The 111837-nt window shown below is 59.8% G+C and carries 116 protein-coding genes, 1 tRNA gene and 1 pseudogene (1 of these 118 only partly in view); 66 read left to right on the top strand and 52 right to left on the bottom strand.

Annotated features, from left to right (window positions below; genetic code table 11):
• From uvrC to BMZ91_RS15235, 8 genes are all read left to right on the top strand, one after another.
• Window positions 1-805, top strand: partial view of an excinuclease ABC subunit UvrC gene (gene uvrC / locus BMZ91_RS15270; RefSeq protein ID WP_092840773.1) — the final stretch only. It extends 1064 nt beyond the left edge of the window; only the last 805 of its 1869 coding nucleotides appear in the window; its start codon lies beyond the left edge, outside the window; the stop codon is at window positions 803-805.
• A 79-nt stretch (window positions 806-884) separates the two neighbouring features.
• Window positions 885-1565: a TetR/AcrR family transcriptional regulator gene (locus tag BMZ91_RS15265; protein ID WP_092840771.1), complete on the top strand. Its 681-nt coding sequence runs from the start codon at window positions 885-887 to the stop codon at window positions 1563-1565.
• Window positions 1562-2863, top strand: coding sequence for a phenylacetate--CoA ligase family protein (locus tag BMZ91_RS15260; RefSeq protein WP_092840769.1), 1302 nt, complete (start codon window positions 1562-1564; stop codon window positions 2861-2863). Before BMZ91_RS15265 ends, BMZ91_RS15260 begins: the two co-directional genes overlap by 4 nt.
• Entirely contained in the window at window positions 2864-3625 is a 762-nt protein-coding gene (locus BMZ91_RS15255; protein ID WP_092840767.1) for an enoyl-CoA hydratase/isomerase family protein, read from the top strand.
• A gap of 60 nt (window positions 3626-3685) precedes the next feature.
• Entirely contained in the window at window positions 3686-4351 is a 666-nt protein-coding gene (pgsA, locus tag BMZ91_RS15250; RefSeq protein ID WP_092840765.1) for a CDP-diacylglycerol--glycerol-3-phosphate 3-phosphatidyltransferase, read from the top strand.
• Entirely contained in the window at window positions 4351-4596 is a 246-nt protein-coding gene (moaD, locus tag BMZ91_RS15245) for a molybdopterin converting factor subunit 1 (protein ID WP_092840763.1), read from the top strand. Before pgsA ends, moaD begins: the two co-directional genes overlap by 1 nt.
• A 3-nt stretch (window positions 4597-4599) precedes the next feature.
• A complete protein-coding gene (locus BMZ91_RS15240) occupies window positions 4600-5043 on the top strand; it encodes a molybdenum cofactor biosynthesis protein MoaE (protein WP_092840761.1) in 444 nt (147 codons plus the stop codon).
• A 12-nt stretch (window positions 5044-5055) separates the two neighbouring features.
• Window positions 5056-5346, top strand: coding sequence for an SCP2 sterol-binding domain-containing protein (locus BMZ91_RS15235; RefSeq protein WP_092840759.1), 291 nt, complete (start codon window positions 5056-5058; stop codon window positions 5344-5346).
• Window positions 5347-5352: 6 nt separating this feature from the next.
• On the opposite strand, the gene BMZ91_RS15230 is transcribed toward BMZ91_RS15235, so the two are convergent.
• Together BMZ91_RS15230 and BMZ91_RS15225 are read right to left on the bottom strand one after the other, a co-directional pair.
• A complete protein-coding gene (locus BMZ91_RS15230) occupies window positions 5353-6003 on the bottom strand; it encodes a ChrR family anti-sigma-E factor (RefSeq protein ID WP_092840817.1) in 651 nt (216 codons plus the stop codon).
• A 5-nt stretch (window positions 6004-6008) separates the two neighbouring features.
• The gene (locus BMZ91_RS15225; protein WP_092840757.1) at window positions 6009-6674 is read right to left on the bottom strand and encodes a sigma-70 family RNA polymerase sigma factor; all 666 of its coding nucleotides are present in this window, start codon (window positions 6672-6674) and stop codon (window positions 6009-6011) included.
• Window positions 6675-6793: 119 nt separating this feature from the next.
• Between BMZ91_RS15225 and BMZ91_RS15220 the strand changes: the two genes are divergently transcribed.
• The 6 genes from BMZ91_RS15220 to BMZ91_RS15195 all read left to right on the top strand — a co-directional run bounded on the left by BMZ91_RS15220 (window position 6794) and on the right by BMZ91_RS15195 (window position 11764).
• On the top strand, window positions 6794-8092 hold the full coding sequence (locus tag BMZ91_RS15220; RefSeq protein WP_092840755.1) for an NAD(P)/FAD-dependent oxidoreductase: 1299 nt from the start codon (window positions 6794-6796) through the stop codon (window positions 8090-8092).
• The gene (locus BMZ91_RS15215; protein WP_092840753.1) at window positions 8089-8844 is read left to right on the top strand and encodes a DUF1365 domain-containing protein; all 756 of its coding nucleotides are present in this window, start codon (window positions 8089-8091) and stop codon (window positions 8842-8844) included. Before BMZ91_RS15220 ends, BMZ91_RS15215 begins: the two co-directional genes overlap by 4 nt.
• A complete protein-coding gene (locus BMZ91_RS15210; RefSeq protein ID WP_245736409.1) occupies window positions 8841-10076 on the top strand; it encodes an MFS transporter in 1236 nt (411 codons plus the stop codon). The genes BMZ91_RS15215 and BMZ91_RS15210 overlap by 4 nt, the downstream gene beginning before the upstream one ends.
• Window positions 10077-10080: 4 nt before the next feature.
• Entirely contained in the window at window positions 10081-10641 is a 561-nt protein-coding gene (locus BMZ91_RS15205) for a DUF3833 family protein (RefSeq protein WP_092840751.1), read from the top strand.
• Window positions 10638-11372: an SDR family NAD(P)-dependent oxidoreductase gene (locus BMZ91_RS15200; RefSeq protein ID WP_092840750.1), complete on the top strand. Its 735-nt coding sequence runs from the start codon at window positions 10638-10640 to the stop codon at window positions 11370-11372. Before BMZ91_RS15205 ends, BMZ91_RS15200 begins: the two co-directional genes overlap by 4 nt.
• Window positions 11373-11437: 65 nt before the next feature.
• Window positions 11438-11764 carry a DUF3775 domain-containing protein gene (locus tag BMZ91_RS15195; RefSeq protein WP_092840748.1) on the top strand — a complete coding sequence of 109 codons (327 nt, stop codon included), beginning with the start codon at window positions 11438-11440 and terminating at the stop codon, window positions 11762-11764.
• A gap of 66 nt (window positions 11765-11830) precedes the next feature.
• Here the strand turns inward: BMZ91_RS15195 and BMZ91_RS15190 are convergent, their stop codons facing one another.
• The 4 genes from BMZ91_RS15190 to BMZ91_RS15175 are packed head-to-tail and all read right to left on the bottom strand — an operon-like array spanning window position 11831 to window position 15324.
• Window positions 11831-12973 carry a saccharopine dehydrogenase family protein gene (locus BMZ91_RS15190; RefSeq protein ID WP_092840746.1) on the bottom strand — a complete coding sequence of 381 codons (1143 nt, stop codon included), beginning with the start codon at window positions 12971-12973 and terminating at the stop codon, window positions 11831-11833.
• A gap of 2 nt (window positions 12974-12975) precedes the next feature.
• Window positions 12976-14031, bottom strand: coding sequence for a saccharopine dehydrogenase (locus BMZ91_RS15185; RefSeq protein ID WP_092840744.1), 1056 nt, complete (start codon window positions 14029-14031; stop codon window positions 12976-12978).
• Between the two features lie 10 nt (window positions 14032-14041).
• Entirely contained in the window at window positions 14042-14656 is a 615-nt protein-coding gene (locus BMZ91_RS15180; RefSeq protein ID WP_092840742.1) for a glutathione S-transferase family protein, read from the bottom strand.
• Window positions 14657-14673: 17 nt separating this feature from the next.
• Entirely contained in the window at window positions 14674-15324 is a 651-nt protein-coding gene (locus BMZ91_RS15175; RefSeq protein ID WP_092840813.1) for a histidine phosphatase family protein, read from the bottom strand.
• 215 nt (window positions 15325-15539) lie between these two features.
• On the opposite strand from BMZ91_RS15175, the gene fdhF reads away from it, so the two are divergent.
• Window positions 15540-18320 carry a formate dehydrogenase subunit alpha gene (fdhF, locus tag BMZ91_RS15170; protein WP_092840740.1) on the top strand — a complete coding sequence of 927 codons (2781 nt, stop codon included), beginning with the start codon at window positions 15540-15542 and terminating at the stop codon, window positions 18318-18320.
• Window positions 18321-18383: 63 nt separating this feature from the next.
• On the opposite strand, the gene BMZ91_RS15165 is transcribed toward fdhF, so the two are convergent.
• The gene (locus tag BMZ91_RS15165; protein WP_092840811.1) at window positions 18384-19127 is read right to left on the bottom strand and encodes a glutamine amidotransferase; all 744 of its coding nucleotides are present in this window, start codon (window positions 19125-19127) and stop codon (window positions 18384-18386) included.
• Window positions 19128-19352: 225 nt separating this feature from the next.
• On the opposite strand from BMZ91_RS15165, the gene BMZ91_RS15160 reads away from it, so the two are divergent.
• Window positions 19353-20573 carry a 3-deoxy-D-manno-octulosonic acid transferase gene (locus BMZ91_RS15160; RefSeq protein ID WP_092840739.1) on the top strand — a complete coding sequence of 407 codons (1221 nt, stop codon included), beginning with the start codon at window positions 19353-19355 and terminating at the stop codon, window positions 20571-20573.
• On the top strand, window positions 20570-21586 hold the full coding sequence (lpxK, locus tag BMZ91_RS15155; protein ID WP_092840737.1) for a tetraacyldisaccharide 4'-kinase: 1017 nt from the start codon (window positions 20570-20572) through the stop codon (window positions 21584-21586). The genes BMZ91_RS15160 and lpxK overlap by 4 nt, the downstream gene beginning before the upstream one ends.
• 20 nt (window positions 21587-21606) lie before the next feature.
• On the opposite strand, the gene BMZ91_RS15150 is transcribed toward lpxK, so the two are convergent.
• Window positions 21607-22272 (bottom strand): DsbA family protein, encoded by a 666-nt coding sequence (locus BMZ91_RS15150; protein ID WP_092840809.1) that lies wholly within the window; start codon window positions 22270-22272, stop codon window positions 21607-21609.
• A 17-nt stretch (window positions 22273-22289) separates the two neighbouring features.
• Complete coding sequence (locus tag BMZ91_RS15145; protein ID WP_092840735.1) at window positions 22290-22799, bottom strand: DUF721 domain-containing protein; 510 nt, start codon at window positions 22797-22799, stop codon at window positions 22290-22292.
• An 80-nt stretch (window positions 22800-22879) separates the two neighbouring features.
• Between BMZ91_RS15145 and mutY the strand changes: the two genes are divergently transcribed.
• Together mutY and BMZ91_RS15135 are read left to right on the top strand one after the other, a co-directional pair.
• Window positions 22880-23941 carry an A/G-specific adenine glycosylase gene (gene mutY / locus BMZ91_RS15140; protein WP_092840734.1) on the top strand — a complete coding sequence of 354 codons (1062 nt, stop codon included), beginning with the start codon at window positions 22880-22882 and terminating at the stop codon, window positions 23939-23941.
• Window positions 23942-23973: 32 nt separating this feature from the next.
• Window positions 23974-25113, top strand: a complete 1140-nt coding sequence (locus BMZ91_RS15135; protein ID WP_092840732.1) for an alkane 1-monooxygenase — start codon at window positions 23974-23976, stop codon at window positions 25111-25113.
• Here the strand turns inward: BMZ91_RS15135 and BMZ91_RS15130 are convergent.
• The 7 genes from BMZ91_RS15130 to dapF form a co-directional block, all read right to left on the bottom strand.
• On the bottom strand, window positions 25110-25778 hold the full coding sequence (locus BMZ91_RS15130; RefSeq protein WP_092840730.1) for a cupin domain-containing protein: 669 nt from the start codon (window positions 25776-25778) through the stop codon (window positions 25110-25112). The two genes, BMZ91_RS15135 and BMZ91_RS15130, sit on opposite strands and share 4 nt — an antisense overlap.
• A 124-nt stretch (window positions 25779-25902) precedes the next feature.
• Window positions 25903-26748 carry a cytochrome c1 gene (locus tag BMZ91_RS15125; RefSeq protein ID WP_177193883.1) on the bottom strand — a complete coding sequence of 282 codons (846 nt, stop codon included), beginning with the start codon at window positions 26746-26748 and terminating at the stop codon, window positions 25903-25905.
• Between the two features lie 16 nt (window positions 26749-26764).
• Complete coding sequence (gene petB / locus BMZ91_RS15120) at window positions 26765-28087, bottom strand: cytochrome b (RefSeq protein ID WP_092840728.1); 1323 nt, start codon at window positions 28085-28087, stop codon at window positions 26765-26767.
• Between the two features lie 12 nt (window positions 28088-28099).
• Window positions 28100-28660 carry a ubiquinol-cytochrome c reductase iron-sulfur subunit gene (gene petA, locus BMZ91_RS15115; protein WP_092840805.1) on the bottom strand — a complete coding sequence of 187 codons (561 nt, stop codon included), beginning with the start codon at window positions 28658-28660 and terminating at the stop codon, window positions 28100-28102.
• Window positions 28661-28974: 314 nt separating this feature from the next.
• Complete coding sequence (locus BMZ91_RS15110; protein ID WP_092840726.1) at window positions 28975-29577, bottom strand: glutathione S-transferase; 603 nt, start codon at window positions 29575-29577, stop codon at window positions 28975-28977.
• Between the two features lie 109 nt (window positions 29578-29686).
• On the bottom strand, window positions 29687-30946 hold the full coding sequence (gene mtaB / locus BMZ91_RS15105; RefSeq protein ID WP_092840724.1) for a tRNA (N(6)-L-threonylcarbamoyladenosine(37)-C(2))-methylthiotransferase MtaB: 1260 nt from the start codon (window positions 30944-30946) through the stop codon (window positions 29687-29689).
• Window positions 30943-31776: a diaminopimelate epimerase gene (dapF, locus tag BMZ91_RS15100; protein ID WP_092840722.1), complete on the bottom strand. Its 834-nt coding sequence runs from the start codon at window positions 31774-31776 to the stop codon at window positions 30943-30945. The genes mtaB and dapF overlap by 4 nt, the downstream gene beginning before the upstream one ends.
• A 244-nt stretch (window positions 31777-32020) precedes the next feature.
• On the opposite strand from dapF, the gene BMZ91_RS15095 reads away from it, so the two are divergent.
• Window positions 32021-32096 (top strand) — tRNA-Lys (locus BMZ91_RS15095).
• Between the two features lie 114 nt (window positions 32097-32210).
• Window positions 32211-35573 (top strand): class I SAM-dependent DNA methyltransferase, encoded by a 3363-nt coding sequence (locus BMZ91_RS21820; RefSeq protein WP_245736407.1) that lies wholly within the window; start codon window positions 32211-32213, stop codon window positions 35571-35573.
• 29 nt (window positions 35574-35602) lie between these two features.
• Here BMZ91_RS21820 and BMZ91_RS15085 read toward each other — a convergent pair whose 3' ends face one another.
• A complete protein-coding gene (locus tag BMZ91_RS15085; protein WP_092840720.1) occupies window positions 35603-36655 on the bottom strand; it encodes a LacI family DNA-binding transcriptional regulator in 1053 nt (350 codons plus the stop codon).
• A 157-nt stretch (window positions 36656-36812) separates the two neighbouring features.
• On the opposite strand from BMZ91_RS15085, the gene BMZ91_RS15080 reads away from it, so the two are divergent.
• The 21 genes from BMZ91_RS15080 to BMZ91_RS14980 all read left to right on the top strand — a co-directional run bounded on the left by BMZ91_RS15080 (window position 36813) and on the right by BMZ91_RS14980 (window position 58198).
• Window positions 36813-37007: a hypothetical protein gene (locus tag BMZ91_RS15080; RefSeq protein WP_092840718.1), complete on the top strand. Its 195-nt coding sequence runs from the start codon at window positions 36813-36815 to the stop codon at window positions 37005-37007.
• 13 nt (window positions 37008-37020) lie between these two features.
• Complete coding sequence (locus BMZ91_RS15075; protein ID WP_092840716.1) at window positions 37021-38169, top strand: TRAP transporter substrate-binding protein; 1149 nt, start codon at window positions 37021-37023, stop codon at window positions 38167-38169.
• A gap of 106 nt (window positions 38170-38275) precedes the next feature.
• Complete coding sequence (locus tag BMZ91_RS15070; RefSeq protein WP_092840714.1) at window positions 38276-38782, top strand: TRAP transporter small permease; 507 nt, start codon at window positions 38276-38278, stop codon at window positions 38780-38782.
• Between the two features lie 11 nt (window positions 38783-38793).
• Entirely contained in the window at window positions 38794-40122 is a 1329-nt protein-coding gene (locus BMZ91_RS15065) for a TRAP transporter large permease (RefSeq protein ID WP_092840712.1), read from the top strand.
• A gap of 10 nt (window positions 40123-40132) precedes the next feature.
• Window positions 40133-41440, top strand: coding sequence for a histidinol dehydrogenase (hisD, locus tag BMZ91_RS15060; protein ID WP_092840710.1), 1308 nt, complete (start codon window positions 40133-40135; stop codon window positions 41438-41440).
• Window positions 41433-42191: an SDR family NAD(P)-dependent oxidoreductase gene (locus BMZ91_RS15055; protein WP_092840708.1), complete on the top strand. Its 759-nt coding sequence runs from the start codon at window positions 41433-41435 to the stop codon at window positions 42189-42191. Before hisD ends, BMZ91_RS15055 begins: the two co-directional genes overlap by 8 nt.
• On the top strand, window positions 42188-43183 hold the full coding sequence (locus BMZ91_RS15050) for a zinc-dependent alcohol dehydrogenase (RefSeq protein WP_092840706.1): 996 nt from the start codon (window positions 42188-42190) through the stop codon (window positions 43181-43183). The genes BMZ91_RS15055 and BMZ91_RS15050 overlap by 4 nt, the downstream gene beginning before the upstream one ends.
• A gap of 39 nt (window positions 43184-43222) precedes the next feature.
• On the top strand, window positions 43223-43627 hold the full coding sequence (locus tag BMZ91_RS15045; RefSeq protein ID WP_092840704.1) for a universal stress protein: 405 nt from the start codon (window positions 43223-43225) through the stop codon (window positions 43625-43627).
• Window positions 43628-43678: 51 nt separating this feature from the next.
• Window positions 43679-44185: a sulfopyruvate decarboxylase subunit alpha gene (gene comD / locus BMZ91_RS15040; RefSeq protein ID WP_092840702.1), complete on the top strand. Its 507-nt coding sequence runs from the start codon at window positions 43679-43681 to the stop codon at window positions 44183-44185.
• Window positions 44182-44736 (top strand): sulfopyruvate decarboxylase subunit beta, encoded by a 555-nt coding sequence (comE, locus tag BMZ91_RS15035; RefSeq protein ID WP_092840700.1) that lies wholly within the window; start codon window positions 44182-44184, stop codon window positions 44734-44736. Before comD ends, comE begins: the two co-directional genes overlap by 4 nt.
• A gap of 25 nt (window positions 44737-44761) precedes the next feature.
• Window positions 44762-45871, top strand: a complete 1110-nt coding sequence (locus tag BMZ91_RS15030) for an alpha-hydroxy acid oxidase (protein WP_425441586.1) — start codon at window positions 44762-44764, stop codon at window positions 45869-45871.
• Between the two features lie 53 nt (window positions 45872-45924).
• Window positions 45925-47658: a sensor histidine kinase gene (locus BMZ91_RS15025; RefSeq protein ID WP_092840698.1), complete on the top strand. Its 1734-nt coding sequence runs from the start codon at window positions 45925-45927 to the stop codon at window positions 47656-47658.
• Window positions 47655-48995 (top strand): sigma-54-dependent transcriptional regulator, encoded by a 1341-nt coding sequence (locus BMZ91_RS15020; RefSeq protein ID WP_092840696.1) that lies wholly within the window; start codon window positions 47655-47657, stop codon window positions 48993-48995. The genes BMZ91_RS15025 and BMZ91_RS15020 overlap by 4 nt, the downstream gene beginning before the upstream one ends.
• A gap of 121 nt (window positions 48996-49116) precedes the next feature.
• Window positions 49117-50133, top strand: coding sequence for a TRAP transporter substrate-binding protein DctP (gene dctP / locus BMZ91_RS15015; protein ID WP_092840694.1), 1017 nt, complete (start codon window positions 49117-49119; stop codon window positions 50131-50133).
• Between the two features lie 81 nt (window positions 50134-50214).
• The gene (locus tag BMZ91_RS15010; protein WP_092840692.1) at window positions 50215-50844 is read left to right on the top strand and encodes a TRAP transporter small permease subunit; all 630 of its coding nucleotides are present in this window, start codon (window positions 50215-50217) and stop codon (window positions 50842-50844) included.
• Window positions 50844-52244 (top strand): TRAP transporter large permease, encoded by a 1401-nt coding sequence (locus BMZ91_RS15005; RefSeq protein WP_092840690.1) that lies wholly within the window; start codon window positions 50844-50846, stop codon window positions 52242-52244. The genes BMZ91_RS15010 and BMZ91_RS15005 overlap by 1 nt, the downstream gene beginning before the upstream one ends.
• A gap of 92 nt (window positions 52245-52336) precedes the next feature.
• Window positions 52337-53194, top strand: a complete 858-nt coding sequence (locus BMZ91_RS15000) for a flagellar motor protein MotB (RefSeq protein ID WP_092840688.1) — start codon at window positions 52337-52339, stop codon at window positions 53192-53194.
• A 93-nt stretch (window positions 53195-53287) separates the two neighbouring features.
• Window positions 53288-54589, top strand: coding sequence for a flagellar hook protein FlgE (locus tag BMZ91_RS14995; RefSeq protein ID WP_245736405.1), 1302 nt, complete (start codon window positions 53288-53290; stop codon window positions 54587-54589).
• Window positions 54590-54627: 38 nt separating this feature from the next.
• A complete protein-coding gene (gene flgK / locus BMZ91_RS14990) occupies window positions 54628-56076 on the top strand; it encodes a flagellar hook-associated protein FlgK (RefSeq protein ID WP_092840684.1) in 1449 nt (482 codons plus the stop codon).
• A 26-nt stretch (window positions 56077-56102) separates the two neighbouring features.
• Window positions 56103-57089 carry a flagellin gene (locus BMZ91_RS14985; protein WP_245736403.1) on the top strand — a complete coding sequence of 329 codons (987 nt, stop codon included), beginning with the start codon at window positions 56103-56105 and terminating at the stop codon, window positions 57087-57089.
• A complete protein-coding gene (locus BMZ91_RS14980; protein ID WP_092840680.1) occupies window positions 57086-58198 on the top strand; it encodes a flagellar basal body P-ring protein FlgI in 1113 nt (370 codons plus the stop codon). The genes BMZ91_RS14985 and BMZ91_RS14980 overlap by 4 nt, the downstream gene beginning before the upstream one ends.
• Window positions 58199-58425: 227 nt before the next feature.
• Here the strand turns inward: BMZ91_RS14980 and fliP are convergent, their stop codons facing one another.
• From fliP to fliF, 4 genes are read right to left on the bottom strand one after another with little or no spacing between them, the layout of a single operon-like run.
• On the bottom strand, window positions 58426-59163 hold the full coding sequence (gene fliP / locus BMZ91_RS14975; protein WP_092840678.1) for a flagellar type III secretion system pore protein FliP: 738 nt from the start codon (window positions 59161-59163) through the stop codon (window positions 58426-58428).
• Window positions 59160-59462, bottom strand: a complete 303-nt coding sequence (locus tag BMZ91_RS14970; RefSeq protein ID WP_092840676.1) for a FliM/FliN family flagellar motor switch protein — start codon at window positions 59460-59462, stop codon at window positions 59160-59162. The genes fliP and BMZ91_RS14970 overlap by 4 nt, the downstream gene beginning before the upstream one ends.
• A complete protein-coding gene (locus BMZ91_RS14965) occupies window positions 59459-60046 on the bottom strand; it encodes a FliH/SctL family protein (RefSeq protein ID WP_092840674.1) in 588 nt (195 codons plus the stop codon). The genes BMZ91_RS14970 and BMZ91_RS14965 overlap by 4 nt, the downstream gene beginning before the upstream one ends.
• Window positions 60046-61674: a flagellar basal-body MS-ring/collar protein FliF gene (gene fliF / locus BMZ91_RS14960; RefSeq protein WP_092840672.1), complete on the bottom strand. Its 1629-nt coding sequence runs from the start codon at window positions 61672-61674 to the stop codon at window positions 60046-60048. Before fliF ends, BMZ91_RS14965 begins: the two co-directional genes overlap by 1 nt.
• 125 nt (window positions 61675-61799) lie before the next feature.
• On the opposite strand from fliF, the gene BMZ91_RS14955 reads away from it, so the two are divergent.
• The 10 genes from BMZ91_RS14955 (at window position 61800) to BMZ91_RS14910 (ending at window position 71838) form a co-directional block, all read left to right on the top strand.
• A complete protein-coding gene (locus tag BMZ91_RS14955; protein WP_092840670.1) occupies window positions 61800-62306 on the top strand; it encodes a flagellar basal body-associated FliL family protein in 507 nt (168 codons plus the stop codon).
• Window positions 62307-62317: 11 nt separating this feature from the next.
• Window positions 62318-62707, top strand: a complete 390-nt coding sequence (locus BMZ91_RS14950) for a hypothetical protein (RefSeq protein ID WP_092840668.1) — start codon at window positions 62318-62320, stop codon at window positions 62705-62707.
• Complete coding sequence (locus BMZ91_RS14945) at window positions 62704-63309, top strand: MotE family protein (RefSeq protein ID WP_092840666.1); 606 nt, start codon at window positions 62704-62706, stop codon at window positions 63307-63309. Before BMZ91_RS14950 ends, BMZ91_RS14945 begins: the two co-directional genes overlap by 4 nt.
• Window positions 63310-63380: 71 nt before the next feature.
• On the top strand, window positions 63381-64250 hold the full coding sequence (gene motA / locus BMZ91_RS14940; RefSeq protein WP_092840664.1) for a flagellar motor stator protein MotA: 870 nt from the start codon (window positions 63381-63383) through the stop codon (window positions 64248-64250).
• The gene (locus BMZ91_RS14935; protein WP_092840662.1) at window positions 64247-66565 is read left to right on the top strand and encodes a hypothetical protein; all 2319 of its coding nucleotides are present in this window, start codon (window positions 64247-64249) and stop codon (window positions 66563-66565) included. The genes motA and BMZ91_RS14935 overlap by 4 nt, the downstream gene beginning before the upstream one ends.
• Window positions 66566-66657: 92 nt before the next feature.
• Complete coding sequence (locus tag BMZ91_RS14930; RefSeq protein WP_342741955.1) at window positions 66658-67470, top strand: transglycosylase SLT domain-containing protein; 813 nt, start codon at window positions 66658-66660, stop codon at window positions 67468-67470.
• 3 nt (window positions 67471-67473) lie between these two features.
• Window positions 67474-69558 carry a flagellar biosynthesis protein FlhA gene (flhA, locus tag BMZ91_RS14925; RefSeq protein ID WP_092840659.1) on the top strand — a complete coding sequence of 695 codons (2085 nt, stop codon included), beginning with the start codon at window positions 67474-67476 and terminating at the stop codon, window positions 69556-69558.
• Window positions 69555-70328 (top strand): flagellar biosynthetic protein FliR, encoded by a 774-nt coding sequence (locus tag BMZ91_RS14920; RefSeq protein WP_092840658.1) that lies wholly within the window; start codon window positions 69555-69557, stop codon window positions 70326-70328. The genes flhA and BMZ91_RS14920 overlap by 4 nt, the downstream gene beginning before the upstream one ends.
• Complete coding sequence (locus BMZ91_RS14915) at window positions 70328-71416, top strand: EscU/YscU/HrcU family type III secretion system export apparatus switch protein (RefSeq protein ID WP_092840800.1); 1089 nt, start codon at window positions 70328-70330, stop codon at window positions 71414-71416. Before BMZ91_RS14920 ends, BMZ91_RS14915 begins: the two co-directional genes overlap by 1 nt.
• Window positions 71413-71838: a hypothetical protein gene (locus BMZ91_RS14910; protein WP_092840656.1), complete on the top strand. Its 426-nt coding sequence runs from the start codon at window positions 71413-71415 to the stop codon at window positions 71836-71838. The genes BMZ91_RS14915 and BMZ91_RS14910 overlap by 4 nt, the downstream gene beginning before the upstream one ends.
• Window positions 71839-71847: 9 nt before the next feature.
• Here BMZ91_RS14910 and BMZ91_RS14905 read toward each other — a convergent pair whose 3' ends face one another.
• Genes BMZ91_RS14905 through BMZ91_RS14865 form a run of 9 tightly spaced genes read right to left on the bottom strand, consistent with a single transcriptional unit; the run spans window position 71848 to window position 76424 of the window.
• Complete coding sequence (locus BMZ91_RS14905) at window positions 71848-72354, bottom strand: flagellar basal body-associated FliL family protein (RefSeq protein ID WP_092840653.1); 507 nt, start codon at window positions 72352-72354, stop codon at window positions 71848-71850.
• A gap of 23 nt (window positions 72355-72377) precedes the next feature.
• On the bottom strand, window positions 72378-73112 hold the full coding sequence (flgH, locus tag BMZ91_RS14900; protein WP_092840650.1) for a flagellar basal body L-ring protein FlgH: 735 nt from the start codon (window positions 73110-73112) through the stop codon (window positions 72378-72380).
• An 8-nt stretch (window positions 73113-73120) separates the two neighbouring features.
• Window positions 73121-73537 carry a flagellar basal body P-ring formation chaperone FlgA gene (gene flgA / locus BMZ91_RS14895; RefSeq protein ID WP_092840647.1) on the bottom strand — a complete coding sequence of 139 codons (417 nt, stop codon included), beginning with the start codon at window positions 73535-73537 and terminating at the stop codon, window positions 73121-73123.
• Window positions 73537-74322, bottom strand: a complete 786-nt coding sequence (flgG, locus tag BMZ91_RS14890; RefSeq protein WP_092840644.1) for a flagellar basal-body rod protein FlgG — start codon at window positions 74320-74322, stop codon at window positions 73537-73539. Before flgG ends, flgA begins: the two co-directional genes overlap by 1 nt.
• A 15-nt stretch (window positions 74323-74337) precedes the next feature.
• Complete coding sequence (locus tag BMZ91_RS14885; protein WP_092840641.1) at window positions 74338-75051, bottom strand: flagellar hook-basal body complex protein; 714 nt, start codon at window positions 75049-75051, stop codon at window positions 74338-74340.
• Between the two features lies 1 nt (window position 75052).
• Window positions 75053-75322 (bottom strand): flagellar biosynthetic protein FliQ, encoded by a 270-nt coding sequence (locus BMZ91_RS14880; protein WP_092840639.1) that lies wholly within the window; start codon window positions 75320-75322, stop codon window positions 75053-75055.
• 4 nt (window positions 75323-75326) lie between these two features.
• Window positions 75327-75617 (bottom strand): flagellar hook-basal body complex protein FliE, encoded by a 291-nt coding sequence (gene fliE / locus BMZ91_RS14875; protein ID WP_092840636.1) that lies wholly within the window; start codon window positions 75615-75617, stop codon window positions 75327-75329.
• 12 nt (window positions 75618-75629) lie between these two features.
• The gene (gene flgC / locus BMZ91_RS14870; protein ID WP_092840633.1) at window positions 75630-76022 is read right to left on the bottom strand and encodes a flagellar basal body rod protein FlgC; all 393 of its coding nucleotides are present in this window, start codon (window positions 76020-76022) and stop codon (window positions 75630-75632) included.
• 12 nt (window positions 76023-76034) lie between these two features.
• A complete protein-coding gene (locus BMZ91_RS14865) occupies window positions 76035-76424 on the bottom strand; it encodes a FlgB family protein (protein ID WP_092840630.1) in 390 nt (129 codons plus the stop codon).
• Window positions 76425-76509: 85 nt separating this feature from the next.
• Here BMZ91_RS14865 and BMZ91_RS14860 point away from each other — a divergent pair, with 85 nt between their 5' ends.
• Complete coding sequence (locus tag BMZ91_RS14860) at window positions 76510-77913, top strand: FliI/YscN family ATPase (RefSeq protein ID WP_177193882.1); 1404 nt, start codon at window positions 76510-76512, stop codon at window positions 77911-77913.
• A 141-nt stretch (window positions 77914-78054) separates the two neighbouring features.
• Here BMZ91_RS14860 and BMZ91_RS14855 read toward each other — a convergent pair whose 3' ends face one another.
• From BMZ91_RS14855 to BMZ91_RS14830, 6 genes are all read right to left on the bottom strand, one after another.
• Window positions 78055-78807 carry a DUF1217 domain-containing protein gene (locus tag BMZ91_RS14855; protein WP_342741954.1) on the bottom strand — a complete coding sequence of 251 codons (753 nt, stop codon included), beginning with the start codon at window positions 78805-78807 and terminating at the stop codon, window positions 78055-78057.
• Between the two features lie 47 nt (window positions 78808-78854).
• The gene (flbT, locus tag BMZ91_RS14850; RefSeq protein WP_092840624.1) at window positions 78855-79259 is read right to left on the bottom strand and encodes a flagellar biosynthesis repressor FlbT; all 405 of its coding nucleotides are present in this window, start codon (window positions 79257-79259) and stop codon (window positions 78855-78857) included.
• Window positions 79256-79624 carry a flagellar biosynthesis regulator FlaF gene (gene flaF, locus BMZ91_RS14845; RefSeq protein ID WP_177193884.1) on the bottom strand — a complete coding sequence of 123 codons (369 nt, stop codon included), beginning with the start codon at window positions 79622-79624 and terminating at the stop codon, window positions 79256-79258. The genes flbT and flaF overlap by 4 nt, the downstream gene beginning before the upstream one ends.
• An 81-nt stretch (window positions 79625-79705) precedes the next feature.
• Window positions 79706-80551, bottom strand: coding sequence for a flagellin N-terminal helical domain-containing protein (locus BMZ91_RS14840; protein WP_092840619.1), 846 nt, complete (start codon window positions 80549-80551; stop codon window positions 79706-79708).
• A gap of 213 nt (window positions 80552-80764) precedes the next feature.
• On the bottom strand, window positions 80765-81124 hold the full coding sequence (locus tag BMZ91_RS14835) for a flagellar protein FlgN (protein ID WP_092840616.1): 360 nt from the start codon (window positions 81122-81124) through the stop codon (window positions 80765-80767).
• Window positions 81114-81335 (bottom strand): rod-binding protein, encoded by a 222-nt coding sequence (locus BMZ91_RS14830; RefSeq protein WP_092840613.1) that lies wholly within the window; start codon window positions 81333-81335, stop codon window positions 81114-81116. Before BMZ91_RS14830 ends, BMZ91_RS14835 begins: the two co-directional genes overlap by 11 nt.
• A 279-nt stretch (window positions 81336-81614) precedes the next feature.
• Between BMZ91_RS14830 and BMZ91_RS14825 the strand changes: the two genes are divergently transcribed.
• From BMZ91_RS14825 to BMZ91_RS14810, 4 genes are all read left to right on the top strand, one after another.
• Window positions 81615-82790 (top strand): flagellar hook-length control protein FliK, encoded by a 1176-nt coding sequence (locus BMZ91_RS14825; protein WP_177193881.1) that lies wholly within the window; start codon window positions 81615-81617, stop codon window positions 82788-82790.
• Between the two features lie 12 nt (window positions 82791-82802).
• Window positions 82803-83486, top strand: coding sequence for a flagellar hook capping FlgD N-terminal domain-containing protein (locus tag BMZ91_RS14820; RefSeq protein ID WP_092840607.1), 684 nt, complete (start codon window positions 82803-82805; stop codon window positions 83484-83486).
• A gap of 75 nt (window positions 83487-83561) precedes the next feature.
• Window positions 83562-84449 carry a phosphotransferase family protein gene (locus BMZ91_RS14815; protein ID WP_092840604.1) on the top strand — a complete coding sequence of 296 codons (888 nt, stop codon included), beginning with the start codon at window positions 83562-83564 and terminating at the stop codon, window positions 84447-84449.
• Between the two features lie 182 nt (window positions 84450-84631).
• Entirely contained in the window at window positions 84632-84841 is a 210-nt protein-coding gene (locus BMZ91_RS14810; protein WP_143076354.1) for a hypothetical protein, read from the top strand.
• An 82-nt stretch (window positions 84842-84923) separates the two neighbouring features.
• On the opposite strand, the gene BMZ91_RS14805 is transcribed toward BMZ91_RS14810, so the two are convergent.
• From BMZ91_RS14805 to ubiE, 4 genes are all read right to left on the bottom strand, one after another.
• Window positions 84924-85508: a YjbF family lipoprotein gene (locus BMZ91_RS14805; protein WP_177193880.1), complete on the bottom strand. Its 585-nt coding sequence runs from the start codon at window positions 85506-85508 to the stop codon at window positions 84924-84926.
• A gap of 89 nt (window positions 85509-85597) precedes the next feature.
• Window positions 85598-87724 (bottom strand): YjbH domain-containing protein, encoded by a 2127-nt coding sequence (locus BMZ91_RS14800; RefSeq protein WP_092840594.1) that lies wholly within the window; start codon window positions 87722-87724, stop codon window positions 85598-85600.
• A gap of 131 nt (window positions 87725-87855) precedes the next feature.
• The gene (ubiB, locus tag BMZ91_RS14795) at window positions 87856-89388 is read right to left on the bottom strand and encodes a 2-polyprenylphenol 6-hydroxylase (RefSeq protein ID WP_092840591.1); all 1533 of its coding nucleotides are present in this window, start codon (window positions 89386-89388) and stop codon (window positions 87856-87858) included.
• Between the two features lie 2 nt (window positions 89389-89390).
• Window positions 89391-90134: a bifunctional demethylmenaquinone methyltransferase/2-methoxy-6-polyprenyl-1,4-benzoquinol methylase UbiE gene (ubiE, locus tag BMZ91_RS14790; protein ID WP_092840588.1), complete on the bottom strand. Its 744-nt coding sequence runs from the start codon at window positions 90132-90134 to the stop codon at window positions 89391-89393.
• Between the two features lie 86 nt (window positions 90135-90220).
• On the opposite strand from ubiE, the gene mutM reads away from it, so the two are divergent.
• Together mutM and BMZ91_RS14780 are read left to right on the top strand one after the other, a co-directional pair.
• Window positions 90221-91072, top strand: a complete 852-nt coding sequence (mutM, locus tag BMZ91_RS14785; protein ID WP_092840585.1) for a bifunctional DNA-formamidopyrimidine glycosylase/DNA-(apurinic or apyrimidinic site) lyase — start codon at window positions 90221-90223, stop codon at window positions 91070-91072.
• Between the two features lie 64 nt (window positions 91073-91136).
• On the top strand, window positions 91137-91913 hold the full coding sequence (locus BMZ91_RS14780; protein ID WP_092840582.1) for an enoyl-CoA hydratase: 777 nt from the start codon (window positions 91137-91139) through the stop codon (window positions 91911-91913).
• Between the two features lie 100 nt (window positions 91914-92013).
• Here the strand turns inward: BMZ91_RS14780 and BMZ91_RS14775 are convergent, their stop codons facing one another.
• Window positions 92014-93000, bottom strand: a complete 987-nt coding sequence (locus BMZ91_RS14775) for an adenosine kinase (RefSeq protein WP_092840580.1) — start codon at window positions 92998-93000, stop codon at window positions 92014-92016.
• On the bottom strand, window positions 92997-93641 hold the full coding sequence (gene nth / locus BMZ91_RS14770; protein ID WP_092840796.1) for an endonuclease III: 645 nt from the start codon (window positions 93639-93641) through the stop codon (window positions 92997-92999). Before nth ends, BMZ91_RS14775 begins: the two co-directional genes overlap by 4 nt.
• A 141-nt stretch (window positions 93642-93782) precedes the next feature.
• On the opposite strand from nth, the gene BMZ91_RS14765 reads away from it, so the two are divergent.
• The 3 genes from BMZ91_RS14765 (at window position 93783) to BMZ91_RS14755 (ending at window position 95881) form a co-directional block, all read left to right on the top strand.
• A complete protein-coding gene (locus BMZ91_RS14765) occupies window positions 93783-94622 on the top strand; it encodes a methylated-DNA--[protein]-cysteine S-methyltransferase (protein ID WP_092840577.1) in 840 nt (279 codons plus the stop codon).
• A gap of 129 nt (window positions 94623-94751) precedes the next feature.
• The gene (locus BMZ91_RS14760; protein ID WP_092840574.1) at window positions 94752-95417 is read left to right on the top strand and encodes a YiaD family glycine zipper/OmpA-like lipoprotein; all 666 of its coding nucleotides are present in this window, start codon (window positions 94752-94754) and stop codon (window positions 95415-95417) included.
• Between the two features lie 215 nt (window positions 95418-95632).
• Entirely contained in the window at window positions 95633-95881 is a 249-nt protein-coding gene (locus tag BMZ91_RS14755) for a hypothetical protein (protein ID WP_092840571.1), read from the top strand.
• Between the two features lie 108 nt (window positions 95882-95989).
• Here BMZ91_RS14755 and BMZ91_RS14750 read toward each other — a convergent pair whose 3' ends face one another.
• Window positions 95990-97042 carry a ketopantoate reductase family protein gene (locus tag BMZ91_RS14750; RefSeq protein WP_092840568.1) on the bottom strand — a complete coding sequence of 351 codons (1053 nt, stop codon included), beginning with the start codon at window positions 97040-97042 and terminating at the stop codon, window positions 95990-95992.
• Window positions 97043-97183: 141 nt separating this feature from the next.
• Here BMZ91_RS14750 and BMZ91_RS14745 point away from each other — a divergent pair, with 141 nt between their 5' ends.
• Entirely contained in the window at window positions 97184-98590 is a 1407-nt protein-coding gene (locus BMZ91_RS14745; RefSeq protein WP_092840794.1) for a helix-turn-helix domain-containing protein, read from the top strand.
• A gap of 47 nt (window positions 98591-98637) precedes the next feature.
• Here the strand turns inward: BMZ91_RS14745 and BMZ91_RS14740 are convergent, their stop codons facing one another.
• The 9 genes from BMZ91_RS14740 to BMZ91_RS14700 all read right to left on the bottom strand — a co-directional run bounded on the left by BMZ91_RS14740 (window position 98638) and on the right by BMZ91_RS14700 (window position 109383).
• A complete protein-coding gene (locus tag BMZ91_RS14740; RefSeq protein WP_092840565.1) occupies window positions 98638-100089 on the bottom strand; it encodes a tripartite tricarboxylate transporter permease in 1452 nt (483 codons plus the stop codon).
• Between the two features lie 105 nt (window positions 100090-100194).
• Window positions 100195-100722: a tripartite tricarboxylate transporter TctB family protein gene (locus BMZ91_RS14735; protein ID WP_092840562.1), complete on the bottom strand. Its 528-nt coding sequence runs from the start codon at window positions 100720-100722 to the stop codon at window positions 100195-100197.
• A gap of 152 nt (window positions 100723-100874) precedes the next feature.
• On the bottom strand, window positions 100875-101858 hold the full coding sequence (locus BMZ91_RS14730) for a Bug family tripartite tricarboxylate transporter substrate binding protein (protein ID WP_092840559.1): 984 nt from the start codon (window positions 101856-101858) through the stop codon (window positions 100875-100877).
• 145 nt (window positions 101859-102003) lie between these two features.
• The gene (locus tag BMZ91_RS14725; RefSeq protein ID WP_092840556.1) at window positions 102004-102867 is read right to left on the bottom strand and encodes a universal stress protein; all 864 of its coding nucleotides are present in this window, start codon (window positions 102865-102867) and stop codon (window positions 102004-102006) included.
• A 2-nt stretch (window positions 102868-102869) separates the two neighbouring features.
• The gene (locus BMZ91_RS14720) at window positions 102870-104537 is read right to left on the bottom strand and encodes a formate--tetrahydrofolate ligase (protein ID WP_092840553.1); all 1668 of its coding nucleotides are present in this window, start codon (window positions 104535-104537) and stop codon (window positions 102870-102872) included.
• A 40-nt stretch (window positions 104538-104577) separates the two neighbouring features.
• On the bottom strand, window positions 104578-105495 hold the full coding sequence (locus BMZ91_RS14715) for a methionyl-tRNA formyltransferase (protein ID WP_245736402.1): 918 nt from the start codon (window positions 105493-105495) through the stop codon (window positions 104578-104580).
• Window positions 105496-105564: 69 nt separating this feature from the next.
• The gene (frc, locus tag BMZ91_RS14710; protein ID WP_092840547.1) at window positions 105565-106827 is read right to left on the bottom strand and encodes a formyl-CoA transferase; all 1263 of its coding nucleotides are present in this window, start codon (window positions 106825-106827) and stop codon (window positions 105565-105567) included.
• 45 nt (window positions 106828-106872) lie between these two features.
• Window positions 106873-108642 (bottom strand): oxalyl-CoA decarboxylase, encoded by a 1770-nt coding sequence (gene oxc, locus BMZ91_RS14705; protein ID WP_092840544.1) that lies wholly within the window; start codon window positions 108640-108642, stop codon window positions 106873-106875.
• Window positions 108643-108669: 27 nt separating this feature from the next.
• Window positions 108670-109383, bottom strand: a complete 714-nt coding sequence (locus BMZ91_RS14700) for a GntR family transcriptional regulator (RefSeq protein ID WP_092840792.1) — start codon at window positions 109381-109383, stop codon at window positions 108670-108672.
• A gap of 489 nt (window positions 109384-109872) precedes the next feature.
• Between BMZ91_RS14700 and BMZ91_RS14695 the strand changes: the two genes are divergently transcribed.
• The 3 genes and pseudogenes from BMZ91_RS14695 to BMZ91_RS14685 form a co-directional block, all read left to right on the top strand.
• Window positions 109873-110388 (top strand): hydrolase, encoded by a 516-nt coding sequence (locus BMZ91_RS14695; protein ID WP_245736401.1) that lies wholly within the window; start codon window positions 109873-109875, stop codon window positions 110386-110388.
• A gap of 71 nt (window positions 110389-110459) precedes the next feature.
• Window positions 110460-111653, top strand: a complete 1194-nt coding sequence (gene sucC, locus BMZ91_RS14690) for an ADP-forming succinate--CoA ligase subunit beta (RefSeq protein WP_092840538.1) — start codon at window positions 110460-110462, stop codon at window positions 111651-111653.
• A gap of 56 nt (window positions 111654-111709) precedes the next feature.
• Window positions 111710-111837, top strand: a pseudogene (locus BMZ91_RS14685) (succinate--CoA ligase subunit alpha); the annotation flags it as partial.

The following is a 111837-nucleotide window of genomic DNA, read 5'->3' as shown; positions in this document are numbered from 1 at the left end:
TGAAAAGGCCGAATTGATCGACGGCGCCCTGCGCAATGCCCGCGAAAGCCTGGCGCGCAAGATGGCCGAGACAGCCACGCAGAGCAAACTGCTCAAGGGGCTGGCCGAGGCGTTCGATCTGCCGATGCCCCCGAAACGGATCGAGGTTTACGACAACAGCCATATTCAGGGCACCAATGCCGTCGGCGCGATGATCGTGGCGGGGGCCGAGGGCTTCATGAAAAACCACTATCGCAAGTTCAACATTCAGGGCGAGGGCCTGACCCCCGGCGATGATTTCGGGATGATGAAAGAGGTGCTGATGCGCCGCTTCAAACGCCTGCTCAAGGAAGACCCGGATCGCGATCAGGGCACCTGGCCCGATCTGTTGCTGATCGACGGCGGCGCCGGGCAGGTCAGCGCGGTGGCCCAGATCATGCGCGAAATGGGGGTCGCGGATATCCCCATGGTCGGCGTCGCCAAGGGCGTCGACCGCGATCAGGGCAAGGAAGAATTCCACCGTACCGGCAAGCGGGTGATGGCGCTCCGGCATAATGATCCGGTGTTGTATTTCGTTCAACGCCTGCGTGACGAGGCGCATCGCTTTGCGATCGGCACCCACCGCGCCAAACGCGCCAAATCCATCGGCGCCACCCCGCTCGACGAGGTGCCCGGCGTCGGCGCGGCGCGCAAGCGCGCCCTTCTGGCCCATTTCGGAAGCGCCAAGGCCGTAAGCCGCGCCAATCTGGCCGATCTGCGGGCGGTTGACGGGGTGTCGGACGCGCTGGCGCAAAAGCTCTACGATTTTTTCCACGAACGCGGCTGACCGTTTTTCACTAAATGGGAGTTGACAGAGCTGCATCCATTCCTGAACATGACGTCAGTTTCATGTTTAGGTCACTCAAATGCCCCCTGCCCCAAGAGGCCGCATTGCCGCGCCGGAATCTTATGACTACGCACGGGTTCTGGCCGCGCGTAGCTCGGCCGAGACCAAGGGCCAACGCACCGCGCAACAGATCAGGATAGCCACCTGTACCTTGCTGCAAACCGAGGCGCTTCAAAATTTGACCGTGGCCGCGATCTGCAAGGCGGCCGGTGTCGCCAACGGCACGTTCTACCTTTATTTCCCGGATCAAACCCATCTTTTGAATGATCTTCTGCTGGGCTTTGCCCGGTTTCTTCAGGCCAGCATGATCCGCGCCAGCCATGCCGCGCCAGATCAGAGCATTCGCGCCGCGACAAGGGCCTATGGATTGCTTTTCGAGCAAAATCCCGGATTGATGAAATGCCTTGTGCATCACCTTGATCATTTCGCGCCCGCGCGCGAGGTGTTTCACAGCCTCAACCGCGATTGGATCGAAACCGTCGTCGCCTCGACCCGGCGTCGGCTCGTGCGCGAGGGACGTGCTGAGGCGATTTCCGAGGCCGAATTGCGCCGCCGCGCCTATGCGCTTGGCGGCATGACGGATCAATATTTCTCAAGCCTGTATCTGTCGCGCGAACCGGGGCTGATCGCTGTGTCACAGGACCATGAGGCGGTGATCGACACGCTGACCACGATCTGGGAACGGGGATTAGAGCCATGACCCTGCTGGAGCGCGCCGAATTCGCCGACGCCGAAACCCTGCGTGCCCATCAACAGGGCGCATGGGCTGCGCAAGCCGATCACGTCGCCCGCCACTCGGCCCTCTACCGCGATTTGTGGCAGGGCAGAATGCCGCCCAAAGACCTCTGTGATCTGGCGCAGTTACCGCTGTCAGACAAGGCGCAGTTGCGCCTGTCGCAGGCGGCGCATCCGCCGTTTGGCGATTACCTTGCGGCCCCCACCCGCGCCGCCGTGCGCCTGCACCGCACCTCTGGCACCACCGGTCAGGCGATGAACCTCGCGCTTTCGGCGCGCGATTGCGCGATCACCGAAACCGTGGGCGGGCGATGCCAATCGGCGGCGGGGCTGACGCCCGATCATACGGTGGTGCATTGCCTGAACTACCAGATGTGGATGGGCGGGCTGACCGATCACATGACCCTTCAGGCGACCGGCGCTTTGGTGGTGCCCTTTGGGGTGGGATCGACCGAGTTGCTGGTGCGCACCATTCAAGAGGTGGGCATCACCGCGATTTCCTGTACGCCGTCCTATCCATCGGTTCTGGAGCGGGTGATTGCCGCGAAATTTCCGGGTCTCACGCCGCGCGATCTCGGGCTCACGCTCGGCCTGTTCGGCGGCGAGGCCGGGCTTGACGATCCGGTCTTTCGCGAGCGCCTGCGCCGGGTCTGGGGGATGGAGCCGCGCAATGCCAATTACGGCGTCTCGGATGTGTTCTGCAACTTCGCGGCGCAATGCGAGCATGATACCCGGCTTCATTTCATGGCCGCCGATGTGCTTTATCCCGAGTTGATTGATCCCGACACAACCGAGGCCCTGCCGCTTGCCACCGGTCAGACCGGCGAACTGGTCCTGACCCATCTTGCGCGCGACTGTCAGCCGCTGGTGCGGTTCCGGAGCGGCGATATCATCGCGGTCGATGAGACCGATTCCTGTACCTGTGGGCGCACGGGCTTTCGGTTTCGCGTGGTCGGGCGCTCGGATGATATGGTGGTGGTGCGCGGGCTCAACCTGTTTCCGACCATGGTGGCCGCGGTGATCAACGGCTTTGCCGCGCTTTCGGGCGATTACCGCATCACGCTGGATTCCCCCCCGCCCTATGATGCGCTGCCGGTCTCGGTTGAACTGGCCAAGGGGCAAACCGCGTCAGACGCGCTTGCGCAAGAGGTGGCGCAGGCGATGAAAACCGCGCTTGGCGCCACCGCCCGTGTCACCCTCTTGGAAAACGGAAGCCTGCCCCTGACGATGGGGAAAACGAAACGCGTGATACGGGAATATTAGATGACCGATTTTACCTATCAGACCGTGCTCAGCAGCCTTGGCGAGGGCGGCGTGCGCACGATCACCCTTAACCGCCCGCAAAGCCTTAATGCGATGAACCGCCAATTGATCGACGATGTTGCGCGTGCGTTTCAGGAGGCCAATGGCGATCCGGCCACCCGCGCGATCATCCTGACCGGTGCGGGCAAGGCGTTTTGCGCAGGTGATGACCGGCGCGAACATGTGCACCCGGAAACCGAGGAAGAGGCCCGCGATCTTGTGCAGGCGATTCAGCGCGCGACCCATGCGATCACCCTTGGCGCCAAGCCGGTGGTCGGCGCGATCAACGGCTGGGCCGTGGGCGGCGGCTTTGAATGGGCGATAAATTGCGACTTCCCGATCTGGGCAAAATCGGCGCAAGGCTTCTTTCCCGAGGTCTCGCTGAACCTCTTTGTCACCGGCGCGGTCACAAGTCTGTTGCCCGCTTTGGTGGGCCTCAACAAGGCGCGCGAGATGCTGTTTTTCGGCGACCGTTACGGCGCGGATGAATTGCAGAAGATCGGCCTGGCGTGGAAAACCGTTGAGGACGAGGCCCTTATGGAAACGGCCAGACAAACCGCCCGCCGTCTCGCCGATCTGCCAACGCGTTCGGTGCGCGCCATGAAGCGGGTGCTTAACACCGCCGCAATGCCCGACATGCACCGCGCCTTGCATCTTGAAACCGACGCTACGGTCGCCGGCTTCATGGATCCGGAAACCACCCGCCTGCTCAGCGATTTTTGATTGCATGTGAACATGCAAGGGCGCTTTCCCTCGGCGATATGACAGGATAGAACCGATATCATGACGTGGAACCTGCCAAATATCCTGACCACGCTCCGCCTGCTGGCCGCTCCGGCAGTTGCGGTGATGTTCCTGTATTTCACGCGGCCCTACGCCGATTGGTTCGCCCTTTTGCTGTTTGTCAGCGCCGCCATCACCGATTGGTTCGACGGCTATCTTGCGCGCAGCCTCAAGCAGGTCACGAAACTTGGCACCATGCTTGACCCGATCGCGGACAAGGCGATGGTGGTGGTCGCGCTGATGGTGATCGTGGGATATTCAAGCATGTCGCCCTGGCTTGTCCTGCCTGCGACGGTGATTCTGTTTCGCGAGGTCTTCGTATCTGGCCTTCGGGAGTTTCTTGGCGATACGGCGGGCACGCTCAAGGTCACGAAACTGGCCAAGTGGAAAACCACGGCACAAATGGTCGCGATTGCGGTGCTTTTTGCCCAGGGCGTGTTCGAGCATTATTTCGGCATGTCGATCTTTGGCATGGACAACGCGCTTGTGATCGACATTCTGGATGGCCGCGAAGAAGATGTTCACGGGCTTCTGTGGAAATACACCGGCATGATCTGGGCCGGGCATGCGGGGGTCTGGCTGTTGTGGCTGGCGGCGGCGCTGACATTGATAACCGGGCTTGATTACTTCAGAAAATCAATCCCACACCTGAAGGATACCCAGTGATGGATGTGCTTTATTTTGCCTGGGTGCGTGAACGCGTCGGGCACCCCAAAGACCGGATTGACACCAACCCGGCCACGGTCATGGACCTTGTGAACGATCTGCGCGCCCGCGAGCCGCGCTATGAGGCGGCGTTTAGTGATCTCGACGCGCTGCGCGTGGCGATTGATCAGGAGTTGGCCGATTTTGATGCGTCTCTGACCGGCGTGCGCGAAGTGGCGTTTTTCCCGCCAATGACAGGCGGCTAAGCCATGGATATCCGCGTGCAGGAGGCCGCCTTTGATCTGGGGCAGGAAACCAATGGATTTGCCGCCCGCCAGTCGGGGATGGGCGCGGTGGTCACATTCACCGGCATCGTGCGCGATCTCGACAACGGCGCGCTGAGCGCGATGGAGATCGAGCATTATCCCGGCATGACCCAAAAGGCGCTGGAAGGCATCGCGGATGAGGCCAAGACCCGCTGGACCCTGGGCGATGTGATGATCATTCACCGCTATGGCCGTCTGCACCCTGATGAGATGATCATGATGGTGGCCACCTCTGCGCGCCACCGGGGTGATGCCTTTCAGGCGGCTGAATTCCTGATGGATTTCCTGAAATCCCGCGCTCCGTTCTGGAAAAAGGAACTCACGCAGGACGGCGCCGAGTGGGTGGCCGCCAAAGACGTGGACGAAGACGCGCTCAAGCGCTGGTAAGGAGAGCGGATCGTGACCAGCATCATTGACGAATATGTCGGCAATCTGACCCCCAAGGCCAAAGGCCAGATCAGGGGCACCGCGAAGCTTGTGATCACCGATCATGGCAGTGTCATGCTTGATGAAACCGGTGCCACGGCGGGCGATGGCCCCGCCGATGTGGTGCTAAGCGCCAGCGACGAGGTGTTTCGCAACATTCTCTCGGGTGCGCAAAATCCGATCACTGCCTATATGTCGGGCAAGCTCAGGGTTGAGGGCAATGTGCAGCGTGCCCTCAAGGTCAGCGCGATCCTGACCGCTTAAATCCGCTCAAATCCTCAAGAACGGCTGGGCCAGGCGCGGGATCAACCCGCGAAAGCGCAGCGGCGCATCGGTGGCCGCAAGACAGATGCAATCGGCCCCGATATCGGCCACCGGCGTGTGGTTGAGATCCTCATTGGCGACCTCGATATCGCCGGGGCCAAAGCGGTCAACCTCATCGACAAACGCGCCTTGCAGGACCAGCGTGAGTTCGGTGCCGCGATGGCCGTGATCGGGCACCGCCGCCCCGGCCGGAATAAACAAAAGCCGCGCTGTGGCCGCCCGCGAGGTGGGCAGGATCGCCTGTTTCACACCCATGCCGACCGAGCGCCATTTGACCGCATCAAGATCGCCACCGATATAATCCTGCAAGGGTTGCGGCAGACCGTTTTTGCGGCGCGGCGCGGTCGCAGGCGGGGCACCGGCGGCGCGAATGCGCTGCATCGTCGCCTCAAGGCTGCCGACACTCATGTCGACGGTCTCGCAGCGCTCGACCATCGCGCCTCCCATGGCGTCAAACGCCCCCAGCCGGGCGCGACACTCGTCACACATCGAAATATGCGTGGCCACCGTCAAGCTAAAGGCCTCCGGCAGGTTTCCTGCGGAATAGGCCATCAAGAGGGCGTCGGTCAGATGATGTTTGATTTCAATATCGGTCATGGTGGTCACTTCATTGCGTGGCGCAAACGATCAAGCGCCAGTCTGATACGGGATTTGATCGTGCCGAGCGGCAGGCCGGTCTGGTCGGCAATCTCGGAATGGCTGAGATCGCTGAAATAGGCCTTTTCGATCAGCACCCTTTGTTTCTCGGGCAGGGCAGCAATCGCATCGCCCAGTTGGTCACTTTCTTCTTGCAGGGCCAGTACATCGGCCTGGTCCGGTTCGGGCTCGTTGCCCCAGGGCAGATCCTCGGGCTCGGGCCGTTTTTGTTTGCGCAACGCGTCAATCTTGCGGTTGCGCGCGATGGTAAAGATCCAGGTCGCCGCACTGGCGCGGGAAGGATCGAACATATGCGCCTTTTGCCAGAGCGTCGCCATCACCTCCTGCGCGCATTCCTCGGCCAGGGTGGCATCCGCCCCCGAGCGCATCAGGAACGCCTTGACCCGAGGCGCGAAATGGCCAAACAGCCGGGCAAATGCCGCCTCATCCTGAGCGTCGCGGATACGCGCGATACAGGCCACCCAATCCTCGTTTTCCTTGCGTTTCCTGTCTGTCGTCGGTTTCACGTGCGTCGGTCCTGACCGTTTGCCTGATCTTTCGACCTTTCTACCACGCGCGGCAATCACCGGCGAGGGGGCAGGACAATCGATCAGGGCGCTATCGGTCAACATAAATCTGGTACGCGGCGAAATCCGGATCGGATCACAGTTTACAAGAATAATTCATTCTAATCCGTTCCCACCGGCCCTGCGTATGCCCAAGACAACAACAAAAGCGGGTTCGCATCATTATGCCATTTGAGACAAGCGCCGCGGCGCGCAAGACGGTTGCCGTGATCGGCGCAGGTATCTCGGGGATGGGGGCGGCGCATCGTCTTGCCGACATCCACAACGTGACCCTGTTCGAGGCCGAGCCGCGCCTTGGCGGCCATGCCCGCACAATCATCGCCGGAAAACGCGGCGATCAGCCGGTCGATACCGGGTTCATCGTGTTCAACTATGCCAATTACCCTAGTCTCGTCGACCTCTTTGACCGCCTTGATGTGCCGGTTGTCAAAAGCAACATGAGCTTTGGCGCCTCGCTGCGCGGCGGGGCATTTGAATACGGGCTTGCCAGTGCCGGTGCGTTTTTCGCACAGCGCCGCAATGCGCTTAACCCACGTTTTTTGCGAATGCTGCGCGACATCTTTCACTTTAATGCGCGCGCGCTTGATCATGCCGGTGATCGCGACCTCAGCGTCGGTCAGTTTCTCGACAAGCTCGGCACCGGGAATTATTTTCGCGACTATTACCTCTTGCCGCTTTCGGGCGCGATCTGGTCGACCCCGACCCGGCAGATCCTTGATTTTCCCGCCCATGCGATGATCCAGTTTTTCGAGAACCACGCCCTGCTCAATTATTCCGGGCAGCATCAGTGGTATACCGTTCAGGGCGGCTCGCTCACCTATGTAAGCCGCCTTGAACAGGCGATGCGCGCGCAGGGCGTGACACTGCGCCCCGCCACCCCGGTGGCCGGTGTGCGCCGCCTTGACCACGGCGTTGAAATCCGCGCGCAGGGGGGCGAATGGGAACGTTTCGACGAGGTAATCTTTGCCACCCATTCCGACGATGCCCTGCGCCTTTTGAGTGACCCAAGCGAGGCAGAGCGCAGCAATCTTGGCGCCGTCGCCTATCAACCCAATGATATCATCCTGCATGCCGACACAAGCATCATGCCCAAGCGGCGCGCGGTCTGGTCGTCTTGGAATTACACCGAAACCGCAGCCAAGCGGGATGGTCAGATCGACCTCACCTATTGGATGAACTGCCTGCAACCGATCCCCGAGGATGATCCGCATTTCGTCACCCTCAATTCCACCCGCCCCATCCGCGAAGAGTTGATCTATGATCAGGTCACCCTGCGCCATCCGGTCTATGATCTGGCGGCGCTGAACGCCCAGGATCGTGTGCGCATGACCAATGGCGCCCATAACACATGGTTCTGTGGCGCCTGGATGGGGCACGGTTTCCACGAGGATGGCCTTGCCAGCGGGCTTGACGTGGCCGAGGCCCTTATCGACCGCGAAACGTTCTCGATGGCGGCGCAATGAAGGCAGTCGATCATATCCCCGGCCACACATGGCATGGTCGCAAGGGCGCGGTGGAAAACGCCTTTCGCTATAGCATCGACTATGTCCTGCTTGATGCCGAAGCACCGCTTGAAACGCCGCGCCTGTTCGGCCGCAACCGGCGCGGGCTTGCGTCACTCTGGGATAGCGATCATGGCGGCCCGCCCCGCCACGGGCAAGGCGCGGGCTGGGTGCGCGAGGTGCTGGCGGCGCACAACCTTCCGACGCCCGAGCGGATCGAGTTGCTGGCACAACCACGCATACTGGGCCATGTGTTCAACCCGGTCGCCTTCTGGATCTGCCGCGATCAACAGGGCGGCATTCCGGTGATCATCGCCGAGGTGAGCAATACCTATGGCGAGCGTCATTCGTACCTCTGCCACCGCGATGATCTTGCCCCGATCACCGCCAATGACCGCCTGAGGGCGAACAAGCTGTTCTACGTCTCGCCGTTCCAGCGCATCGAGGGCGGCTACGAGTTTCGCTTTGATCTGCGTCCCGACCGGATCGGCATCTGGATTGATTTCACCGGCGGCAATGGCGGGGTGATCGCCACATTGGTGGGGCCGCGCAAGCCACTAAGCAACACGGGCTTGCTCCGCGCCATGCTGCGGCGCCCGTTCGGGTCGCGCCGGGTGCTGGCGCTCATTCACTGGCAGGCGCTCAAACTCTGTTGGAAGGGCGCGCGCTTTCGCACGCGGCCCAGCCCCCCGGCCGAAGACATCAGCCGATGAGCCAGGTCATCACAGCCCCGATGACCGCGCCGCGCCTGCCTGGCTTTGCGGTCTTTGCCGCACTTCTGGCCTCGGCCGGCCTGCCGCTTTATATTCACGCGCCCAAGTTCTACGTCGATGAATACGGCGTGTCTCTGGCCGCGCTTGGTACGGTGTTGTTCGGGCTGCGCCTGTTGGATGTGGTGCAGGACCCGCTGTTGGGCCGCCTCTCGGAGCGTCTGCGCGCCTATCGCGCTATGAGCGTCTTGATTGCCGTGCTGGCGATGGCCGGGGCGATGCTTGGCCTCTTTGCCGTGACCCCGCCGATTGCGCCGCTATGGTGGTTTGCCCTCATGCTGACGGTGGTGTTTTCCGCCTTCAGCTATCTCACGATCTGTTTTTACGCCCAAGGCGTGGCAAGCGCCGATCACCTGCCCGGTCAGGGCCATCTGCGGCTGGCCCGCTGGCGCGAGACCGGCGCTCTTCTGGGCATCTGCGCGGCGGCGGTCGCACCCTTGGTGCTGGGCGGCTATGCGGGATTTTCGCTCGCTTTTCTGGGGCTTGCGATGGTCGCGCTCTGGGCCATGTCGGGCCAGTGGCAGGGCACGGACTTACCCGGCAGCACCGGCTTTGGCAAGGTTCTGCGCGATGCGGTGGCGCGGCGGTTGTTGCTAGTGGCGCTGGTCAATGCCGCCCCCGTCGCGGTCAGCTCGACGCTGTTCCTGTTCTTCGTCGAAAGCCGCCTTGCCGCGCCGGGATGGGAGGGGCCGTTCCTGTTGCTGTTCTTCCTGTCGGCCGCGCTCGCCGCGCCATTCTGGGGGCGACTGGCCGAAGAATACGGCGCCAAGCGCGTTTTGCTTGCGGCCATGGCCTTGTCGATTGCGGCCTTTGGCGGGGCGATCCTGCTTGGCGCGGGCGACCTCTGGGCCTTTGGCGTGATCTGTCTGGTTTCGGGCGTGGCACTTGGCGCCGATATGACGCTTTTGCCGGCCCTCTTTGCCACCCGGATGGCCGCGATTTCACCCAATGCCGCCGAAGGTTTTGGCCTTTGGTCGTTCGTGTCGAAATTCACGCTGGCGCTGGCCGCCGTATCGCTTTTGCCGCTGTTGCAGGCGGGCGGGTTCACCGCAGGCCAGAGCAACGACAACGACGCACTCTGGCTGTTGAGCCTGCTTTACGGCGCCCTGCCCTGTGCCCTGAAATTGTTGGCCATCGCGCTTTTGGCCCGCACATCAATTGACGAAAGGAACTGATCCGATGGAGGCCCTGACCTATATTCTAATCGGCGCGCTGGTGATGCTGGCCCTGAGCATCCTGCGTGAACGTTTTGCCGGGTTTCGCGCGCAACGCCCGGAGGATTACACCGGCGGCAACGATCAGATCGACCTGCGCAAACACCTTGATGGCGCGATCAAATGCGACGGCGTGATTTATGGCCCCACGGGGCGCGTCGTGTCGCGCTTTACCGGCGATTTCATGGCCAATTGGCAGGGCAATCGCGGCGTGATGCAAGAGCATTTCGCCTATGACAGCGGCAATACCCAGGATCGCGAATGGCGGCTTGAGCTTGGCAATGACGGATCAATCCGCGCCGAAGCCGACGATCTTGTCGGCATCGGGTATGGCCGCCAGCTTGGCTCGGCGGCGCAGCTTTGCTATCGCATTCGCCTGCCCAGAGAAGCGGGTGGTCATGTGCTGAGCGTCACCGACTGGATGTATCTTGCCCCCAACGGCGCGGTGGTGAACCGAAGCCAGTTTCGCAAATTCGGCATCAAGGTGGCCGAGCTTGTGGCAACCATGCGTCGGGTGGATGCGTGATGGACTGGCAGGGCAAGACATACTGGCTCGTCGGCGCAAGTGAAGGTCTTGGCGCGGCTCTGGCCCATAAGCTTAGCGCCGCCGGGGCCGAGATCATCGTGTCGGCGCGCAATGCGGATCGCCTGGCCGAGCTTGTGGGCGCCCTTCCCGGCCGCGCCCGCGCCGTCAGCGTCGATGTGACCGATGCCGAGAGCGTGGCGCGCGCCGTCAAAGAAATCGGCGAGATCGACGGCATGGTCTATCTCGCCGGGGTCTATTGGCCAATGCCCGCGAGCGAGTGGAACCCCGAACACGCCATTGCAATGGCGGATGTGAATTTCACCGGCGCGGTGCGACTGGCGGGCGCGGTTCTTCCCGATATGGTGGCGCGGGACGCCGGGCATGTTGTAATGACCGGCTCGCTATCGGGCTTTCGCGGCCTGCCCGGTGCGATCGGCTATGGCGCCTCCAAGGCGGGGGTCATGGCGCTTGCGGAATCGATGCGTGCCGATCTGTGGCGCAGCGGCGTTCGGGTGCAACTTGCCAATCCCGGCTTTATCAAGACCCGGCTGACCGACAAGAACGACTTCAGGATGCCGTTCATCATGACCCCCGAGGCCGCCGCGCAGGAGATGTTCGAACTGATGTGCGACGACACCGCCTTTGTGCGCCACTTCCCGCGCGGGTTCAGCTATCTCTTTCGCCTGTCGCGGCTATTGCCGGATTGGGCCTATTACCGGCTATTTGCGTAAGATCAAGGACGCCTATCGCTGCGCAGGTCAATTCTGTGATAGGATAGCGCAACAGGAGAACCGCCATGCTGGATATTTCAGTACATAAGATCGCGCAGATCATTCTTATGGCCCGCGAATTGGATCGGGCCGAGGCCGAAGTCAGGGCTTTTATCGACCAACTGACAGACGAGGAAAAGGCAAGCCTCGTGGCCGTCATGTGGATCGGGCGCGACAGCTTTGACGCCTCGGAGCTGGAAGAGGCCAAGCGCACCGCCGCCGAAGAGGCGACGACACCGACCGCCGATTACCTGCTCGGCTCGCCACATCTGTCGGATCATCTGGAAAACGGGCTTGATGCGCTTGGCCTTTCGGCGCTTGACGACGAAGACGAGCTTATTCGCGGTGGCTAGGCCTTGGGCCTCCACAGGCCGCCCCTGAACGAGGCGGCCTGTCAGGGCTGATGAGTGGCGCCCGCCTCAGGCGAGGTGATCGACCACCTGCAAATGCTGCGCAAGGCGGTCCACCTCGGCCAGAAAGCGGCTGACCAGCTTGGGGTCATGCGGTGCAGGCGTCACCCCGGCAGGGATTTCACGATTGAGAACCGCCTCGACCGCCAGAGAGACCGGCACCGACACAAGCCGCGCCATCGCGGTGCCGCGCGCATCGCCCCAGGCATCCATCACATAGGTTTTATGCCAGACCGGCACGCCCGCCTTTTCGGCCTTGAGGCCCACGCAAAGAACAACGCGATCCGGCTCGCCCTCGTCATAGGCATTCTCGTCCCAGAAGGTATCCGACATCTCTTTCAGACGGGCCTCGCCCTCGGGCCCGCTCAGCGTTTCGATCTCGGCAAAGACATCGCCCCAGGCCTCGGTCCAGCCATTCAGGCGCAGCGTGCCGCGCACGAATTGCTTGACGGGCCAGGCCGGATCAAACCGGTAATCCTCGATAAACGGCAGGGAATCGCGGTTCGGATAAACCTCGAACGTCTCGGGGCTCGGCAGGGGCGCGCTATAGCTGCTGATCGCGTCCCAGGGGCGCGCCACGTTCAGCTCGCTGTAATCGCGGATCGAGCGCGACGGCGAGCGCAGCGCCTTGAGCACGCCAAGCGGCGACCAGCTGAATTTATAGCGAAACGGGTTGGGATGCTTGGGAATGCCGCCGCAATAGGAAATGAACGAAATGTCATTGCCCGCATCATAGGCATCCGAGGCGCGATATTCGGCCACAAGATGATGCGCCATCAGATGATCAATGCCCGGATCAAGCCCGATCTCGTTGACCACGCAAAGCCCCTTTTCGCGCGCCGCCGCGTCAAGTGCCCGCATTTCCGGCGCGATATAGGACGAGCTGACGAAATCCGCACCCTTTTCAAGACAAAGCTCGGCCAGCGGCACATGCCACTCGCCGGGCAGCATCGACACCACAAGGTCGCCCGCCTTGAGATCGCCCGCCAGAGCATCGCGGTCAAACGCCTTGATTGCCTCTGTAAGATCGCCGACGGCGGCCTTGGCCTTGTCAACCGAGCGGTTCCAGACGGTTACATCATGGCCCGCCTCGATCAGCCGACGCAGACCCGGAATGGCCGAAAGGCCTGTGCCGCACCAATGGATAGTCATCCTTAAAGTCCTTTCATAGTATCGTCGAAAACCGCCTTTGCCCGCGCCCAGACCCCGGCGTCAAGGTTGTCGAGCGTCGCCAGTGACGCCAAAAGCTGCGCCGCGTAATCCGTTGAGGATTCGACCGGCAAAAGCGAAGGCAGGTTGTCGATCGCCATCACATCAAGCACCGGATCATCCGCCACGCGAAGCGCGGGCTCCTGCCATGTGGTGGCGTGCTCATAGACCGGCACCGGGTTGTAATCGCTATCAGGATCACAGGCCACATCGCCGATCACCGACAGGCGGCGTGGCGCCTCAAGCGCCGATTTCGGCACGAAAACCGGCGTGCCGGGGCGCGCGAAAATGCAGTTCAGGAACAGATCATGCTCAAGGATTTCGGGGAACGGCCCACCCTTGGCCGTCTCGGCCATATCCCATTTGGTGGTGCTGACATCCAGCGCCTCGCAGAGATCCGCCGCCCCCGTGCCGACCCGGCCCAAGGCGCCGATCACGATGGCGCGCGGGCGGGGTTTACCGGTCGCATCAAGGCGCCCGCGCAGATCGTCAAGCAAGGCATCGCGCCCGCCAAATGTCGCCACCGGCGCACAAATCTCACCCGCTTGCGCGGCGGCCCATGCCATAAGCGATACCGCCGCCCCCGCATAGCCCGCCCAATAGCCAAAGGCGGCAACGCGGCGGCCGTCCTCGTCAACCAGGTATTCCAGATCATATAGCGTGCCGCCCCCGGCGCGGAACCGTTCAAGCAACCGTCGGCCAGAATGCTGCCCCTTGAAGGCGTGGCCGAACATGATGTGGCGATGCGGCAGGGGCGTGCCATCCTCGGGCAATTCCTTGAGGCCAAAGATGATCGCCTCAACCGGCGCCTCGGGCCAGCTGTTCTCGGGCGCAATCGCACAGCCCGCCGCGCGATAACCCTCGATCGGGATGGCGCGCACATGGCTTTGCTCGACCGTGACCTTTATGCCCTTGGCAATCAGCGCCGCCGCCCCTTCGGGCGCCAGGCCGACGCGTTCTTCGTTGGGGCGCTGCTCGGCCCTGACCCAGAGATGTGTCATGTGAGCCCCCTCAGAGCATGCCAAGGCTGACGGCGCGCTCCACCGAAGGTCGCGCGCGCATCGCCGCCATGAAGGCCTGAATTTTCGGGAAATCGGCTAGGGTCACGCCATCCCCCTCAAGCCAGTTGCAGGCGATGAAAAGATAAGGGTCAGCCATGCAGAGTTCATCGCCCAGAATATAGGGCCCGCTCAGTACGTGATTTTCGATGAATGTGGCACTGTCGGTCATGGTCTGCACCGCTTTGGCCTTCATATCCTCGATCGAGGCTTCCTGATCGGCCCAACGGGTGCCGCGCGCCCTGTGGGCGTGGTTCACATGCATGGTCGAGGCCAGATAATACATCACCGCCCGCACCTGCGCGGCGGCGTAAGGATCAGACGGTCGCAGGTTCGCCTCAGGCGCCAGATCGGCGATGTAATCGAGCAAGGCGCCGGTTTCGGTCATGATCCCCCGGTCGGTGACCAATGCGGGCACCCGGCCCTTGGGGTTGACCTTGTGATACTCGGCCTTGGTCTGTTCGCCGTTGCGGAAATCAAGCCGGATCGGATCGTAGTCAATCCCGGCCTCGTGAAGCGTGATCGCCACGGCAATCGCGATGGTCTTTGGCGCATAGTAAAGTTTCATCCTGCGTCCTTTCAGGGTCAGATAAAGGTCCGGGCATGGGCCCGGTCCGGCGTATCAAGATGCGGGGTGGCGTTGAACGAGCCAAGCATCAGCATATCGTGAACATGTTCGAGCCGGTGCATCGAACTGTTCATGATCTGAAGCATGACCTTGGCCATCCCCGGTGTTTCAAGCCCAAGCGCGTGGCGCATCACCATCCCGATCACCCCGCCCGAGGTCACAACAAGGATACGGCCGTGCTGATCGCAAAGCTCGTCGACCACTGCGGTGATCCGACCTGCAAAATCCTCATAGGTTTCGGGCACATCGCTCAGCGCGCCGCGCACCCAATGGTCGATCACCTGCGGCAGATAGCGGGCAAATTCGGTCGCCTCGCGCGGGGCCGGAATGCCATGCTCGGCCTCAAGCGCATGGGCAAGTGCGAAATAGCTAAGCTCGTTCAGACGCGGATCGCGGGTGGTGATCTCATAGCCCATACCAAGCGCGGTTTCGGTCTGACGGCTAAGCGTCCCGGTGAGGACCTGATCGAAATGCGGATTGGTCGTGGTCAGATGCGCGCCAAGCCATTCCGCCTGGCGGTGCCCAAGGGCGGACAGCCGATCATAGCTGGCCTCGTCGGTGGCATGGCTGTTGGCCTGCCCGTGCCGCACCAGAATTAACTCTGCCAAGGTTCGCGTCCTTCTCTGCCCCACTCCGGCGCGACGTTAGCGCCGGGCGCGCCGGGGTTAAAGGTGCCCGGAGAAATATTTGCATGCGACGCGCAATGTCGCGGATACGAAACTTCTGCTCATGCAGTGGCGTAAAAATGCGGTGAGGTGTCGGGATTGGCAGACTCACTTTCTGCGCTGCATGGTCTAACATCGCCAACAGAGGAGGCGCGCGCATGTCTGACAGGATCACATTCACCCTTGATGGCAATCAGGTCGAGGCCGAGGCCGGGCTGACCATTTGGGAGGTTGCCAATGGCCGGGGTCTGGTCATTCCGCATCTCTGCCACAAACCGACCCCCGGCTATCGCCCGGATGGCAATTGCCGCGCCTGCATGGTCGAGGTTGAGGGCGAGCGCACGCTTGTCGCATCCTGCATCCGCGAGGCCCGCGATGGCATGGTCGTTACCACCAATTCCGCGCGCGCCGAGAATGCCCGCAAGATGGTCATCGAAATGCTTGTCGCCGATCAGCCCGAGCGCGCCGAGGCCCGTGACAAGTCAAGCCACCTCTGGGACATGGCCGACGCAAACGGCGTCACCCATAGCCGCTTTCCCAGGCTTGAAGAGGGCCGCATTCCGCTTCTGGATGACAGCCATGTTGCGATGCGCGTCAATCTCGATGCCTGCATTTCTTGCGGTCTTTGCGTGCGCGCCTGTCGCGAGGTTCAGGTCAACGATGTGATCGGCATGGCCGGGCGTGGCCATGATGCCTATCCGGTCTTCGACATGGCCGATCCGATGGGTGCCTCGACCTGTGTGGCTTGCGGTGAATGCGTTCAGGCCTGCCCGACCGGCGCGCTTATGCCCGCCACGGTTCTGGACGCGGCGCAGCAGGGTGACAGCGCCGATTTCGACAGCGAGACCAAAAGCATCTGCCCGTTCTGCGGCGTCGGCTGTCAGATCAGCCTCAAGGTCAAGGATGGCCGCGTCAAATATGTCGAGGGCCTGAACGGCCCCGCCAACGAGGGTCGGCTGTGCGTCAAGGGCCGCTTTGGCTTTGACTATATTCACCACCCGCACCGCCTGACCAAACCGCTGATCCGGCGCGAGGATGCGCCCGCCAAGGGGCTGAACGTCGATCCCTCGAACTGGCAGGAATATTTCCGCGAGGCGGAATGGGACGAGGCGCTTGATCTGGCGGCCGACAAACTCAAGGCGCTCAAGGATACCCATGGCGGCAAATCTGTTGCGGGCTTTGGCTCGGCCAAATGCACCAACGAAGAGGCCTATCTGTTTCAGAAATTCATCCGTCAGGGCTTTGGCCACAACAACGTCGATCACTGCACCCGGCTGTGCCATGCCTCGTCTGTTGCGGCGCTGATTGAAAACGTTGGTTCCGGCGCCGTGACCGCCACCTTCAACGAGATCGAGAATGCCGATGTGGCCATCGTGATCGGTGCCAACCCGATCGAAAACCACCCGGTCGCGGCAACCTATTTCAAACAGTTCACCAAACGCGGCGGCAAGTTGATCGTGATGGACCCGCGCGGCGTCGGCCTGCGCCGGTTTGCGACCCATATGCTGCAATTCCGCCCCGGTGCGGATGTCTCGATGCTCAACGCGATCATGCATGTGATCGTCGAAGAGGGGCTTTACGATCAGCAATACATCGACGCCTACACCGAAAACTGGGAGGCCGAAAAGGCGCATCTCGCCGATTTCTCACCCGAGGCGATGGAAGGCATCTGCGGCATTCCGGCCGAAACCCTGCGCGAGGTGGCCCGCACCTTTGCCGGTGCCAAATCGGCAATGATTTTCTGGGGCATGGGGATTTCCCAGCATATCCATGGCACCGACAATTCGCGTTGCCTGATCTCTCTGGCCTTGATGACCGGTCAGGTTGGGCGCCCGGGCACCGGGCTGCATCCTCTGCGCGGTCAGAACAACGTGCAGGGCGCGTCCGATGCCGGGCTCGTGCCGATGTTCCTGCCCGATTATCAAACAGTGACCGATGACGGCGTGCGCCGCGCGTTTACCGAGGTCTGGCAATCGGGCGACTTCAGCGCCGAAAAGGGCCTGACCGTCACCGAGATCATGGATGACGTGCATGCGGGCAATACCCGCGGCATGTATATCCTTGGCGAAAACCCGGCGATGTCCGACCCCGATGTCGAACACGCCCGCGATGCGCTTGCCAAGCTCGACCATCTGGTGGTGCAGGATATCTTCCTCACCGAAACGGCGAACTATGCCGATGTGATCCTGCCCGCCTCTGCCTTTGCCGAGAAATCCGGCACCGTGACAAACACCAACCGCCAGGTGCAAATGGGCCGCCCGGCCCTGCCGCCCCCCGGCGAGGCGCGCGAGGACTGGGCAATCACCACAGAGCTGGCAAGGCGGATCGGCCTGAACTGGACTTACGACAGCCCCGCCGATGTCTTCGCCGAGATGAAGCAGAATATGCGCTCGCTCGACAACATCACATGGGAACGGCTGGAACGTGAAAACGCGGTGACCTACCCCTGTCATGGCCCGGATGAACCGGGCGAGGCAGTGGTGTTTGGCGACGGTTTCCCGCGCCCCGAGGGCCGCGCGCGCTTTACCCCGGCCAGCGTGATCGCCCCCGACGATGTGCCGGACGCAGAGTATCCGATGATCCTGACCACAGGGCGACAGCTTGAACACTGGCACACCGGCTCGATGACCCGCCGCTCGTCGGTGCTTGATGCGGTCGAGCCCGAGGCGAACTGCTCGATGCACCCCTCGACCCTGCGCCAACTCGGGGTCGAGCCGGGCGGCATGGTACAACTGACCACCAAACGCGGCACGATCCGGATCATGGCGCGTGCCGACCGCGCGGTCTCTCCTGACATGGTGTTCCTGCCCTTCGCCTATGTCGAAGCGGCGGCCAATATCCTGACCAACTCGGCGGTCGATCCCTACGGTAAAATCCCCGAGTTCAAATTCTCCGCCGTCAAGGTCGAAGCCGCGGCATCACAGGTCGCCGCCGAATAAAAGACGGGGGCGGCCCAGACACCGCCCCCTGCTTCTTCTTGGTAAAAATACTCAAATTCCGCCCTATTCCCCATAGCGCCGGACGAAGTTGCGCAAAATCTTCTCCGGCGCATGCACATCTGCCGCGCGACACATCGCGATCAGGTCCTGCGCGGCTTCGGGCGGGAAGTACCCCTTGTGGCGATAGATGTTGATCCGGGTTTCAAAGCCCGCGCCATCGGCCTCGGGGTGAAACTGCGTGGCATAGACATGCGCACCATAGCGGATCATCTGATAGGGGCAGCTCGGCGCGCTGATAAGGTGAGTGCATCCCGGCGGCAGGTCTTGCAAGGCTTCTTTGTGCCCGACAAAGGCCTGAAACGCAGGCGGCAGCCCGTCCAGAAGCGGGTCGTCGCGTCCCGCCTCGGTCAGCGCGCAGTCGGCGGTGCCGACCGGCTCGCCGTAGGCCACCTTGCTGACATCGCCCTGCAAATGCTTGCCGAGAATACCGATACCATAGCAGCAGCCAAGATAGGGGAAATCCTCTGCGGTAATCTGCGGCATGAGCGACATTACCTGCGCCTCGATCCGCGCCTCGACCGGGGATTTATCCTCGGGCGCGTCACTGACACAGCCCGGACCACCGCCGACGATCACCCCGGCATAATCCGCAAGACAGAGGTCCTGCGGTAGCGCCTCCTGATCAAGGCGGATGCGACGCGTGCGCGCGTCCGCAAGCCCGCCTTTGCGCAGGATCGCGGCGAATTCGTCATCGGCGGCCTCGGCTTCGGGGCGCAGTTGCAGGATCAGGAACGGTTTTCTGGACATGAGAACGGCCTTTGCGAAGATGCCCACGTGCTTGCCCCGCCACCGCCGTCGCGTCAACCCGGCAGCACGCGCCAGAATGGCCGGTACTGTCGCTTGACCCGACAGCACAAAGGAATACCCTGCGCGCACCCGCAGCATTCCCAAGGACGTCCCATGATCCAACGCCTGCATCTGGTCTTTGACGGCGCATTGACCGTGCCAGCCGAAAATCCAGGCTGATCCGACATGAGCCGCTCGCTCAGCCTGGCGGCCTATCTCGCCTATGCCAGCCGCACCGGCAAGCGCGGCGTTGTGCCCAACATTCCCCGCCCCGAGGGGCCGGTGATCTGGGCGCATGCGGTGGATACGGCGCGCGCCGACACCCTTGTGCATCTGGCGGAACGTCTGGCGCAACAGCGCCCTGACGCACATATGCTTCTGACCACCTCCGGGCCCATCCCCGAACGGCTCAAGGCCAGAGGGCCAGTCATCTGGCAATCCCTGCCGGATGATTCAATCCCCGCAGCCGAGGTCTTCCTTGGCCATTGGAAACCAGATATCGTCCTTTGGACCGGGGGCGACCTCAAGCCTGCCCTGCTGATCAGCGCGGACAAGGCCGATATCCCGCGTTACCTCGTGGATGCCGATGAGCCGCTTTTGGAGCGTCCCGCCTGGCGCTGGTTCCCGGATATGCCGCGCGCCATTCTGAGTGGGTTTGACACCATCCTGGCCCGCTCCGAGGCTGCCGCGCGCGTCTTGCGCCGATACGGCGCACCCGAACGCATCGTCAGCGTGACCGGCCCCTTTCAGGAAGGCACCATGGCGCTGGACTATGTCCATGCAGAGCGTGAAGAGCTTGCCGGCCTGTTGCGCGGGCGACCGATCTGGCTTGCGGCGATGATTCAGCTGTCCGAGTTGGATACCCTTCTGAGCGCCCACCGCGACACCAGCCGCCTTGCCCATCGCAGCCTGATGATCATCGTCCCTGACAAACTTGACGACAGCGCTGCGATCCGCGCGACGCTTGACGCGCAGGGCTGGCGCTATGCGGTCTGGTCCGAAGGCGAACTGCCGACCGAAACGACGCAGGTCATCCTGGCCGATACCCGCGGCGAGATGGGGCTTTGGTATCGCTTGTCACCGATCACCTTCATGGGCTCCTCGCTGGTTTCGCGGCAATATGGCCGCGACCCCAATGAACCGGCGGCGCATGGATCTGCCATTCTTTACGGCCCGAATGTCGGGCGTTACCTGAACCGCTATTCGCGCTATGCCGAGGCCGGCGCGGCCCGCATCGTGCGCGATACCGATACTCTGGCGGCGGCGGTACAGCGGCTGATTGCCCCCGATCAGGCGGCAGCCATGGCGCATGCGGCCTGGGATGTGGCATCAAAGGGCGCCGCGGTGACGGATAGCATTCTCGATCTGTTGCTTGACCGGCTGGATCTGTTGGAGTCGGAACGATGAAAACTCCGGCATTCTGGTTCAGGCCGCGCCTGCGGCCCGGCCTCAAGGCGCGCCTCTTGACACCGCTCGGCGCGCTTTATGCGCGCGGCACCCGGCAAAGACTGGTGCAGGGCGAGGGCTGGCGTGCGCCGGTGCCGGTGATCTGTGTTGGCAATATCAATGCCGGCGGCACCGGCAAAACCCCGACCGTGCTTGCGGTGGTCTCGCACCTTCAGGCGATGGAAAGGGAACCGGTGATCCTGTCGCGTGGCCATGGTGGCGCCCTGACCGGCCCGGTCGAGGTAGACCCGCGCCGCCATACCGCCGCCAATGTTGGCGATGAGCCGCTTTTGGCGGCGGCCTTTGGCCCGGCTTGGGTATCGCGCGACCGCGCGGCGGGGGCGCGCGCGCTTCTCGCCGCTGCACAAGAGGAGGAAAGCGACGAGGTCGATTGCATCGTGATGGATGACGGGTTTCAGAACCCCGACCTGATCAAGGATATTTCGATAATCGTGGTGGATGCGGTCAAGGGCTTTGGCAATGGCCGCTGTATCCCCGCCGGGCCGCTGCGCGAACCGGTCAGTGCGGGCATGGCGCGCGCCGATCTGTTGCTCTCGATCGGCCCGCCGCGCGCGCAGGATCGCTTTGTCAAAGACTGGGGCCACGAGATCACCATACCCCACCTCAAGGGACAGCTTGAGCCGCTCAAGACCGGGATGGAGTGGCAGGGCGCCAAATTGCTGGCCTTTGCGGGCATCGGGCATCCGGGCAAGTTCTTTGCCACCCTGCGCAGCCTTGGCGCAACGCTGGCGCGCTGTGAGGCGCTTGAGGATCATCAGCCTCTAACGCCCGCCTTGATGACACGGCTTGAGCATGAGGCCAGCGTTCTGGGCGCGCAGCTTGTGACCACCGAAAAAGACGCGGTGCGCTTGCCGCCCGATTTCCGGCGCAAGGTGCTTACCCTGCCGGTGCGCCTGGAAGTCGAGGATTGGGGGCCGTTTGACGCGGCCCTTGCGCGTGTCGGGCTAAGCTGACCCGACACGCAGAGGGCCAGTTACTCGGCCAACTTTTCGTCGATGATCGCCTTGAGATCGGCGTAGTTCATATTGTTGTATTTCTTGCCGTTGATGACCAGCGTCGGGGTCGAATTCACGTCATCGGCCTCGGCGTTCTTCTGATACCACGCCACCAGCGCCTTGGCTTTTTCGCTATCGTTCAGACAGGCCTCAACCTGATCGGGCGCGATCCCGGCAACCTTGCCGATGCGGCGCAGGTTATCGGCGATTTTCACGGGCTCACCATCGGTCCACTCGCGCTGTTGGTTGTAGATCATGTCGGAAATGCCAAAGAATTTCTCGGGTCCGGCACAGCGCGCCACCATCGAGGCCCAAAGACCAAAGCGGTCAAAATAGACGTCGCGGTAAATGAAAGTCACCTTGTCGGTATCGAGATATTCCGCCTTCAACTCCTTGAACGGACCCTTGTGAAAGTTCGCGCAATGCGGACAGGTAAAGGACGCATATTCGACAATCGTCACCTTGGAGCTTTCCGCGCCAAGCGTCATTTCGACGATCCCCGAGGTATCGACATCCGCCGCCTCTTGCGCCGAAACCGCGCCAAGCGGCAGCTCCGCATTGGGTGTGCTTCCGGTGCTGCCCCAAAAGGCCGCGCCCGTGGCGACGGCAAGGCCAACAGCCCCGATTGCAATCAGTTTATTCATCATCTCACCTTTGCAGTTCAGCGTTTCGATTTCGATATAACGTTTCGCCCGAGAGATTCCAGCGCAAGGCGCAACCCTTCGTCGCCCACCGGCGCGGTAAGCTCTGCGGCAACCGCTTGCGTTTCGGGCGCATGGGCGGGGCCGGATTTCGCCTTGGGGCGATGGGTAAAGTCCACCTGCCCCTCGGCAAAGCCGGTCGGCGCGGTCTGGGTGATGCGCAGCCGTGAAATGGCATTATACCCATAGACCGCATTCACCTTTTCGCGCAGCTTTTCCTTTTGCATCTCAAGCATCGGCGCCTGCGCGCCCGTCGTCAGCACGCAAAGCGTCGCGCCCATCCCCTGACGGCCATAGGAAATCTCGACCGGGCGGGCGATGGCGGCGATATCTTCGCCGACGATCTCAGCCCAATGGGTCAGAAGCCGCGATTGCGCAAAGCCACGCGTCTCCGAGGCACGGCGAATGCTGTGCTGAAGAAGCGACGAGGTGCGTTTGAACCCCGAAGATTTCGCCTTGCGGCTGGCCATGGCTGGACTCCTGTTCAGACGTCCTATTTTAGGGCATGTAGCGGGGCATGCCACCCCCTAACCTTTCGCGAGGATAAAGAATGCGTGACACCGCCGATTCGCAGGACTTGCTGCACTGGTATGATGCCAATGCGCGCGATTTGCCGTGGCGCGTTTCCCCGCGTGCGCGCGCAGGCGGCGTGGCGCCCGATCCCTATCGCATCTGGCTTTCCGAGGTGATGCTTCAGCAAACCACCGTTGCAGCGGTGCGGACCTATTTCGAGCGGTTCACCGCGCTCTGGCCCACGGTCGCCGATCTGGCCGCCGCCGAAGATGCGCATGTCATGGGTGAATGGGCCGGGCTTGGCTATTATGCACGCGCCCGCAACCTGTTGAAATGCGCCCGCGCCGTTGTGACCAATCATGGCGGGGTCTTTCCCGACACGCCCGAGGGCCTGCTTGGCCTGCCCGGTATCGGGCCCTATACGGCGGCGGCGATTTCGGCGATTGCCTATGATCGCCCCGAGGTGGTTGTCGATGGCAATGTCGAAAGGGTGATGGCGCGGCTGCATGACATTCACACGCCCTTGCCGACCGCCAAACCGGAACTGACCCGCGCCGCCGCACGCCTTACGCCAGAGGCGCGCGCCGGCGATTACGCGCAGGCGGTGATGGATCTTGGCGCGACGATCTGTACGCCCAAATCCCCCGCCTGCGGGATTTGCCCATGGGTTAACGCCTGCGCCGCGCGCGCGGCAGGCACCCAGGCCGAGTTGCCCAAAAAACTGGTCAAAAAGGCAAAGCCTACCCGCCTTGGCATCGCCTATGTCGCACGGCGCCATGATGGCGCGCTTTTGTTGGAGCGGCGCCCCGACAAGGGGCTTTTGGGTGGCATGCTTGGCTGGCCCGGAAGCGATTGGAATGACGCCCCCACCCCCGCGCCGCCGCTTGAGGCCGCCTGGCAGATGCTTGACGAAGAGGCCCGCCACACCTTCACCCATTTCCATCTGCGCCTGCGAATCGCGGTTGCGCACGTCAAAGCGGATGCCGCGCCCGTTTCGGGGGATTTCATGCCCAAACATGCGTTTCGACGCAGCGACCTTCCGACCGTGATGCGAAAGGTATTTGACCTCGCGCAAGGCACACTGACAGATAGGGCGTAACCTATGCGCAATTTCCCCTGTCGGAGCCTGTCATGATCCCCGCCACCCAAGTTTCCAAGGTCCAGCGTGCCCTGCCCTTTGCGATGTCGCTTTTACTGGTGCCAGTTGCGATGATCGGCGCGCTTAATGGCAGCTGGACCGTGATCCTGCTGCCGCTGGTCACATGGTATTTCTTTTCCATTCTTGATGCGTTTCTTGGGCTTTACCTTGAAAACGCCGACCTTGAGACCGGCGAGGATCAGCTCAGTTGGTACAAGGCTATCACCCTGATCTGGGCGCCGATAGAGTTTGTGCTTTTGTATTGGATGATCTGGTATGTGACCGGACCGGGAGATGCGCATCTCTCGGCACTGGAAACGATTGTGCTGTTCTTTGGTGTCGGGGTGATCACCGGCACCGTAGGCATCACCTACAGCCACGAATTGATGCATCAGAAGGACAGGGGCGAGCGGTTCATGGGTGACGCCCTATTGGCGATGGTGCTTTATTCGCATTTCCGATCCGAGCATCTCTTGGTGCATCACCGTTATGTCGGCACACCACGCGATCCGGTGACGGCGCGCTATAACGAGGGGTTTCACCGCTTTTTCCCGCGCGTTCTTTGGGCAAGTTTCATCTCGGCGTTCAAGGCAGAGAAGGCGATGCTGGCGCGGCGTGGCAAACCCTGGCACGACCTTAAGAACCCGTTTTTCAAATACTGGGCCTTGCAGGGGTTCATGCTGCTTCTGGCGGTGCTTATCGGCGGTTGGGTCGGGCTTGGGCTTTTTGTCTGGCAGGCCTTTGTCGCGGTCTGGCAGCTTGAGCTGGTCAATTACGTCGAGCATTACGGCCTGACCCGCAAACACCTTGGGAACGGCAAATACGAACATGTCAAACCCCAGCACAGCTGGAACGCGGCGCATAAGGCATCAAACTGGTTGCTGATCAATCTGCAACGCCACTCGGATCACCATTACAAACCCGACCGCCGCTTTCCGCTATTGCAGAATTACACCGAGGCAGAGGCGCCGCAATTGCCCTATGGCTATCCGGTGATGACGATGGCGGCGATGGTGCCGCCCCTCTGGCGCCGGGTGATGAACCCGCGCGTCCGTCGTTGGCGCCAGATGTATTACCCCGAAATCACCGATTGGCGCCCCTATAACAAGGCGCGCAATCCGCTGCCGCGCTAGGCGGCGGACTGCTCCGGCAGGTGCCCGGTTTTCATGTAGACAAGACAGCCCTCGTCGGAAAACGGGGTGTGGCCAGAGCCATCCGGGCTGCGCAACCATGTGCCCGCCGGATATGTGCCGTGCTCATCGCCAAGGGTGCCTTCGAGAACATAGATTTCCTCGCCGTTCTTGTGGGTATGCGCAGGCGCGCGCGCACCGGGGGCAAAGCGGACAAGGCGCACCTCTTCATTCACCGCGCTGTGCAACGGCAGGACCGTGACGCCGTTACCATCTCCCGGCCCAAAATCGGCGGTCGTGGTGTCGATGTGAAACTGAACGCTGTCGGAGGGGTCGAACTGATGCAGCTTCACAAGGATCGTACAGCCCTCTTTGGTATGCGGCTTATGGCGTGTGCCGATCGGATTGCGTACATAGGTGCCCGCCGGGTAATCGCCGGTTTCATCGGAAAACACACCCTCAAGCACGAAAAACTCTTCGCCGCCGCCATGGGTATGGGCCTCGAAATACGACTCCGGGGCAAAGCGTACAATGGTGGTGGCGCGGGCCACCTCGTCACCAATCCGGTCAAGCATCATCCGCTCGACCCCCGCCGCAGGGGATTCGGCCCAGTCATAGTCATCTGGGCGAATCACCACCCGTTGTGAAAAATCGGCATTGATGCGCATGTCATGTCCTCTGCGTTACGACCGTAACCTTGTAGGGCAATCTAGGAAAATCAAGCCCGACAATTGAAAAAGCCCCGCAGGCGAAACCTGCGGGGCTTTAATTTTCTATCAAGCCAATTCGTAATCAGTGGGTTTTCTTGCCCTTGATCGGGGCCCAGATCCGCTTGTTGGTGAGATAGAGCAGCACCGACAGCAGTGTCAGGAAGATAACCCCAACCAGACCAGCATGCTGGCGCGCCATCATCTTGGGCTCGGCGGTCCACATCAGGAAGGCCGCGACATCTTTTGCCTCTTGCTCAAGCGTCGCTTCGGTGCCGTCGTCGAATTCAACGTCATCGCCCCAAAGCGGCTGACCCATGGCGATCCAGCTACCGGGTACGGTGTGGCCGCCATGATCATCCTTGCAGGAGTCAGGGAAGCCACCGGCGGCGAAGGTCGCGTTATAGCTCCCGGGGAAATCCTCGGGCGCGCATTCGGGCGCTTCGTGATAGCCGGTCATCAGGGAATAGATGTATTCCGGTCCGCCCATTCCGTTGAACAACTGGCTCAGACCAGAGCCGTAGGGGCCATGAAAGCCCGCACGTTTCTTCGCCATGAGCGACAGATCCGGCGCGGTTTCAAGCGCCGAGCCGGGGAAGTGATCGACCGGTGTCGCCGGGCGGGTATCGTCCAGCTCCGGATCGAACACTTCGAATTGCTCGGCATAGGCGCGCACCTGATCAGCGGGAAGATGCGGGCCGCCCTCATCGCCAAGCGTGCGCAGCGGGACATATTGCATCCCGTGGCAGGCTGAGCAGACCTGAGTATAGATCTTGAGGCCTCGCTGAAGCTGGTTCTGGTCGAATTTGCCAAACGGCCCCTCGAAAGAGAACGCGATATCCTCGACATGCGCTTCGGCACCTGCGGCCCATGCGCCACCGGCGGAAAGGGTCAGGGCAGCAAGGGCTGCAATGCCTGTTTTCTTGAACATTGTCCTGTGTCCTTTCTTATTCAGCGGGCGTTTCAGCTTTGCCATAATGCGCATCGAAGTCTTCTTCGATGGTGGCAGGCTGAGCCGCGGGTTTCTCGATCACGCCCAAAAGCGGCAGGATCACAAGGAAGTAGGCGAACCAATAGGCCGACGCGATCAGCGAGATCGTCGAATAGGGCGGTTCTGCCGGCATCGCGCCGACCCACATCAGGACGACGAAATCAATCGCCAACAGCCAGAACCACCACTTGAACATCGGACGATAACGGCCCGAGCGGACCGAAGATGTATCAAGCCAAGGCGCCAAGGCCATCACGGCAATCGCCCCGAACATAGCCAGAACCCCGAAGAACTTGGCATCAACGATACCGCCGGTGATCCAGCTGGCGAACATCACCACCCAGACATCCGAGGTAAAGGCGCGCAGGATCGCGTAGAACGGCAGGAAGTACCATTCCGGGACGATATGCGCAGGCGTCGAAAGCGCATTTGCTTCGATATAGTTATCAGGGTGGCCAAGATAGTTGGGCATAAATCCGACAACAGCGAAGAACACCACCAGGATCACCGCCATGGCGAACAGATCCTTGATCACGAAATAGGGCCAGAACGATACGGTATCCTTATCCGCTTCTGCCTTGGACGTGCGGCGCACGTCGATACCGGTCGGGTTGTTGTTGCCCGTGGTGTGGAACGCCCAGATATGCAGCGCCACCAGCGCGGCAATCACGAAGGGCAGCAGATAGTGCAGTGAGAAAAAGCGGTTCAGCGTGGCGTTGCCAACTGCGGGCCCGCCCAAAAGCCAGGTCTGGATCGATTCGCCAATGAACGGGATCGCGCCAAACAGGCCGGTGATCACCGTGGCCCCCCAGAACGACATCTGGCCCCAGGGCAGAACATAGCCCATGAACGCGGTGCCCATCATCGCCAGATAGATCAACATGCCGATGATCCACGTGATTTCACGCGGGGCCTTGTAGGACCCGTAATAAAGACCGCGGAAGATATGCAGGTAAACGGCCACAAAGAACAGCGAGGCGCCATTCATATGCAGATAGCGGATGAAATGCCCGCCATTCACGTTGCGCATGATATGCTCGATCGACGCAAAGGCCATATCGACATGCGGTGTGTAATGCATCGCCAGAACAATGCCTGTCGCGATTTGCAGCACCAGGCAGAAGGTCAGGACGATACCCCAGATCCACATCCAGTTCAGGTTCTTGGGGGTGGGGATCATGATGGTGTCATAAAGCAGCCCGACGATGGGAAGGCGCGAATGCAGCCATTTCTCAGCGTTCGTCTTGGGCTCGTAATGATCGTGCGGAATGCCGGACATAATTGTGTTTCCTTATCCCAGTTTGATCGTTGTTTCGTCAGCGAATTCGGCAACTGGAATCCAAAGATTCTCTGGCGCCGGGCCTTTGCGGATACGCCCGGCCCTATCATAGTGCGACCCATGACAAGGGCAGAACCAGCCGCCGAAATCACCGGCACCATCCCCGATCGGAACACAGCCAAGATGGGTGCAGACACCAATCATGACCAGCCATTCACCGGCCTCGTCCAATGTGCGGTTCTGATCCGAGGCATCCAGCGACATATCGTTGCGATTCTGCGCGTTCTTGTCGATCAGATCGTCAAGCGGAACCGAACGGGCCGCTTCGATTTCTTCCGCAGTGCGGCGGCGGATGAACACCGGCTTGCCCAGCCATTTCACCGTGATCTGCGTGCCCGGCTCAACGCCGTCCACATCGACGCGAATAGAGGCAAGCGCCTGCACATCGGCCGAAGGGTTCATCTGATTGACCAACGGCCAGATGGCCGCACCGGCGGTAATGGCACCGGCGCCTGCGGTGGCGTAGTAGAGGAAATCCCTACGGGTGCCTTCGTGATCGTCTGCGTGGGACACGAGGTTTACTCCATTTATCAGCGCCGTTACCGGCCGCATACGGGTTTCAGGCCGCAGGATTCCCGCAACCAGTCTTGGCCGGTATTTAGCGGGGCTTTCAAGGGCAGTCCAGTGCGCAATGCCGCTGATTTGATCAAGGCGCGCAAGTGTCGCGCTTGTGATGCACCCAAACCGGGCATATATGGGCAAATCTTGGGTTGTCGCCCCCAAAGATCGCAGACCTTGTCGAGCGACCCCAAATTTGCCGTCGTAGAGCGCAAACCTCGCCTCCATCCCGCCAGTCAAAGCGCCGAGACCCCGACCAGTGGCCTTGGCTACTCCGGTGCCGTTTGTGCCATGCTTTCGCGCTCCGAGACTGCGGCATACCAATCGGCAAGCGCCTCATTGCCAACGCGCCAACCGCGCGCATCGTGGCGAAAATCAAGATATCCAAGCGCACAGCCCATGGCGATATGGCTCATGTCTAGAGGCCCCGCCAGATGGCTCATCCAGCGCGCATTCACCGCCGCCAGAGCCCGCGACGCCTTTTGCCACTGCGCGTCGACCCAGGGCGCATATTGCACCTCTTCGGGGCGAAACCGCGCCTCATAGGTCATCGACAGGGCGGCCTCCATGATCCCTTCGGCGGTCGCCTCAAGCGTCAGCACATCCCATAGCCGCGCCTGCGGGTACATCCTGCCCCCTGCGCGATGATCCAGATAGCGGGTGATCACCCGGCTGTCATAAAGCGTCGGCCCATCGGCGCGCACCAGAGCCGGGATTTTGCCCAACGGATTGGCCGCCGCCGCGTCCGGATGGGTGTCGAGTGGCGTGGTGGCAACATCGACCATTTCGACATCGCCCAATTGTCCGGTCTCATGCAGCAAAACGCGCACCTTGCGCGCGAAAGGCGACAGCGGCGAAAAGATCAGTTTCATGAAAGCATCCCCTGATGAACTATTTTCGCGACGTTAGGCCCGGCCCAAGCGCCTGTCCAGAGGTCAGCCCCGCATCGCCCTTGCTTTCATCTTTCCACAAATACTCATGTCACGCGGCCGTCAACTGCGTGCCGCGCATGCCTGTCACCTGCGCCGATACGATTCGGCCCTCGGGGTGATCGCTGTCAAAGCTGACTTCGGTAAACTGCTCGGTCCGCCCCATCCGGGGGCTTTCCATCAATACCGCATGGGTGCGGCCCTGCTGGTCCTGCAAATGGCGGGCGACCTGCGCCGCGCCCGCCGCGCGCAGACGCGCCGCGCGGGCCTTGATCGCACGCCCGTCAACCTGTGGCATGCGCGCCGCCGGCGTGCCTTGGCGGGGTGAATAGGGAAAGACATGCAGCCATGTCAGATCACAGTCCGTCACCAGCCTGAGCGCATTTTCAAAATGCGCTTCGGTCTCGGTCGGAAAGCCCGCGATGATATCGGCGCCAAAGGTCATCTCAGGGCGCAACTTGCGCGCCTCTTCGGTAAAGCGAATCGCATCATCGCGCAGGTGGCGCCGCTTCATCCGCTTGAGGATAAGGTCATCGCCATGTTGCAGGCTCAGGTGCAAATGCGGCATCAGGCGCGGCTCGGTCGCGATCGCCTGCATCAGGTTCTCATCCACCTCGATCGAATCGATACTGCTGATCCGCAACCGCGCCAGATCCGGCACCAGTTTCAGGATCCGCATCACCAGATCGCCAAGCCTGGGCATCGCCGGAAGGTCGGCGCCCCAGCTTGTCAAATCCACCCCGGTCAGCACCACCTCGTTATAACCCGCGCCGACAAGCCGCTTGATCTGATCCACCACCACGCCCGCAGGCACAGACCGCGAATTGCCGCGTCCAAACGGGATGATGCAAAAGGTACAGCGGTGATCACAGCCGTTTTGCACCTGAACATAGGCGCGACTGCGGCTGCCGAAGCCATCAATCAGATGGCCTGCGGTCTCCGTCACCGACATGATGTCATCGACCAGAACGCGCTCTGTCTCGCCGATGAAATCGGCGGCAAGCCGACCCCAGGTATCGGGCTGCATTTTCTCGGTATTGCCGATGACCGCGTCCACCTCGGGCATGGTGGCAAAGGTCTCCGGCTCGGTCTGGGCGGCGCATCCGGTCACAATCAGGCGCGCGTCGGGGTTCTCGCGGCGCAGGCGGCGGATTTCCTGACGCGCCTTGCGCACCGCCTCGGAGGTCACGGCGCAGGTGTTGATCACCACCGCATTGCCAAGCCCCGCCTGCCCGGCCAGGTCTTTCATCGCTTCGGTCTCATAGGCGTTGAGCCGACAGCCGAGCGTGGTGAATTTCGGGGCCTCGGTCATGCGAAACCCGCCAAGAATTCGGGCGTCAGAACACCGCTCGCAACATGACAGGTTGCCCCGGTCATCCAGACGCCATCGTCGCGCCAGTCGACCTCAAGCGTGCCACCGTCCAGATCAATCCGCACCTGCCGCCCCGTAAGCCCCCGGCGCGCAGCCGCCACCGCCGTCGCACAAGACGACGAGCCGGACGCCAGGGTGACACCCACGCCCCGCTCCCATACCCGCATGCGCAGGTGGTTGTCGCCCACAAGGCTGGCGACCTGCACGTTGGTGCGTTCAGGATAAAGCGGGTGATGCTCATAGCGCGGCCCGAATTGTTCAAGCGGCACAGCCTCGGCATTTTCGACAAAGAAGGTACAATGCGGATTGCCCATGCCGGTGGCACTCGGCCCGCCCTCGATCGGCAGTTCCAGTGTGTCCATCTCTTCGGCCAGCGGAATATCGCGCCACTCAAGCTGTGGCTGGCCCATATTGACCGAGGTCAGGCCCTCGCCCGCATCCACCGCGTAAAGATCGCCGCGCGCCGTGCTCAGATGCAGGCGCGCCTTCCCCGATTCGTCCATCAAATAGCGCGCGACACAGCGCGTGGCGTTGCCACAGGCCGCCGAGGTCGAGCCATCGGAATTGTAAAACGTCAGATGCGCATCGCCAGTACCCGCCTCGATCACCGCAAGCTGATCAAACCCGATTCCCTTGTGCCGGTCCGCAATCCCCATGATCAGCCCCGGCGACAGCGCAACGCCCTGCGCACGCGCATCCAGCACGACAAAGTCGTTTCCCAGCCCGTGCATTTTCATAAAGGGCAATCCGGTATCGCGATAATCGGTCATTTGCGGGCATATAAACCCAGCCGCCAGACGAATCCAGCATATCCAGCGAATAACTTGCACTTTCGGGGTTGACCCTCTGCACCGCTCTTTCTAGATACCGCTCCACATGTTGCCGCGCAGCGGGTTGGGCGACCGACCAGGTTTTCGGCGATGTGCAGTACAGTCCCAGCTATTTGCGCTTATTGCGCTTTTAGGGTTAAGACTGCGACGATGGACGGATTTAGACCCGCCCAACATATGGTGAGAGCCGGTAGCTCAGCTGGTAGAGCAACTGACTTTTAATCAGTAGGTCCAGGGTTCGAACCCCTGCCGGCTCACCACTTTATCTAAAACATCAATCACTTACGCGACTTGGCTTTTGCGCCACTTCGCCCGTAGGTTATGCCGAAAGCAATACGCAAGCCGCTGAAGGAGAGAATCCGCCTCTGCGATCTGTGTCTCAATCGCCACACGACACCTCTGGCAAGCCCAGAGAGTCGCCGCCGCAAGGCGGGCTGGAACGCCCTGTCACCTCTGCGGCGATTGGCGAGACGTCCAAAAAGTTCATCGACTTCTATCGGCGCGGATCATTCATTCTGGAAACCAAACAGGGCTCACAGCCCAAGGTGCCGGAGGATGGCCAGCCGGCCCTTGCTGCTGTTCCAGCCGTCAGGCGACTTGGGCATGGGGTGCGCGGCACGCGGGCATGGGACAAATCCATGGTCAAGGCGCGTGGCCAGGCCGACAACTATGCGCGCAGCATCGCCAGGGAAGACGGCTGGCCGCCCTTCGTCATCGTCTGTGACGTGGGCTATGTGTTCGAGATATACGCGGATTTCTCCGGGCAGGGGCACGGCTATAACCAATTCCCCGATGGCACCCGCTATCGCATTTTCCTTGACGACCTCACCGACCCGGACGTGCAGCAACTGTTTCGCGACATATGGAACAACCCGCACACGCTCGACCCGTCCAGACAAAGCGCCAGGGTGACCCGCGAGATTGCCGATCAGCTTGCCCTTCTGGGCCGGTCGTTCGAAAAACACGGGCACCCGCCGGAAAAGGTGGCGGGGTTTCTCATGCGCTGCCTGTTCTCGATGTTCGCCGAGGATGTGGACCTGATCCCGCGCGACAGCTTCACCAACCTTCTCAAGGACATGGCCAGCACACCAGAGCATGCCGCGCCTGCCCTGCAATCGCTTTGGCAGACGATGGACAAGGGTGGCTTTTCCCCGGTTTTGCGCACCGATCTTCTGAAATTCAACGGCGGGCTCTTTGCAGAGGCCGATGCCCTTCCCCTGGACAGTCCGCAAATTGCGCTGTTGATCGGCGCGGCGCACAAGGATTGGAAGACCGTCGAACCGGCGATTTTCGGCACGCTTCTGGAACGCGCCCTGGACAAGCGCCAGCGCCACAAGCTGGGGGCGCATTACACCCCGCGCGCCTATGTCGAACGCCTGATCATGCCGACGGTCATCGAGCCGCTGCGCAGCGATTGGCAGGACGTGCAGACCAGTGCCTATACCCTTGCCGATCAGGACAGGATGAAAGAGGCCCGCGATCTTGTAACCGCCTTTCACCGCCGCCTGTGCGAAACCCGCGTGCTTGATCCGGCCTGCGGGTCGGGCAATTTCCTTTATGTCGCGCTCGAACTCATGAAGCGGCTTGAGGGCGAGGTGACCGCCCTGCTGGACGAGCTGGGCGAGGAACAGAGCGCGCTTGGACTTGCCGGCTACACGGTGGACCCGCATCAGTTTCTGGGGATCGAGTTGAACCCATGGGCCGCCAAGGTGGCCGAACTGGTGCTCTGGATCGGCTATCTGCAATGGCATTTCCGCACCTATGGCAAGGCCACCCCTGCCGAGCCGGTGCTGCGCGATTTCCACAATATCGAGAACCGCGATGCCGTGCTCGATTACACCGAATCCCGCCCGCGCATGGAAAACGGCGTGGCGGTTACCCGCTGGGACGCGATCACCACCAAGCCCCACCCGGTGACGGGCGAGGACGTGCCCGACGAGACCGCGCGCGTCACCCTGCTCGATTATGCCAACCCCAAACCGGCGAAATGGCCCGAGACGGACTTCATCGTCGGCAACCCGCCTTTTATCGGGGCAAGCCGGATGCGCGAGGCGCTTGGCGATGGCTATGCCGAGGCGCTTTGGGCGGCCTATCCCAAGATGCCGAAATCTGCGGATTTCGTCATGTTCTGGTGGGACAAGGCGGCGACACTGGCGCGCGGCTGGAACGCGAAAACCGGCAAGGGCGCGCGGCGCTTTGGCTTTATCACCACCAACAGCCTGCGCCAGACCTTTAATCGCAAGGTGCTGGCGCCGCATCTGGACGATCCGAAAAAACCGCTCTCGCTGATCTTCGCCGTGCCCGATCACCCCTGGGTCGATGCCAGCATGGGCGCGGCGGTGCGCATCGCAATGACGGTGGGCCGCGCCGGGCGGCAGGCCGGGCGATTGCTGACCATCACCGAGGAACGCAAGGGCGAGACCGAGGACGAGGGCCGCGTCGTGCGGTTTCAGACCGAGATGGGCAAGATATTCTCCAACCTGCGCATCGGCGCCGATGTGGCGGGGGCCAAGGCGCTCAAGGCTAATGAGGGATTAAGTTCCCGGGGAGTTATGTTGTTCGGCTCCGGCTTCATCGTCTCACCCGCAAAGGCGCGCGCGCTTGGTCTTGGCACGGTGCCGGGGCTGGAAAACCACATTCGCGACTACCGCAATGGTCGCGACCTGACGGCAAGCCCGCGTGGCGTGATGGTGATCGACCTGTTCGGCCTGACGAAAACAGAAGTGCGCGACAGATTTCCGGCGGTCTATCAGCATGTGCTGGACATGGTGAAGCCGGAGCGCGATCAGAACAACCGTGAAAGCTACAAACGCAACTGGTGGGTTTTCGGCGAACCGCGCAAGGATTTGCGCCCTGCGCTCGACGGCCTGCCCCGCTATATCGCCACGGTCGAAACCACGAAACACCGGGTGTTTCAGTTCCTGCCAGAGGCGACATTGCCAGATAACAAGCTCATACTGTTAGCCCTCTCTGACGCCAGTTTTCTTACCATTCTTTCTTCCAAGCAACACGTCTGCTGGTCTTTATCGGCGGGAAGCTGGCTCGGGGTGGGAAATGATCCGGTTTACGCCAAAACAAAGTGTTTCGATCCCTTCCCCTTCCCCGACGCCACCGAGGCGCAAAAGACCGTGCTGCGCGGCCTTGGCGAGGAGCTTGACGCGCATCGCAAGGACCGGCAGGCGGCCCACCCCAAGCTGACCCTGACACAGATGTACAACGTGCTGGAAAAGCTGCGCGCGGGCGAGCGGATCGAAGGAAAGGACCGCGAGATTTACGATGCGGGCCTCATTGGCATGCTCCGCGATATCCATGACCGGATCGACCGCGCGGTGGCCGAGGCCTATGGCTGGCCCGCCGATCTGTCCGAGGATGACATATTGCACCGTCTGGTCGCGTTGAACCACGCACGCGCCGCCGAGGAAGCGGCGGGCCATATCCGCTGGCTGCGCCCCGACTATCAAAACCCGGCCGGTCGGATTGCGGCGGCGAAAACAGGCAAGCTCGACCTTGGCGATACCGCAGAGCCCGCCGACAAACCCACATGGCCCAAATCCATGCCGGATCAGGTGGCCGCCGTGCGCGACGCCCTGTCCGATCTGGGGCAGGCCACCGCCGAGCAGGTGGCCCGCAGCTTTAAACGGGGCCGCGCGACAAGCGTTCTGCCGCTGCTTGAAAGCATGACCGCCCTCGGCCTTGCGGCGCGCTCGGGCGAGGGCGTGTATCGCCCGACGCGCTAGTGCGGCGCGCGCCACATCTGGGTGCGGGCTTACGAATCGGCGACCGACCCCGGCGGCGGGCCAAGCGTGCCGCGCAAGCACAGGTTGGTTTCCAGCAGAACACTGTCGCGCGCCGGATGGCCCGCAACCATATCCACCAAAAGGCGCGCGGCCTGACGGCCCATGTCGCGGTGCGGCACGTGAACCGTGGTCAGGGGCGGGTCGACCACCCGCGCCAGCTCGATATCGTCAAACCCGGTAATCGAGACATCGCCGGGCACCGCAAGGCCAAGCGCGCGCGCCATTTGAACCGCCCCCACGGCAAGCACATCATTGCCGCAAATCACCGCCGACGGACGCGGCGAGTTCTGCATCATCTCACGCAGGGCATTGGCGCCGTTTTCAATGCTGTACGGCGTCTCGATCAAATCTGCGGTGGTGGGGTCAAGGCCTTGCGCGCGCATCGCATCCTGCACGCCGCTCACCCGCGCGCGGGCGCGGTCATTGCCCTCGAATTCGGCCGAAATGATCCCGATGTTGCGATGCCCCAGGGCCAGAACCTCGGCGGCCAGCCCCGCCATGGCGCGGCGGTTGTCAAAACCGATGGACAGGCGGGCAACCGAAGGATCATAGGCCCAGCAGATCAGAACCGGAACGCCACGATTGGCAAGGAACTGATAGATCGCCGGGCTTCGGTCATGCCCGATCAGCAAAAGCCCGTCGGCGCCGCGCGCCACGAGGGTGCGAATTTGGTCTTCCTCGACGTCCTGGCGATAGGACGAGCTTGAGACCAGAAGCGTCACACCGCTTTTGTGAAGCTCTTCCTGAAAGGCCTGAATGGCGCGGGCAAAGATCGCGTTTTCCATTGTCGGGATAATCGCGCCGATGGTTTTGGTGCGCCGTGCCGCAAGGGCGCGCGCGCCGAAATTTGGCGAATAGCCAAGATCCTGTACCGCCGCCATGACCCGGTCGCGCGTGCCCTGCTGCACCTGGCCCGGTGAATTCAGACAGCGCGACACAGTCGCGGTCGACACGCCCGCACGTGTCGCCACATCGGCCAATGTCGGCAGGTTATGTTCGCTTTCCTTGTTTTTCCGACTCATACGCTTGATCCGCTTTAACGCGCCCAATGCCTTTGGCAGGGGCCTGAACGTTCATTTCGCAACACGGCTGGCGCCAACATAACAGCTTGCGTGAAAATATGTAAGCGCTTACATTGACCTCGAATCGTCGATAAATTCCGACGAGAGGGAGGTCATTATGTTCCTGATTGCGGCGGCCGTGTTGTTCGGGGCCTTTGGACTTAATGTAGTACTTGGCGCCTATGCGGGCGCTCCGTTTCTGAACGATCTGGGTGAAATGCTGTTGCTGCTGGCCTCGGTGATCACCTTTGTCGTCGCAGCACTCAAGAGCGAGGCTGCACGAAAAAACAAACAGACAGAACAGGACACTTAAGGGAGGAGACCCAATGACTAAGGATTTCGAAGAACTTGCGTCGGTGGAGCGTCGCAATTTCCTGAAGCTCGCCTCGACAGGCAGCTTCACCGCGGCGCTGGTCGCCGGAGCGGCCGGCACGCTGTGGTCAACAGAGGCCAACGCGCAATCCGCCAGTGAAGAGCGCGAGCGCGAGAAAGCGGCAGAGCACGTCATGACACTGGCCACGGAATATGTGATCGGCACATCGCGCAGCTATCCGATGATGCAGCTTGACGTGAAGGAAAACCTTCAGAACGCGTCGAACGGCAAGATCTACGTGAAACTGGCCCCCGGCGGTCAGCTTGGCACCGGCTCTGCTCTGGCGCAAAAGGTTCAGGGGGGCACGATCAACGCCGGTCAGTTTTCGCTCTCGAACTTTGCGCCCTTCGCGCCGGCGGTTGATCTGATCAACATGCCGTATTTCTGCGGCGCCAATCAGCGGTTTGTGAACCTCGTCACCTCTGACATCTGGAAGAAAGAAGTCGACGCCCTCGTCGAGGCGCGCGGTTTCAAGCCGATGTTCTATTTCTGCATCGACCCACGCGTCATGGCGGTACGTAAGGGCGGCGGCGGCCCGATCATGACGCCGGGCGACCTGCAAGGCATCAAGTTCCGCGTGCCGGGCTCGAAGATGCTGCAACAGTTCTACCGCATGGGCGGCGCCAACCCGACGCCGGTGGCCTGGGGTGAAACCCCGTCGGCAATCAAACAGGGCGTGGCCGATGCGCTTGATCCAGCCGTGGGCGCGCTTTACGCCTTTGGCTTCAAGGACATCCTGAGCCATGTGACCTTCACCCAGGCGGTGCCCGACAGCCAGGCCTATGCCTGTAACCTTGAATGGTTCAACACCCTGTCATCGGACGTTCAGGAGGCCATCGAATGGGCCTCTGAGATGAGCTTTCATCAGAACCTTGCCAAGGTGCCCTCGGCGCGCACATTCGCCATGGCGGAAATGAGAAAATCGGGTGTCGAATTCCACTCGCTGAACGCAGACCAGCTTGCCGAATGGCAAGAAACCGTTGGCTATCAGCGCTCGGAATGGGACGAATACAAGACCGAGCTTGCCGGCTCCATGGGTACATTCGACAAGCTGGTCGAAGCCGCGGGGACCCAAAGCAAATATTACGTACACGACGCGTAAGAGACCCTGAGCCGGGCGCGCAACACCGCGCCCGGTCTTGACCCTGAATTTTGCACGACAACGGGCAAGGGGCGGCATCAGGCGCCTCTGACCGGGAAAGGTTTGCATGCTCAATACCCTAGACAGAAACCTGGAGAGATGGGCGCTTTTGATCTTCTATCTCATGTTGGTGGTGACCATGGCGGTTGAGGTCATTCGCCGCGAAGTCTTTTCCTATTCCTCGGTCTGGGGAGAAGAGATTGTGCGCTATGCCTTTATCTATCTTGCGTGGATCGGGGCCGCCGCTGCGGTGCGCGAGCGCGCCCATATCCGCATTGACGTGATCATGCATTATGTCGGCCCGCGCATGAAGGCCGCCCTCTACATCCTTGGGGATCTGGTGATGTTCACCGTCGCGGTGATCGCGCTTTACTGGTCCTGGGAAACGGTTCTTGTCTCCGCCAAGTTCGGTTCGGTCAGCGCGGGCATGCGGGTCTCGATGGTGTGGTTCCTGCTCGCGGTGCCGATCGGCTTTGGCCTTATGATTCTGCGGCTGGTGCAATCCTTTTTGCGCGACCTGCGCTCGCTTCGTGACGGAACGCCCGTTCACGAAGGCAACCAACTGTTTGATTGAGAGGATAGCAGATGCTCTGGAATACTCTTAATCAAACGGTCGATCTGGGCTGGGATTTCTATGCGCCCGTGATCCTGTTTGTTGTACTCATCGCCCTTGCGGTGCCGGTCTGGGCCGCGATTGGCGCAGGCGCGATTGCGATGCTGCTGATGTCGGGCGCCCTCCCGCTGAGCCTTGTCGGTGAAAGCCTGTTTGACGGAATCGACGCCTTTGCGCTGACGGCGGTGCCGCTGTTTATCCTGACCGGTGACGTTCTTGTGCGCACCGGCCTCAGCCGCAAGTTTCTCAACGTCGCCGAGGCATTGACGCAATTTGCAAAGGGCGGGTTCGGCTCGGCCACGGTGCTTGTCTGCGGCATGTTCTCGGCGATCTCTGGCTCTGACGCGGCGGGGGCTGCGGCGGTCGGTCGGATGACCATCGACCGGCTGGTGGAATCGGGCTATCCGCGCCCCTATGCCTGTGCTTTGGTCGCGGCGGGGGCCTGTACCGGCATCCTGATCCCGCCCTCGATTGCCTATATCATCATCGGCCTTGTGCTGGGCATTTCCGCCTCGACACTGTTCATTGCGGCGCTGGTTCCGGGGGTCATGATCCTGGTGTCGATCCTTATCACCAATATCGTGGTCAACCGGATTTATGGCTATGAGGGCGGCGGCAACATCAGCCTGCGCGAGTATCTTGGCAATCTTGGCCGTGCTCTGGCGTCGGGTTGGTATGCGTTCATCGTGCCGGGCATCATCTTTTACGGCATCTTCTCGGGTCGCCTGACCCCGACCGAGGCCGGTGCCACGGCGGTTGTCGTGACCGTGATCCTCGGCCTCTTTCTTGGCACGCTCAAGCTGGCAGATTTTCCGGCCATGCTTATCAGTTCGGCCAAGGTGAACGGTGTGATCCTGCCGATCATCGCCTTTTCTCTTCCGCTGGCACAGGCGCTTGCGATCATGGGCGTGCCGCAGGGCTTTGTGTTTGCGGTGACAAGCCTGACCGACAACCCAAGCCTGTTGATCCTGTTGATGATCATGATCCTGATCGCGGCGGGCTGCGTGATGGAGACGACGCCTAATATCGTGATCCTCGCGCCAATCCTCAAGCCGCTCGCGGATGATATCGGCATGAATGAAATTCAGTTCTGCATCATGATGATCACCGCACTTGGTGTGGGCTTTATCACCCCGCCGCTCGGGCTGAACCTGTTCGTGGTTTCGGGGATCACCGGTGAGTCGATCCTGCGGATCGCAGCGCGCGCCGTACCGTTTGTTTTCTTCATGCTGATCGTCGTTTTGATGATCGCCTATATCCCGGCGTTCTCGACAACGCTTTTGCCAGACATCTATAAATAGGACCTGACCCATGACACGAGAATATCTGAAAAAGGCAACGCTGACCTCGAAATCCGATGCCTCAGACGTAAAGGCCACCGTGCGCAAGATTCTGGATGATATCGAGGCGGGCGGCGACAAGGCGGCGATGGAATATGCCGCCAAGTTTGACCAATACGACGGCAATGTCGTGGTCACCCGCGCCGAGATCGAGGCCGCGGCGGCGCTGGTGCCGGAAAAGCTCAAGCAGGACATTCAGTTTGCCCACGATAACGTGCGCCGCTTTGCCGAGGCTCAGAAAGAGACCCTGAAGAATATCGAGGTCGAGGTGGTGCCGGGGTTGATTGCCGGACAAAAGAGCATCCCTGTCACCGGGGCGGGCTGTTATGTGCCGGGCGGGCGCTATAGCCATATCGCCAGTGCGATCATGACCGTCACCACCGCAAGCGTGGCCGGGTGCAAGCATATCGTCGCCTGTTCGCCGCCGCGCCCCGGCGTCGGGATTGCGCCCGCGATCATCTATGCGGCCGATCTATGCGGGGCCGACACCATCCTTGCCATGGGCGGCGTTCAGGGCGTTGCGGCGATGACATTCGGCCTGTTTGGCCTGCCGCGCGCCAATATTCTGGTGGGTCCGGGCAATCAGTTCGTGGCCGAGGCCAAGCGCATGCTGTTTGGCCGCGTCGGTATCGACATGATCGCGGGCCCCACAGATAGCCTTATTCTCGCCGATGCGACCGCCGACCCGATGGTCGTCGCCACCGATCTGGTGGGTCAGGCCGAGCATGGCTATAACTCGCCGGTCTGGCTTGTCACCGACAACCGCCCGCTGGCCGAAGAGGTGATGCGCATTGTGCCCGGCCTGATCGATGACCTGCCGGAGGTGAACCGCGACAACGCCTTTGCCGCCTGGCGCGATTATGCCGAGGTCATCCTCTGCGCCGACCGCGAAGAGATGGCCGCCACATCCGATGACTACGCGCCCGAGCACCTGACCGTTCAGGCCGAGGATCTGGATTGGTGGCTGGGTCGGTTAAGCTGTTATGGCTCGCTGTTTCTGGGCGAAGAAACCACCGTGGCCTTTGGCGACAAGGCCGCAGGCACCAACCATGTTCTGCCGACCTCGGGGGCGGCCAGCTATACCGGTGGTCTGAGCGTCCACAAGTACATGAAAATCGTCACCTGGCAGCGTGCGACGCGTGAAGGGTCCAAGCCGGTGGCCGAAGCCACTGCGCGGATTTCACGTCTGGAAGGCATGGAAGGGCATGCCCGAACCGCCGATATCCGCCTCAAAAAGTACTTCCCCGACGAAACCTTTGATCTGACGTCCAATGGCTAAAAAGGGTTTACTTGATGTGACCGGCCGTGTCGCTCTGGTCACCGGCGCAAGCTCGGGGCTGGGGCGGCGCGCGGCCAGCGTGCTGGTGGCCAACGGTGCTCGCGTTGTGGGTGTTGCGCGCCGCGCCGAGGCGCTTGTCGAATGGGAAACCGAGGTTGGCGATCATGGCGCGGTGATTGCCCATGATCTTGCCGATCGCGACGGGTTGGCCGATCTTGCCCGCGCCGCCGCCATGCCGTTCGGGGCGCCCGATATCGTGGTGCATGCCGCCGGCATCAACACCCGGCAGGCGGCCGATGATGTCACGCCCGAAGGCTGGGATGTCACCCTGGCGCTTAACCTGAGTACGCCGTTTTTCCTGAGCCAGCATCTTGTGCCGGCGATGAAGAAAAAAGGCTGGGGCCGGATCGTGAACTTTGCCTCGCTGCAATCCTTTCGCGCTTTTCCCGGCGGCATTGCCTATGGCGCAAGCAAGGGCGGCGTCGCGCAGATGACCCGCGCCATGGCCGAGGCCTGGTCGCGTGACGGGATTGTGGTCAACGCCCTCGCCCCCGGCTTTATCCGCACCGAGCTTACGGCGGCGGTGTTTGATGACCCCGAGCGCTCGGCGCGCAATGCGGCGCAAACCTGTATCGGGCGCAATGGCGAGGTTGACGATCTTGACGGACCGCTGATGTTCTTTTGCTCAGACGCATCGAAATATGTGACCGGACAGATCATGATGGTGGACGGAGGTTTTACAGCGAAATGAAGGCATTGGTCTATACCGCCCCCGAGGGCCTTGAGTATCGCGACATGGCCGACCCCACGCCGCAAGGTGGCGAGGCGTTGATCCGGGTCGATAGCGTCGGCATTTGCGGCTCGGACATGCACGCCTATCTCGGTCATGATGATCGCCGCCCCGCCCCGCTTGTGCTTGGCCACGAGGCGGCGGGCACGGTGTTGAGCGGCGCCATGACCGGCAAGCGCGTGACCGTGAACCCGCTTGTGACCTGCGGCACCTGTCCGGCCTGTGCATCGGGGCGCGACAATCTGTGCAGCACCCGCCAGATTATTTCGATGCCGCCCCGCGAAGGCGCTTTTGCCGCGCTGCTGGCCATGCCAGAGCGTAATCTTGTCGTGATGCCCGATCACATCACCACCGATCAGGCCGCCCTCGCCGAACCGATTGCCTGTGGCTGGCATGCGGTCCGCCTCGGGCGCAATGCTTTGGGCGAGGGCACGCACCGTGCGCTTGTGCTTGGCGGCGGCGCCATCGGCCTTGGCGCGGCGCTTAGCCTTGCGGCGCAGGGCATCAGCGATATCACCATGATCGAGCCGCACCCCGCCCGGCGCGCCTATCTCAGCATGCAGTGTGACCAAAACGTCCTGTCGCCCGAGGGGCTCGACCCATCGGAGCAGTTCGATCTTGTGGTTGACGGGGTTGGCTTTGACGCCACTCGCGCGCAGGCCTCGGCGCATGTGCGCCCCGGCGGCGTGATCGTGCATATCGGGCTTGGCTCGGCAACGGGCGGGCTTGATATTCGGCGCATAACCTTGCAGGAGGTCGCCTTTATCGGCACCTATACCTATACCGCCCAGGATTTCCGGGATACCGCGCAGGCGATGTTCGAGGGCCGCATGGGCGCGCTTGACTGGACCGAAAAACGCCCGCTATCCGATGGGGCCGCCGCCTTTGCCGATATCCGCAATGGGCGCACGACCGCCCCGAAAACCATCCTCGTGCCCGAGGCGACCGGCTAGCACCAAGGGCGGTGACGCCCGCGACGAAAAGGAAATGTGATGTACAAGAAAATCATCGTCTCACTGTCGCTCGATCACGGGATCAGCGAACCGGCGCTTGAGGCCGCGCAGAAACTGCTCGACACGGATGGCGAAATCATCGCCATCCACATTCACGAACCGCTCAACCCGTCGGTACGATCCTATGTCGACGAAGAGACCGTCAACGCCGCCCTTGAGGCCGCCAAGGATCGTCTGGCCAAGCGGGTTGAGGGCTTTCCGGGGGTTGGTACGCGGCTGATCACCGGGCATTCGGGCCGAGCGATCACCGATTTCGCCCGCGACTGGGGCGCCGATTGCATCGTCATTGGCTCTCACAAGCCGGGCATAAGCGATTTTCTTCTTGGCTCTACGGCGGCACGCGTTGTGCGCCATGCGCCTTGCTCTGTCCACGTCCTGCGTTAGAAATGCCTGCCTACCTGTCACCAGAATCCTGAACCCAAGGAGTAACCCCCCGTGTCCATCCACACGAAAATCGTCGACGATCTGGTCGCCAATGACATCAGTTTCGTCACCACCGTGCCCTGCAAACAGCTGGCCGGTGTGATTGATGAAATTGACGCCCGATCCGAAATCTACCACATCCCCTCGAACAAGGAAGACGAGGGCATGGGCCTTTGTGCCGGTGCCTTCATGGGCGGCAAACGCCCCGCGATCATCATGCAGAACACCGCCATCGGGGTGACCATCAACACGCTGGCCACCCTGACGCAGTTCTACCGCATGCCGCTGCCGATGCTGATCAGCTATCGCGGTGAGCTGCGCGAGCCGGTGGCCTGTCAGGTGGAAATGGCGGTGCATACCAAGGCGCTGCTCAATCAGCTCAATATCCCGACCTATCATTTTCACAAGGAATCGGACGCGAACGAATTGGACGCGATCCTGAAATACACATTCATGTGCAACAAACCTGTCGCGATCCTGACCGACGCGTCTTTCTGGGGAGGCTACGGAGACCAATGATCCGCTCTGACGTTCTGCGCGATATCGCGCCTGTAATCCGCGACCATCTTGTGGTCTGCAACATCGGCCTGCCAAGTCAGGAGTTGCACCTGCTGGATGATCAGCCAACCAATTTCTACATGCTCGGCACCATGGGGCTTTCGTCCTCGATCGGGCTTGGGCTGGCTCTGGCACAGGATAAAAAGGTCATCTCGATTGACGGTGACGGCTCTGTCCTGACCAACTTTGGCACCCTGCCGACCATCGCCAACAACGTGGCCGACAATTATATCCTGCTGATCATCGACAACGGCAGCTATGGCTCGACCGGCGATCAGCCGACCTATGCCGGCAAAAAGACCTCGCTCGCCGCTGTGGCAAAGGCCTGTGGCTGTGAAAACGTTATTGAGTGTCAGGCCAGCGAGACCAAAGAGGTTCTGCAAGATGCACTGGCCTCGAACAAGATGACGGTGATCGTGTGCAAATGCGACAGCGGCAATATCAAGGTTCCGGTCATCACCATGGACCCGGTCGTGATCCGCGACCGCTTTATGAAGGCCGTTCAGGCCTGAGGCCGCGACAGGGAAAGGACCATTGATGCTGCCCTCTCGCGACATCCACTGTGCCGAGGACGCCCGCCAGATGGCGCGGCGTCGGCTACCGTGGATGGTGTTTGACTATATCGACGGGGCGGCGGGCGAGGGTCACGGCGAGGCCCTTAACCGGGCCGCGTTGCGCGACCTGCGGCTCAAGCCGCGGGTCTTGTGCAACGTGACCCATCGTGACCTTTCCATGCCGGTGTTCGATCACCCTGCAAAAGTGCCTTTCGGGATCACCCCGATGGGCATGTGCAACCTTTCTACCCCCGGCGCCGATTTGATGCTGGCGCGGATTGCGGCGCGCGACCGGGTGCCCCTGGGGGTCTCGACCGTGGCGTCGACCGCGCTTGAAAGGATGCTTGAGGCCGCCGAGGGCCATGCCTGGTTTCAGCTTTACTTCAGCGGCGATGGCAGCGCCACGATGCAGCTTGTCGAGCGGGCCCGCGCCGCAGGTTACGAAACCCTTGTCGTGACCCTCGATGTGCCCGAAGTGGGCCGCCGCCCACGCGAATTGCGCCATGGCTTCAAAATGCCGTTTCGTATCGGGCCAAGGCAATTTGTCGATTTTGCACTGCATCCACGATGGTCGCTGACCTCGCTGGTCAAGGGCCGCCCGCAAATGGCCAATTTCACCGATGGCGGGTTTGATCGCACCGCAAGCCGCGCCGCCGCCGATTGGTCCTATCTGCAACGCCTGCGCGCCGCCTGGCCCGGCAAGCTGGTGATCAAGGGTGTTTTGGATGTCGAGGATGCGCTGCGCCTGCGCAAGGAAGGCGTCGATGCCATTCAGGTGTCAAGCCATGGCGGGCGCCAGCTTGATGGCGCACCCCCGCCCATTCTGATGCTCGCCGCAATGCGCAAGGCACTTGGGCCGGACTATCCACTGTTTTATGATTCCGGCCTGCGCTCGGGCGAGGATATCGTCAAGGCCTATGCCATGGGGGCCAATTTTGCCTTTCTCGGTCGCCCCCTGCTTTATGCGATGGCCGGGCGCGGCGAGCGGGGGGTGAACCAACTCTGGCAGGTGATGAGCGAGGAAATCAGCCTGACACTGGCGCAATTGGGCAAGACCGACATGACCGGACTTGAGGCATGTGTTTCACGTTAGGCCAGATCGCCAAACCGCTTGCATGACGTCCCGAACGGCCCGATACCTTGGCCATGCGTTTGTCCCATTCTGCCCTTGCTGCCGTCTCTGCGCTTTGCGCGGCCATCGGGGTGTTCTGGCTCTCGCTCAGCTTTTTCCAGTCTGAAGAAGAGGCCAAGGCGCGCGGTCGCCTGTCGCTTTATCGAAGCACGGTTCTGGCGGAATTGGAGCGGTTCTCGCATCTGACCTATGTGCTGGCGCGCGATTCCCACGTGCTTGCGACTGATCTCGGCGCGCCGACGGACGTTCTGGATAAACGCCTTGCGGCCTTTGCCGTGCAATCGGGGCTTGATGCGATCTATCTGATGCAGGGCGACGGAGTAACGATTTCGGCCTCGAACGCCGACAAGCCCGAAACCTTTGTCGGGCAGGATTACTCCTTTCGCCCCTATTTTCAGGCGGCAATCACCGGCACGCAGGGGCGGTTTTACGGGATCGGGGCGACCACCGGATTGCCGGGCTATTTCATTGCCGATGCGGTGCGCCAGCCCGGCGGCGGGATTTCCGGGGTCATCGCGATCAAGCTTGACCTGACCGACCTTGAAGAGGCCTGGCGCGCGGCAGGTGAACAGGTATTCTTGGCCAATAGCGACGGTGTGATCCTGCTCTCGTCCAACCCCGGCTGGCGCTATCGCACGCTTGCGGGCCTCACAGAGGCACAGCGCGCCCGGATCGCCGCCAACCGGCAGTTCCCCGGCCAGCCGCTTGATCCGCTGAACTGGCACCCGAATGGCGATGCGCGCGCGATGATCGACGGCGCCAAACGCATTCACCTTTCGGCAACCCTGCCCCAGCATGACTGGAAACTGCATTATTTTGCCGATGACAGCGCGGCGGTCACCCGAAGCTGGCTGGTGACAGGGATGGTGATGATCCTTGCCGGGACAGGCTTTATGGTCTCACAGGTGCGCCGCACGCAACGCATCGGCGCGGCCCTGCGCCGGTCCGAGGCCGAAGAGGCGCAGCTGCGCCTTGCCAATGACCGGCTTGCCGTCGAGATCGAGGATCGCCGCACCGCCGAACGCCGCCTCAAACGCACCCAGGACGAGCTTGAGCGCGCGAGCCGCCTTGCCGCCCTTGGCCAATTGGCGGCCTCGGTCACCCATGAGCTTGGTCAACCGATTGCCGCGATGCGCAACCATCTTGCCGCCGCCGAAATCGGCGGTCAGCCCGCGCAAAAGGTGATCCCGCACATCACCGGCATTGTCGACCGGATGGAGGGCATCACCCGCCAGCTCAAGTTTTTTGCGCGCACCGATCATGAGGTCTTTCGCGAGGTCGATCTGCGCAGCGTCGTCAAGGCGGCCCTGTCGCTTTTGACCCCCAATATCGAGGCCAGCGACGTGACGGTCGATACCCGCGAACCGGCGGGGCCGATCATGGTGCGCGGCAATCAGTTGCGTCTTGAACAGGTGATGACCAACATCCTGCGCAACGCGGTGGATGCGCTTGAGGATAGCGATGAGCGGTTGTTGCATCTGCGCATGGGCCTTGCCGATAATGTCGGCTGGGTCGAGGTACGCGATACCGGGCACGGGTTGGGCCAGGCCTCGCTGTCGGATCTTCAGGAACCCTTTGTCACCACCCGCGAAAGCGGGCGTGGCATGGGTCTTGGCCTCGCGATCTCGGCCAATATCGTCAAGGAACATCACGGCCGGATCACGGCGCGCAATGCCAAAGCGCGCGGCGCGGTATTTCGGGTCGAAATACCGGCGGGCACCGGCGAAGAGGACACAGACCCAGTATGACATCGACGCCACACCCCCGCATCATGATCGTCGAAGATGACAAGGCCATGCGTCTGTCGTTGATTGATCTGCTTGAGGCCGCAGGCTGGCAGGTTGAGGCCTTGCCCCGCGCCGCCCGCGTCGCCGAGCGTCTGGCAGAGTTTCAGCCCGATGTGATCCTGTCGGATGTGCGCATGCCCGGCCTTTCGGGGCTTGATCTGCTCGCTAGCCTTGATCCCGAACTGTCGCCGCCGCTTGTTCTGATTTCGGCACATGGCGATATCGCGACGGCGGTCAAGGCCATGCAGGGCGGCGCCTATAGCTTTGTCGAAAAGCCCTACGAGCCGCGCCGTCTTTTGAACATCCTGCAACATGCGCTTGATCAGCACCGGATGAAACGCACCACCCAAAGGCTGAAACAACGCCTGATGCAATTGTCGGGGCTGGACCGGGTGTTGCTGGGGCAGACGCCCGAAACGATGGCCCTGCGCGAAGAGGTGCTTGATCTGGCCCAAAGCGGCGCCGCGGTTCTGTTGCAGGGCGAAACCGGCACCGGCAAGGAACTTGTGGCGCGCGCGCTGCATGATCTGGGGCCGAATGCCGAGGGGCCGTTTCTTGCATTGAACTGCGCCGCTCTGTCGCCGGACGGGTTCGAGGCGGAAATGTTCGGCGTGCATGACGGCGCCAAGGGCCGCTTGCCCGGTGTCGACGGTGGCACGATCTTTCTTGACGAGGTCTGTTCCTGTCCGCTTGCGGTGCAGGCCAAGCTGTTGCGGGTGATCGAGGATAAAGAGGTCTTGCCGCTTGGCGGCGACAGGCCCGTCCCGCTGACGTTTCGGGTGATTTCGGCCACCAACGAAGACCCCGACGAGGCGGTGACGGATGGTCGGCTGCGTCAGGATCTTTTGTATCGGCTCAACACCACGGTGATCAAACCGCCCACCCTGCGCCAGCGGCGAGACGACGTGATGCTGTTGGCGGCGCGATTTCTGGATGAGTTCGCGCGCGTCTATGAGACCCGCGCGCCCGACATTACCCCCGAAGACACCGCCGCCCTTCTGGCGCATGCCTGGCCCGGCAATGTGCGCGAGCTGCGCAATGTCTGTGAACGCCGGGTTCTGGCGGCGCGGCGTGGCGCCGGGTCGATGGCACAAGCGCTGCGCGCCGATCCGCTAAGCGACGACGTACCCGATACCCTGCGCGAGGCGGTGGCCGCCTTTGAACGCGAATTGATCAGCAAGGCGATCACCGCCCATCAGGGCCGGATGGAGGCCGTGGCAGAGGCGCTTGGCATCGGGCGCAGGACGCTGAATGAGAAGATCGTCAAGCTTGGGCTGGACAAAGAGGCGCTGCTGTAGTGTCCTTGCGGAATTCCGCAGGGCTCGCGCCGGTGGGCTGCGCGCTTTTCTTCATAGCCAGCGGCGCCAGCATACACGATGGTGAGCCCGACGAATTCGCATGCAATCTGGGAGGAAAATCATGCAAAAACTACTAAGCCACACCGCCGTGGCCGCCCTTACACTTGCCTTTGCCGGTGAGGCGATGGCGACCGAATGGAACGTTTCGCTCTGGGGCAAGCGCCGCGCCTTTACCGAGCATGTGCACAAGCTTGCCGAGCTGGTCGAGCAAAAGACCAATGGCGAGTTCACCATGAACATCAGCTATGGCGGTCTGTCGAAAAACCGCGAAAACCTTGACGGGATCAGCATCGGCGCATTCGAGATGGCCCAGTTCTGTGCCGGCTATCACCCCGACAAGAACCGCGCGATCACCGTGCTTGAGCTGCCGTTTCTTGGCGTGCGCAACCTCGACGAAGAAGTCGCCGTCAGCAATGCGATCTACGCCCATCCGGCCGTGATCGAGGAAATGGCCGGCTGGAACGCCAAGATGCTAATGACAAGCCCGATGCCGCAATACAACATCGTCGGCACGGGCGAGCCGCGCGATGAGTTGGCTGAATTTGACGGTATGCGGGTACGTGCCACCGGCGGTCTGGGCAAAGCCTTTGCCGCCGTGGGTGCGGTTCCGACCTCTGTGACCGCCTCCGAAGCTTATCAGGCGATGCAGTCGGGCGTTGTTGATACCGTTTCATTTGCCCAGCATGCGCATCTGTCCTTTGGCACCATCAACGAGGCCACCTGGTGGACCGAGAACCTCAACCCCGGCACGGTAAACTGCCCTGTGGTTGTAAATATCGACGCCTATGAAGGCCTGTCGGACGCCGAGCGCGAGGCGCTTGACGGTTCGGTTGATGAGGCGATTGAGCATTATCTTGCCAACTATGGTGAACTGCTCAAGAAATGGGATACTGTTCTGGCCGAGAAAAACGTGACCAAGGTCACTATTTCCGACGAACAATTGGCCGAATTCAAAAAGATTGCCGCCGAGCCGATCGCGGCGGCCTGGATCGAGGAGATGAGCGCACAGGGCATGCCCGCCCAAGAACTTTATGATCTTGTTGGCGCCACGCTTGAAAAAGTCCGGGCCTCGAACTGATCTGCGCCAGGGCCCCGGACATCCACTCCGGGGCCCGCCTTTGCTAACGTCTATAGGCCCTCACAACAGGAGCATACCGCCATGGCCGGCTCTTTTGCCGTAATGCGCGATTCCAGCCTGCTTAGCCGCCTCGATCAGGCGCTTCAGGTGGTGGAACGCTTTTTCGCTTTGATCGCCGGTATCTTTGCCTTCGGGCTTATGGTGCTTGCCGTCATCTCGGTGACCGGGCGCAATGGTTTCAACAACCCTCTGCCCGGCTATGTTGACTGGATCGAGGCCTTCATGCCGCTGATCGCCATTCTTGGCGTGTCATATGTTCAGCGCGACGGCGGCCATATTCGCATGGATATCGTGGTGGGACAACTTAGGGGCCGCGCGCTCTGGCTCGCGGAATTTGTGACGACCTTTGGCATTCTCATTCTGTTTATCGCGTTGATCTGGGGCACATGGGCGCATTTCGACCGCAGCTTTGACATGACCAAGCCACTGTGGAGCCGCGACAGCTCGATTGATATCGGCCTGCCGATCTGGCCCTCCAAGCTTGTGGTGCCGGTGGCGTTTTCGGTAATGGCGCTACGCCTTGTGCTTCAACTTTGGGGTTTTGGGCGCGCCTTTGTCAGGGGCGACGAAACCCCCGTGGCGGTGCCGCTTATCATGTCTGTTGCAGAACAGGCGGCGGCTGAGGCCGAACATATTCAGGGGCGCGACTGATGACACCGATTGATATTGGCCTTTGGGTCACCGCCGGAATGCTGGTCATGGTCGTGCTTGGCATGCGCGTGGCTTTTGCCGCGGGTCTGGCTGGCCTCGTGGGCCTTGTCTGGATCTTCTGGGACAAGAAGGATTACGAGTTTGCACAGCTCGCCTGGGCGCTGACCGTTGGCATCAAGACCGCCGGGCAGGTGCCGCATGGCAAGGTTTCGTCACAGGCACTTTCGCTCATTCCGACCTTCATTCTGATCGGTTATCTCGCCTATTACGCCGGTCTCACCCGTGCCCTTTTCGAGGCGGCAAAACGCTGGATCGCCTGGGTGCCGGGCGGGCTTGCGGTGGCCACGGTCTTTGCGACAGCCGGCTTCGCGGCGGTATCGGGCGCCTCGGTGGCCACGGCGGCGGTGTTTGCCCGCATTGCCATCCCCGAAATGCTTGCCGTCGGTTATGACAAGCGCTTTGCGGCCGGCGTTGTCGCGGCGGCGGGGACATTGGCAAGCCTCATTCCGCCCTCGGCGATCCTTGTGATCTATGCGATCATCGTCGAACAGGACGTGGGCATGCTTTTGCTCGCCGGTTTCATCCCCGGCATGTTTTCGGCACTGGTCTATACCCTTTTGATCATCGGGCTTGCCCTCACCGTGAAGGGCTTTGGTCCGCCGGTGAGTGGCTTTACCTGGCGCCAGCGTTTTTCGTCGCTGCCTCCGGCCCTGCCGATCGTCGCGGTCGTCGTGATCATCATCTTCTTTGTCTATAACCCCTTTGGCGGCGATGCCTGGGGCACGCCGACCGAAGGCGGGGCGATTGGCGCCTTTATCGTTTTTGTCATCGCCGCCTATCGCGGTATGCGGTGGCCCGAGCTCAAGGATGCGCTGCTGGAAACCGCCAAACTCTCGGTGATGATCTTTTCGATCATCTGGGGCGTGCTGATCTATGTGCGCTTTCTGGGCTTTGCCGATCTGCCGTCGGCGTTTTCCGACTGGATCACCTCGCTGCACTATTCACCGATGATGATCCTGATCTGTATCCTGCTGGCCTATGCGGTGCTTGGCATGTTCATGGACGCAATCGGCATGCTGTTGCTGACGCTGCCGGTGGTCTATCCGGCGGTCATGGCCCTGAATGGCGGTGAAGCCGTCACCGCCGCCGAAAGTGCCTTTGGCATGAACGGGACGATGTGTGCGATCTGGTTCGGTATCCTGGTGGTCAAGATGGCCGAGTTCTGCCTGATCACGCCGCCCATTGGCCTTAACTGCTTTGTGGTGGCCGGCGTGCGCGATGATATCAGCGTTCAGGACGTGTTCCGGGGGGTCACGCCCTTCTTTATCGCGGATGCGGTAACCATCGCCCTTCTGGTGGGTTTTCCGTGGATCGTTCTTTGGCTTCCATCTCAGGCGTAACTCTTAGAAATCGTTAAAATTCTAGGTGTTAACAGCCGGGTAATACCCCTTGTGCTAAACCTTAACACGGGTGAGTAACAAAGGTGGTGGATATGAGCGCGCATAGCAATGCGGCGCCAGTCATCATCAAACGGAAAAAGGTCATCGCTGGCGGTGGGCATCATGGTGGTGCCTGGAAAGTTGCCTATGCGGACTTTGTAACGGCCATGATGGCCTTTTTCCTGCTGATGTGGCTGCTGAACGCAACAACGGAACAACAACGCAAGGGCATCTCGGATTATTTCAGCCCGACGATTCCGATCAACCGGATTTCCGGCGGCGGCGATGGCGCCTTTGGAGGCGACAGCATGTTTGCCGAAGACACTCTGCCGCAGAACGGAACCGGCGCATCGCAGGCCTTTGCATCGGCGAGTCAAATAGCGCGCGGCGACATTGGATTGCTGACCGAAGGCCCCGTCAACGCCGAGGCAACAGCCGACGCCGAAGCCTTCGCCAGCATCGAAGCGGCCCTGACCGGACGCGGTGGCGAAAGCATGGTCGCGGATACCACGCTGCGTCATATTCTGACGCGGGTGACCGACGAGGGGCTGGTGATCGAACTGTTCGACCTTGCCGACGCCCGGCTTTTCGAGGCCCAGACCACAGTTCCAACACCGCTATTGCGCGATTTGGCCGCTCTTATCGCGTCGGTGTCTAACCTGGTTGAGAACAACCTTGCCGTGGCGGCCCATACCCGAGCTTTGCCGATCATGGTTGCGGATAACCCGGTCTGGGATCTGTCGTCGGCGCGCGCCAACACAATGCGCCAGATGCTTGAAGATGACGGAATCGACGCGCAGCGCATGCATCGCGTGACCGGACATGCCGACCGTAAACCGGTGGTCGCAAACCCGATGGCGCTACGCAATAATCGACTTGAGGTGGTCCTTTTACGATCAGACCGACGATAGAATTAGAACGCATTTTATTTATTAGCTGCCTGTTAAAGGTACGCGCTTATTGCTGGATGCCAACTTTGGTCGATGCAGCAGAAAGGCGTATCCATGACTATTTCATCCTCTCTCAATGCCGGTGTGGCGGGGCTCAACGCGAATGCCACGCGGCTTGCCGCGATTTCCGACAATATCGCAAACTCGGCCACCTTTGGATATCGAAGGGTCGAGGCGAATTTTGAATCACTTGTCATTTCGTCAAACGGCGGCAGCTATGCGGCCGGCGGTGTACGGTCATCCACGCAACGCCTTGTCGACAACGGTGGCTCGCTCGTCAGCACATCCAATCCGACCGACCTTGCGGTTCGCGGTCGCGGATTTATTCCGGTTGCCTCGGCGACCGAGGTTGCCGTCGGCACTGGTGACCCGCAAATGATGCTAACCACAACCGGATCGTTCCGCACGGACGCAAACGGCCTGCTTGTGACCGAATCCGGTCTCGTTCTGATGGGCTGGCCGGCCAACCCGGATGGCACCGTGCCGGAATTTCCACGCGATACCAGCGGCGGCCTCGAACCGGTCCGAATTAACGTCAATCAACTGACAGGTGAGCCGACGACATCCGTCAATCTTGGCATTAACCTTCCCGCGACAGAAACCTCGTTTGATGCGCCCGGTGAAACACAACAGCTCTCGGTGGAATATTTCGACAATCTCGGGATATCCGAGACAATCGGGATCACCTTTACCCCAACTATCCCCGTCACGGGATCATCGAATGAATGGACCGTGAGCCTCACAGATTCGGCGCAGGACAACGCCCTGATTGGTGAGTACCGAGTTACCTTTGATGACGCCCGCGCAACCGGTGGCACGCTTTTTGATGTGGCGACTCTGTCGGGCGGGCCCTATGATCCAGCCACCGGTCGGGTCATCGTGGACGTCGACGGCGGACCGATCGAGATCAATATCGGTCGGCTCGGTACGTCAGACGGGCTGACTCAGCTTTCCAATAGCTTCGCGCCGCTGTCGATCTCCAAGGATGGCTCGCCCGTGGGCAACATGACCTCGGCACAGGTGGATGAAAACGGCTTTGTTCGTGCCTCGTTTGATACCGGGGTCACACGCGTTATCTATCAGGTGCCACTTGTCGACCTGCCCAATCCCAACGGCCTTGTCGCCATGGATCAGCAAACCTATCTGCCCTCGCCAGAAAGCGGATCGTTCTTCTTGTGGAATGCCGGTGACGGGCCGACCGGTGACATTGTGTCCTTCGCACGCGAGGAATCGGCCACCGATGTGGCCCGCGAATTGACCGATATGATTCAGACCCAGCGGGCCTATTCGTCGAACGCCAAGGTGATCCAGACCGTCGATGAGATGTTGCAGGAAACCACCAACATCAAACGCTAAGGCCCAGCGCAATCACCAGTTAAAGGAAAGGGACCGACATGACGATTTCAGGAGCCCTGTCAAACGCTCTCAGTGGCTTGAATGCCAGCTCTCGCACGGCCGACGTCGTGTCGGCTAACCTCGCCAATGTGCTCACCGAAGGCTACGCTGTGCGCGACATCAGTCTCGCATCGCAACCCGACGGGCGCGGCGTGTCTGTTGTGGGCATTACCCGGCATGTGGACAACGCCCTTTTGGGTGATCGCCGACTTGCCGATAGTGCCCTGGCGGCAGCGGAAACCCGCACCAACTTCGCCGCTCAGATCGAGCGAGCCTTGGGAACGCCGGGCGACCCAGGAGCGTTAAGCACGAATCTCGCCACGTTTGAGGCCGACCTTGTCACCGCAAGCACGCGCCCGGAAGAGTCAAACCGCCTCCAAACTGTGGTTCAGGATGCCACCCGCCTCGCCGAAAGTCTGAATTCTATTTCCGATGAGATCGAAGGCCTGCGCAGCCGCGCCGACACCGATATCGCCCGCACCGTGGACAGCATCAACACCGGCCTTGAACAGGTCAGCACGTTGAATATTCAAATCACCGAAGCCCTGTTCAATGGCCGCGCCACAGCCCCGCTTGAGGATCAGCGCCAACAGATCATTGACGGGCTATCAGAATTTTTGCCGTTGCGGCAATTGCCACGGGATCACGGCGCCGTCGCCCTTGTCACCACCGGTGGCGCTCTGCTGCTTGATGGTCTTCCGGCAAAGCTTGAATTCGAACCCTCGGCGATTGTGGCGCCGCATATGACGCTGGAGAACGGGCTTTTGTCCGGAATCCAGATCAATGGCAACAACGTCAACATCGGTGGTGACCGCGGGCCCCTCGCCGGTGGCCAACTGGCCGCGCTTTTCGATGTACGCGACACCCTCGCGGTCGAGGCGCAAAGCGGCGTCGATGCCGTGGCGCGCGATATCGTCGAACGCTTTCAACAGGCCGGCCTCGACCCAAGCCTTGCGCCTGGCGCGCCGGGTCTCTTCACCGACGCAGGCGCCACATTTGACCCGGCCAATGAAGTCGGACTTGCCGGTCGGATCAAACTGAACACTGCGGTTGATCCGGACCAGGGGGGCGCCCTGTTTCGTCTGCGTGATGGTCTTGGCGCGACTGCACCCGGCCCTGCGGGCAACGGTGCCCTGCTGCAATCGTTCAGCGCTGTGTTGGGCGAAAACCGCGCGCTTTCATCGGATGCGCTTGGACCGACCGCGCGTTCTGCCGCCGGTCAGATCGCAACGCTGGTTTCACAAGCCGCGCAAGACCGGCTGTCTGAGGAACAGACACTGAGCTTTGCCACCACTCAGGCCAGCGAATTGCGCAGCCTCGAACTGGCAGATGGCGTCGATAGCGACGCCGAACTACAGCGTCTTTTGCTGGTCGAACAGGCCTTTTCCGCGAACGCCCGCATGCTCCAGACGATCGACGACATGATGCAAACACTTTTGGGGATTTGACCATGAATTTGCGAAGTATAGGTGATATGGCCCAAGCATTTGCTTTGAACCGCCAAAGCGTTAACCTAAAACAACAGATGGACCGCCTCACGGTGGAGCTTACCAGCGGGCAAGCGGCTGACCTGACACAACATCTTTCGGGAAATCTTCTTCACCTGGCGGATGTCGAGCACGCTTTGGTCCTTCAGGACAGCCATCGCACCGCTGCGCGCGAAGCGACCGTAGATGCCACCACGATGCAGACTTCGCTTGGCTTTATCCAGAGCCTTGCGAGCGATCTTGCAAACTCTGCTATCACGGTCGGCTTTGGCAGCGGCGGCGTACCACTCAGCACCCTGTCCACCGAAGCCAAAGGCACGCTTGGATCAATCATTGGCGCCCTCAACACAGATGTTGCCGGACGCGCGCTTTTCTCGGGATCCGCGACCGATAGCACCTCTCTTGCCCCGGCAGATCAGGTGCTTGACGAGGTGCGCACCGCAATAGTCGGCGCAACAAGTGCCGTGGCGGTGCTAAGCGAACTGGATACGTTTTTTGACACCCCCGGCGGCGCGTTCGAGACCTCGATTTATCAGGGCGGGTCAAGCGATCTTTCCGCGTACCAGTTGGGGGACGGCGAATCTGTGGCGCTTGATATTCGCGCCGACGATCCCGTGCTGCGCAACCTCATAAAGCAAACGGTACTTGCGGCGCTTGTCGACGACCCCGGCCTGGCCCTTGGAACCGAAGATCGCCGGGCGCTTGCCCGGAGCGCGAGCGAGGCCCTGTTGACACAGCAGGACGGGCTAACGGCGCTGCGCGCCGATTTGGGCGTTGCCGAGGCGCGGATTGACCAATCCTCAACCCGGATCGGGGCCGAGATCACGAGCCTGGAAATCGCGCGCAACGACCTTGTTTCAATCGACGTATTCGAAACCGCCGCAGATCTGGAACAAGTTCAGTTTCAACTTGAGACGCTTTACACGCTAACCGCGCGCGCATCGCGCCTGAACCTGGTAAATTTCCTGTCATGATTTTTAGAACGCTTGTCGCCGGTCTTGCCCTGGGCATGGGCCTTATGATTACCGTTGCAAACGCAAGCCCGATCCGGATCAAGGATCTTGTCGAGTTTGACGGCGTTCGGGGCAATGATCTTGTTGGCTACGGTCTTGTCGTCGGGCTGAATGGCACTGGCGACGGCATTCGCAATGCCCCGTTCACCGAGGAAATCATGTCGAACATTCTGGAACGTCTGGGCATCAACGTGTCTGGCGAACAGTTCCGTCCCAAGAATGTCGCCGCCGTTTTTGTTACCTCCGAGCTTCCGGCATTCGCGCGCGCGGGCGGACAGATTGATGTAACTGTCTCTGCGATCGGCGATGCCAAAAGCCTCTTGGGTGGGACCTTGATCATGACACCGCTCAATGCCGCCGATGGCCAGATCTATGCCGTGGCCCAAGGCACGATCATCGCGGGCGGTGTCGCCGCGCAGGGCGACGCAGGCGGCGTGGTGGAAGGTGTGCCAACCTCGGGCACGATCCCTTCAGGTGCCCGAATTGAACGCGAGATCGACTTTGAGCTTGCCACGCTCGATACGATCCGCCTTGCCCTGCGAGAGCCCGATTTTACCACCGCCGCACGAATAGAACGGGTCATCAACGGCGCCGTGGGGCGTGGTGTTGCCGCGATGCTCGATTCCGGCACCGTGCGGTTGAATATTGCCGGCATGCGCGCGGCCTCACCGGCGCATGCACTTGGCCGGATTGAAAACCTGCTTGTTGAACCCGAGCGCAAGGCCCGCGTGGTTGTGGATCAACGCTCTGGCACGATTGTCATGGGAGAGGATGTGCGCATCTCGCGGGTGGCCGTCTCGCAAGGCAACCTGACCCTGCGCATTCAGGAAACACCTTTGGCCGTGCAACCCAACCCGTTTGCCCGTGGCGAAACAGTGGTTGTGCCACGCACCGAGGCCACCATTCAGGAAGAACCCGGGATCGGCCTGGCCGAGGTGCGGCCGGGCACGTCTCTCTCAGAAGTGATTGCCGGTCTGAACGCGCTTGGGGTTGCCCCGCGCGACATGATCGACATCCTGAAAAGCATCAAGGCCGCAGGCGCCCTGCATGCCGAGTTTGTGGTGCGATAACGCCACGCGGGTTGTCCGCCCCGGCGCACAGCATGAAGCGCGCCGCGGGTGCGACGACATTAAGGGGTTCCAACACCGTAAGGGGCGAGGCTTAACAATGCTTCGCCCCTCTTTTCATGCCACGAGGCCTGCCAAAGGAAAACGGCGGGCCCTTTTTTTCAGAGCGCCGCCGTGTAGAGCACAAGAATTTGGGCCCCCGCTGTCGCTCAGCGGCGTAAGGCCAGGACCTACATATAGCCGCGCACCAGGCTTCCGGCGATCAGCGTCCAGCCGTCTGCGATGACAAAGAAGGCAAGCTTGAAGGGAAGCGACACAATCGCCGGCGGCACCATCATCATCCCCATCGACATGAGGATCGCCGCCACGACAAGGTCGATAATCAGGAACGGCATGAAAACCAGAAACCCGATCTGAAATGCACGGGCAATTTCCGACAGCATGAAGCTGGGCACCAAGACCGATAGCGGCGCTTCCGCTCCGATTGGAATCGTTGCCGCGTCGGGGCGCAACGCGGCCATGGCGGCAAAGGTATCGGGTTTCACACGCCCCGCCATGAACACCCGAAACGGCTCAATCGCACGCTCAATCGCGACCTCAAGTGAGAGCTGTTCTTGCAAAAGCGGATCAATACCCTCGGTCCAGGCCGCGATAAACACCGGCTCCATCACGAAATAGGTCAGAAACAATGCGAGGCTGACGATGAGCATATTGGGCGGCGATTGTTGCAGGCCGATGCCTTGGCGAAGGATCGACAACACCGTCACGATGAACGGAAAGCAGGTGATCATGATTGCAAGCCCCGGCGCAAGGCTCAGGACCGTGATCAGGGCAATCAGCTGGATCGTGCGTGCCGAAATCGAGGACTCATCCCCCAGGGAAATCGAGATTTCCTGCGCGGAGACGGGGGCCGCAACAAGCCAGAGCCCCGCCACCGCCAGAAGACCGACAAGAACGGCGCGGTTCATCCCAGACCGTCTTGCAGATTGGCCACTTCTGTCAGGCGAACGGCCAATTGGCCCTGTTGATCGCCATCAAGCTCTTCAAGTTGACCCCGGGCAATGAGCCGTTCCCCGACATAAAGCTCAACCGCGTCATCAACACGCCGGTCAAGCGGCAGAACGGCATCCTTGCCCAGTTTCAGAAGGTCGCGGATCAACGGCCGCGCCTTGCCGACCGAAATCGTGATTTCGATCGGAACCGACGAAAACGGGTTGGACAGATCATTGGCAGGCCTTTCGCTTTGACCCGGCGTTTCATCCTTCATGCTGTAGCCTTTCTGTTTTGTTCGAAAAATCCGGAGAGTGCGCGATCAATGCCCTGCAACACATCCTGAAGGTCGATTTGCTGCTCAGTTTCGCCAAAACGCAGGTAAACCTGCCCACCGGAAAGCGACGCATCTTCGGCCAGAGTGATCGGCAGATCCGGCATCTCTTCGGACAGGTTCTCCAGCAAGGTCATATCGCTTGGCGCGGCTGCGATTTCGACCTTTTGGCGCCCATGCTCACGCGCCATGTCATGCAGGATTTCAATCAGGCGCGGCGCCAGGGTCTCCTGGCCAAGGCGTGGCAGCACCGCGCCAATCATCTGTTCCAGAAGCGGGCGCAATGACTCCATGATTGCCGCATAGGCCTCTTCATAGGTGAAACTCAGATCCTGCAGGTTCTGGGAAAAATCGGCCGTGATCCGGCGCGACTCCTCGAGCTGGGATTTCACGGAATCATCCCACCCGGCCTGATAGCCTTTCTCAAAAGCTTCAAGCCTTTGTTCTTCCAGAAAAACATCCGTGATAGAGACCGGTGTTCCACGCGCATAGGCGCCGAAATCATCCAAAAGGTGAGCGATCGACATCACGCATTCTCCTCTTCGCCTTCAAGCCAGTTGCGTAGAATTTCGACGGTTTCATCCTGTCGCTGACCGATCAGATTTCGCAAGCGCGCAACCGGATCTTCGCTGCTGCGGTCGAGTGCGGCCAGATCGCCCGCCTCCGCCGTACCGCGTCCGCGATCCGAGACGAGGGATAGCGCGGCTTCGTCGAACTCACCGTCGTCAATTTCCCCGGTAAGCGGGGTCAGATCGGCACTTGCGCCCTCGGCGGGGGCGGAACTGGGCGCGGCGGCGATCTGCGCCGGGGCTTGCCCCACCGGTCGCGCCAGAATCGGGCGCACCACAAAAAGACCCAGGACAAGCGCAACCACCGCCAGGACCAGCGCCTGAATGAGAGACATCGCATCAATCACCAGACGATCCAAAAGCCCGGCCTTGGCCGCGGTACCGCCTGGTTCGAGCGGCTCAAACTGCATTGTCTTGAGAGTGATCACATCGCCGCGCTCTTCGTCATAGCCCACCGCCGACGAGACAAGCTCGCGCAGGGCGGCCAATTCTTCATCGGACCGGGGCACAAACGTCGTGACGCCGACATCATCCGTGGCTGTAATTTCATTGATCAGCACCGCAACGCTCAGACGCTTGATGGCGCCGGGCCCTTGGGTGATTTCGCGCTCGGTGCCGGACACCTCATAATTCACACGCTCACGGGTTTCACTATTTTCACTGGAAGACGCGCCCCCTTGCGCGCCGTCCCCATCAGGAAGGTTTGACGCCACGGTGACATCGCCGCCGCCCTCATCGGAGGACGTATTGCTGCGCTCTTCACTATCGGTGCTGATGGCCACCCGGCCTTCGGGATCAAACCGGCGCTCGCGGATCGATTCGGTCTTGGTAACCGTATCGACACTGACCACAACAACCGCATTCCCGTGCCCGACCCGCGCCTCAAGCAGGCGTTCAGCGCGCTGACGCAGGGCTTCGGCCCGGTCATCGGCGGTATTGCTCGGCGCTTCTTCGGTGGCACCGATCAAGCCACCGTCAGCGTCGATGATCGACACCTCTTCGGGGGTCAGCCCGGTCACCGCCGAGGCCACCAGAAATTGCAAGGCCCGGGCATGTTTAGGGGTGATCCCGCCGCCACTGGTTGTGATTGAAACAGAGGCCGACTGGCGGATATCGCGTTGAAACGGGTTCGAGCCGGTCGAAGAAATATGAACGCGGGCGTTGGAAATACCGGGGTGCGAGACGATGGTGCGCGCAAGTTCGCCTTCTTTGGCGCGCCAGTAGGCGGCATCGAACATCTGCGATGTGGTGCCAAAGCCGGATAATCCGTCAAGCAATTCATATCCCTTGGAGGACGAGCTTGGCAGCCCCTCACCCGCAAGGGTCATACGCAGTTCATCGCGCCGTGCCGAATCAACGAAAATCGCGCCGCCGCGCACCTCATAGGTCGCGCCACGCTGTTCCAGCGCCGCGACCACTTCGCCTGCGGCACTGCTTTCAAGACCCGCATAAAGCAGGGTCATACTGGGCTCTGACGCCATGCGTGCCAGGGCCAGCACCGTCCAGAACATGGCCGCAGTTGCGCCCACCACGATGATACGGCGACGATTATCAAGTGATTGCCAGAGCTGTACGATCTGCTGCAAATTCTTTGCCTCCTGGTCTGCGGCGTTCTGCCGTTCGCTGAAGTCATCTTTCGCTGATCAGGCTTAACAATCGGTTAGTTTCTGTCGGCCTATATTGGCTTTACCGAAACATACGGGAAAGCAGCATGGCAGAGCCGAAAGAGACAGAAGAGACCACAGGCAAAAAAACCTCGAAGCTGCCGCTGATTCTGGGGCTGGTATTGGCCCTGGTCGGCGGCGGCGGCGGGTTTTTCGCCGTTTATTCAGGGATGTTGCCCTTGGGCGACGGCCATGATGCTGCGGCGCTCGACACCGGCCACAAGGTGGACGCGCCCGAGATCGCAACGATGCCTGATGTGGCCTTTGTGCCCGTGGACCCATTGACGATCTCCATGGCCAATGACGGCGAAAAACATCACTTGCGCTTTCGCGCAGAACTTGAGGTGAAGACCTCGCACAAGGCCGAAGTCGAACAGTTGATGCCAAGGGTAGTGGATGTGCTCAACAACTATCTGCGCGCCCTTAATCTGGCAGATATCGAGGACAATACCGCCCTTGTGCGACTGCGCGCACAGATGCTGCGCCGGGTTCAGATTGTAACGGGTGGTGAGCGGGTGAATGACCTGCTGATCATGGAATTTGTACTAAACTGAGGACAGAAATTATGGAACTGATCGCAGATATCCTGCTGGTCGCAGGCGCAGTCGGGGCCGGGTTTTATTGCTTTATCCTGGCGCGTCGTCTTAGCCGCTTCAACGATCTTGAAACCGGCATGGGGGGGGCGGTGGCCGTGCTATCGGCCCAGGTTGATGACCTGACCAAAACCCTTCGCGCGGCGCAATCAACCGCCAACGAATCGACCCGGTCGCTTGAGGCATTGACCGAGCGTGCGGAAGGCGTGGCCAAACGGCTCGAACTTCTGATGGCATCCATGCACGATCTGCCGGAACCTACCCGGCATGTACAGCCTGCGCCCCAAGCGCCGCAGCCAGACCCTGTTTCCGGGCCGGTGTTCAAACGACATCAGGAAATGTCAGATGAGCTGGCACGATGAAGACCTCAAAGAAGAAACCAGGCCGCAAGCGGCGCGCACCGGGGCGTGGCGCCCTCTTCATGATCACCACTCTTTTGCTGGGTTCAGCGGTGATTCGATTGGGCGATGGCGCCGGTCACGCCTTTGCACGGGCCTCATCTGCGCAAGACGAGGCGAGCGCCACGCATGCCACTTCTCAATCCTGTGAAACACCTGAGGATCTTCAATTGATGCTGACCGCGTTCCAGGACCGCGAGGCGCGCCTGCAAGAACGCGAACTTGCATTGCGCGATCGCATGCAGGCCCTGCGCGTGGCCGATCAGGAAATCGAGCGCAAAATGGCGGCCCTCACCACCGCCGAAGAAGAGCTACGCCAGACGCTCGCCCTTGCCGACACCGCAGCCGAGGATGATCTGACACGGCTTACCAAAGTATATGAAAACATGAAGCCAAAGCAGGCAGCAGCCCTGTTCGAGGAAATGGACCCCCATTTCGCAGCAGGATTTCTTGCCCGCATGCGCCCCGAAATCGCCGCCGCCGTCATGGCGGGCCTTAGTCCGGGCGCCGCCCATACCTTTAGTGTGGTTCTGGCCGGTCGAAATGCGAATGTTCCAAGCGAATAAATCGCAAAAACTCAGGGTTTCTTAACCCGGCACTGTCAGATTTATCACAACAATTGGTGGCGGAGAAAACTATGGTTGGTATCATTGGCATTGTGGTCATTTTCGTCATGGTCTTTGGCGGATACCTGGCCGCCGGGGGCAAGCTTGGCATCATCCTCAAGGCATTGCCTTTCGAGTTGATGATGATCGGCGGCGCAGCCATTGGGGCCTTTTTGATAAGCAACGATGGACCGGCCATCAAACATACGATCAAAGATCTCAGCAAGGTGTTCAAAGGCCCGAAATGGAAACCCTCCGATTACCGCGATCTGCTCTGCCTGTTGTTTGAGCTCATTCGTCTGGGCCGCCAGAATCCGGTGGCCATCGAAGAACATATCGAGGCGCCCGATGAATCGTCGATTTTCGGTAAGTACCCGAAAATTCTGACCGACAAAGAGGCCATCGCACTTATCAGTGATACGTTGCGTTCGGCGTCAATGAACTATGACGATCCCCATCAGGTAGAGGAAGTTCTGGAAAAGCGGATGGAAGCAAGCCAACATCATGCTCAGCATTCCAGCCACGCGTTACAGACCATGGCCGATGGCCTGCCCGCCCTCGGGATTGTGGCGGCCGTGCTTGGGGTTATCAAAACGATGGCCGCAATCGACCAGCCGCCGGAAATTCTGGGGAAAATGATCGGCGGCGCGCTTGTCGGCACATTTCTGGGCGTCTTTCTGTCCTACGGTCTGGTTGGCCCATTCGCCGCCAAGGTCAAGGATGTCGTCGACGAGGACGCGCAGTTTTACAAACTCATCCGCGAGGTTCTGGTCGCCAATCTGTACAATCACGCAACCAACATCTGTATTGAGGTGGGTCGCCAAAACACGCCGCAACACAATCGGCCAAGTTTCAACGATCTGGAAGAGGCGCTTAAAAGCGTCAAAAAGGATGCCGCATGATCGCCCGCACCCTGAGTTTTCTTCTATTCGTCGCCTTTGCGCAATCTGCCTATGCTCAAACCGTCTCAATACGCTCTGGGGCTCATGACGGCTTTACGCGGCTCGTCCTCAATCTGCCGGAGCGGCTTGAGTGGGTGATTGAAAGCACTGAAAGCGGTGCGTCAGTGGCCTTCCCGAAAAGCAACGTGGCGTTCGACACAAGCAAAGTCTTCAACAGGGTGACGCGCGACCGGCTTGAAGATATCTCGGCCCCAACTGGCGCCGCGCGGCTGGACTTAAAGTTTGGCTGCAATTGCACACTTCGACCGTTCTGGAATGACCGGACAATGCTTGTTCTGGATCTTGCAGAGAATGCGACAACGCCCGCTCCTATGACTCCGTCAAACCGGTCATTGACGATTCCGCAGGCAAGCGTTGCGGGAACATTCAAGGTGAATCCGGAAACGGCATCTGCGGCCGCCGCGATGATGGTTGCGCAGCACGATTCTGGGCTTGGCACGCACCACAATGGCGATACAGCACATGGCCCGAGGAACGCCGCGGCCCAAGCCACGCCCCCTCCAAACGCAAATCTCCCCCGGATGCAGGCCGAATTGCTCAACAATCTGGCGCGTGCCGCAACGCAGGGGCTTTTGACTCCAAAGCGTGCAACGCGCCCTCGCCAGAGCCCCGCCCCTGAGGGCGCCGCGCATGACCTGGCGCAGGTGCCTGCGAAAGCGGTCGCCCCTGAACCGCAACACGAGACGCCCTCGGCCTTACCGGCAAATCTCAATCTGCACGCGCAATCCAGCATCGACCGGGAAATCCGCGCCCATATCGAGGGTAATTTTTCGCTGTCCGGACATCCGGCCTGTATTGCAGACGATTTGATCGCCCTTCCCGGCTGGGGGGACGAAACCCCATTCCATCAACAGATCGGCGCGTTAAGCGGGCGCCTTTTGGGCGAGTTTGACACCCCGGATGTGACCGTCGCCCTGGACCTGGCCCGCCTTTATGCCTATTTCGGGTTCGGGCACGAAACCAGGCAGATCCTCGGCCTTGTCGAAATAGATGCCCCACATAAGGATGTTCTTTCTGAAATGGCGGTCATTCTTGATGACGGCCATGCGCCGCAAGGGTCTTTGTTTGCCGGTCAACTGGGGTGCAAGACTGCGGCGGCACTCTGGTCGGCGCTGTCCTACGAGACGTTGCCAAACGACAGCGCGATCGACCTTAAGGCAATTCAACGCAACTTTGCCGCCCTGCCACGGCACCTGCGACTTTACCTCGGGCCGCTTCTGGCGCGCAGACTGACACGCGCCGGGCACGTTGAAAGTGCCGACCAGATATTGCGGATGATTGACCGCAACCAACCGGAAAAAACCGCTGGCGCGAGCATGGCACGGGCCGAATTGGCCGAGGCCAAGGGCAACCCAAAAGAGGCGACGAGCGAACTTGAAACTGTCGCACAAAGCAATGCGGAACCCTCTGCTGATGCGGTCTTGAAACTCATCAATAAGCGGCTCGCCGCGAAACAGGAAATCTCATTCGACCTTGCCCAGCTGGCCGGGGCCTATGCCCAGGAAAACCGTGGTGCCAAATTGGGTCAAAACCTTGCACGTGCCTATATCTCTGCTTTGGCAGCCTCCGGGGCGTTTGATCAGTCCTTTAGAGAATTTGATCGTCTCTCATCCGATCTCGCCCCTGACAGCCATGATATGATCCAGCAAACCCTGATAGAATACCTGACAGACAACGCGGATGACCTTGCGTTTTTGCGTCATACGCTTGCAGGTCATGCAAGGCACGCCGGGAACCTTGCACCTGAAATTGCCGCTGCGGTTGCAAAACGCCTTCTGGACAACGGCTTTGAGACTGCTGCACTGGAATTTGTTTCGGCGCCGACACCTGGCCCGGAGGGCCGCTCTCACCGGTTAATCCGAGCGGAAATTGCCTTGGCACAGAACCAGCCCCGCCAGGCAGAGGTCGAATTGATCGGCCTAGACGGGCCAGAGGCCGATGCGCTTCGCGCGCAGGCGCTCGAACTGGCAGGCGAACATCGCGCTGCATCAGAATACTTCAAGGCCAGCAATCAACCGGACAAGGCCCAAAACGCCGCCTGGCTGGCCGAAGATTGGGAGCAGGTCAGCACCTCGGAGGATCCGCTCCTACAGAACGTAGCGCGCATGATGCAGGGGGACGAAACCGAATCCGAGTCAATAGCAACCGGAGTTTTGGCCCAGAGCCGTCGCTTGCTGGAGGACAGCGCAAAGGCGCGCGCCATTCTTGGCAATCTTCTGGTGGCAAAACCCGGACCGCAGGCGCCCGAGAGCTAAACAATCTGATTCACGGTTACCAAATTTAAAGACCCCCTGCGTAATCATCATCCAACCACGGCAGAACGCCATGGAATGGAAGGGGAAATACCTTGCGATCGAAGCCTTTGACCGTTCTGCGCTACCGCATGGAAACCCAACTCACCAAGGTTTCAAGACGTTTCAGTTGGATCAAGCCCCCCCTCAAATCGCGACTGGAATCTCTCGCTGTCCAGCGACTTACCCTGATATTTCTGGTGTTGTCATCTCCGTCTGTGGCAGCCGCAACAACAGAAATGGTATGTGACACCGCAGCGCGACAGGTGGCACAGGAAACGAATGTCCCCCTGTCGGTACTACGATCCATCACACGTACCGAAACCGGGCGCGCTCGTGGCGGGCAATTGCAACCCTGGCCATGGACCGTCAATATGGAGGGCAAAGGCCATTGGTTTGAAACAGAAGACGCCGCCCGCGCCTATGTTTTCAAGGAATTCAGGCGCGGCGCCCGCAGTTTCGACGTTGGTTGCTTTCAGATCAATTTCAAATGGCACGGCGAAAATTTCAGGTCGATCGACCAAATGTTCGACCCGATCGAAAATGCCCGCTACGCAGCGCGTTTCTTGACCCAATTGCATGGCGAAACCGGCGATTGGTCCAGAGCCGCCGGGGCCTATCATTCCCGCACCCCTAAATACGCCGAAAAATACCGGGCCCGCTTCGACAACATTCGCAAGAACATGGCCGATGCCCCACATCCGATGCCACGACTGGCAAGCATCCAATCGACACCGCCTTTGATCAAGAGCCGGAATAGTTTTCCGTTGCTCCAGCAAACACAGGCCCGTCGCGCAATCGGCTCTCTGGTGCCTCTTGGACAATCCGCCGGGCGATCTCTTCTTGGTTTGGGCACGAATGGATCCTGAAAAATGAAAAAACTGTCGATCTCTGATCTTTTCCAACCCACGGTTCTCTTGGCGCTGGCGCTCATGGCCATCATCGTGATGATGATCCTGCCCGTGCCCTCGTGGATGCTCGACGTAGGTCTTGCGGCCTCTTTTGCTCTGGCAATTCTGATCTTCACGATCACGCTTTTCATCGAGAAGCCGCTCGATTTTTCCGCCTTCCCGACTATCTTGCTGGCCTCACTGATGCTGCGACTGTCGCTTAATGTGTCGTCCACAAAACTCATCATCGGCCAAGGACATACCGGCACCGGCGCGGCCGGCGAGGTCATCGAGGGCTTTGCCAACTTCATTATGGGAGGCAGCGTTTTTCTGGGCCTGGTCGTGTTTGGTGTTCTGCTTATCGTCAATTTCATGGTCATCACCAAAGGCGCCGCGCGCATGGCAGAAGTGGGTGCGCGGTTTGCGCTTGACGGGATGCCCGGCAAACAGATGGCCATCGACAGTGATATGTCGGCCGGTGCGATCAACCATCACGAGGCCAAAGACCGCCGTGAACGCGAACAACAGGAAACCACGTTCTTTGGCTCTCTTGACGGCGCATCGAAGTTCGTCAAGGGCGACGCGATGGCGGGCCTTTTGATCACGCTGCTCAATCTCGTCATGGGGCTGATCATGGGGGTGGTCGTACATGACATGCCTCTCGGCCAGGCCTTTGAAACTTATACTATTTTGACCGTCGGCGACGGCCTTGTAACGCAAATTCCGGCCGTGGTGATCTCGATCGCTTCGGCGCTTTTGTTGGCCCGTGGCGGCGCCCAAGGCGCCACCGATCTTGCGCTCTCGGCGCAACTCGGGCGCCACCCCGCAGCCCTGGCAACGGTTGCGATTTTGATGGTGATGTTCGCTCTTGTTCCCGGCTTGCCATTTATCCCATTCATCATTGGCGGAATAGGCTTGGGCGCGATTGCCTTCGTGAGTTATCGCAATGAAGCCAACCGGCAGCAAACCAAACCGCTCGATGAAAAACCTGTTACCCTGCCAGAGAAATCCATGGGCGACATTCTTGAGCTCGACGATATTCACGTCGAATTCGCTCCGGATCTGGTAAATATGGTGCTTGATCCCGGTATCGGACTTGACGCTCGCATCGAAAATATGCGCCGCTATGTGGCGACAAATTTCGGTGTGATCTTACCCGAAATCCGCCTGACCGATGACCCGGGCATGGCCGTGGGCAGCTATGTGATACGCGTGCAGGGCGTCGAACAGGCTCACGCGACGTTGCGCCCCAACCATGTTCTGGCCCTTGATCCGGACCATTTCCCCGGCCTTCCATCGGGCGAGAACGTGAAAGAGCCGGTCTATGGCGCCCCGGCCCGATGGATTTCAGCCTCGGATCAGGATAGCGCGGCCTTGGGCGGCACGACGTTGGTCGCCCCGACAGAGGTGCTTGCCACACATCTGCTTGAAGTGATCCGCCGCAATCTGAGCCGCCTGTTAACCATGAAGGCGATGCGCCGCCTGCTGGACGAAATGGTCAACCTGACCGACAACACCCGTGCAGAGGCCAACCGCAAGCTTCTGGATGAAATGATCCCCGACCGGGTGCCGGCCGATCTATTGCATCATATTCTGCGGCTTCTGCTGGCCGAACAGGTCTCGGTCCGTAACCTGCCCCTTATCATTGAGGCCACTGTGGAAGGGCGTCAGATTCACGCTCATCCCGAGGCAATCTGCGAACATGTGCGGCAACGCCTCGGGTTTCAGCTTGTCGCCAACCTGCAACGCCCCGATGGCACCCTTCCGCTAATTCAGCTTGCGCCGGAATGGGAAGATACCTTTTCGACCTATCAGATGGATGGTGAGCGGGGCCGTCTAGACGTGGCTCTGCCACCAGAGCTGTTCAACACCCTGACCGGCGCCGTGGCCGAACAGGTCAATCGCGCCAGTGAGCAGGGCATTGCCCCCGCGATCATCACTTCGACCGCCAGGCGCAGATTCCTGCGCACGGTGCTCTCGGCAAAAAATATAACCGCGCCGGTCCTCTCCTTTGAGGAAATCGGTATCGACGCCCGGCCCGCATTGGTAGGGATGGTCGCCGCATGACTGGAGTGCCGGAAATCTTGCAGCTTTCGCAGGATATCCTGTTTCTGAATTTCATAGTGTTTCTGCGGGTCGGCCCGGTGATTGCGCTTTTCCCCGGCTTTGGCGAAGAAACGGTGCCCCTGCGCATAAAGCTTGCCCTGGCGCTCGCCTTTACCGTGATCGTGGCGCCTGCGGTGGGCCCCGATCTGGCTGAAACAGTGCAAAACCCGCCTCACATCCTGCGACTGATCCTGCCGGAAACGGCAATCGGTTTGCTTATGGGCATCGGGGTCCGCCTGTTCCTTCTGGCGTTGCAAACTGCTGGCTCGATTGCCGCGCAATCCACGTCACTGTCGCAAATTCTTGGCGGCGCAAGCATCACCCCCCTGCCGGCCATGGGTCATGTGCTGGTGACGGGTGCGGTGGCCCTTGCGATGATCCTTGATCTTCACGTCCGCGTCGCGGAAATGGCGGTGCTGAGCTATGGCGTTTTCCCGGTCGCCCGCTTGCCCGAGGCCGCGATACTGTCGCAATGGGGAATCCGACAGATCGCCAATGCCTTTGCTTTCGCATTTACCCTGTCCGCACCCTTTGTTCTTGTATCGGTGCTTTACAATCTCACCCTCGGGATCATCAATCGGGCGATGCCACAATTGATGGTGGTCTTTGTCGGCGCGCCTGCGATCGCGGCTGCCGGGCTGTTCATGTTGATGCTACTTGCCCCGATGATGCTGACGGTCTGGATCGAGGCCTTGCAGGCCTTCATCACCAACCCATTCGGAGCGCAATGATGGCCGGGCCCGACGATGACAGCGAAAAATCCCACGAGGCGACCCCGCACAAACTGGCCGAGGCCCGTAAGAAGGGCGAATTTGCCCGGTCCGCCGACCTGAACACGGCGGGGTCCTATGCCGGGTTTCTCCTCGCGGCCTTGACCGCAGGGGCCGCATCGGTCGAACAGGTCAGCTCCGGCCTGATGGTGCTCATTGATCAGCCTACCCGCATTGCCGCCCTGATTTTTGGCGGTGGCGCCGCGGCTCCGGCTCTTGGCGGGCTGTTTGGAACGGTGATACTTGGGATCGCGGTCTGGTTCCTGATGCCAGCCGTTGCCGCCCTTCTGTCGGTTCTGGCACAACGCAGCTTCGTTGTGGCGCCAACAAAGCTTGAACCCAAACTCTCTCGCATCAACCCGATTGAGAACGCCAAGAATAAATACGGGCCCTCGGGCCTGTTCGAATTCGCCAAAAGCTTTGTGAAACTGATCCTTTACTGTGTTCTTCTGGGTGTTTTTCTTAGCTATCGCCTGTCCGATATGGCCGGGTCGCTCTATGGCGAGCCGCGGATCATCGGGGCACTGATGGCGCAGATGATCATCGAATTCATGCTCGTGGTTTTGCTGATTGCGCTGGCCATCGGGGCGATCGATTTTCTGTGGCAGCATTTCGATCACCTTCGCCGTCAACGCATGTCGCACAAGGAAATCCAGGACGAACACAAGCAGAACGAAGGCGATCCGCATATGAAACAGCAACGCCGACAGCGTGGCATGGAGATCGCCGCACAGCATATGATGGCGGATGTGCCGGATGCCGATGTCGTGATCGTGAACCCGACCCACTATGCCGTGGCCCTGAAATGGGACCGCACGCCGGGATCGGCGCCGGTCTGCGTCGCCAAGGGCGTAGATCACGTGGCCCTCGCCATTCGCGATCTGGCCTTTGAAAAAGGTGTGCCCGTGCGCCAGGATCCCCCCACCGCGCGCGCGCTGCATGCCGGCACAGAGATCGGCCAGGAGATCGATCCGTCGCATTACCGCGCTGTGGCCGCCGCGATCCGGTTCTCTGACAGCATGCGCCGCAAAGCCCGGAGTTTCGGATGAGCCAAAGACTCTCGGACCTCACCAAACTGACCGAGGCGCTTTACCAGGCAGAAACCGCAAAAATGCAAGACCTGCTTTTGCAAGAGGCCAAGCTACGTCAGGATTTGGCAGATCTGGAAGAGCATCGGCGCGCCAATCGCGACCTGCCGTATACCGCTATGCAAGGGGTACGCCAGATCGGCGCTGATATTTTGTGGCAGGGCTGGGTCGGGCGCAGCAAGGTCGATCTTCAGGCAGAGCTGGCGCGTGTTCTGGCCCGCAAAGGCCAGATGATCGGCCAGTTGCGCCGCGCCTTTGGCAAACATCAGGCCGCAACCAAGATGCTTGCGGATGACACAGGTGCACATACGAAAAAGGCCCTCGTGCGACGCGAGAGCCTGTTGGCCGATCTGGCCTTGTTAAAGCAGATTGGGAACCGCTAGCAGCGGAGCTTAGACGTCCTGGCGCGCAATTTCCGTGATCAATACGCTGTTCACCGCCTCCCCGACGATCCGCTTTGCCACGTCGCGCAGGGCCATGCGCAGAACATCCATGTTGCTTGCACTGGTAAATTCGCCGTCGAATCCGCCCATATTGGCGTGGTCAAACAACACTTGCAGAAAACCATCGCGTAGTTTGGGCTCGCGCGTATAAACCGCATCTGCCGCGTCGGGGCTTACCTCAACACTCAGAGACATCACGACCATGGCCGTGACCGTTTTCTGATGCACGATGGGAACCACAAACTGATTGTTCAGCTTGATGTATTCCAGCGTGTCAATCGCCACCTCATCACCGTGATCATCGGCGGTGTCATGGCCTTTGATGGCCATTTTCCCGGTCCCGAAGGGCTGAGTTTCAACCACCTCTGCGGGCGCGGGTTTAAGCACGACACCAGCCCCGATACCGCCACCGATACCAACAAGCGCCAGAAGCACGGGAATAAGTTTCTTGATCATCTGACCCTCATCAATGGAGTTTCTTAAAACGGCAGGACAGCATCCAGAACCTGTTGGCCGATACGGGGCTGCTGCACATCGGTGATCTGGCCCCGGCCCCCATAGGAAATGCGCGCGGCGGCGATTTTGTCATAGGTGATCTCATTTTGCCGCGAGATGTCTTCCGGCCGGACATATCCGGTCACCAAAAGCTCACGCAGTTCAAAGTTTACCCGTACCTCTTGCGATCCCTGGATTTCCAGCACACCGTTGGGCAAGACCTGCATGACGGTTGCCGCCACCCGCAGAGTCAACTCCTCGCTGCGGCTTACACTACCATCGCCTCCGGATTGACTTGACGAATTAAGGCCCACCGCCTGATCAAGGCTTGCGCCTTCGGGCAATCCGCGATCAATCCGTTGAGGCAGGCCAAAGAAATCAGGAACAGACAGGTTTTCCGAACCGTTGCGTGACCGCTCGGTCGAATTCGAAATCTCCGCCTCTTCGTCAATCTCGATCACCACCGTTAGGATATCGCCGCGTCTAGCTGCCCGGCGATCCCCCAAAAGTGACTGCTTGCCCCCACTCCAGAGCGAGGCGCGATTAAGCGGGCTCTCAACCTGCGTGGTCAATGGCAAGCCAGGATTGAACATCGCAACATGCTCGGTCGAGTTCTGAGTTGGCGTGAAGCTGGGCGGTTTTCCAATGTGATCGAGCCGCGCACAGGCACCAAGCACCAGCAACACCCCAACCCCGAAATTTAATGAATGCTTGGGCATCGTATTTCCTATTGTGAAACCAGAATCTGACCGTCGCGCGTCACCCGCCCCGAGACTGTGGCCCGTGACGTCAGGTTCATGACGCGCACATATTCGCCGACCCCTGCCCGCGAAAGCGATCGCCCCTCGGTCACGATCTGAAGACCATTGGCCGCGTAGATCAGTGGCACGACCTGATTGCGTTCGACCACGGCGGGCGCCCCGACATCCGAGGCGCGCACCGGGCGACCGACATAAAGCGAAACCTGCGCCTCTTGTCCGATCAGGTCATGCAGGGTGACATCGCTTGCCCCGGCATCGGGCTTAAGCAAAAGATCGCCCGCCTCGATGATTTCCTTGGCGCGGATGGTCCGCGCGGCGACGATTGTGTCGGCCAGCCCGGGTAAAGGCATCAAAGCCACTGCAATAATTGTCAGAATGCGCATCACCGCACCTGCACGGTAGCGCTAAGCATCTGATCCGCGGCGGTAATCACCTTGGCATTCAATTCATAGCCACGCTGTGCCTCGATCAGCTCTGTAACCTCACGAACCGGATCGACCGAACTATCCTCCAGATAACCTTGGCGAATCGTTCCCAAGCCGTCCTCGCCCGCGGTGGTCACATTGGCAGGGCCCGAGGCCTCGGTCTCGGTAAAGAGGTTGCTGCCAATCGCTTCAAGCCCTTTGGGGTTGGTAAATCCGGCAAGGTTTAGCTGGCCAAGCGATTGCGCCTCGGCGGTGTCCTGGAAAAACCCAAAGACTTCGCCCTCAGGGTTGATTGAAATGCTGCGCGCGTCTTCGGGAATGGTGATTTCCGGCGCCAGCGGGAAGCCGTCCGATGTGACAATCAACCCCTCGGCTGACCGTTTCAGCCCGCCGTCGCGGGTATAGCCCGACTGCCCGGAAGGCAGGGTCACCTCAAGATAACCGTTGCCGTCGATCGCAATATCCAGATCGCCATTCGTGGCCGAAAGCGAGCCTTGTGCGAGATTGACAGACACCGCCGAAGGGCGCACGCCGAGGCCAAGCTGAACCCCGGTGGGAAGAACCGTGCCATCGGCGGCATTGATCGTGCCGGCGCGGCTAAGCTGTTGATAGTGCAGGTCGGAAAATTCGGCGCGCCGGGCATTATAGCCCGTGGTCGACATATTCGCGAGGTTGTTCGAAATTGTCTCGACCCGCATCTGCTGGGCGGCCATTCCGGTGGCGGCAATCTTGAGGGCACGCATATCGGTCTCCTTGGGTTAGCGGGTAAGCGTATCAAGCGCGGACATCACGCGCTCATTCTCGGTTTCCAGAAAGCTCTGGCCCATTTCATAGGCACGCTGAATCTCGATCATCCGGGTGATCTGGCTGATCGGATCGACATTGGCGTTCTCAAGAAAACCCTGCAAAATGCGCGGGTTCTCGACCGGCTCAAAACCGCCATCGGCGCGAAACATGACACCGTCTTCGCGGATCAAGTCATTGCGATCAATGGGTTGAACCAGCCCGATCTGGGACAGGGGGCGGCCATCGCTGCTTAGGGTGCCATCGGGCGAAACCCCCACATTGCGCGCATCAGGGGGCACGAATACCGGCGCGCCGCCCGCATCAAGCACCCGAAACCCGTCATTGGTCACAAGATCGCCCTCGGCGGAAAGTACGAAATTCCCCGCCCGCGTCAGCCGCTCGCCCGAGGGCGTTTCGATCAGAAAGAAACCACCCCCCTCGATCGCCATATCAAGCGTGCCGCCAGTCTGGGCCAGCGCGCCTTGCAACATCGAGGTGTTGCGCACATTGCCACGCGCCATCGACAGTGATTCACCGCCCTCGACGTCCTGGACGTATTCGGAGAAAATCAGCCCCTCCTGACGAAAACCGGTCGTGGCCGAATTGGCGATATTATTGGCCACCACCTGCATTTCGCGCAAAAGCCCGGATTGGCGGGTCAGGGTCGTGTAGCCTGCGTTTTCCATCTCAGCCTCCTATTATCAATGGCACCAGCCGGTCCTGAAAGAACGTCACAAGCGTCTGGGTCATAAAACCCATGGACAGCCAGAAAACGGCAATGATCGCGGCGAGTTTCGGTACAAAAGTCAGGGTCATTTCCTGGATCGAGGTCAGCGCCTGAAACAGGCCGACGATCAACCCTGCAAGCAAGGCAACGGTCAGGATCGGAAACGATATGATGACCGCAATCCAAAGCCCCTCGCGCAGGGTGTCGAAAAAGAGAACCTCATCCAGCATCGGATCAGACAGGCATACGCAGGATTTCCTGATAGGCCTCGACCACCCGGTCGCGAACCGTCACTGCGGTTTCAACCGCCAGTTCGGTCTGCGCCAGGGCCTGGACAAGGGCATGCGGATCGGCCTTGCCGGTCATCGCGGCCTTGGCCGTATCCTCACCCTCTTTGAGAGTGGCGGCAAAATCCCGGGCGAGGTCCTGAAAGGCCTCGCCCGCCCCGCCCTGACCGGGCAAAGCCTCGGTCGCGGGGCGGGAGGCTGCATATTTCTGAACAGCATTAAGCGCACTGATATCCATTCTGGATCTCCTTTATCTACGTAACAGGTCCATCAGACTTGCCGACATTTGCCGGGCCTGATCGAACATTTTCAAATTGGCCTCATAGCTGCGCTGCGCTTCACGCGCGTCAGCAATCTCAATCATCAGATCGACATTCGAGCCAGAATAGTGGCCGGTTTCATCGGCCAATGGGTGGCTGGGGTCATAGACCTGTTCCAGCTCGCGACGGTCGAGGTTGACGCTACCGGTCTCGACCCGACCGGTGGCATCCCGGCCACCAAACTCGGTTTCAAACGACACGGTTTTTCGCCGATATCCCGGCGTATCGGCGTTGGCGATGTTTTCGGAAACATGGCGCAACCGTTGTGCCTGTGCCTTGAGACCGCTTGCCGAAACTGACAGTGAATTGGAAAATTCGCTCATGTTATGGCTCCTCTATCGACGGCCAAGCGCCGAGCGAAGAACGCCCAACGAAGATTTATAGATTGCAAGGGCACGGTCATGCTGGCGTTTGACATCAACCGCCTTGAGCATCTCTGTTTCCAACGACACCGAATTGCCATTGGGATCAGCAACGGTATTCACATCCACTATCGGATCAAAGGCGCGCCCGCCCATGTCACCAAACAGGTGACCCGCACGGGTGGCGCGTGGCGCATAAGAGGCCTCATTGCCCTCATAAAGGGTCTGAAACGGCTTTATGTCGCGCGCCGCATAGCCGGGTGTATCCGCATTCGCCATGTTCTGGGCCACAAGCGACTGGCGTGCGCCAGCATGCACCGCCATTGCCTGTGCCATACGAAAGATTTCAAGTTTTTCAAACATCGGGGCTTCTCCCTCGATTAACCTCAACCAAGGCTTAACCCTGATTCCTTTAGAAATTGTTTTCAGGAAATGATTGGAGCGGCCGATGATCAGAAATAATCTAGATAGCCTTCATGCGGAAATCTCGTCGTTACGGGCGGTGCGCACGATGGGGCGGGTGTCCGCCGTACAGGGCAATACCCTGCGTGTTAGCGGCCTTTCCAGCGCAGCCCGGCTCGGTGACAGGGTGCGCATCCAAACGCGTGCGGGCGTCATTCTCACCGGTGAGGTCCTTCAGCTTGAAACCGCATCGCTTTTGATTTTACCTGATTCGGCGCCCGAAGGCGTGGCGCTAGGCGACCGCGTGCTTTTGCTTGAAGCCGCAACAATTGCCCCCGCCGCAAGCTGGATCGGACGCATTATTGACCCCTTGGGTGAGCCGCTGGATGGGCGCCCGCTTTTGCGCGGCCCAGAGCCCCGCGCTCTACGCGCCGATCCCCCCGCTCCTGCGCGCCGCCGCGCCCTTGGTCCGCGCCTTGAAACCGGGATGGCGGCCTTTAATACGGTGCTGCCGATTGTGCGGGGTCAGCGGGTGGGCCTTTTTGCGGGCTCGGGCGTTGGCAAATCCATGCTGTTGGGTCACATGGCGCGCAATATGCAGGCCGATGTGGTTGTGATTGCCCTGATCGGCGAACGTGGTCGTGAATTGCGCGAGTTTGTTGAAAACGTGCTTGGCCCCGAGGGCATGAGCCGGGCGGTGATCGTTGCCGCAACATCGGATCAATCACCGCTGATTCGGCGGCGCTGTGCCTGGGCGGCAATGAGTGTGGCAGAATATTTCCGGGATCAGGGGCAACAGGTTCTGTTTCTGGCCGATTCCATCACCCGCTTTGCCGAGGCGCATCGCGAGGTGGCCACCGCCGCAGGGGAAATGCCCGCGCTGCGCGGATTTCCGGCCTCAACCGCGCATATGATCATGTCGCTTTGCGAACGGGCCGGCCCCGGCGAAGCCGAGTCTGGCGATATCACCGCGCTGTTGACGGTTCTCGTTGCAGGCTCTGATATGGAAGAGCCGATCGCCGATATTCTGCGCGGGGTTCTGGACGGGCATGTGGTCCTTGACCGACAGATCGCCGAACGCGGGCGCTATCCCGCGATCGACCTGTTACGTTCGGTATCGCGAAGCCTGCCACATGCGGCAAGCGCAGAGGAAAACGCCCTTATCAAACGCGCGCGCGGTCTGTTGGGCAGCTATGCAAGATCCGAAACCATGGTCAAAGCCGGGCTTTACGCCGATGGAAGCGACCCTGAACTGGATCAGGCGATCAGGATCTGGGGGGATCTTGATGGTTTTCTTGCCGAGGAAGAATCTGTATCAGCGCAAAACAGCTTTGCCCGCCTGTCTGTCCTCTTGCGGCGCGCCGGAACAGGACGGGCAACCACCGTTCAAACAACCGGTCGGACAGAAACGCACGGCGCAAACCAACCCGCGCGCCGCCATCCGCGTTAGGAACAAACGCAAAATGAATGGTCAGTGGTGCACCCTTGCTGCACCGAGGGCCTTTGTTTGTCTTGCGCAAAGCATAGTGGGACAACATCTGTATGACGCGAGCAAGACCACTGGCAGGTCGCGGTTCGAGAGTCGGCTTATCTAGAAAAAACGCGGCGCCGATTGCAAAAGGGTCAGCGCAATGGATCCCGGCGACTGAGCCGCAAAACTGTCTATCTGATCACGCAGCAAGAATCGCTGGATCAACCACTCCTGCACGTCCGGATCAACCAATTCGGACGGATCAGAAATATCAAGCTGGCTGGAGGCGCGTGATTTGAAAACCTCGAGCTGGCGATCAACGTCAAGCTGTGCAAAAGTCGAAGGCATTCCAAGGGCCACATCGAATACCCGCCTTAACGGTGGATTTCCCATAATCTGAAACCAAATTGTGTCACCCGAAAAATCACCCGATGCTATATCACCCAACTCTCGTTTCGCATTCAACGCCAAACGTAGCGATTCGTCCTGTTCCCCAACTGCGGTCTCAAACTCTCGGTTGCGGAATTGCGCCGTGATTTCAGTCCCGAATGTCGGCAATTGCGTGCGCGGAATTGGCTGATCCTTAAAGGCAAAGGCATCGGCAAACTGCTTGTAACGGTCATCCGCCAGCCGATTGGCCAAGGCAGAATCATCAGCGGTGCCCTCTTCCAGAATTTCACGGATAAAGGCCCGGTTGTCGATATCATCCTGCAAGCCGAATGCGCCAAGCGCCACCCGCAGAAGACGTCGGTCCGAAACCAAGTCCTCAGGCGTTTGTACCTTGCTGATATTCTGCTCGAAATACTCAGTATCCCGTACGATCAGCGGATCTTTGTTGAACAGATCTGTCTGGCGGTCCAGCGTTCTGTTCAACAAGGACCAGCCAGCAAGGCCGCCCAACGGAAGGACCGGTTGAAAGATCATGACGCGCGATGCGCCAAAAGGCGGTCCTCGCGCGGCAAAAGGGCACGCAGCGCCTTCAGGCACTGGTAATGCTCATCCGACAAAAGCGCCTTTGTCGCGCGGGCCAGATGGGCCCGGCTATCGGGATCACGCAACACCTGGCTTAGCTCTTCGATGCGGCGCAACAATTGCAGGCGCGCCTCTTCCGGGGCGCTATCGCCAGTCAGAACAAGTTGAGCCGCGTAGCACACCCGGCGCACCGGCGTGGTCGCCTCTTCGGGATGGATGGCGTCGCGCAGCCGCAGGATATTGGCATTCGGCGTCATGATCGACAGACGCGACCGCCGGTCACCATTCTCAATGACCGCACCATTGATCAGCACCCGTTCCTTGGGGTTCAGCTTCAAAACCAACCCGCTCATGACTGCACCTTTCTGTCGCGCAGACCGCCCATGACTATCGAATTGACTTCAACCAGCGCCTCAACCGAGGCACGCCCCGCCAGAACCTGACTGCTGTGATGGCGGGTGAATTTCGCAAGATAGAGAAGCCGCGCCCTCAGGTCTTTTGGTAGACCGTTATTCGCGTCGGCAAGATCGGTTGCCAAAATTGTCCACAGTCTACGATTGTGGTACACGGCCTCAACCAGATCGCTAAACCCATCTTTGCCCCGCGCTGAAGCGGATTTCATCCTATGAGTAATCCGGGCAAAGGCGCTGTATTCATTGTCGCGGTCAGTGCGTATCGGATGCGCCCCGTCGAGATAACCATTCTGCGCCCTGAGCATTGCGTTCACGTCATGTCCTTTCAGGTAAAATTTCTTGCAAAGCAGAGGTCAGGGGCGCCGTTCGAGCGCCCCTGATTCTATTTACCTGAACAGCGACAGGATCGCCTGCGGCGCCTGGTTGGCGATGGTCAGCGACTGTGTTGCCAGCTGCTGCTGCACCTGCAACGCTTGCAGACGTGCCGAGGCCTGTTCAAGATCCGCGTCAACCAGTGCACCGATACCCAATGTCATTGCGTCTGTCAGTTTTGACACAAATTCATTCTGGCCTTCGATACGGTTGGCGGATGCACCCAGAGCGGCTGCCCCGTCAATTGCCGTTTGCAGGAAAGTCTCGATCTCACCCAATGCCGTTGCGGCAGTGGCCGTGTCAGTGATCGCGGTTAGATCCGCGACCAAATCAACGTTATCCTCAAAATTGACAGTGCCAACGTTTATGTTAACCGCCGTTGGCGCGGCAGTGCCAACCCGGTCAAGCGATGACAATACTGTAAGACTGTTGCCGCCGTTACCGTCAACGTCTGCCGCCAACAGGTTTGCGCCGTTGAATTGTGCCGCGCCGACGATCGAGGCGACTTGCGCGCTCTTTTCAGCGATTTCGTTCTGAATCGTGCCATGGTCGACGTTTTCGCTGGTGGCGGAAACGATCAGGGTTTTGATGTCCTGAAGAATGTCGACGACCTGTTCAGCGCCGGCCGAGGCCACCGCAACAGTGGCTTCGCCCAGATTTAGGCTGTCTGAGATCGCCTTGAAACCGCTTACGTCAGTTTCCATCACTTTCGAGATTGCAAAGATGGCCGCACCGTCCTTGGCGGTCGCAATCTCCTTACCGGTTGAGATTGCATCCGTGGTCTTGGCAAGGTCCGAATTGACCGTTTTCAGAGTTTGCAAGGCCACCATGGCGCTGCTGTTTGTCAGAATGCTGGACATAGCATTTTCCTTATAGATTGGCGGTTTCCGCCAGTTTCATGTCCCGCTCCCATCGTGGAAGCGGCCTAAGCTGTCGTTCTGACATATGCAGCCAGCGGTAAGTTTCCGGGCTGCGCCACCCGTTTTCGGATGCACGCTCAGGATGGTCCTGAAACCCCTAACGGAACGCTAAAACCCATCGTCTATAAATCCGGCTTTTTAATCAAAAGCGGATCATGCCCGCTTTTCAACCTTGCGCTCGACCTCGCCGAGAATCGTCTGTTTGTGGCCAAACTCATCGTAGGTTTCCATCGACCGGCGCATCCGCCGAAACGCCGCCATGCGGGCCGAGACATTGCGTATACCCTGCAAGGCGCCGTCCAGAAGTGCCTGATTGCGCGTGACCTTGGCCTGCAGTTCCTTGAGGTCAGACGGCACGCTGTCGGTCATCGCATTGAGCGCATCAATTAGGCTCTCTTTTTCATCAACAAGCGCCGTTATTGCTTGTAGATCGCCCCTCAACAGGGCCTCGCGTTCGATCTCCAAAAGGCTATCGAGGCGATTCGTGATTCGCTGTTCCGCATCATGCGTCATTGGTCTTCTCCATCAGGGATTGATAAAAAATTTCGGCAAGTCCGAGACCGCCATTGCGCACCATTTGCAGGGCAAGCGCCTCACGATGAAACGAGGCAAACTGATCCTCGCCGGTGCTGCCGCTAAAGGAATTTTCCTGCTCGCCAAACCCCGCTGATTTAAGCATTTCCGCCAGAAAACTGGCTTCCAGCCGTTCTGCGGCGTCTCGCATTGGCGTGCTCTGAACGGGTGGTTTCGCCACGTGGGCGGTTGGGGGGATTGGTAAAGAATCTGTCACGGGATTACCTCGAATTGCTCAAACTAAATCCGATAAGACCCCAAAGCGGTAAAGAAGCAGTAACCAGCTTTTGACATGCTCGACACAACGCGGAAGAAATCCCGGAGCATCACTATGCTGATACCACTCATTGCCAATGGCCCCCTCCAAGGCCCGCCCCCCACGCCAACCCCCGGTCGCGGCGCAGAAAAGGATCGCGCCACCCAGGACGCGATGAAAGATGCGTTTGGCACACTCTTTCAAGAGGGTAACGTCACCAAAAGTATCGCTCAGACACCAAAGGCGCAGGACGCCAACAGAACTGCCGAGCCCGAAACCACGAAGGATGATGCAGGGATGGAGGCGACTGTGTATCCGGACGGTGAGGCCGAAACTGAGTACGGCGTTGCGACCGACCCGTTTGTTGAAGACACGAGTGATCAGCTTGACCCAGACTTGCAAATCGAACCAAACCAACAGGCCCAGATCAACGCGGCTGATACTGGTACAGACGTGATGGCCGCCCAACAAGCGTTGCCTCTTTCCATGGCGTCCAATCCCGAAGCGGAAAACGGCAGGGCCGCGAATACGGACCACGTGATAGCCCCTGCTGTCAACACGGTGGTCAGGGCCGCCCAGATGGCCACAAAGGAAGGCTTGCCGCCAGGTCAACAGAAACCTCGAACCGTCGCTGTCGGCCCCGTCACTCCGCATGGGAACGGGGTTGCGTCCGCGGAAGATGCTGTTGAAAACATACCCGGCGAGACGGCCAAAGCCGAACGACAGACCGCAACGAACGCACCGACTAGCTCCGCTACCACCGCTCCGCAGGCTCCACCGGTTGTGGCCCGGCAACCTGTTGATCCATTGCATCTTTCCAAGCGGCTGATCACCGAGATAGACGCCTCTGCCCTCGATGATCAACCGCTTGTTTTTGAGTCACGCGCGACCGGGGGAACCACTGCCGCCCAGACAGTCCCACCTCCGGCACTCTTACAACGCACCGACCTGCCACAGCACATCGCAATGCAAATCGCCGCATCGGCACAGCGGGGCGGGACCGATCGCCCGGTCGACATTGTCCTGAACCCGGCGGAACTTGGGCGCGTGCGTCTTAGCCTGTCCTCGACTGATGGGGTGATGAGCGTCACGGTGATTGCCGAACGACCCGAAACCCTCGATCTGATGCGCCGCCATATTGATATGCTCGCGCAGGAATTCCTGAGCATCGGTTATGGAAAAGCGCAGTTTTCCTTTGGCGGCGGGCATTCAGGCCAAACCGGGCAAAACGACGGCGAGGCCGGTTTTTCTTCCTCCGGCGGCTCTGGCCAACACGACCCGATGACCGCAACACCAGACCTTAACCACACCCCGATCCTGATCTCGGATCGTCTTGATATCAGACTATAGAAAGGGCTCCGCATGGATGTCACCTCTGCCACTCAACCCGCCGCAACAGGTACAACAAACACCGCAGCCAATGCGGCCAGCAACAGCCAAAGCGGCGGCGCGCTCAACTCGGATTTCGAAACCTTCCTGAAAATGCTCACCACCCAAATGCGCAATCAGGATCCGCTCAACCCGGTTGAATCGGCGGATTTCGCGGTACAACTGGCCACATTTTCGACGGTGGAACAACAGGTGCAGACCAATGATATTCTCAGCGGCCTTGGCGCACGTCTGGACACGCTTGGCATGGGGCAGCTTTCAGGTTGGATCGGGATGGAGGCGCGTGCCGCTGGACCTGTCAGCTTCAAGGGCGATCCCGTCACCCTGACCGCCGAGGTTGACCCGGCGGCAGACGCCGCCGAACTGGTGGTAAGCGACGCTCAAGGGGTCATCGTCCAGCGTCTGGACATCCCGGCGCAAAGCGGACGGGTTGAATGGTCTGGCCTTGATTCGGCGGGCATCCCGCTGCGTGACGGCAATTATAATATCTCGGTCCACTCGATGTCACAGAGTGAAACCATTGCGCAACACGACGCTCAGGTGAGCGGGCGCATTACCGAGGCCCGGCTTGACGGCGGCGAAATCAACCTTGTGATGGCAAGCGGCCAGACCATCGCCGCCTCGCAGGTGCTTGGCCTTCGACCGTCCGAGAGCTGATCTCTGGCTTGCCTGCCAGGGCCGGAGCGCATAGCGTCTGGCAATCTTCGGCCCGAGCCAGCAGGATATGGCAATATGCAAGCCACCCTTTCAGATTGCGCGCGTGATACTCTGGCCGACTTGGTCACGGCACGCGGGTTGAGCACCGTCAAGGCCTTGTGGGTCGCGCTTGATGGCGGGCGTACCAACCAAACCTGGCGCGTGACGGACGGGTCCCGCCAAATCGTTGTAAAGCTCTATGCGCAAGACACCCGCAACCCACTTTTCCCCAATAATCCGACGAGCGAAATTCAGGCCTTGCGTCACCTTGAGGGCCATACCCTTGCGCCAAAACTTGTTGATCACTTTGCCACACCGCTTGGCCAATGCGTGATCTATGAACACCTGCGGGGCCGAACCTGGCGAAGCGACCCGGCACAGGCGGCAAAGCTTATGAAACGGCTACACCATGTCGATGCACCAGAGGGATTGCGGACCGCCCCCGATGGCAGCCTTGCCTTGCACCGTCAGGGCGAAATGATTCTCCGAATGTGCCCACCATCCGAGGCCGGTCGGGCACGCGATCTCCTGCCAGAGACCGAAGTCCCGCCCTCCGGTGCGACCTGTTTGTTACATGGTGACCCAGTGCCGGGAAATATCATCGGCGAGGGTCGAGATTTGCGGCTGATCGACTGGCAATGCCCGGCGGTGGGCGATCCCTGCGAGGATATTGCGATTTTTTTGTCCCCGGCGATGCAGTTGGCCTATCGCGGCACGGCCCTTTCACTGGCTGAAAAGCAGGTTTTTTTGACCGCCTATGGAGACGCCAATACCTTGAAAAGGTATGCTAATATTGCGCCATGGTATCATTGGCGCATGCTGGCGTATTGCCTATGGCAATACGCCCGAGGCGATCTACAGGCAGAAATCCGCGCCAAGGCCGAAATTCGAGCTTTGAAACAGATTGCCCAAGGTCAACCGTGACGATTCTGCCTTGATCGCATCGCCTTGCCCAGATCCCTGGCACCTTGCGTTGCAAGAATGCGCAAATCGCTGCGACAATATAGATTTTTAGCAAATACCAGTTTTTTTTTAGGATGGGGTATGTCATAAACATTGTGATCCCTTTGGGGACACTTGGAATTACCCTTATTCTGGAGAATGTCATGAAAAAGTTTTCGACTCTCGCCGCCGCTGCCGCACTGGCATTTGCTGCTGTTGCGCCGGTTTCTGCTGAAGAAGCAAATGTGAACGCTGATCCGTTCGTCTCGACTCAAGGCGCGTTTGCAATTGGCACACCTGGCCTCATCGCGGCTGGCCTCGTTGTCGGCGTGATCGCGGTTGCAGCGATCGACTCGAGCGACGGCACCAACTAAGCGATTACGCTTTTGGAATTGATTTAGGGCGGTCCGATCGGGCCGCCCTATTTCTTTGTCTTACAATCCGATCACCTCGAACTTATTGGCGCAATGTCTGAACCACAAGATAGCCATTCAGCGGGCTGTGCCATTGGCGTGATTGCAAAATTTGGCCCGTGGCGCGATCCACCATATAGGTGTTCTGGAATTCAGTTGTCACCGCACGGCAGGTTTCAGTCACGCTTTGCGTGGCGCGCGCACCGCTCGCAAGATTCACTTCACCCTCTGCACCCGGCGTAATATCGCAGGTGGCTTCGAGCGCGGTGATGATATTCTCACCATCAAGATATCGTTGAACCCTTTGCGCCTGCCCCGCCTTGCGGCTTGTGACCAGGTCAAGCACCGGATCAATATCCGCCGACATGACATCCTCACCCAAGCCGCGGCTCGCGGTCATCATGCCGCGTTTGAACGTGATACTCCGCCGGTCTGCGGTGCCATAGGTGCGATATGCGCCGTTGGTTTCGATCTGTTGCAATACCGAGGTGACATTGCGCCCGCTGATCGACACCAGAACAAGCGGGGCATCGGTGGCGGCAAGCGCCGCCTGGGCCGAGGCCGCGATCTGTTGCGGATCCTGTGCCACGGTCTTGGACGGGCGCAACGCGCCTTTGAGTATGCTCAAGGCTTCGCCGCTCCGGTCGCCTTCGCTTCCGCAAGAGGCAAGCACGACGCAGGCAAGGCCGACGAAAGCCGTTTGAAGATATCGCGAAGTCATCGCCAGAATTTCCCCCAGGTTTTCGCCATCTCAGGTTGATGCGTATTGCGAATGGTTTCGTAAAGTCGGCCATTGACCTCAAGCCGCGCACCGCCATCGCGAGACAGCGACCGGATCACAGTATTGGATGTGGTCTTCGTCGGTTTGCCAATCCCCCATGCGATAGGAATACGAATTCGAATACCCTTGTCGAACGACCCCTCACCAAACGTCGCCGAAGACACATCGGTCTTGGTGGCAAAGACCCCGACTTTCCAGCCATTGGCATATTCCCGGTCCAGCGACAGGGTCGAACCCCAATCCCCCGCAAGATAGCGTCCGGCATCGAGCTGAGCGTGAAAGCCGTTGCCAAAGTCATAATAGGCCGAAGCATGGCCATTGAACTCTGGGATTGTTCCGCCCGGCCCTGTTCTTGAGCGCAGATCGAACATCTGGTCAAAATCGCGCGGGCGAACATAGTTCACCTCGGCCCCAAGCGCCAACCTGCTGGAAACCGGTTTCCACAGCACTTCGGCCGATGCGCCCGCATACATTTTTTCAAGATACCCAACGGTGCCACGGGTATAGAAATCGCGGCCAAGGCGGCCGTATTTTGCAATAGTCAGGTAATCGATCGTCGGGTCATTTGTCCGCGAATAAAGCGCCACATTCGAGCGCACCCGCGGCAGGCCAGAGGGCTGTGGCAGACGCACTTCGTCAAGGTTGCCGATCAGGGCCATCGAAACCGACCCCGACGCCACCCAGCCCGGCGCAATGCGATAGTCCGTCTTCACCTGAACCCCGCCATTGACACGCACCGGGTTCTCCGGGTCAAAGACGCTGAACCGCAGGAATGGCCCAACTGACCATGAAAACCGTGAAAACGCGTCGTCGGTAAGCTCCGCAGGCAAGCCAATTGCCAGCGGGTCGTTGAACTGCGCCGCACGAAGCATGTCGCTTGCAGGTGCATTTTCAAGCGCCTCGATATCGCTGCGCCGCAAAGTGACAGAGCTTGTCGGCACGCCTTCCACGACCTGGGTGATGGTCATAACCTCAACCGAGGCCGGCAAGGTCCGGCTTAGCAGGCGGGCGGTCCGACCGACGGCCTGAGAGCTCATGTCAAAGCGTTTGTTTCGCACCATGACATGCGCGCTCTGATCCGCAAGCGACAGGCCATGCAAGGCCATGCCATCGCGTTCAAGACCAGTGACAATAGCCTCGCGAACACCGGCTTTGCGCGTGTCATCCACTGTCCAGCCAAGATCGCTTCGCGCTGCGGGATCGCGCACAGAAACCGGCAGAGGCGCACCTTCAATCCCGCCTTTTACCGCCGGTTCGCGCAGGTTCACAGCCATGGTGAGGTTCACGCCGACCTCATCACCCTGTAACGAATAGGCGCTCACCCGCAGGGCATTGCTGATCTTGTAATCAACGCCAAAGTTCCACGGTGTTTTGTGGTCGATGATACCGTCTCTTACCTCACGGTCGTAGCCGTCCGATGAGTATTCGAGCTTAAAGTTAAGCCGATCCGTAACCGCGTAGCTCGCCCCGGCAAACGCCGCCACGTCACCGCGGAACCAGCGATCATAGTTCGGAATGCCGCCCTCGCCCAACAGATCGGTCGGACGATTGCCAGTTGATCCGAAGCTTCCGGAGCTGCCGAGGCGGCCCCAGCCAAGGCCAGCAGACACGCGCAACCTCTCACCAATTGATTTGGTGGCAACGACATATTCGCCCCCAAAAAGCCCGGTGCCAACAAAATCGCGCAGGCCGACAGCAACTGAAGGCCGCAGATCCGTTTCCTTGAAGAGCCGGAAGCTGATGTCAAAACTACGGTCGTAAAAGGTTGAAAACGGCGGGCGCCCGGGGCCGGGTATAAGCCCGTTGATCGCAGAGTACCGGAAACTTGTGCTTAGCCATGGCAGCACCTGAAATGACAGGGTGGTTTTGGTGGTCCCGTCAAAATACGCAACCGTCGTGGAAAGCTGGGCATCGGGGGCCATTTCGGCGGTCGGCATATCGACAAGGCCACCGGGCGTCCCGAAATTGTTGGTAACCGTTGTTGTAAGATCCTTTGCGGCAACGCCCGACGGTGCCAATGCAATAAAAGCCAGCGCTAGCGCTTTACGAGGTCTAAAGCTCATGAATCGTCTACCTGTCCCAAAATCGCATTCTTATGTGTTGGAGTCAGGATAACGATCACATTCCCTCGCGACAATGTGCGTTTTTCCGATTGGACAAAACAATCCTGCCTGTGGGCATAAGGTCGCGCTTTCTAGCTGTAGATTGTCAGGGCGAACATCGCTGCGGCCCCTCCGACAGCCCCCAAAAGCGCCCAAAGACCGTTCTGCGGCCAGCGGGACGGTGCAGGCGGCGCGACCGGCATGGATTGGCGAATCAGCGCATCCTCAACCAGCTTGGGCAGGCGCGGGCCATAGCGCGACAACACCGCCGCCGTGCGCCCAAGATCGCGCAGTACCGCGCGCGGGCCGATGGTGGACTTGACATAATCCTCGACCACCGGCTTGGCGACCTGCCAGATGTTAATCTGCGGATAAAGCGAGCGCGCAACGCCCTCTACCACAACCATTGTGCGTTGCAGCAGGATAAGCTCGGTCCGGGTTTCCATGCCAAAACGTTCCGTTACTTCAAACAGATAGCTAAGCAGGCTCCCCATCGAAATCTTGCTGGCATCCATGCCGAAAATCGGCTCGCCCACGGCGCGCAATGCGCGCGCGAAGGCATCGACATCGCGATCGGCGGGCACATACCCGGCCTCGAAATGCACCTCGGCAACGCGGCGGTAATCACGGCGGATAAACCCGTAGAGGATCTCGGCATAAACCCGGCGGGTATATTCGTCGATATGCCCCATGATCCCGAAATCATAGGCGACGATATCGCCATTCGCGGCCACCTTGAGGTTGCCCTGATGCATGTCGGCGTGAAAATACCCGTCACGCAGCGCGTGATTGAGGAAAAGCTGAAGCACCCGTTCACCAAGCACCGAACGGTCGTGCCCCGCACCGTCGAGCGCCGCGTTATCGCCAAGCGGAAGACCGTCGGCCCAGGTCATCGTCATGACCCGGCGCGACGAGACCTCCCATTGCACCTCAGGAAGCTGAAAGCCCGCATCGTTTCCGGTATTGGCCGCAAATTCCGAGGCCGAGGCCGCCTCAAGCCGCAAATCAAGCTCGCCCATGACCACGCCCTCAAAATGCGCGATCACCTCGGTCGGGCGCAGACGACGCGCACCGGGGGCCAGGATCTCGATGGTCCGGGCCGCGAAATAGAATGCGTCGATATCGCGGCGAAAGGCACGTTCGATGCCGGGGCGCAGCACCTTGACCGCCACCGCCGAACCATCCTCGCGCAGGCGCGCCTGGTGGACCTGCGCAATCGAGGCCGCCGCCACTGGCGGGCTGAAATCCTCAAACAACGCCTCGACCGGCTTGCCAAGCTCCTGCTCGATGCTGCGCTTGGCAATCTCAACCGAGAACGGCGGAAGCTTGTCCTGAAGCACCCGCAACTGCTGGGCCAGATCGTCCCCCACAAGATCGGGGCGCGTCGACAGGATCTGGCCGAATTTGATATAGGCCGGCCCAAGCGCGGTCAGCGCACGCGGCGCAGGCGGCGTTGCAGGATCGCCCTTGTAGCCCAGCCATTGAAACGGCCAGGCCAGAAAACGCATCGTCCCGCGCACCAGAGGCGGCGCCTCGAACGCATCCATGATAAGCCCCATGGCGCCGGTCCGCTCAAGCGTGGCCCCGGTGCGAATGAGACGCAGAATATTGTGAGGTCCGCGCATTCCTAGATTTTCCAGCCCGAATGCAGACAGGCAATACCAAGGCTGAGATTGCGGTACTTAGCTTGTCCGAACCCCGCATCGCGCACCATCTGAAGAAAGGTCTCCTGATCCGGGAATTGGCGGATCGATTCGACAAGATATTGATAACTGTCACGATCATTGGCGATCATCTGACCAAGGCGCGGAATGATGTTGAAGGAATAAAGATCATAGACCTTTTGCATCATGTCATTCGGGATCTGGCTGAATTCCAGCACCATAAGCCGCCCACCGGGGCGCAGCACACGAAATGCCTCGTTCAGGGCCTCTTGCGGGCGGGTGACATTGCGGATGCCAAAGCTGATCGTGTAAACGTCAAAGGTGTTATCCTCGAACGGCAGGGCCATCGCATCGCCCACCACCCAATCAAGGCTTGCGGCCATCTGATCGGCCTCGGCACGTTTGCGCCCCTCGATCAGCATCTGTTCTGTCAGGTCAAGCACGGTGGCATGCCCGCTTCCGGCGCGATCAAGAAACCGGAAAGAGATATCGCCGGTGCCCCCTGCCACATCCAAAAGCCGCTGACCGGCGCGCGGCGCTAGCCAATCCATCATCGCATCTTTCCAGATCCGGTGAATGCCAAGGCTCATGGCGTCGTTCATCACGTCATATTTACTGGCCACATTGCCGAAGACACCGCGCACGCGCCCGGCCTTTTCGCCCTCGGGCACCGTCTCAAATCCGAAATGGGTGGTTTTGTCACTCATGGGTCTTGCCGTTCCTTGCTATGGCTCTTCTTATAGGGCGACGGGGCCGGGTTACAATGCGCCCCTTTAGCAGGATTAGGTCAGATATGCCCGAATTGCCCGAGGTTGAGACAGTGCGCCGCGGCCTTGCCCCGGTGATGGAGGGGGCCGTGATTGCGCGCGCCGATATCAACCGCCCCGATCTGCGCTGGCCGTTCCCGGCAAATATGGCCGCGCGTCTCACCGGGCAAAAGGTGCTTGGGCTCAGGCGGCGCTCAAAATATATCCTCGCCGATCTAGCCTCGGGTGAGACGCTTTTGATCCACCTTGGCATGTCGGGTCGAATGCTGATTTCGGGTGATCCGCTTGGTCGCTTTGTCCACGACCATCCCGCGCCCGAAAAACACGATCATGTCGTCTTTCACATGCAAAACGGGGCGCGCATCACCTTCAACGACCCCCGTCGTTTCGGCGCGATGGACCTGATGGAGACCGCCAGCCCAGAGGCGCACCCGCTTTTGGCCAAGCTGGGGCCAGAACCCTTGGGCAATCGCTTTGATGAAACCTACCTCGCCACGGCTCTCAAGGGGCGCAACACGCCGATCAAATCCGCCCTTCTGGATCAGCGAATCGTCGCGGGTCTGGGCAATATCTACGTCTGCGAAACCCTCTATCGGGCGGGGATATCGCCCAAAAGACGGGCGGGCCAAATTTCTGCGGCCCGTGCCGCGCGCCTTGTTCCGATCATCCGCGAGGTGCTTGGCGATGCAATTCTGGCGGGTGGGTCATCCCTGCGGGATTTCCGTCAAGCAGACGGCGAATTAGGCTATTTCCAGCATAATTTCGATGTTTACGACCGCGAGGGCGAACCCTGTCGTGGCATCGGCTGCACCGGCCATATCGCCCGCATCGTTCAGTCGGGCCGCTCCAGTTTCTATTGCCCTTCATGCCAAAGATAGGTTGAACCGGCGGCTCACAATGGTAATGAATCAGGTCTGACGGAAACAAGCGAAAGCAGATTTCATGGCCTATGAGACGATCATCGTCGAAATAGAAGACCACGTAGCCCTCATCAAACTAAACCGGCCGGATGCGCTTAATGCGCTGAACGAGCAACTCTTGTCAGAGTTGGCCACCGCCGTTGGTGAGGCGCAACAAAACGACAAGGTACGTTGTGTCGTGTTGACCGGCTCGGAAAAGGCATTTGCCGCCGGGGCCGATATCAAGATGATGAGCGAGAAAAGCTTTGTCGATGTCTTCACCGAAGACCTGTTCACAGCAGACATTGATGCGATTCAGCGTATCCGCAAGCCGATCATCGCCGCCGTATCCGGCTATGCGCTTGGCGGCGGCTGCGAGCTTGCGATGATGTGCGATTTCATCATCTGCTCGGACACCGCCAAATTCGGCCAGCCCGAGATCAACCTTGGCGTCATCGCCGGTCTTGGCGGCACACAGCGCCTGACGCGGTTTGTTGGAAAATCCAAGGCAATGGACATGAACCTGACCGGCCGCTTCATGGATGCAGAAGAGGCCGAACGCTCTGGCCTGGTAAGCCGCGTCGTGCCTGTCAAAAAGCTGATGGAAGAGGCAATGAGTGCCGCGCAGAAGATCGCGGAAAAGTCGATGATTTCCGTGATGGCGGCCAAAGAGTCGGTGAACCGGTCCTATGAGACCACGCTACGCGAAGGCCTGCTGTTCGAGCGCCGCGTGTTCCACTCGCTGTTTGCCAGCGAGGATCAGAAAGAAGGCATGGCGGCCTTTACCGAAAAACGCCAGGCCCAGTTCCGCGACAAATAACGCGAGAGGCCTTGCAAAGAAAACGGGCGGGGGTGCATCCCTCGCCCGTTTTTATTTGCGTCGCCCCTTGCGAGGCCGGCACGCAAGAGCCGGACGAGCGCTAGATCAGGCCAGCCTTGCGGAACAGCGCCGCAACATCCGCCTCGGGGCGCGCGCCGTAATGACCGATCACCTCGGCCGCCGCGATGCACCCCATGCGCCCCGAGACCGCAAGCGTCTGACCGGTGGCCACCCCGTAAAGGAAACCGGCGGCAAACTGATCGCCCGCACCCGTGGCATCGACCGGCACCACCTCTTGCACCGGCACAGACACGCTCTGATCGCCCTCGACCACAACAACATCATGGCCCGAGCGCGTACACACGATAAGCCCGCTTTCCGCCGCCGCCTGTTCAAGCGCCGCGCCAAGATCTTCGGTCTCATACAGCGATTTCCACTCGTGCTCATTGCCGAACACGATGTCGAGCTCGCGCACCAACTGTCGGAAATCATCGCGGTGGCGATCCACGCAGAACGGATCGGACAGCGAAACCGCCGCCCGGCCACCGCCCGCACGACAGGCCCGCGCCGCCGCAAGAAACGCCTCTTTGCCTTGCGGCTTGTCGTAAAGATATCCCTCAAGGAACAGCAATTGCGCCTGACCGGCGACATCGTCGGGCACATCATCGGGGCCAAGATCGGTGGAAATCCCAAGGTAGGTGTTCATCGAGCGCTCGCCATCAGGCGACACAAAGATCATCGACCGCGAGGTCGGCCCTTCGCCGCCCGGCACCGGCTCATTCACGAATGTAGTGCCAACCGAGGTCAGGCTTGAGGCATAATACCGGCCCAATTCGTCATCGCGCACCCGCCCGATGAACGCGGTTGACAGGCCAAGCGCCCCCAAACCCGCAATCGTGTTTGCCACCGATCCACCCGGCATCTGGTTGCGGTTTTCCATCGCAGCATACAGGAACTCGCCGCGCTCTTCGTCGATCAGTTGCATAACGCCCTTGTCGATCCCCATCCGCGACAGAAATTTGTCATCGCATTGGCTAATGACATCGACGATGGCATTTCCGACGCCGACGGCCTGATATTTTGTCATAGGTTTTTATCCTCGAAGTCACATAGGTCACGAATGATACAGGTGGCACAAAGCGGCTTGCGCGCCTTGCAGGTATAGCGCCCGTGCAGGATCAGCCAGTGATGCGCATGAAGCTGATAATCGGCGGGGATGTTGTCTTCGATCGCGCGCTCGACAGCGTTCACGTCGCGCCCCGGGCAAATGCCGGTGCGGTTGCCGATGCGAAAGATATGCGTATCCACCGCCTGTGCGGGCATGTGCCACCACATGTTCAGCACCACATTCGCGGTCTTGCGCCCCACCCCCGGAAGCGATTGCAGCGCGGCCCGCGAATTGGGCACCACGCCGTCGTAATCCTCGACCAGAATCTTCGACAGCTTCATCACATTCCTGGCCTTGTTGCGATATAGGCCGATGGTCTTGATATGCTCGATCAACGCCTCTTCGCCCAGATCCAGCATCTTTTGCGGTGTATCGACGAGTTTGAAAAGCGCCTGCGTGGCGCGGTTCACGCCCACATCGGTCGCTTGCGCCGAAAGCGCCACCGCCACCAAAAGCGTATAGGCGTTGACATGGTCAAGCTCGCCCTTCGGCTCGGGATCGGCGGCGTGAAACCGGCCAAAGATCTCGCGGATCCTGTGATAATCAAGTTGCGCTGCCATGCAGGCCTTTTGCCGCATGCCCCCGCCCCGCGCAATGGGCGAGACCCGACTTTTGTGCATCGGCGGCGCCCTCAATGCGCAATATCCGGGTCGCGCGAGATGGCCATGCCGTTTATCCTGTCTGAAACCGGAGGATTTCCAATGAACGCCAATGCGCCCGATCAAGCCTATCATTTTCACGTCATGCGGCGGGCCATCGACCTGATTGATCAGGGCGGCGAGGCCCTGCCGCTTGACCGGCTTGCGGGTGAAATGGGCATGAGTGCGGCGCATTTTCAACGCCTGTTTTCTGCCTGGGTCGGCGTTTCCCCCAAGCGCTATCAGCAATATCTGACGCTTGGTCATGCCAAGACCCTTCTGGCGCAGCGCTTTACCACGCTTGAGGTCGCAGATGCCGCCGGCTTGACCGGTACTGGCCGCCTGCACGATCTTTTCCTGCGGTGGGAGGCGATGAGCCCCGGCGAATTCGCGCGCGGTGGCGAGGGGCTGACGATCTATCACGGCTGCTTCGATAGCCCCTTTGGCGAAACCCTCGCGATGGGCACCGACAAGGGCCTTTGCGGGCTTGCCTTTACCGAGGAATGCGGCCGCGACGCCGCCTTTGACGACCTCAGCGCGCGTTGGGCCGACGCGCGGTTTGAACCCGCGCCAGAGCGGATCGCGCCATGGGTGGATGCCGCCTTCGCCGGCAGGGGCGAAACCGCGCTTCACATGATCGGCGCGCCGTTTCAGATCAAGGTCTGGGAGGCGCTGCTTCGGGTGCCCACCGGCCATGTCACCACCTATTCCGAGATCGCCCAGGCCATCGGACGCCCCCGCGCAGTGCGCGCCGTCGGCACGGCGGTGGGGCGCAACCCGGTCAGCTTTCTGATCCCCTGTCACCGGGCACTTCGCAAATCCGGCGCGCTTGGCGGCTATCACTGGGGCCTGCCGGTCAAGCGCGCGATGCTGGCCTGGGAAAGCGCGCGCGTTGACGGGTAGACACTGTTGAATTTTGCGCGAAATGCCGCCTGTTTCCCCCCTCAAAGGTCTTGGGCATAGGCGTGTTATTGCATATCATCGCCTTAATCCCGACAAGTCGGGCAGGTTTAACAACAAGGCGACCACAAAATGATCCGAGCACGCAACCCCCTTCTTCTTCTGTCTGGCGCATCGCTTTTGCTTGCGACTGCCTGTACCGATCCCAACTATAACACCGGCACCGGCACCGACCCCAACCAAAGGACCAAGACCGGTGCGGCCCTGGGTGGCGTTCTTGGTGCGGGCCTTGGCGCCATGGTCAGCGACGATAAGCTCAAAGGCGCCGTTATCGGCGGTGTTCTTGGGGCCGCAGGTGGTGCCGTCGCGGGCAGCGCCCTTGATCGTCAAGCGGCCGAATTGCGCCAGCAGCTGGACAATGACGTTCAGATCACCAACACCGGTGACCGCCTGATCCTGACGATGCCGCAGGATATCCTGTTCGATGTCGACAGCACCACGATCTACCCCGGCCTGCGTGGCGACCTTCTGACCGTGGCACAAAGCCTGAACGACTATCCCGACACCACCGTTCAGGTGGTTGGCCACACCGATAGCGACGGCGACGCGGGCTATAACCAGCGCCTGTCTGAGCGCCGCGCCAATGCCGTGGCCGATGTTCTGCTGCAAGGCGGCGTGCCATCCTCGCGCGTGCGTCCCTTTGGTCGGGGCGAAGATCAGCCGGTTGCGTCCAACCTGACCGCAGAAGGCAAGCGCCAGAACCGTCGGGTGGAAATCGTTATCCTGCCCAACGCCTAGCTCCTGATCCCAAGCAAACACGCCCTCAATTTCCGAGGGGAATGACATGACATGACGCGCCCGCATCAAGTTGAAATGCGGGCGCGTCTTTTCTTGGCCTGTATGGTTGGAAAGCCATGCCTGAGATGCAATGCTGCGTTGCGGAAATTTGAGTTGCGGCGTGCTGCACCGCAGAGTAAATTGGGTATGATTTTTGAAGCTGAGGGTTAAATAAAATGTCGGCCAACACAAACATCAGCCCCGTTACGTCTTTTGGCGAGACCCTGTCCCGCACCATTCTCGCCCCGTTGCGTGTAATCGACGGTTTTTTTCAGTCGATCATTGCCGCCAACCGCGTTGCCAACGAAGTTGAAATGCTCTCGCATGCGAGTGATCGCAAACTTGCCTCACTTGGGGTAAAGCGGAGCGATATCGTGCATTACGTGGCACAGAAATCCGACAACTTCCGCTCGATCTCAGGCTGACCTTGGCGCCCTGACATCACGTCAGGGCCGTCGCTTTTCGGGCCTGGCACATGGGCCAAGCCACCTGAGCGTTCAGGGCAGGACGCAAACGGCCCTGCCCCGAGGGTGTCATGTATGCTCAAGCGCATTCGCCTTCAGCCGCGCATTGACCGTTTCGACAATCCCGCTCAATTCCGAGACAGACACGCCAACCTGTTCGGCAATCAGCGTCACCAGCATATCCACCCGTTCCACGCGCTGTGCGCCACCGTCGATGGCACGCGCAGCAGAGGACGGCTTTAGAAGACCATTGGCGGCGTTGGCATATTTTTCAAACGGCACTCGATCTTTCGGATCGGCGCCCAATCGGCTTACGATCTCGTTTACCAACTCATAAATGCGCCGCGACAACTCGATATCGCCATGGACCGCCTCCTTGATCGGCCGGGCCCCCTCGGGCAGCACACAGCGATAGTTGCCTGTCAACAGCATGCTCCACTTGGCGAAGGGAACAAAGAGCGAATCGAACACCCGAAGCTTGACCGGAACATCCTGACCATCAACCCGGACAGCATCAATTTCGGCCTCCAGGTCACGCAGGATCTTGTTGTGTTCATCCCCCTCGAACGGGGCGGCCTTGAAGTTGGTTGGCAGACCGACATGCAGGGTGTTCGCCCCGTCTTCGGGCACGCGATAGGCCTGCGGATCGGGGCTGCACAGGGTGACGGCGCCCGGAGTAAAGCCGTTCCAGGCATCCGGGCAGGTAAAGCTGGCTTCCAGCCTTTTGGTATCCAGCCCTTCGATCCGGCGCAGATAGGGCAAAGGCGGCATGTTCATAATCGACAGGCAGGGCTTTCCGCTTGCCGCAATCCGACCCAAGAGATCGACAATCGACGCGTTGCAATACTGCGGCTCGGACATGGCTAGGGCGATCATGTCGTATTCGTTCGGGTTTACCTGTTCCGGGGTTTTTGCATCCAGATGTCCGGGCAGATCATCCGAGCGGAACGAGCGGTGCTCATCCTCTCCGCGCAGCTTGATGCGGACATCTGTGCCTTTGCTGTTGATCAGATCGGCGGTCGCCTGCCGACAAACAAGGGTCACATCCTGACCAGCCATCAAAAGCTTGGTTCCAAGAAGCGAGCCATACGAAGCCCCGAGTATGACGATTTTATATGCCATGAGATCCCTTTATCCGTCAGTGGTTTTCAAATTCAAAAAAAGGATACCAACAGAATTGAAGGACCGCTACAAAAACAGCGTGTTTGTGTATATTGTTAAATTTACACCCATACTTTTTGTAATGTTGTAAGGATCATGCCCTTGACCAAGACCCTGATCGGCCCGCGACTGCGTCAACTCAGGCGTGAGCGAAAACAAACCCAAGCCGAGATGGCGCGGACTTTGGGGGTCAGCCCATCCTATATAAACCTGCTTGAAAACAACCAGAGAAGCCTTTCTGTGAAACTGCTTATGTCGCTTGCCGATGCCTATGCGGTGGATTGGCGTGAGTTGACCAAAGATGAAACCGCCCGCAAGGCGGCCGATCTGCGCAATGCCGTTCAAGACCCGATTTTTATCGGTGAAACGCCCGACATTCAGGAAATACGCGGCGCAATAGATCATGCGCCGCGCCTGGTTGACCACTTCCTGCAACTGCACGGTGCGCATCGTGTGGCCTTGGAAAAGATCATGAAGCTGGGCGGGGATAATTCCGAGGACGAATTGCTGAACGCATCGCCGGAATCGGTCATTCACGACTTTTTCCGTGACCACAAGAATCACTTCCCGGAACTCGAAAACGCCGCTGAAAACGCCTGGAATGGCGAATACGCGCCCCCCGAAGAAAACTTTGCCTTCCTGCGCAACAGGTTGAAGCAAAAGCATGGTATTTCGGTCGAAGTCTGCAAGATCGACAAGCTTGGCAATGCCCTGCGGTATTTCGATGAAAACAAGCGGATCATCCATTTGTCGCAGGCGCTGAGCCATTCGAACCGCGTCTTTCAGCTGGCCCATGTTTTATGCACCGTCGAATACCCCGGTATCATCGCGACATTGGTCGAACGCAGTGGCATCCGTACCTCGCAGGTCCTGGCACGATTGCGGGTCGAACTGGCGAATTATTTCGCCGCCGCCTTCATGATGCACTATGAGACATTCCTGACCGAAACTGAGGCCTGCGGCTATGATATCGACCGCGTCGCGGCCACTTTCGGGGCTTCGTTCGAGCAGGTATGCCAACGTCTTACCACAATGCAACGCAAAGGATCGCGGGGCGTACCGTTCTTTTTCCTGCGCATTGATAAAGCCGGCAACGTGACCAAGCGCTTTAATTCGACCTCGTTTCACCTAGCCGAATATGGCGGATCCTGCCCTGTCTGGAACATTCATACAGCGTTTTACACGCCCGGTGTCGTGATGCCGCAATTCGTCGAAACCCCGGATGGGGAACGCTATTTCACGCTAAGCCGAACGGTGCACCGGCCGGTATTCAGCGAAGAGACCCAGGACAGGCGGCTGACATTGGCGCTTGGTTGCGAGACACGTTACGCCGGGCGGCTTCGCTACGCCTCAAGTTACAATTTCGAGGATCCAAAGCTTTATGCGCCGATCGGCATCAATTGCCACCTCTGCCCGCGGCAGGCCTGTTCTCAACGGGCGCATCAGCCGCTTTTCATTCAGCTGTCGATGGACGAGAACCGGCGCGGCAACACCCGCTACGAAAGCTGAAAAGGGGCCCTGCAAGGCCCCTTTTCAAGATCATTTCGGTCGTGCGTTTACCCGGCTGCCGAAGTGGCCTTACGCTTTTTCATCATGTTCGCCACCAAGGGATAAGAGACCAGGGCAACCGCGATCAGGATGCAGGTCAAGGAAATCGGTCGCTCAAGAAAGGTCATCGGATCACCCTGGCTGCCGATCAGCGACTGGCGCATCGCCCGTTCCGTCAGCGGGCCAAGCACAATCGCAAGAACCGCCGGTGCAACCGGGTAATTCAGCTTGCGCATCAGATAACCGACACACCCGAGCAACAGCATCAGCCAGGTGTCAAACATCCGGTCCGTGGTAGCAAAAACACCAACAACGCAAAGGATGAAGATGATCGGTGCAAGGATGCTGAATGGCATTGCCAGCACGCGGATGAACACCGGGATCAGCGCGATATTCAGAACCACCGTGACAAAGTTCGCGACATACATCGACCCAATCAGGCCCCAGACAAAATCCGGGCTTTCCGCAAACAACAGCGGTCCGGGACGCAGGCCCCAGATGATCATGCCACCGAGCAGGATTGCCGTGGTCGGCGAGCCGGGAATGCCAAGCGTCAGCATCGGCAGCATGGACCCGGTGGATGCCGCGTTATTGGCAGCCTCTGGCGCGGCCACACCGGCGACGTTGCCCTTGCCAAAGCTGTCGCCATCCTTGGAAAAGCTTTTGGCAAGCCCATAGGACATCAGCGAGGCAGGCGTTGCGCCGGCCGCCGGCAGGGTGCCGACAAAGAAACCCAGAAAAGACCCCATGGTTGACACCGGAAGATAGTCCTTGATGCGCCCCAGATTCTGCTTGATCTTCTTCCAGCCGAAATCGACCTTGTGCATCTGGATGGCACCCTTGGTATGCTCAAGCGTCCAGATCATCTCGCCGATGCCGTAAATCCCGATGGCCAGCACCAGAAACGGAATGCCGCGCTGGAATTCGACCATGTCGAAAAAGATCAAACGCGGCTGACCCGAGATAATGTCAAAGCCGACGGCGGCCAGCACCAGACCGATCAGGATCGAGAAAATCGTTTTCGGTATGTCATCGCCGCCGAGGCCAATGAAGGTGGCAAACGCAAGCAGCATAAGGGCAAACTCTTCCTGCGGGCCGAATTTTAGCGCGAAGGCGGCCAGTGGCGGGGCAAAGCCGGTGAACAGGATCACCGAGATTGTCCCGCCTATGAAGGACGCAATTGCGGCGGCCATCAGTGCCTGGTCGGCCCTGCCGGATTGGGCCATCGGGCGACCATCAAACACCGTCGCAACGGCGGTTGAGGCCCCGGGGATCCCAAGCGTGATCGAACTGACAGCGCCCCCGTACATCGCCCCATAATAAAGCGCGGCAAGAAAGATAATGGCGGCTGTCGGGGGCACCAGGAAGGTGACAGGAAGAAGGATTGCCACGCCGTTGACAGACCCAAGCCCTGGCATTGCGCCGATGAACAGTCCGGCAAAACAGCCGAGGAAAATCATGGCAAGGTTGAGCGGCTCGAAGGACTGTAAAAGCCCCGCAGCAAGCAAGCTAAGTATAGAGTCCATGGGGATATCCTATTGTGTCGCTAACGGTTTCAGGGGGCCTCACGAGAAGATCGCATATCGGAAATCGTCGATATGAAGAAAGATGTTCTCAAAAAACGGCCACCCACGTGGCAGATACTTGTTAAGCGCCACTTCGAAGAGCATGTAGATCGCGACAGGCATGGCGATCACGACAGTTATCGTGATCGGCCAGGGATGCTTTCCGATGCCCTTTATGTAAAACAAAAGGAACAGCATCATCGAGAAGTAGAGGCCGATGACACTGGTCATAACCAGAAGAAGGAAGATTGCGGCGACCGTAATTCCGACCATGAAAACGGTTTCGGGGTCGATGTAGGGCTCGGTGTTGCGGGACTCTGCGGTGACACCTCTCATCCAGCGGACAAGGGTCCAGATCGACGCCAGAGCCATTCCCACAGACAACCAGAAGGGCCACATCCCCGCGCCTGGGCCTCGTCCTTCGATCCAGCCAACAGTGAGGTCGTTGCTGGTCACGCTCCACATCAGACCAAGAGAGATAAGCAGCGTGCACACTCCCATCATCAATTCAGCTGTACGAACAGACATTCAGTATCCTCCACATCCAGGCAGCTTTGCTTTGTTGATCGCCAGGCCGAAGCGCGGCACGCCCTGCAACGAGTGCAAGCGATTTGGCCGACTGGTTAGACTAAGGTGTTACCCCGAGCAGGATCGCTCGCGCTCGGGGTAGGTGCGCTCGATTACTTGGACGTGATGCTGTCGGCACCAACGGCTTCGATCAATTCGACGTGCCGCTTGAGCTGCGCCTCATGGAACGCTGCCAGTGAATCACCCGAGATCCATTCGTCGCATGTAAGACCGTCCGACTTGCAATAGTCCTGCCACTCTTGCGAGTTGAACAGTTCTTCGAACAGGTTTTGATACCAGGCCACCGCTTCGGGATCCATTCCGGCCGGGCCGCTGATCGAGCGCTGCATGTAGTACTCGATATCAACGCCCATTTCCTTGGCGGTCGGCACGTCCTCAAAGGGCGCTGAACGTGTGCCATTGAACTGAACCAGCGGCTTGGTATTGCCAGCCCGCCAGAATTCCATCTGCTCGGACGGGTTGTTGACGGTCGAGTCGATCTGATTGCCAACAAGGTTCTTGGCCACGGTGCCGCCACCCGGGAACGGAATGTAGATTACGTCGTACCCCAGTTCCTTTTCCATCATCGCCGTCAGGATCGAATCCTCCTGGCCGGACCCGGTGCCGCCAACCTTCCATGCGCCGTCGGCGTCCTTGACGGTGGCAACATAGCTGTCGAGATCCGTGATGTCCTCGCGCTCGCTGTTGACCCACAGCAGGAACGTGTCCATCGCCATACGGCCGATTGGCGCGAATGTGGTGACGTCAATCGCCAGCTCTTCCTGAATGATCGGCGTGGTGTAAAAGCTGTTCAGCGCAACCAGAAGCGTGTGATTGTCGCCTTCCTTGCCCTTCATATAGGACAGGGCTTCGGCACCTGAACCGCCCGGCTTGTTGATTGGAATAAACGGCCGTGGGCTCATGTCTTTCTTTTGGATGAGACCTTGAAGCAGACGCGCGATCTGATCGGCACCACCGCCGGTCCCGGCCATGATGATGAGCTCAACAGGCTTGCGCGGCTGCCATTCAGCAAAGGCTGCCGGGGCTGTAAGGGCCAATGCAGCGACACTGGTTGTCAAAGTTTTCAAGATTTTCATTTTCTTCCTCCCTAGAAGTACCGATTTCAGCCGTTACACGGCCATTCCGTTTCTTGAGAAAGCGTGACCTTCGGTTTGGTTTGCTCCTCCGGGGTGTTGCGTCGAGAGTATCCTCCTTGTTGTTTTTCCTTGTTCGCACGTAAATTCAGTGGACCATCACCACCGGGATCGCGGCCTCGGCAACAATCGTCGCCGAGTTGCCGCCAAGCAGTGACTCGCGCTCGTAGCTGTCGTTATAGGCCCCCATAACCATCAGGTCGGCGCCAACTTCATCACATTTCTTAAGCAGCAGCCGCCCGACATTTCCCTGGCCTGAGAATGCTTCGATTTTCGAGGTGACACCGCGCTGAGCGAGATAGTCCTTTAAATCGTCGGCCGTTGCTGCGTGATCGGATTTGCCGCCAGTCAGGATCGTGACCGCCCCGGCGTGTTCGATCAAGGGCATTGCCATCCTGACCGCGCGGGATGCTTCGAGCGACCCGTTCCACGCAATCGCAACATGGCGCCCGAGGTCGGCGGCAACCTCATCGGTATCAGGACAGACCAAAACCGGACGCGCCGAGGAAAACAGGGCGGATTTCAGCGTGTTGAACCCAAGATCCTGCTCCTTGCTCGGCTTGGCCACGCAAATCAGGTCGGACAACCGACCATAATGGCGCACGGCATCAACCTGCTTGCCCTCGTATTCGTAGAACTTGGTCGTCGCCTTGTTCAGCTCTGGCTCTTGTTCGCTGACGCCATGTTTGGCGGCGTCAGCGGTAAATTTTTCGTACACGATATCCTCGGTCGTGCCGGCGCTCTGTTTGGTCGCTTCCTCAATCTGTTTGCGCAGGAAAGATGGAATAACGACACCGTAGGGCATCATGTCTTCGGTCTTGGGATGGCAGTGAACAACCTTGACATGGGCGCCGAAACGCTTGGCCAGTGCAGCGGCATGGGCAAATAGTATTGGCCCTTTGCCGTCGCCGCGAACCGGCACCATGATGGTATGAAGTGTGCTGCCGCTCATGATCAAAACAACCCGTCGATCAGGCCATCATCGTTGATGCAGATGGCCTCGGCCGAGGGCACCCGTGGCAAGCCCGGCATGGTCATGATCTCGCCGCAGACGGCAACCACGAATCCGGCTCCGGCAGACAGACGCACCTCGCGTATCGGCAGGCTGTGGCCGGTGGGCGCGCCCCGCCGGTTTGGGTCAGTGGTAAAGGAATACTGCGTCTTGGCCATGCAGACCGGCAGATGCCCGTACCCCTGGTCTTCCCAATCCCTTAGCTGCTTGCGGATCTTTGAATCTGCCAGCACCTCATCCGCGCGATAGATGCGTTTGGCGATGGTCTCCATCTTTTCAAACAGCGGCATTTCGTCGGGGTAAAGCGGTGTATAATTCGCCGTACCGCCTTCGACGATCTCAACCACTTTATTCGCCAGTTCCGTAGTGCCCTTGGAACCATCGGCCCAATGCTTGCACAGGATGGCCTCCGCGCCCTGGCTTGCGACAAAATCCTTCACCGCCTGAACCTCGGCGTCGGTATCGGTGACAAAGTGGTTGATCGCCACCACCGACGGAACGCCGAATTGCTTGAGGTTCTCGATATGACGGCCGAGGTTCGGACAGCCTTTTTCGACGGCGCTGACGTTTTCTTCGCCCAGGTCGGCCTTATCGACACCGCCGTTCATCTTCATCGCCCGCACTGTGGCCACGATGACAACCGCCTCGGGTTTCAGCCCCGCCTTGCGGCATTTGATGTTCATGAACTTCTCGGCACCGAGGTCGGCGCCAAATCCGGCCTCTGTCACGACATAATCCGCCAGTTTCAGCGCAGTCGTGGTTGCAACGACCGAGTTACAGCCATGCGCGATATTGGCAAACGGGCCGCCATGCACAAAGGCCGGATTGTTTTCCAGCGTCTGCACCAGGTTCGGCTGCATCGCTTGTTGCAGCAGAACGGTCATGGCGCCGTCGGCCTTGATATCGCGGGCGTAAACCGGCGTGCGATCACGGCGATAGGCCACGATGATATCGCCAAGCCGTCTTTCCAGATCGGCCAGATCAGTGGCCAGACACAGGATCGCCATGACCTCTGAGGCGACGGTGATGTCAAACCCTGCTTCGCGCGGAAAGCCATTGGCCACACCACCAAGGTTACAGACGATCTGGCGCAACGCCCGGTCGTTCATGTCCATGACGCGGCGATAGACAACGCGGCGGATGTCGATATCAAGCTCATTGCCCCAGTAAATGTGATTGTCGAGCATGGCCGCCAGAAGATTGTGCGCGCTGGTGATCGCGTGGAAGTCACCGGTAAAGTGAAGGTTCATTTCCTCCATCGGAACGACCTGCGCATATCCGCCGCCCGCAGCGCCGCCTTTCATGCCAAAGCACGGGCCCAATGATGCCTCGCGAATGCAGATCGCTGCCTTTTTGCCGATCGCGTTAAGCCCGTCGCCCAAGCCCACGGTCGTGGTTGTCTTGCCTTCGCCGGCAGGCGTGGGATTGATCGCCGTGACCAGAACCAGATGCCCGTTCTTCTTCTCTGAAAGCGAGCGGATAAACTCCTCCGAGACCTTGGCCTTGTCGTGACCAAAAGGCAGCAAATGCTCATTTGGAATGTCGAGCTTGGCCCCGACTTCCTGAATCGGTTTCTTGTTGGCTGCGCGTGCTATTTCGATGTCTGACATTTTGCTTTCCTATACTTCTCGGGAATTGTTCAGGCAGGTGTTACGTGCCAAACGTGTCGCCGGGTTTGAGCCCGACCGAGGCGGCCCATTCAGAGGCAGGCTGTTTTGCCGCTCCCGCCGGGCGGACCCGCTTCACAAGGATGCGCCCCCCCACACATTGAACGGAGATGCCGTCATCGCTGATCTCGCGAACGCGGCCTGAAATTCCGTCGCCGGGGACGAGCGCGCTGTCGAATATGCCAAGCTCGGCACCGTTGACCGTGGTCCATGCACCCGGCGCCGGGTTGGTGCCGCGGATCAGGTTATAGACCTGCTTGACCGGGGCGTGCCAATTCACCCGTGCATGGGTTTTGTTGCACCGGCGTTCATAGGTGGCCTGGCTTTCATCGGGCACAATCCGCGGGGGATTGCCATTGCGAAAGAGGTCGCAAACGGTCAGCACGCTATCGACGGCATGCGGGTAGATCTTGTTGAAGTAGAGCTGAATCACCGTGTCGTCGGGATCAATCGGGCATTCCCATTGCAAGAGGCTGTCCCCCTCATCCAATCCATCCGATGGATAGAACCAAGAATACCCCGACTTGGTGGCCCCCATGATGATCGGCCAGTTCACAGCCGAGGGACCACGATGCAGCGGCAAAAGCGAGGGATGGAAACAGATTGACCCATGGGTTGGCGTGTCGCGTGCCGCCTCCGGGACGAACACATTAACAAACGCCATGATCATCAGGTCGGCCTTGTGACCGGCCAATGTATCAAGCGCCGCCTGATCGTCAAAGTTCGCAGGTTGATGGACAGGAATGCCTTTTTCAAGCGCAAATTCCTTGACCGGATCAACCGGCTTGCCCTCTTTGTCGGGCTCGCAATACACGGCAACGACTTCGTCGGTTCCGGCGTCCAGAAGCTTGGCAAGCACATCCTTACCAAAGGCTTGCTGCCCCATTACTATAAGTCTCATTCTTTCCTCCCATTGACGTGCTGCCCTTTTTTTCAGGGTGTCACGGTCAATTTCTTCCTATGCCAAGGCCTATTTGCTGACCTTGCCAACTGCCCCAGAGTCGATGACCCGAGCCAGATCTTCTCCGTTGTATCCAAGAACCTGCTGAAGGATTTCGGTTGTATGTTCTCCCAAAAGCGGCGAGCGGGTCACATCGACCGGGCTGTCAGACAACTTGACCGGACAGCCGACCGTTGTGTATTGGCCGCGCTCGGGGTGATCGACATCGACGATTGTCCCGGTCGCGCGCAATCCGTCGTCTTCCATGATTTCCTTGGTCGACAGGATCGGACCAACGGGAATGTCGAGCGGGTTGCAGATCTCCATGACCTCGTATTTGGTCTTGGTCATTGTCCAGGCTTCGACCCGCGCGAAAATCTCGTCCAGTTTGCTCAGACGCTCGGGCGGGGTGGCATAGCCTTCCTTGGTCTTCCAGTCGGGTTCGCCGATGACATCACAGACCTTCTCCCAAACAGCCGCCTGAGTGATAAAGTAGGTGTAGGCATTCGGATCGGTTTCCCAGCCCTTGCATTTCAAGATACGGCCCGGTTGCCCGCCACCTGAATCGTTGCCCGCGCGAGGGGTCGCATCGCCGAACGGAATACCGGCCCCATATTGCGAATATTCCGTCAGCGGGCCTTTTTCCAGACGCTGCTGATCGCGCAGTTTCACGCGGCAGAGGTTGATAACCCCGTCCTGCATCGGTGCCAGAACCTTTTGACCACGGCCGGTTTTTTCACGCTGAAACAGGGCCGTCACGATCCCAAGGGCAAGGTGCAGCCCCGTACCACTATCGCCGATCTGGGCACCGGTCACGACCGGAGGCCCATCCAGAAAGCCCGTCGTCGACGCCGCCCCACCGGCACATTGGGCCACGTTTTCATAGACTTTGCAGTCTTCATATTGTCCCGGCCCAAACCCTTTGATCGACGCCATGATGATGCGCGGGTTGATTTCCTGAATACGCTCCCAGGAGAACCCCATGCGATCAAGCGCGCCGGGGGCAAAATTCTCGACCAGCACATCGCATTCCTGCACGAGCCGCGTCAGAACTTCCTTGCCGGTCTCGTTTTTCGAGTTCAGCTCAATCGAGCGTTTGTTGTGATTGAGCATCGTGAAATAGAGCGAGTCCGCCCCGGGCACATCGACCAGCTGTTTGCGGGTGGCGTCACCGACGCCCGGACGTTCGACCTTGATCACATCGGCCCCGAACCAGGCCAGAAGTTGTGTACATGTTGGTCCAGATTGCACATGTGTGAAATCAAGAATCTTGACGCCTTCCAGAGCTTTCATTTTTATTCCCTGCTTACTTGGATGGATATTTCAAACGGATTGGATTTACGTGTTTGCCGCCGCAGCGCGTGCCTGTGCCACGACGGATTGCGGATTGAGGCTACCGATATTGCCGCTTTCCTTGCCTGCGGCCTCGTCAATAATCGCGTTGATCAGCGTTGGTTTGCGGCTGTCGATGGCCTCGAAGATCGCGCGCTTGAGATCGTCCGGAGATGTGGCGTACACGCCCACACCGCCAAAGGCCTCCATCATTTTCTCATAGCGAGAATCCTTGACGAAAGCCGTCGTTGCCGGATCTGCGCTACCCGACCGGTTCTGATCGTCGCCACGATAAATACCGTTGTTGTTGAAGATCACGACGCAAATCGGAAGGTTGTAGCGACAGATGGTTTCAATCTCCATTCCGCAGAACCCGAAGGCACTGTCGCCCTCGACGGCCACGACCGGGCAATCCGTTTCGACAGCGGCGGCAATGGCAGAGCCCATGCCGATCCCCATCACCCCCCAGGTGCCAACATCCAGACGCTTGCGCGGTTTGCTCATGTCTACGATCGAGCGGGCAAAATCGAGCGTGTTTGCCCCTTCATTGACCAGAATAGTGTCTGGGCGGTCCTCAAACACCTTTTTCACCACGCCAAGCGCCGAATGATAGTTCATCGGGGTGGCATTGCCCTGAAGGCGCGATGCCATTTTCTCGATGTTGCCTTCAACTTTGGAGCGCACCGCATCTGTCCACCCGGTTGGCGGCTTTTTCCAGTCCGGCCCCATCGCGTCGATCAACGCCTGGGCGCAGGATTGGATATCACCAACCAAAGGCGCCGCGATTTCTACGTTGCTGTCCATTTCCTTGGGTTCGATGTCGATTTGCACGAATTTCTTGGAATACGGCTCGCCCCATTGCTTGCCTTTGCCGTGGCTCAGCAACCAGTTCAGCCGCGCGCCGACCATCACAACGACGTCGGAGTCCTTGAGCACCAAAGAGCGTGCGGCAGAAGAAGATTGCGGGTGGTTGTCAGGCAACAGGCCCTTGGCCATCGACATCGGCAGATAGGGAATGCCGGATTTCTCGACCAACTCGCGCACCACATCATCGGCCTGCGCATAGGCCGCGCCCTTGCCGAGAATGATCAGCGGCTTTTTGGCCCCCTTGAGAACATCAATCGCGCGGGCAACCGCGTCGGGTGCGGGCAATTGCGCCGGGGCCGGATCAATGACTTTCACCAGCGATTTCCGACCCTCGATGGCGTCCATCGCCTGTCCCAGCAAAGAGCCGGGAATATCAAGATAAACCCCACCCGGACGCCCGGTGACCGCGGCACGGATCGCACGGGCGACACCAATACCGATGTCCTCTGCGTGAAGAATACGGTAAGCCGCCTTGCAAAGCGGCTTGGCGATGGCCAGTTGATCCATCTCTTCATAGTCGCCCTGCATCAGGTCGACGACCTCGCGCTCGGACGACCCGGAAATCAGGATCATCGGCCAGCAATTGGTTGTCGCATTGGCCAATGCCGTAAGACCGTTGAGAAATCCGGGAGCAGAGACCGTCATGCAGACACCGGGCTTCTTGGTCAGGAAACCGGCGGCCCCTGCGGCATAGCCTGCGTGTTGCTCATGGCGGAATGAAAGAACGCGAATTCCTTCCCCCTGCGCGTAGCGACCAAGATCGGTGATCGGGATACCCGGCACGTTATAGATCGTGTTGATCCCATTCAACTTTAACGCATCAATCAAAAGGTGGAACCCATCCGTCAAAGTTTCGATAGCAACCGTTTCTTGATCCGTTGATCCCGATGTTACGCTGGCTACAGCCATTTCTTTCCTCCAAATTCGGCCAGCGTCTTATGCGCCTAAGGCCGTCTCCACATTTGTCTTTTGAGCGAGCTCAAGCCGCGTCCATGTCTTGCGAACGTGTTCATGTAGCCGCATCGTGTGTTCTCTTACCTTCTCTGCGGCATCATCCGCATCGCGCGCCTCCAGTGCCTCGATGATTTCAGCATGATCGACGACCGAACGATTGATCCGGTCGGCCTCGCCCATTGCCCGCAACCGCACCGCACGCATGTGCAGAAACAGCGCCTCGGCCATCGTCTTCAGAAGCGAACAGTGCGAGACCTCGAGAATGCGCAGGTGAAACTTGATATTGTCGTCGGAATATTCCGAAATCCGGGTCAGGGATAACTTGTCATTGTGCTTGGACGCGATTTTGCGGAGCGACGCGATCTCGGCATCCGAAGCATGCACCGTCGCCATCCGCGCGGCCATGCTTTCCAGCGCCGCCCAGGCGACGATCATCTCCAGAATTTCATCCAGGCTCTTGCGCAGCAGGAACACCCCCTTGCGCGGAACGACGGAAACCAGGCCCTCGGCCTCAAGCCTGGCGATGGCGTCGCGCAGGGGCGTTCTGGACACCTTGAGCTGATCCGCCAGCGTTCGCTCATCCAGCCTGAGATCGGCGTCAGCACTGTAGATATCCACCGCGGTGATTGCTTCACGCAACCTTTCGTACACGTGGTCCTTCAGCGTGAAATTCGTCACAATCGGTCGAAGTTTCATGGTTTTCTCCAGTTTGCCCAAAAGCGGCGCAAACCCTACTGACTTGTGGTATACCATAGACCAGACAAAGTTTTCAGGCAATTCACATTAAAGACAATTTTCGCCGCAGCTGCATAATAGCCTGAGGCAAGTATCGGGAACACCGCTGAAAATATTGACTCTTTACGCCTTCTGCGGTGCATCCTGGCAAAAGGGTTCCATTGCTTTTGCAGGGCTCTAGAATATTGATTTACATGCATTATATCCGTTTCAATTTTCGATTTTGACAGATGGGTATTTGCTGGAAACGGCAAGGCACTTCTGCAACGCAGCGTATGAATCGCCGCCCCGAAACCAGATTGAGACGTCACGATTCGTGCTGCTGCCCGGCGCCGGAACAACCGGCTTGATGATGGTCAAATCCTATGGTATTTGGCATACCACAGATTGAATCCTGCACCGAACCACAAAAGAGGAGTCGGCAATATGCTCATTCGGGCTGAGGAATCCGTGCTTGTGATCATTGACATGCAGGAGCGTCTGGTCCCCGCCATGCAGGCACCCGCGCGAACGATCCGCAATTCACGCACTCTTTTGTCCAGCGCACATGAGCTTGGCATACCTGTGATCATGACAGAACAGTATCCCGCCGGCCTCGGACACACCGTTCCCGAACTCGCCGGAACGCCGGGGACGATTGTTCTCGAAAAAATGCATTTTTCCTGCATGGAGGATGACAGATTTTCCGAAACGCTTGCCAGGCTTGGCCGGAAACAGGTCATCCTGGCCGGGATGGAGGCGCATATTTGCGTGGTTCAGACCGCCGCCAGCATGATTGAACAGAAGTATGAGGTGTTTGTCGTGTCCGATGCGACCGCGTCGCGTACCCTCGAAAGCGAGCAAGCCTGTATCGCAAGGCTCAGCGCCAGCGGGGCAGGCATCGTCACAACCGAGATGGTTGTCTTCGAGTGGCTCGGCAAAGCCGGAACGCCAGCGTTCAAAACGCTTCTCCCCCTCATCAAATAACCAGAACCACTTTCAGCGTCCAAGATTTGCAAAAGCGCATGCAGCGTCGCAAACTTTCAGGGAGGATAAAGATGAACATCCATGAGTATCAGGCGAAAGCATTGCTTCGCTCTTACGGCGCCCCGGTGTCGGATGGGCGCGTGGTTCTGCGCGCCGAAGAAGCCAAGACTGCCGCCAGCGCCCTTGACGGCCCGCTTTGGGTTGTCAAAGCCCAGATCCACGCAGGGGGCCGCGGCAAGGGGAAATTCAAGGAGGCCGGCGCCGGCGAAGCAGGCGGTGTACGCCTTGCCAAATCCGTCGAGGAAGCCGCCGAAGAAGCCAAGCGCATGCTGGGCCGCACGCTGGTGACCAAGCAGACCGGCGCGGTCGGCAAGCAGGTCAACCGGATATATATCGAGGACGGCTCGGGGATCGAGACCGAAATGTACCTCGCGCTTCTGGTCGATCGCCAGACCAGCCGGGTGTCGTTTGTCTGTTCGACCGAGGGCGGCATGGACATCGAGGATGTCGCCGAGGCGACCCCCGAAAAGATCCTCAGCTTCAGCGTCGATCCCGCCACCGGCTATCAGGCGTTTCACGGCCGTCGCATCGCCTTCAACCTTGGCCTGAGCGGCACGCAGGTCAAGCAATGCGTCGCCCTGATGGGCACGCTTTACAAGGCCTTTATCGAAAAAGACATGGAGATGCTGGAAATCAACCCGCTGATCGTGACCGACAAGGGCGATCTCAAGGTGCTTGATGCCAAGGTAAGCTTTGACGGCAACGCGATCTATCGCCACTCGGATATCGCCGAGCTGCGCGACACCACCGAAGAAGACCCCAAGGAGCTTGAGGCCTCCAAATACGACCTCAACTATATCGCGCTGGATGGCGAAATCGGCTGCATGGTCAACGGCGCCGGTCTGGCGATGGCGACCATGGACATCATCAAGCTTTACGGCGCCGAGCCTGCCAACTTCCTCGATGTCGGCGGCGGCGCGACCAAGGAAAAGGTCACCGAAGCGTTCAAGATCATCACCTCTGACCCGCAGGTCAAAGGCATTCTCGTCAATATCTTCGGCGGCATCATGCGCTGTGACGTGATCGCCGAGGGCGTTGTTGCCGCCGTCAAAGAGGTCGGCCTCAAGGTGCCCCTCGTGGTCCGTCTGGAAGGCACCAACGTCGAGAAGGGCAAGGAAATCATCAACACCTCCGGGCTTGACGTGATCGCCGCCGACGACCTCAAGGATGGTGCCCAGAAGATCGTCAAGGCGGTCAAGGGCTAATCGTAGGGTGGGTGCCAACCCACCTTCCCCACGAATTCAGTAAGGAGAACGCCAAGATGGCAGTCCTCGTAGACGAAAACACCCGCGTGATCTGTCAGGGCCTCACCGGCTCGCAGGGCACATTCCACTCTGAACAGGCAATCGCCTATGGCACGAAAATGGTCGGCGGCGTGACGCCGGGCAA

Origin of the sequence: Roseovarius lutimaris, from assembly GCF_900115165.1 — a bacterium.
GTDB classification, from domain to species: domain Bacteria; phylum Pseudomonadota; class Alphaproteobacteria; order Rhodobacterales; family Rhodobacteraceae; genus Roseovarius; species Roseovarius lutimaris.
The sequence above is the reverse complement of the archived record's forward strand: the minus strand, read 5'-3'. Positions and strand labels throughout refer to the sequence as shown.

Excerpts from the sequence above, each read along its gene's own strand:
- BMZ91_RS15265 (WP_092840771.1), top strand. The coding sequence starts at position 885 with ATGCCCCCTGCCCCAAGAGGCCGCATTGCCGCGCCGGAATCTTATGAC.
- BMZ91_RS15260 (WP_092840769.1), top strand. The coding sequence starts at position 1,562 with ATGACCCTGCTGGAGCGCGCCGAATTCGCCGACGCCGAAACCCTGCGT.
- BMZ91_RS15255 (WP_092840767.1), top strand. The coding sequence starts at position 2,864 with ATGACCGATTTTACCTATCAGACCGTGCTCAGCAGCCTTGGCGAGGGC.
- pgsA (WP_092840765.1), top strand. The coding sequence starts at position 3,686 with ATGACGTGGAACCTGCCAAATATCCTGACCACGCTCCGCCTGCTGGCC.
- moaD (WP_092840763.1), top strand. The coding sequence starts at position 4,351 with ATGGATGTGCTTTATTTTGCCTGGGTGCGTGAACGCGTCGGGCACCCC.
- BMZ91_RS15240 (WP_092840761.1), top strand. The coding sequence starts at position 4,600 with ATGGATATCCGCGTGCAGGAGGCCGCCTTTGATCTGGGGCAGGAAACC.
- BMZ91_RS15230 (WP_092840817.1), bottom strand. The coding sequence starts at position 6,003 with ATGACCGATATTGAAATCAAACATCATCTGACCGACGCCCTCTTGATG.
- BMZ91_RS15225 (WP_092840757.1), bottom strand. The coding sequence starts at position 6,674 with ATGTTGACCGATAGCGCCCTGATCGATTGTCCTGCCCCCTCGCCGGTG.
- BMZ91_RS15220 (WP_092840755.1), top strand. The coding sequence starts at position 6,794 with ATGCCATTTGAGACAAGCGCCGCGGCGCGCAAGACGGTTGCCGTGATC.
- BMZ91_RS15215 (WP_092840753.1), top strand. The coding sequence starts at position 8,089 with ATGAAGGCAGTCGATCATATCCCCGGCCACACATGGCATGGTCGCAAG.
- BMZ91_RS15210 (WP_245736409.1), top strand. The coding sequence starts at position 8,841 with ATGAGCCAGGTCATCACAGCCCCGATGACCGCGCCGCGCCTGCCTGGC.
- BMZ91_RS15205 (WP_092840751.1), top strand. The coding sequence starts at position 10,081 with ATGGAGGCCCTGACCTATATTCTAATCGGCGCGCTGGTGATGCTGGCC.
- BMZ91_RS15195 (WP_092840748.1), top strand. The coding sequence starts at position 11,438 with ATGCTGGATATTTCAGTACATAAGATCGCGCAGATCATTCTTATGGCC.
- BMZ91_RS15190 (WP_092840746.1), bottom strand. The coding sequence starts at position 12,973 with ATGACTATCCATTGGTGCGGCACAGGCCTTTCGGCCATTCCGGGTCTG.
- BMZ91_RS15185 (WP_092840744.1), bottom strand. The coding sequence starts at position 14,031 with ATGACACATCTCTGGGTCAGGGCCGAGCAGCGCCCCAACGAAGAACGC.
- BMZ91_RS15180 (WP_092840742.1), bottom strand. The coding sequence starts at position 14,656 with ATGAAACTTTACTATGCGCCAAAGACCATCGCGATTGCCGTGGCGATC.
- fdhF (WP_092840740.1), top strand. The coding sequence starts at position 15,540 with ATGTCTGACAGGATCACATTCACCCTTGATGGCAATCAGGTCGAGGCC.
- BMZ91_RS15165 (WP_092840811.1), bottom strand. The coding sequence starts at position 19,127 with ATGTCCAGAAAACCGTTCCTGATCCTGCAACTGCGCCCCGAAGCCGAG.
- BMZ91_RS15160 (WP_092840739.1), top strand. The coding sequence starts at position 19,353 with ATGAGCCGCTCGCTCAGCCTGGCGGCCTATCTCGCCTATGCCAGCCGC.
- lpxK (WP_092840737.1), top strand. The coding sequence starts at position 20,570 with ATGAAAACTCCGGCATTCTGGTTCAGGCCGCGCCTGCGGCCCGGCCTC.
- BMZ91_RS15150 (WP_092840809.1), bottom strand. The coding sequence starts at position 22,272 with ATGAATAAACTGATTGCAATCGGGGCTGTTGGCCTTGCCGTCGCCACG.
- BMZ91_RS15145 (WP_092840735.1), bottom strand. The coding sequence starts at position 22,799 with ATGGCCAGCCGCAAGGCGAAATCTTCGGGGTTCAAACGCACCTCGTCG.
- mutY (WP_092840734.1), top strand. The coding sequence starts at position 22,880 with ATGCGTGACACCGCCGATTCGCAGGACTTGCTGCACTGGTATGATGCC.
- BMZ91_RS15135 (WP_092840732.1), top strand. The coding sequence starts at position 23,974 with ATGATCCCCGCCACCCAAGTTTCCAAGGTCCAGCGTGCCCTGCCCTTT.
- BMZ91_RS15130 (WP_092840730.1), bottom strand. The coding sequence starts at position 25,778 with ATGCGCATCAATGCCGATTTTTCACAACGGGTGGTGATTCGCCCAGAT.
- BMZ91_RS15125 (WP_177193883.1), bottom strand. The coding sequence starts at position 26,748 with ATGTTCAAGAAAACAGGCATTGCAGCCCTTGCTGCCCTGACCCTTTCC.
- petB (WP_092840728.1), bottom strand. The coding sequence starts at position 28,087 with ATGTCCGGCATTCCGCACGATCATTACGAGCCCAAGACGAACGCTGAG.
- BMZ91_RS15110 (WP_092840726.1), bottom strand. The coding sequence starts at position 29,577 with ATGAAACTGATCTTTTCGCCGCTGTCGCCTTTCGCGCGCAAGGTGCGC.
- mtaB (WP_092840724.1), bottom strand. The coding sequence starts at position 30,946 with ATGACCGAGGCCCCGAAATTCACCACGCTCGGCTGTCGGCTCAACGCC.
- dapF (WP_092840722.1), bottom strand. The coding sequence starts at position 31,776 with ATGACCGATTATCGCGATACCGGATTGCCCTTTATGAAAATGCACGGG.
- BMZ91_RS15085 (WP_092840720.1), bottom strand. The coding sequence starts at position 36,655 with ATGAGTCGGAAAAACAAGGAAAGCGAACATAACCTGCCGACATTGGCC.
- BMZ91_RS15080 (WP_092840718.1), top strand. The coding sequence starts at position 36,813 with ATGTTCCTGATTGCGGCGGCCGTGTTGTTCGGGGCCTTTGGACTTAAT.
- BMZ91_RS15075 (WP_092840716.1), top strand. The coding sequence starts at position 37,021 with ATGACTAAGGATTTCGAAGAACTTGCGTCGGTGGAGCGTCGCAATTTC.
- BMZ91_RS15070 (WP_092840714.1), top strand. The coding sequence starts at position 38,276 with ATGCTCAATACCCTAGACAGAAACCTGGAGAGATGGGCGCTTTTGATC.
- BMZ91_RS15065 (WP_092840712.1), top strand. The coding sequence starts at position 38,794 with ATGCTCTGGAATACTCTTAATCAAACGGTCGATCTGGGCTGGGATTTC.
- hisD (WP_092840710.1), top strand. The coding sequence starts at position 40,133 with ATGACACGAGAATATCTGAAAAAGGCAACGCTGACCTCGAAATCCGAT.
- BMZ91_RS15055 (WP_092840708.1), top strand. The coding sequence starts at position 41,433 with ATGGCTAAAAAGGGTTTACTTGATGTGACCGGCCGTGTCGCTCTGGTC.
- BMZ91_RS15050 (WP_092840706.1), top strand. The coding sequence starts at position 42,188 with ATGAAGGCATTGGTCTATACCGCCCCCGAGGGCCTTGAGTATCGCGAC.
- BMZ91_RS15045 (WP_092840704.1), top strand. The coding sequence starts at position 43,223 with ATGTACAAGAAAATCATCGTCTCACTGTCGCTCGATCACGGGATCAGC.
- comE (WP_092840700.1), top strand. The coding sequence starts at position 44,182 with ATGATCCGCTCTGACGTTCTGCGCGATATCGCGCCTGTAATCCGCGAC.
- BMZ91_RS15030 (WP_425441586.1), top strand. The coding sequence starts at position 44,762 with ATGCTGCCCTCTCGCGACATCCACTGTGCCGAGGACGCCCGCCAGATG.
- BMZ91_RS15025 (WP_092840698.1), top strand. The coding sequence starts at position 45,925 with ATGCGTTTGTCCCATTCTGCCCTTGCTGCCGTCTCTGCGCTTTGCGCG.
- BMZ91_RS15020 (WP_092840696.1), top strand. The coding sequence starts at position 47,655 with ATGACATCGACGCCACACCCCCGCATCATGATCGTCGAAGATGACAAG.
- dctP (WP_092840694.1), top strand. The coding sequence starts at position 49,117 with ATGCAAAAACTACTAAGCCACACCGCCGTGGCCGCCCTTACACTTGCC.
- BMZ91_RS15010 (WP_092840692.1), top strand. The coding sequence starts at position 50,215 with ATGGCCGGCTCTTTTGCCGTAATGCGCGATTCCAGCCTGCTTAGCCGC.
- BMZ91_RS15005 (WP_092840690.1), top strand. The coding sequence starts at position 50,844 with ATGACACCGATTGATATTGGCCTTTGGGTCACCGCCGGAATGCTGGTC.
- BMZ91_RS15000 (WP_092840688.1), top strand. The coding sequence starts at position 52,337 with ATGAGCGCGCATAGCAATGCGGCGCCAGTCATCATCAAACGGAAAAAG.
- BMZ91_RS14995 (WP_245736405.1), top strand. The coding sequence starts at position 53,288 with ATGACTATTTCATCCTCTCTCAATGCCGGTGTGGCGGGGCTCAACGCG.
- flgK (WP_092840684.1), top strand. The coding sequence starts at position 54,628 with ATGACGATTTCAGGAGCCCTGTCAAACGCTCTCAGTGGCTTGAATGCC.
- BMZ91_RS14985 (WP_245736403.1), top strand. The coding sequence starts at position 56,103 with ATGGCCCAAGCATTTGCTTTGAACCGCCAAAGCGTTAACCTAAAACAA.
- BMZ91_RS14980 (WP_092840680.1), top strand. The coding sequence starts at position 57,086 with ATGATTTTTAGAACGCTTGTCGCCGGTCTTGCCCTGGGCATGGGCCTT.
- fliP (WP_092840678.1), bottom strand. The coding sequence starts at position 59,163 with ATGAACCGCGCCGTTCTTGTCGGTCTTCTGGCGGTGGCGGGGCTCTGG.
- BMZ91_RS14970 (WP_092840676.1), bottom strand. The coding sequence starts at position 59,462 with ATGAAGGATGAAACGCCGGGTCAAAGCGAAAGGCCTGCCAATGATCTG.
- BMZ91_RS14965 (WP_092840674.1), bottom strand. The coding sequence starts at position 60,046 with ATGTCGATCGCTCACCTTTTGGATGATTTCGGCGCCTATGCGCGTGGA.
- BMZ91_RS14955 (WP_092840670.1), top strand. The coding sequence starts at position 61,800 with ATGGCAGAGCCGAAAGAGACAGAAGAGACCACAGGCAAAAAAACCTCG.
- BMZ91_RS14950 (WP_092840668.1), top strand. The coding sequence starts at position 62,318 with ATGGAACTGATCGCAGATATCCTGCTGGTCGCAGGCGCAGTCGGGGCC.
- BMZ91_RS14945 (WP_092840666.1), top strand. The coding sequence starts at position 62,704 with ATGAAGACCTCAAAGAAGAAACCAGGCCGCAAGCGGCGCGCACCGGGG.
- motA (WP_092840664.1), top strand. The coding sequence starts at position 63,381 with ATGGTTGGTATCATTGGCATTGTGGTCATTTTCGTCATGGTCTTTGGC.
- BMZ91_RS14935 (WP_092840662.1), top strand. The coding sequence starts at position 64,247 with ATGATCGCCCGCACCCTGAGTTTTCTTCTATTCGTCGCCTTTGCGCAA.
- flhA (WP_092840659.1), top strand. The coding sequence starts at position 67,474 with ATGAAAAAACTGTCGATCTCTGATCTTTTCCAACCCACGGTTCTCTTG.
- BMZ91_RS14920 (WP_092840658.1), top strand. The coding sequence starts at position 69,555 with ATGACTGGAGTGCCGGAAATCTTGCAGCTTTCGCAGGATATCCTGTTT.
- BMZ91_RS14915 (WP_092840800.1), top strand. The coding sequence starts at position 70,328 with ATGGCCGGGCCCGACGATGACAGCGAAAAATCCCACGAGGCGACCCCG.
- BMZ91_RS14910 (WP_092840656.1), top strand. The coding sequence starts at position 71,413 with ATGAGCCAAAGACTCTCGGACCTCACCAAACTGACCGAGGCGCTTTAC.
- BMZ91_RS14905 (WP_092840653.1), bottom strand. The coding sequence starts at position 72,354 with ATGATCAAGAAACTTATTCCCGTGCTTCTGGCGCTTGTTGGTATCGGT.
- flgH (WP_092840650.1), bottom strand. The coding sequence starts at position 73,112 with ATGCCCAAGCATTCATTAAATTTCGGGGTTGGGGTGTTGCTGGTGCTT.
- flgA (WP_092840647.1), bottom strand. The coding sequence starts at position 73,537 with ATGCGCATTCTGACAATTATTGCAGTGGCTTTGATGCCTTTACCCGGG.
- flgG (WP_092840644.1), bottom strand. The coding sequence starts at position 74,322 with ATGCGTGCCCTCAAGATTGCCGCCACCGGAATGGCCGCCCAGCAGATG.
- BMZ91_RS14885 (WP_092840641.1), bottom strand. The coding sequence starts at position 75,051 with ATGGAAAACGCAGGCTACACGACCCTGACCCGCCAATCCGGGCTTTTG.
- BMZ91_RS14880 (WP_092840639.1), bottom strand. The coding sequence starts at position 75,322 with ATGCTGGATGAGGTTCTCTTTTTCGACACCCTGCGCGAGGGGCTTTGG.
- fliE (WP_092840636.1), bottom strand. The coding sequence starts at position 75,617 with ATGGATATCAGTGCGCTTAATGCTGTTCAGAAATATGCAGCCTCCCGC.
- flgC (WP_092840633.1), bottom strand. The coding sequence starts at position 76,022 with ATGAGCGAATTTTCCAATTCACTGTCAGTTTCGGCAAGCGGTCTCAAG.
- BMZ91_RS14865 (WP_092840630.1), bottom strand. The coding sequence starts at position 76,424 with ATGTTTGAAAAACTTGAAATCTTTCGTATGGCACAGGCAATGGCGGTG.
- BMZ91_RS14860 (WP_177193882.1), top strand. The coding sequence starts at position 76,510 with ATGATCAGAAATAATCTAGATAGCCTTCATGCGGAAATCTCGTCGTTA.
- flbT (WP_092840624.1), bottom strand. The coding sequence starts at position 79,259 with ATGAGCGGGTTGGTTTTGAAGCTGAACCCCAAGGAACGGGTGCTGATC.
- flaF (WP_177193884.1), bottom strand. The coding sequence starts at position 79,624 with ATGCTCAGGGCGCAGAATGGTTATCTCGACGGGGCGCATCCGATACGC.
- BMZ91_RS14840 (WP_092840619.1), bottom strand. The coding sequence starts at position 80,551 with ATGTCCAGCATTCTGACAAACAGCAGCGCCATGGTGGCCTTGCAAACT.
- BMZ91_RS14835 (WP_092840616.1), bottom strand. The coding sequence starts at position 81,124 with ATGACGCATGATGCGGAACAGCGAATCACGAATCGCCTCGATAGCCTT.
- BMZ91_RS14830 (WP_092840613.1), bottom strand. The coding sequence starts at position 81,335 with ATGCGAGACGCCGCAGAACGGCTGGAAGCCAGTTTTCTGGCGGAAATG.
- BMZ91_RS14825 (WP_177193881.1), top strand. The coding sequence starts at position 81,615 with ATGAAAGATGCGTTTGGCACACTCTTTCAAGAGGGTAACGTCACCAAA.
- BMZ91_RS14820 (WP_092840607.1), top strand. The coding sequence starts at position 82,803 with ATGGATGTCACCTCTGCCACTCAACCCGCCGCAACAGGTACAACAAAC.
- BMZ91_RS14815 (WP_092840604.1), top strand. The coding sequence starts at position 83,562 with ATGCAAGCCACCCTTTCAGATTGCGCGCGTGATACTCTGGCCGACTTG.
- BMZ91_RS14810 (WP_143076354.1), top strand. The coding sequence starts at position 84,632 with ATGAAAAAGTTTTCGACTCTCGCCGCCGCTGCCGCACTGGCATTTGCT.
- BMZ91_RS14800 (WP_092840594.1), bottom strand. The coding sequence starts at position 87,724 with ATGAGCTTTAGACCTCGTAAAGCGCTAGCGCTGGCTTTTATTGCATTG.
- ubiB (WP_092840591.1), bottom strand. The coding sequence starts at position 89,388 with ATGCGCGGACCTCACAATATTCTGCGTCTCATTCGCACCGGGGCCACG.
- ubiE (WP_092840588.1), bottom strand. The coding sequence starts at position 90,134 with ATGAGTGACAAAACCACCCATTTCGGATTTGAGACGGTGCCCGAGGGC.
- mutM (WP_092840585.1), top strand. The coding sequence starts at position 90,221 with ATGCCCGAATTGCCCGAGGTTGAGACAGTGCGCCGCGGCCTTGCCCCG.
- BMZ91_RS14780 (WP_092840582.1), top strand. The coding sequence starts at position 91,137 with ATGGCCTATGAGACGATCATCGTCGAAATAGAAGACCACGTAGCCCTC.
- BMZ91_RS14775 (WP_092840580.1), bottom strand. The coding sequence starts at position 93,000 with ATGACAAAATATCAGGCCGTCGGCGTCGGAAATGCCATCGTCGATGTC.
- nth (WP_092840796.1), bottom strand. The coding sequence starts at position 93,641 with ATGGCAGCGCAACTTGATTATCACAGGATCCGCGAGATCTTTGGCCGG.
- BMZ91_RS14765 (WP_092840577.1), top strand. The coding sequence starts at position 93,783 with ATGAACGCCAATGCGCCCGATCAAGCCTATCATTTTCACGTCATGCGG.
- BMZ91_RS14760 (WP_092840574.1), top strand. The coding sequence starts at position 94,752 with ATGATCCGAGCACGCAACCCCCTTCTTCTTCTGTCTGGCGCATCGCTT.
- BMZ91_RS14755 (WP_092840571.1), top strand. The coding sequence starts at position 95,633 with ATGTCGGCCAACACAAACATCAGCCCCGTTACGTCTTTTGGCGAGACC.
- BMZ91_RS14750 (WP_092840568.1), bottom strand. The coding sequence starts at position 97,042 with ATGGCATATAAAATCGTCATACTCGGGGCTTCGTATGGCTCGCTTCTT.
- BMZ91_RS14740 (WP_092840565.1), bottom strand. The coding sequence starts at position 100,089 with ATGATTTTCCTCGGCTGTTTTGCCGGACTGTTCATCGGCGCAATGCCA.
- BMZ91_RS14735 (WP_092840562.1), bottom strand. The coding sequence starts at position 100,722 with ATGTCTGTTCGTACAGCTGAATTGATGATGGGAGTGTGCACGCTGCTT.
- BMZ91_RS14730 (WP_092840559.1), bottom strand. The coding sequence starts at position 101,858 with ATGAAAATCTTGAAAACTTTGACAACCAGTGTCGCTGCATTGGCCCTT.
- BMZ91_RS14725 (WP_092840556.1), bottom strand. The coding sequence starts at position 102,867 with ATGAGCGGCAGCACACTTCATACCATCATGGTGCCGGTTCGCGGCGAC.
- BMZ91_RS14720 (WP_092840553.1), bottom strand. The coding sequence starts at position 104,537 with ATGTCAGACATCGAAATAGCACGCGCAGCCAACAAGAAACCGATTCAG.
- BMZ91_RS14715 (WP_245736402.1), bottom strand. The coding sequence starts at position 105,495 with ATGAGACTTATAGTAATGGGGCAGCAAGCCTTTGGTAAGGATGTGCTT.
- frc (WP_092840547.1), bottom strand. The coding sequence starts at position 106,827 with ATGAAAGCTCTGGAAGGCGTCAAGATTCTTGATTTCACACATGTGCAA.
- oxc (WP_092840544.1), bottom strand. The coding sequence starts at position 108,642 with ATGGCTGTAGCCAGCGTAACATCGGGATCAACGGATCAAGAAACGGTT.
- BMZ91_RS14700 (WP_092840792.1), bottom strand. The coding sequence starts at position 109,383 with ATGAAACTTCGACCGATTGTGACGAATTTCACGCTGAAGGACCACGTG.
- sucC (WP_092840538.1), top strand. The coding sequence starts at position 110,460 with ATGAACATCCATGAGTATCAGGCGAAAGCATTGCTTCGCTCTTACGGC.